At 39.3% G+C, this 115343-nt stretch carries 76 protein-coding genes (2 of these 76 cut by a window edge); 14 read left to right on the top strand and 62 right to left on the bottom strand.

Features of this window, described 5'->3' with window-relative positions; translation table 11 throughout:
- From KZP23_RS10910 to KZP23_RS10865, 10 genes are all read right to left on the bottom strand, one after another.
- Positions 1-1859, bottom strand: the 5' portion of a protein-coding gene (locus tag KZP23_RS10910) for a TonB-dependent receptor (RefSeq protein ID WP_226336267.1). Its footprint begins 1645 nt before the window's first position; 1859 of the gene's 3504 nt are visible here — the first part of the coding sequence; its start codon is at positions 1857-1859; the stop codon falls past the left edge of the window.
- Between the two features lie 124 nt (positions 1860-1983).
- Entirely contained in the window at positions 1984-3027 is a 1044-nt protein-coding gene (locus tag KZP23_RS10905) for a FecR family protein (protein ID WP_226336266.1), read from the bottom strand.
- A gap of 126 nt (positions 3028-3153) precedes the next feature.
- Positions 3154-3753, bottom strand: a complete 600-nt coding sequence (locus KZP23_RS10900) for an RNA polymerase sigma factor (RefSeq protein WP_226336265.1) — start codon at positions 3751-3753, stop codon at positions 3154-3156.
- Between the two features lie 338 nt (positions 3754-4091).
- Positions 4092-5627: a sulfatase family protein gene (locus KZP23_RS10895; RefSeq protein ID WP_226336264.1), complete on the bottom strand. Its 1536-nt coding sequence runs from the start codon at positions 5625-5627 to the stop codon at positions 4092-4094.
- Between the two features lie 334 nt (positions 5628-5961).
- Complete coding sequence (locus KZP23_RS10890) at positions 5962-7503, bottom strand: sulfatase family protein (protein ID WP_226336263.1); 1542 nt, start codon at positions 7501-7503, stop codon at positions 5962-5964.
- A 120-nt stretch (positions 7504-7623) separates the two neighbouring features.
- Positions 7624-9378 (bottom strand): RagB/SusD family nutrient uptake outer membrane protein, encoded by a 1755-nt coding sequence (locus KZP23_RS10885; RefSeq protein ID WP_226336262.1) that lies wholly within the window; start codon positions 9376-9378, stop codon positions 7624-7626.
- A 13-nt stretch (positions 9379-9391) separates the two neighbouring features.
- A complete protein-coding gene (locus KZP23_RS10880) occupies positions 9392-10204 on the bottom strand; it encodes a SusC/RagA family TonB-linked outer membrane protein (RefSeq protein ID WP_226336261.1) in 813 nt (270 codons plus the stop codon).
- Positions 10201-12801 (bottom strand): SusC/RagA family TonB-linked outer membrane protein, encoded by a 2601-nt coding sequence (locus tag KZP23_RS10875; protein WP_226336260.1) that lies wholly within the window; start codon positions 12799-12801, stop codon positions 10201-10203. Before KZP23_RS10875 ends, KZP23_RS10880 begins: the two co-directional genes overlap by 4 nt.
- Positions 12802-12900: 99 nt before the next feature.
- Positions 12901-13902 carry a FecR family protein gene (locus KZP23_RS10870; RefSeq protein ID WP_226336259.1) on the bottom strand — a complete coding sequence of 334 codons (1002 nt, stop codon included), beginning with the start codon at positions 13900-13902 and terminating at the stop codon, positions 12901-12903.
- Between the two features lie 447 nt (positions 13903-14349).
- Positions 14350-14940 carry an RNA polymerase sigma factor gene (locus KZP23_RS10865; protein WP_226336258.1) on the bottom strand — a complete coding sequence of 197 codons (591 nt, stop codon included), beginning with the start codon at positions 14938-14940 and terminating at the stop codon, positions 14350-14352.
- Positions 14941-16019: 1079 nt separating this feature from the next.
- Between KZP23_RS10865 and KZP23_RS10860 the strand changes: the two genes are divergently transcribed.
- Positions 16020-17255 (top strand): glycoside hydrolase family 88 protein, encoded by a 1236-nt coding sequence (locus tag KZP23_RS10860; RefSeq protein ID WP_226336257.1) that lies wholly within the window; start codon positions 16020-16022, stop codon positions 17253-17255.
- Positions 17256-17334: 79 nt separating this feature from the next.
- Positions 17335-18912, top strand: coding sequence for a beta-N-acetylhexosaminidase (locus KZP23_RS10855; protein ID WP_226336256.1), 1578 nt, complete (start codon positions 17335-17337; stop codon positions 18910-18912).
- 65 nt (positions 18913-18977) lie between these two features.
- Here KZP23_RS10855 and KZP23_RS10850 read toward each other — a convergent pair whose 3' ends face one another.
- Together KZP23_RS10850 and KZP23_RS10845 are read right to left on the bottom strand one after the other, a co-directional pair.
- Complete coding sequence (locus KZP23_RS10850; RefSeq protein ID WP_226336255.1) at positions 18978-19853, bottom strand: 3-keto-disaccharide hydrolase; 876 nt, start codon at positions 19851-19853, stop codon at positions 18978-18980.
- 93 nt (positions 19854-19946) lie between these two features.
- On the bottom strand, positions 19947-21527 hold the full coding sequence (locus KZP23_RS10845) for a PAS domain-containing sensor histidine kinase (protein WP_226336254.1): 1581 nt from the start codon (positions 21525-21527) through the stop codon (positions 19947-19949).
- Between the two features lie 582 nt (positions 21528-22109).
- On the opposite strand from KZP23_RS10845, the gene KZP23_RS10840 reads away from it, so the two are divergent.
- Positions 22110-22850 carry a LytR/AlgR family response regulator transcription factor gene (locus KZP23_RS10840; protein ID WP_226336253.1) on the top strand — a complete coding sequence of 247 codons (741 nt, stop codon included), beginning with the start codon at positions 22110-22112 and terminating at the stop codon, positions 22848-22850.
- 85 nt (positions 22851-22935) lie between these two features.
- Here KZP23_RS10840 and KZP23_RS10835 read toward each other — a convergent pair whose 3' ends face one another.
- The 19 genes from KZP23_RS10835 to KZP23_RS10745 form a co-directional block, all read right to left on the bottom strand.
- A complete protein-coding gene (locus KZP23_RS10835; RefSeq protein ID WP_226336252.1) occupies positions 22936-25275 on the bottom strand; it encodes an immunoglobulin domain-containing protein in 2340 nt (779 codons plus the stop codon).
- Positions 25276-25316: 41 nt separating this feature from the next.
- Entirely contained in the window at positions 25317-27287 is a 1971-nt protein-coding gene (locus KZP23_RS23095; RefSeq protein ID WP_317198060.1) for an OmpA family protein, read from the bottom strand.
- Positions 27288-27299: 12 nt separating this feature from the next.
- Positions 27300-28271 carry a PorP/SprF family type IX secretion system membrane protein gene (locus KZP23_RS10825; RefSeq protein WP_226336251.1) on the bottom strand — a complete coding sequence of 324 codons (972 nt, stop codon included), beginning with the start codon at positions 28269-28271 and terminating at the stop codon, positions 27300-27302.
- A 7-nt stretch (positions 28272-28278) separates the two neighbouring features.
- Positions 28279-37713, bottom strand: a complete 9435-nt coding sequence (locus tag KZP23_RS10820; protein ID WP_226336250.1) for an Ig-like domain-containing protein — start codon at positions 37711-37713, stop codon at positions 28279-28281.
- Between the two features lie 652 nt (positions 37714-38365).
- A complete protein-coding gene (locus KZP23_RS10815) occupies positions 38366-40000 on the bottom strand; it encodes a RagB/SusD family nutrient uptake outer membrane protein (RefSeq protein WP_226336249.1) in 1635 nt (544 codons plus the stop codon).
- Positions 40001-40018: 18 nt separating this feature from the next.
- Positions 40019-40480 (bottom strand): hypothetical protein, encoded by a 462-nt coding sequence (locus KZP23_RS10810; protein ID WP_226336248.1) that lies wholly within the window; start codon positions 40478-40480, stop codon positions 40019-40021.
- An 8-nt stretch (positions 40481-40488) separates the two neighbouring features.
- On the bottom strand, positions 40489-43263 hold the full coding sequence (locus KZP23_RS10805; RefSeq protein ID WP_226336247.1) for a SusC/RagA family TonB-linked outer membrane protein: 2775 nt from the start codon (positions 43261-43263) through the stop codon (positions 40489-40491).
- 93 nt (positions 43264-43356) lie between these two features.
- The gene (locus KZP23_RS10800) at positions 43357-44403 is read right to left on the bottom strand and encodes a FecR family protein (RefSeq protein ID WP_226336246.1); all 1047 of its coding nucleotides are present in this window, start codon (positions 44401-44403) and stop codon (positions 43357-43359) included.
- Between the two features lie 137 nt (positions 44404-44540).
- Positions 44541-45200 (bottom strand): RNA polymerase sigma factor, encoded by a 660-nt coding sequence (locus KZP23_RS10795; protein ID WP_226336245.1) that lies wholly within the window; start codon positions 45198-45200, stop codon positions 44541-44543.
- Between the two features lie 212 nt (positions 45201-45412).
- Complete coding sequence (locus tag KZP23_RS10790) at positions 45413-46720, bottom strand: DUF3472 domain-containing protein (protein WP_226336244.1); 1308 nt, start codon at positions 46718-46720, stop codon at positions 45413-45415.
- Between the two features lie 11 nt (positions 46721-46731).
- Positions 46732-49845 (bottom strand): glycoside hydrolase family 2 TIM barrel-domain containing protein, encoded by a 3114-nt coding sequence (locus tag KZP23_RS10785; protein WP_226336243.1) that lies wholly within the window; start codon positions 49843-49845, stop codon positions 46732-46734.
- A 318-nt stretch (positions 49846-50163) separates the two neighbouring features.
- Positions 50164-51615 (bottom strand): alpha-L-fucosidase, encoded by a 1452-nt coding sequence (locus KZP23_RS10780; RefSeq protein ID WP_226336242.1) that lies wholly within the window; start codon positions 51613-51615, stop codon positions 50164-50166.
- Positions 51616-51802: 187 nt separating this feature from the next.
- Complete coding sequence (locus KZP23_RS10775; protein ID WP_226336241.1) at positions 51803-53257, bottom strand: alpha-L-fucosidase; 1455 nt, start codon at positions 53255-53257, stop codon at positions 51803-51805.
- Positions 53258-53288: 31 nt separating this feature from the next.
- Positions 53289-55391, bottom strand: a complete 2103-nt coding sequence (locus KZP23_RS10770; protein WP_226336240.1) for a glycoside hydrolase family 2 protein — start codon at positions 55389-55391, stop codon at positions 53289-53291.
- 280 nt (positions 55392-55671) lie between these two features.
- The gene (locus tag KZP23_RS10765; protein WP_226336239.1) at positions 55672-57453 is read right to left on the bottom strand and encodes a RagB/SusD family nutrient uptake outer membrane protein; all 1782 of its coding nucleotides are present in this window, start codon (positions 57451-57453) and stop codon (positions 55672-55674) included.
- 18 nt (positions 57454-57471) lie between these two features.
- Complete coding sequence (locus KZP23_RS10760; RefSeq protein ID WP_226336238.1) at positions 57472-60876, bottom strand: SusC/RagA family TonB-linked outer membrane protein; 3405 nt, start codon at positions 60874-60876, stop codon at positions 57472-57474.
- Between the two features lie 185 nt (positions 60877-61061).
- Positions 61062-62096: a FecR family protein gene (locus KZP23_RS10755; protein WP_226336237.1), complete on the bottom strand. Its 1035-nt coding sequence runs from the start codon at positions 62094-62096 to the stop codon at positions 61062-61064.
- 92 nt (positions 62097-62188) lie between these two features.
- Entirely contained in the window at positions 62189-62785 is a 597-nt protein-coding gene (locus tag KZP23_RS10750) for an RNA polymerase sigma factor (RefSeq protein ID WP_226336236.1), read from the bottom strand.
- Between the two features lie 171 nt (positions 62786-62956).
- Entirely contained in the window at positions 62957-64543 is a 1587-nt protein-coding gene (locus tag KZP23_RS10745; RefSeq protein ID WP_226336235.1) for an outer membrane protein assembly factor BamB family protein, read from the bottom strand.
- Between the two features lie 282 nt (positions 64544-64825).
- Here KZP23_RS10745 and KZP23_RS10740 point away from each other — a divergent pair, with 282 nt between their 5' ends.
- Together KZP23_RS10740 and KZP23_RS10735 are read left to right on the top strand one after the other, a co-directional pair.
- Positions 64826-66262 (top strand): sulfatase-like hydrolase/transferase, encoded by a 1437-nt coding sequence (locus KZP23_RS10740; protein WP_226336234.1) that lies wholly within the window; start codon positions 64826-64828, stop codon positions 66260-66262.
- An 84-nt stretch (positions 66263-66346) separates the two neighbouring features.
- Positions 66347-68266, top strand: coding sequence for a peptide-N-glycosidase F-related protein (locus KZP23_RS10735; RefSeq protein ID WP_226336233.1), 1920 nt, complete (start codon positions 66347-66349; stop codon positions 68264-68266).
- Between the two features lie 68 nt (positions 68267-68334).
- On the opposite strand, the gene KZP23_RS10730 is transcribed toward KZP23_RS10735, so the two are convergent.
- The 8 genes from KZP23_RS10730 to KZP23_RS10695 all read right to left on the bottom strand — a co-directional run bounded on the left by KZP23_RS10730 (position 68335) and on the right by KZP23_RS10695 (position 79947).
- Positions 68335-69438, bottom strand: coding sequence for an acyltransferase family protein (locus KZP23_RS10730; protein ID WP_226336232.1), 1104 nt, complete (start codon positions 69436-69438; stop codon positions 68335-68337).
- A gap of 509 nt (positions 69439-69947) precedes the next feature.
- Complete coding sequence (locus tag KZP23_RS10725; protein ID WP_226336231.1) at positions 69948-70910, bottom strand: discoidin domain-containing protein; 963 nt, start codon at positions 70908-70910, stop codon at positions 69948-69950.
- Positions 70911-70949: 39 nt separating this feature from the next.
- Entirely contained in the window at positions 70950-72782 is a 1833-nt protein-coding gene (locus KZP23_RS10720) for a RagB/SusD family nutrient uptake outer membrane protein (RefSeq protein ID WP_226336230.1), read from the bottom strand.
- Positions 72783-72795: 13 nt separating this feature from the next.
- A complete protein-coding gene (locus tag KZP23_RS10715) occupies positions 72796-76191 on the bottom strand; it encodes a SusC/RagA family TonB-linked outer membrane protein (RefSeq protein WP_226336229.1) in 3396 nt (1131 codons plus the stop codon).
- A 154-nt stretch (positions 76192-76345) separates the two neighbouring features.
- Complete coding sequence (locus KZP23_RS10710) at positions 76346-77428, bottom strand: FecR family protein (protein ID WP_226336228.1); 1083 nt, start codon at positions 77426-77428, stop codon at positions 76346-76348.
- A gap of 426 nt (positions 77429-77854) precedes the next feature.
- Positions 77855-78430, bottom strand: a complete 576-nt coding sequence (locus KZP23_RS10705; protein WP_226336227.1) for an RNA polymerase sigma factor — start codon at positions 78428-78430, stop codon at positions 77855-77857.
- A 448-nt stretch (positions 78431-78878) separates the two neighbouring features.
- The gene (gene folE / locus KZP23_RS10700) at positions 78879-79577 is read right to left on the bottom strand and encodes a GTP cyclohydrolase I FolE (protein WP_226336226.1); all 699 of its coding nucleotides are present in this window, start codon (positions 79575-79577) and stop codon (positions 78879-78881) included.
- Positions 79537-79947 carry a 6-pyruvoyl trahydropterin synthase family protein gene (locus KZP23_RS10695; protein WP_226336225.1) on the bottom strand — a complete coding sequence of 137 codons (411 nt, stop codon included), beginning with the start codon at positions 79945-79947 and terminating at the stop codon, positions 79537-79539. The genes folE and KZP23_RS10695 overlap by 41 nt, the downstream gene beginning before the upstream one ends.
- Before the next feature lie 407 nt (positions 79948-80354).
- Between KZP23_RS10695 and KZP23_RS10690 the strand changes: the two genes are divergently transcribed.
- Positions 80355-81080, top strand: a complete 726-nt coding sequence (locus tag KZP23_RS10690) for a murein L,D-transpeptidase catalytic domain family protein (protein ID WP_226336224.1) — start codon at positions 80355-80357, stop codon at positions 81078-81080.
- A 47-nt stretch (positions 81081-81127) separates the two neighbouring features.
- On the opposite strand, the gene KZP23_RS10685 is transcribed toward KZP23_RS10690, so the two are convergent.
- The 4 genes from KZP23_RS10685 to KZP23_RS10670 all read right to left on the bottom strand — a co-directional run bounded on the left by KZP23_RS10685 (position 81128) and on the right by KZP23_RS10670 (position 85779).
- A complete protein-coding gene (locus KZP23_RS10685; RefSeq protein ID WP_226336223.1) occupies positions 81128-82762 on the bottom strand; it encodes a L,D-transpeptidase family protein in 1635 nt (544 codons plus the stop codon).
- A 66-nt stretch (positions 82763-82828) separates the two neighbouring features.
- Positions 82829-83677 carry a 3-deoxy-8-phosphooctulonate synthase gene (gene kdsA, locus KZP23_RS10680; RefSeq protein ID WP_226336222.1) on the bottom strand — a complete coding sequence of 283 codons (849 nt, stop codon included), beginning with the start codon at positions 83675-83677 and terminating at the stop codon, positions 82829-82831.
- 4 nt (positions 83678-83681) lie between these two features.
- Positions 83682-84233: a KdsC family phosphatase gene (locus KZP23_RS10675; protein WP_226336221.1), complete on the bottom strand. Its 552-nt coding sequence runs from the start codon at positions 84231-84233 to the stop codon at positions 83682-83684.
- Position 84234: 1 nt separating this feature from the next.
- Positions 84235-85779 carry a bifunctional GNAT family N-acetyltransferase/carbon-nitrogen hydrolase family protein gene (locus KZP23_RS10670; protein ID WP_226336220.1) on the bottom strand — a complete coding sequence of 515 codons (1545 nt, stop codon included), beginning with the start codon at positions 85777-85779 and terminating at the stop codon, positions 84235-84237.
- Between the two features lie 159 nt (positions 85780-85938).
- Here KZP23_RS10670 and KZP23_RS10665 point away from each other — a divergent pair, with 159 nt between their 5' ends.
- The 4 genes from KZP23_RS10665 to KZP23_RS10650 all read left to right on the top strand — a co-directional run bounded on the left by KZP23_RS10665 (position 85939) and on the right by KZP23_RS10650 (position 91552).
- Positions 85939-86841 carry a mechanosensitive ion channel family protein gene (locus tag KZP23_RS10665; protein WP_226336219.1) on the top strand — a complete coding sequence of 301 codons (903 nt, stop codon included), beginning with the start codon at positions 85939-85941 and terminating at the stop codon, positions 86839-86841.
- Positions 86842-86925: 84 nt separating this feature from the next.
- The gene (locus KZP23_RS10660; RefSeq protein ID WP_226336218.1) at positions 86926-87888 is read left to right on the top strand and encodes a hypothetical protein; all 963 of its coding nucleotides are present in this window, start codon (positions 86926-86928) and stop codon (positions 87886-87888) included.
- 170 nt (positions 87889-88058) lie between these two features.
- Entirely contained in the window at positions 88059-90833 is a 2775-nt protein-coding gene (leuS, locus tag KZP23_RS10655) for a leucine--tRNA ligase (RefSeq protein WP_226336217.1), read from the top strand.
- Positions 90834-91033: 200 nt separating this feature from the next.
- Entirely contained in the window at positions 91034-91552 is a 519-nt protein-coding gene (locus KZP23_RS10650) for an FKBP-type peptidyl-prolyl cis-trans isomerase (RefSeq protein WP_226336216.1), read from the top strand.
- A gap of 75 nt (positions 91553-91627) precedes the next feature.
- On the opposite strand, the gene KZP23_RS10645 is transcribed toward KZP23_RS10650, so the two are convergent.
- The 7 genes from KZP23_RS10645 to KZP23_RS10615 form a co-directional block, all read right to left on the bottom strand.
- The gene (locus KZP23_RS10645) at positions 91628-92590 is read right to left on the bottom strand and encodes an ABC transporter ATP-binding protein (protein ID WP_226336215.1); all 963 of its coding nucleotides are present in this window, start codon (positions 92588-92590) and stop codon (positions 91628-91630) included.
- On the bottom strand, positions 92587-92937 hold the full coding sequence (locus KZP23_RS10640; RefSeq protein ID WP_226336214.1) for an MmcQ/YjbR family DNA-binding protein: 351 nt from the start codon (positions 92935-92937) through the stop codon (positions 92587-92589). Before KZP23_RS10640 ends, KZP23_RS10645 begins: the two co-directional genes overlap by 4 nt.
- An 18-nt stretch (positions 92938-92955) precedes the next feature.
- Entirely contained in the window at positions 92956-93147 is a 192-nt protein-coding gene (locus KZP23_RS10635; RefSeq protein ID WP_226336213.1) for a DUF6728 family protein, read from the bottom strand.
- A gap of 47 nt (positions 93148-93194) precedes the next feature.
- Positions 93195-95180, bottom strand: a complete 1986-nt coding sequence (gene ispG / locus KZP23_RS10630; protein WP_226336513.1) for a (E)-4-hydroxy-3-methylbut-2-enyl-diphosphate synthase — start codon at positions 95178-95180, stop codon at positions 93195-93197.
- 12 nt (positions 95181-95192) lie between these two features.
- On the bottom strand, positions 95193-95897 hold the full coding sequence (locus KZP23_RS10625; protein ID WP_226336212.1) for an SDR family oxidoreductase: 705 nt from the start codon (positions 95895-95897) through the stop codon (positions 95193-95195).
- Positions 95898-96055: 158 nt separating this feature from the next.
- Positions 96056-96562 carry a GNAT family N-acetyltransferase gene (locus tag KZP23_RS10620; RefSeq protein ID WP_226336211.1) on the bottom strand — a complete coding sequence of 169 codons (507 nt, stop codon included), beginning with the start codon at positions 96560-96562 and terminating at the stop codon, positions 96056-96058.
- A 3-nt stretch (positions 96563-96565) separates the two neighbouring features.
- Positions 96566-96847: a type II toxin-antitoxin system TacA family antitoxin gene (locus KZP23_RS10615; RefSeq protein ID WP_226336210.1), complete on the bottom strand. Its 282-nt coding sequence runs from the start codon at positions 96845-96847 to the stop codon at positions 96566-96568.
- 120 nt (positions 96848-96967) lie between these two features.
- On the opposite strand from KZP23_RS10615, the gene KZP23_RS10610 reads away from it, so the two are divergent.
- Positions 96968-97219 carry an HNH endonuclease gene (locus KZP23_RS10610; RefSeq protein ID WP_226336209.1) on the top strand — a complete coding sequence of 84 codons (252 nt, stop codon included), beginning with the start codon at positions 96968-96970 and terminating at the stop codon, positions 97217-97219.
- On the opposite strand, the gene KZP23_RS10605 is transcribed toward KZP23_RS10610, so the two are convergent.
- The 4 genes from KZP23_RS10605 to KZP23_RS10590 form a co-directional block, all read right to left on the bottom strand.
- On the bottom strand, positions 97202-97894 hold the full coding sequence (locus KZP23_RS10605; protein WP_226336208.1) for a hypothetical protein: 693 nt from the start codon (positions 97892-97894) through the stop codon (positions 97202-97204). The genes KZP23_RS10610 and KZP23_RS10605 overlap by 18 nt on opposite strands.
- Positions 97895-97928: 34 nt before the next feature.
- A complete protein-coding gene (locus KZP23_RS10600) occupies positions 97929-98450 on the bottom strand; it encodes a hypothetical protein (protein WP_226336207.1) in 522 nt (173 codons plus the stop codon).
- A 156-nt stretch (positions 98451-98606) separates the two neighbouring features.
- Positions 98607-99713, bottom strand: a complete 1107-nt coding sequence (locus KZP23_RS10595) for a hypothetical protein (protein WP_226336206.1) — start codon at positions 99711-99713, stop codon at positions 98607-98609.
- Positions 99714-99876: 163 nt separating this feature from the next.
- Entirely contained in the window at positions 99877-100794 is a 918-nt protein-coding gene (locus tag KZP23_RS10590) for an IS1595 family transposase (RefSeq protein ID WP_226332547.1), read from the bottom strand.
- 406 nt (positions 100795-101200) lie between these two features.
- Between KZP23_RS10590 and KZP23_RS10585 the strand changes: the two genes are divergently transcribed.
- Positions 101201-101500 carry a cupin domain-containing protein gene (locus KZP23_RS10585; protein WP_226336205.1) on the top strand — a complete coding sequence of 100 codons (300 nt, stop codon included), beginning with the start codon at positions 101201-101203 and terminating at the stop codon, positions 101498-101500.
- Positions 101501-101580: 80 nt separating this feature from the next.
- Here KZP23_RS10585 and KZP23_RS10580 read toward each other — a convergent pair whose 3' ends face one another.
- From KZP23_RS10580 to KZP23_RS10555, 6 genes are all read right to left on the bottom strand, one after another.
- Positions 101581-102720, bottom strand: a complete 1140-nt coding sequence (locus KZP23_RS10580; protein ID WP_226336204.1) for a glycoside hydrolase family 10 protein — start codon at positions 102718-102720, stop codon at positions 101581-101583.
- A 106-nt stretch (positions 102721-102826) separates the two neighbouring features.
- On the bottom strand, positions 102827-103744 hold the full coding sequence (locus KZP23_RS10575) for an IS1595 family transposase (protein ID WP_226332760.1): 918 nt from the start codon (positions 103742-103744) through the stop codon (positions 102827-102829).
- Positions 103745-104094: 350 nt separating this feature from the next.
- The gene (locus tag KZP23_RS10570) at positions 104095-104991 is read right to left on the bottom strand and encodes a hypothetical protein (protein WP_226336203.1); all 897 of its coding nucleotides are present in this window, start codon (positions 104989-104991) and stop codon (positions 104095-104097) included.
- A 1-nt stretch (position 104992) separates the two neighbouring features.
- Positions 104993-106144, bottom strand: a complete 1152-nt coding sequence (locus KZP23_RS10565) for a 6-bladed beta-propeller (RefSeq protein ID WP_226336202.1) — start codon at positions 106142-106144, stop codon at positions 104993-104995.
- Positions 106108-106662: a hypothetical protein gene (locus KZP23_RS10560; protein WP_226336201.1), complete on the bottom strand. Its 555-nt coding sequence runs from the start codon at positions 106660-106662 to the stop codon at positions 106108-106110. Before KZP23_RS10560 ends, KZP23_RS10565 begins: the two co-directional genes overlap by 37 nt.
- A complete protein-coding gene (locus tag KZP23_RS10555; RefSeq protein ID WP_226333047.1) occupies positions 106604-107521 on the bottom strand; it encodes an IS1595 family transposase in 918 nt (305 codons plus the stop codon). Before KZP23_RS10555 ends, KZP23_RS10560 begins: the two co-directional genes overlap by 59 nt.
- Positions 107522-107930: 409 nt before the next feature.
- On the opposite strand from KZP23_RS10555, the gene KZP23_RS10550 reads away from it, so the two are divergent.
- A complete protein-coding gene (locus KZP23_RS10550) occupies positions 107931-108428 on the top strand; it encodes a DUF4488 domain-containing protein (protein ID WP_226336200.1) in 498 nt (165 codons plus the stop codon).
- Between the two features lie 103 nt (positions 108429-108531).
- Positions 108532-109119, top strand: coding sequence for a peptidylprolyl isomerase (locus KZP23_RS10545; RefSeq protein WP_226336199.1), 588 nt, complete (start codon positions 108532-108534; stop codon positions 109117-109119).
- A 13-nt stretch (positions 109120-109132) separates the two neighbouring features.
- On the opposite strand, the gene KZP23_RS10540 is transcribed toward KZP23_RS10545, so the two are convergent.
- Positions 109133-112636 carry a hypothetical protein gene (locus tag KZP23_RS10540; protein WP_226336198.1) on the bottom strand — a complete coding sequence of 1168 codons (3504 nt, stop codon included), beginning with the start codon at positions 112634-112636 and terminating at the stop codon, positions 109133-109135.
- 21 nt (positions 112637-112657) lie between these two features.
- Positions 112658-115343 carry the 3' portion of an ATP-binding protein gene (locus tag KZP23_RS10535; protein ID WP_226336197.1) on the bottom strand. Its footprint extends 1034 nt past the window's final position, so the window shows 2686 of its 3720 coding nt (coding positions 1035-3720); the start codon falls outside the window, past its right edge; its stop codon occupies positions 112658-112660.

Here is a 115343-nt window from a genome sequence, read left to right as displayed (position 1 = left end):
TTATCCACTTCATTAATTTTCCTTACATAGGAAGGCCCACCGTCTTTTCTTACACTCAAGTTGGCCCAAGGGGTAGTGGATTCGAAATCCACATTGTTCAATACGCGTTGTCTGAATTTAGGATTATAAGTGAAGTTTGAGAACACTTGGAAATCACCAAACTTCATTTCTACGCCTGCTTTTGTATTTAAGTTATATGCATGTCTATTATCACGACCTCCTTGCTCTAGGGTAGCAACGGGGTTCAAACGGATAAATGTAGCATAAGGCACACCATCCAAATCCATATAGGGCGTCAAAGTAGGTCTGGCTCTCCACACCGTATGGAAAATAGAAGGCCCATGGCCCGGAGGCAAGTTATGTACATCCTGCTCAGACTTGGAAAAGTTTACTTGGAATTTGGTGGTCAACCAGTTGTTCAAGTCCGTACTCATATTGGTATTGAAGTTGTACCGTTCATATCGGTCATTACCGATCTTCACAATACCATCTTGACGGGTATAAGCAAAAGATGCACGATAGGCCGTTTTATCAGTTCCACCAGACACACTCAAATTATGGTTTTGCCCTGGAGCAGCAGTAGCAAATACCAGATCTGCCCAATCCGTATTCGCATGCTCATAATAAAAAGAGCCAGAAGGGGCTAAAGTATAATCATTGGATATAGTACCATTTACCCTATCCTGAATCAACCCTAGGTGATCATCATTGAATACCCTGGCACCGTTGGTACTGCTCACCATGCTATTCACATACATTTCATATTTATAACTGTCAGACTTTTCAGGTAAAATAGTTGGCTGTGCTGCAAAAAAGTTCCCTGAATAGTTAAACTGAGGAGCTGCATTTCTAGTACCCTTTTTTGTAGTGATCAAAATCACCCCAAATGCTGCCCTTGCACCATATATTGCAGCAGAGGCAGCATCTTTTAGGACTGTTACACTTTCTATGTCCTGCGGATTGATATTATTGATATCCATCTGAGCACCATCTACCAAGACCAGAGGAGAACCTCCATTGATACTGGTGGCACCACGGATATTGATGCTGGCACCACTACCTGGTGTACCATTTGAAGGAATTATGTTCAATCCGGGCACGACCCCTTGGAGACCATCTGTAATATTCGTAATCGGCCTTTCCTGAAGCACTGCCCCGTCAGTCATCCCCACTGCACCGGTAAGGTTTCCTTTCTTCTGGGTACCATAACCTACCACAACTACTTCTTCCAAGTCGCTGACATCGTCCTCCAAAACTATATTAAGGGTAGATTGGTTACTTACTGTAACGGTTTGAGAAAGATAGCCCACAAATGAAAACACCAGGTTGGCTCCTTCTTCCACACTAATGGAATATTTACCATCCAAGTCGGTCACTGTACCATTTACCGTCCCCTGCTCCACCACCGTTACGCCTGGAATAGGCTGGCCGTCTTTTGCTGTCACGGTACCGCTCACTTCAACTTGTACAGTGATGGCGGGAGTGGAGTTTTTTCTCCTATGTTCCTTAACGCTGATGGTATTATCCACCTGCTTGAATGACAACTGATGACTTCTAGCCAAATTAATCAATACAGCTTCAAGTGATTGATTTTCTAGCTTAATATTAACTGGAGGTAAATTTCTGACCAGTTCATCTTTATAAATAAATTTAAACTCAGTCTTAGCATTGATCTGCTTAAAAGCCTCTGCCAAAGAAGCCTCATTAAGATCAAGGCTCAAGGACACCTTAGTGATGTCCAGCGATTCTTGTGCCTTGCTAGGCCCTGCATAGATCAGGTTCAGGAAAAGTAACTGAAACACAAATCCATACAGATAGTATTTTCCTATCATACATATTGCATGTAATGTTTTTTTCATAATTTTGAAATGTTTTACTGTTTTACATAAGGCATTAAAACATCGATATACGGCCTAAAGCCTGAGAAACTTGGCTGTCTATCGACCAAGCCAATGAGTGATCATTGGCTTTTTTTGTCAGAATTTATTCATTGGCATTTGTATTAAAGTATATGGTTATTTTTTTACGGTCTATTTTAAAGTCAAAACCCATGGTGTATCCTAGGCTTTTTAATACATTTTCCAAAATGGCATCCTTATACTCTCCTGATACTTTTTCGTCTTTCTTTGGGGAATTATTAACAGTTATCTCAACTGCATACCAGCGTTCCAGTAGTTGTTTAACCTCCGAGAATCTCATTTGGGTGAAACTAAGGACTCCTTCCTTCCAGCCAAATGCATTTTTCCGGTCAAACTTCCCCTTTTCTAATCCTACGCTGCCTAAGGAGGCTTCTTCTCCTGGATCCAAAAAGACTTCCTTTTCTTCATCATCCATGCTATAGACCCTTACCTTTCCGGTGGCCAGCTGTATACTAGGAGTGTCTTCCTGATAGGCTTTAATATTGAAGGATGTCCCCACTGCTACGGTCATCATATTTCTGGATTTTACCCTAAAAGGCAATAAGGTATCATGTGCCACCTCAAAAAATGCTTCCCCATTCAAGTCAATATCCCTATTACTCTTTCCAAAATTCTCTTGATACACAATCTCACTGCCTGAATTTAAGTAAACAATGGTCCCGTCAGGCAGGTAAAGTTTCGATTTTTGTCCCATCGGATTGGACTTGACCACCCTGCCCACTTCTTCTACTAAGGTTTCCTTTTCAATTGTTTTTATATTCGATAGGGCAATGGACAAGCCTACAACCAACAACAATATGGCTGCCGCCCTAAACCAGGCCTGGTTCCAAATAGAGTACTTTTCATGTGGAAGTTGATTCCTTGACTTTGTTTGGATGCTATTTTCAATCCTATTAAAAAGCTTACTTTGCATTGCAGCATCCATGATTTCTCCCTGATCATTTAGAGAAATCAAAATGGCCTTTGCCTGCTCATAAAGTAGTCGATTGTCCTCATTTTGAGAAATCCAATTCTTCCATTTAAGATTCCCTAATGGTTCACCTTGAAGCACCCAATCTTTAAAAGATTGATCAAACAATAAGTCTTCTATTTTATTATAGGCTTTCATCTTCTTTTGTACTATCTGAATCACAGAGTACAAAACCCCTAAAATCTCATCGCCTAATTCTAAAAAATTTTAAATTATTTTTCATATCTGGTATTGCGCCAAAGAACAAGGCCTCATCAGCCAATATTAGCTACTCAGGATGAATAAACACAGAATGCTGATCGCTATTTTCCTTAAATCCAAACTGCTCTTCAAGGTCCTGATGCCTTTAAAAATCAAATTGTAAATTGAAGGAACTTGTACCCCCATCAACTCGGAAATTTCCTCATAGCCCAATTCTTCTATCACTCTCAAATAAATTGCTTCCTTTTGCCTTAAAGGAAGACTTTCTAAAGCCTCGTTGATTTTCACATTGGATTCTGAGACAATTTGATGCTTGTGCAATAATTCCTCAAATGAGGATTCCCATAAAAACTGAGCATGGTAATCCTCTAAAGAATCCCTTCTATACTGCTCATTGACCACTTTAATCAATTCTCTTCTAAAAGTGGTAAAAAGATAAAATTTGATGGATTTCTGTATGGATATATTATTCCTGATGCTCCAAACATGTACAAACACATCATGCAACACATCTTGGATCAGATTCCCATCTTTGGTAAAACCAAAACCGTACCTATACAGATCATTGGAATAAGCCTTATAGACACGAGCAAAACTCTCCCTATCCCCTCTGACTATATTTCCCCATAGTTCAGCATCTTTTTCGGTATAACTCTTATTCATAATCAGTACTCTATTAAGCTTATTACAAAACAAACTTTTGGATTTAAACCAATATTAGATATAGACCATTTGTCCTAATATAAGAATCCAAATTCATTTTTCTTCTAAAAAGCCAGAAATCTTTATCTTTTCCTGAAGAAGATATTCCCCCAGAACTACAATTATTAGCACTGGTGTCAGATGCTGTTGGGCAATAAAACAGTGGCAAAGGCAGGCTGATTTGATAATTCCCTAAGCACCTGACCATGAGATGTACTGTCAAAGATCAATAAAATTAAAGGTATTTTGGGTTCTTGTACTTCATTGACTCTTTTTTAGCTTTCCCTACCAGACATCAATCACTTCATCCACCAAAGTTGCTTCCATACCTTTTCTCCTTCATTTGACTGGGGAGCTCCCGGTGTACTTCTGCCATCTTCAATATATTTGGTCAATAAGGCCTGAAGTTCCGCTACTTTTTCGGGATGCTCTGCTTGAAGATTTGTCCTTTCACTTGGATCATCCTTTAGATTGAACAGCTGAACAGGAGGTATCGAATCCATTGTTTCCACCTCTTTGGGAGTCGGGTAGCTCCAGCCGCCAGAACCTGCTGTCATGGCCAGCTTCCAATCCCCCTGCCTGATAGCGAAGCTTCCATTGATGGAATGATGGACGGTAGCTTCTCTGAAGCCGCCTTTTTGCTCCTTACCTTCCAAAAGCGGCAACATACTATAACTATCCTCTCCTTCGTTATCTTTCAAGGTATAGTTGACCAAATCAGCACATGTGGCCATTAAATCCGTGGTACAGATCGTTTGATCATTTACGCTTCCTGCCTGAATCACTTTGGGCCATTTTACGATAAATGGCACCCGATGCCCTCCTTCATAAATATCCGCTTTATGCCCCCTGTAGGTTCCACTTGGATAATGTCCTTCGGCTATCAGCTCATCGATCTTTGCCGCTGGAGAGCAGCCGTTATCACTGGTAAAAATAATCAAGGTATTGTCTTCAATACCCGCTTCCTTAACGGCCGCCAAAAGCTTGCCCATATAATCGTCTACCATCATCACAAAATCCCCGTATGGATTCAAACCACTTTTTCCTTGCCATGCTTCAGAGGGCAAAATAGGTGTATGTGGAGATGGTAAGGGTAGATAGAGGAAAAACGGTTTCCCCGTCTTGGCCCTCTCCTGCACATAAGCAATCCCTCTTCTAAAGAAGTTAGGGGTCACATCCAAATGGTCAAAATCCGGTGAAGTCGCTCCTTTTCTCCACCAACCATATTTATCTTTGCTTTCTGTAGAATCTGTTGGAACTGCAGTAACCTTTCCATTTTCCACATAGATATAGGGAGGAATATCCAAGGAGGCCACATGGCCATAAGCATAGTCAAAACCCTTGTCATTTGGGTTATGGGTAACTGGCAGACTGAAGTCTACTTTTCCAGCTTCATCTTTTCCCCAGTTCCAGCTAAGGTGCCACTTACCTATAAATGCGGTATGGTATCCCTGGTCACTTAACATAGAGGCAACAGTGGTCCTGGCCGTATCAATCAAGGGCTCCGAATATCCACCCAATACACCGTTTTTCAACCTCGAACGCCAATTATACCTTCCTGTCAAAATCCCATAACGGGTGGGGGTACACACCGCTGACGAGGTATGGGCATCGGTAAATCTCATACCATTTGCAGCCATTTGATCCAAATAAGGTGTTTTGATCTTTCCTTCAGGATTATAGGCCTGTACATCTCCAATCCCCATATCATCAGCCAAAACATAAATTATATTAGGGGCTGTACCATGTCTCCCCACTTCCTTAGAAGTATTTTGGCATGAAAAAAAGCTTATCACCAATGCACTGATGAGCAAGCGAGCAAAATTAAAATTCATCCTTTTATATTTTTAAAGCAATCTCAATAATTATTCGTTAATTTTCTCTCCAAAATCTTCCTAAAAGCCGTATTTTTTTTGCCCTAATGAAGAGAAACTATTTATCTAGTATGATTTTTCATTTTAACACCAATAAACTTATTTCCCACGGATCTACCTGGCCAGAGACAAGTACATTGATTTCATTTTGTATTTCTGAGAGATCAGGGTGCTCTTTTTAGAGAATATTATAAATGTTAAAACTTACTGGTACAATTGCGGACATACAAATCATTTAATTCCTGCCCCTTAAGCACAAAGGGCCGACAGCTATTCACTCCGGCCCTTTGTGTTTTTACTTTCCAATGATACTTTCTAACTCATTCTTCATTTCCTTAAGCACCTCTGGCTTCGCTTTGGATAGGTCCATTTTCTCCTTTGTGTCTAATTTCAGATCGAACAATTGGTCCTCCTTAGAAAATCCAGTTTCTATTTTTGGTCCCCAAGGCACCATTTTTGGACCTTTGTTGCCCGGTATAAATTTATATCCATCCTGTCTGACATAGGCAAGGTTACTAAAAAGTGCTTCTTGAACCAAAGCATATCGACCATCCTGATCATTGCCCACTAGACTTTCCCAAGCATCTTGGGTATCCACTGCTTGCTCCTGGTTATAAGCCACTTTAAAATGTGCTGCCATCGAACCCAACATATCTACCTGACTGAACAAGGCATTGGAAATCGTACCGGCTTTGATGCCCTTTGGCCATTTCACGATAAAAGGAACACGGGTACCCGCTTCCAATGCACTGTACTTCCCACCGCTTAGCGTCCCCCAAGGTTGATGATCCCCTAATTTTTCCCTGGCCTCATCTTCATAGCCATCATCGAGCACAGGACCATTGTCACTGGAAAAAATTACCATGGTATTTTCTTCCATGCCATTCGCTTTTAACAATTTCATCAATTCCCCCACTGTCCAGTCCAGCTGGGCGATTACATCTCCTCGAGGACCCAATCCTGTTGTACCCTGAAACTGTTCGTTGGCTATTCTTGGCACATGGATATCATGGGTAGAAAAGTACATAAAGAAAGGTTTTTCTGACTCTTCAGTAATAAATGATGCTGCCTTGTCCACAAAAGTTTGGGCAAAATCCTCATCTCTCCAAAGTGCTGACTCGCCACCCGACATATATCCGATTCTACTGACGCCATTTACTATCGTGTGATTATGTCCATGAGACCACATCATTTTCAATTGCTCCGGATGTTCCTTACCGGTAGGCCGATCCCCAATTTTCTTTCTGTAACTTACCTCAATCGGATCATTTGGATCCAAGCCTACCACATGATGGTCTTCCACAAATACCGTCGGTACCCGATCACCTGTTGCCGGAATGATAAATGAATAATCAAAACCAATTTCCAATGGGCCAGGCTTTAAGGCTCCGTTCCAATCCGGACCTTCTTCTCCTCCCAAGCCCAAATGCCACTTTCCTATCACAGCAGTTCTATAACCTGCGCTCTGCATTACAGAAGGCAAAGTTTCCATTCCTGGCTTAATGAGGGCAGAAGCATCCCCTGGAGCAACTCCTCTTCCTTTGGCCCTCCATGCATATTCCCCTGTCAATAATGAATAACGGGACGGTGTACAGGTAGCAGCCGTAGCGTAGGCATTAGTAAACAACAAACCATCCTCTGCCAGTTTATCAATATGGGGAGTAGGAACTTTACCTCCATAAACAGCAATATCCCCATAGCCCACATCATCTGTATAAATCAGCAAAACATTGGGCTTATTCTGCTTATCCCCCCCTGTAGTTTTGCCCACTTGTTTCTGACTGCACCCAAAGCCCGCAAGCAATATAAGACAGCCTAACCAATAAGATTTCTTCATTTTTTTGTATGTGTTTTTTTAAAAAGACGAATATAGTCCATCCGCACTATTTCATACTTACCGTAGATCAAAAAGGCCAGTTAAAATAACCGGCCTTTTGATCTCAAAAATCTTCGATATTTATTCGTAGCCTGGATTTTCAACTAAATTTGGATTTTCAGCTATTTTACCTCTACCTAGAGCGAAATAATAGTGTCTATCCTGGAATACTCTAGCTTGACCTTCTGCATTAGTAAGTGTAATGAAATACTCATCGGTATCTAAGTCATATTTATATTGATACCCTTGCATACGTCTTCCGTCGAGATATTCTTGGGCCACTCTCCACCTTCTCAAATCCCAATAACGATGCTCTTCCAAAGACAATTCAGCAGCTCTTTCACGTCTAATTGATTCTTCAGTCAAATCCATTAACAATGGCATACCTGCACGCTCTCTTAACATATTAATAGCAGAGAGTCCTGAACTGGTTTCACCTAGATAAAAACTCGGTTCTGCTAAGTTTAGGTACAATTCTCCCAATCTTAAATAATGGAAATCAGTACTTGATTGCCCTCCTGCTGGATCCAACATAGCTTCATCAACCCTCTTTTTAATATAGACACCAGTACGAACTCTATTTCTTTGTTCGGATGCAGCTGGCCATTCACCAATCTTACCAGATGTCATATATTTACGTTCCCCATCTATGGTTGCATAAGTTCCTGTATGAAAATAAGCAGTTCCACCTTGCCATTGAGTTTCTGGGTAAAAGAATGATGCCCTAAATCTAGGATCTCTTTGACCAAAGAAGTCATCAATATCCCATGAATTATCCGCTGTATATAAAGAACGATCAATTTCACCAGACCTTCCATCAACAAAATCAAACTGTTCTACCAAATCAACAAAAGCGTTGAAATTTGAATTCCAAGAGGAATTAAAACCTGCAGGAGTACACAAATTATCCCAACTATGTCCTCTGTTCAATGCAAAATCCCACCTTTCCGCAAAAATCACTTCTGGGTTATCCTCATCGATAAACAATTGATGATAGTTTTGCTCAGGATCGTTTGGAAACTTGTTATACAGCTCAAATTGACCAGAATTAATTACTTCCAGAGCTGCATTTTTGGATATTGTATAGTAATTCTGTTGATCAGAACTAGGGAAGCCTAAAAGGCCATCCAATTGCAGTGTCCCAAACCTAGCAATACTAGCAGCGTATAATGCCACACGGCTTCTCAATGCTAATGCAGCCCATTTAGTAGACCTTCCATTATCAGCTGCACCGTAAGTTTCAGGCAAAGTAGATGAAACAGCCTCAAGTTCACCTAATACAAAGTCATACACTTCTTTTTCGGAATTCCTTGCTACAAATAAATCTTCTGGAGAAGAATTTACGTCTTGCACATCCAAAACCAAAGGTACTCCCCCATATCTTTTGGCCATCTTAAAATACATAACCGAACGGAGAAATCGTATTTCAGCTATTCGTTGGTCAATATATTCTTGATCAAAATCTGATTCAGTAAGATCCATAATCATTTGATTAGCTATTCTTACTTCATCATAAGGCCAATAATTTAAGGCTCCTGCTCCAGTTTCATCGTAAATAGCAATAGATGCAGTATAGGGAGTTTGCCAAGCGCCAAATGGTCTACATTCACCACCTACACCAGCAATAAGTCCCATATTAAAGTCTGCTTGTCCTCCAGTTTGTTGAAAAGGCACTCTACTGTATAAGTTTAAGAGTAGAGCATCCACCAATTCTGGGTCACGATAAACAGCATTTTGCGAAATAATGTCTTTTGGTTCTTTATCCAATGCATCCAAACAACCCTGTAAAGACCCAATGGTTAAAGCACCAAGTAATATTTTATGTATAGTTCTCATGGTATTTCAAATTTTAAAGGCTAAATCTCAATCCTAAAGTATAGTTTCTGTGAAGTGGATAATTTCCACGGTCTGAAGGTGTTTCAGGATCTAAAGCATTCTTATAAATACCTAATTTTGAAAAGGTAACCAGATTGGTTCCAGATAAGTAAAACTGTACATTATTCAAACCAATTTTGCTAGTCCACTCACTCTTAAGATTGTAAGCCAAATTGATGTTTTTCAACCTCATATATGTACCATCCAATAACCAGAAATCTGAAGCAACATTATTATTGGCTGTAGCATCAATAGTTGCACCTGGTAATTTTGCATTTGGATTAATGTTCACAGTTGGATTATTTGGATCAGGAGTCCATCTGTAGTCAGCTTGGTATTGTAATGGAATTGAGCCATTAGCAAACATATTCCTTGCAGATCCGCTTACCATAAGATTAAACTTGGAAGCACCTTGGAACAATACATCCAAAACAAAGCCCTTATAACTTGCATTTAAATTCAAGCCATAAGTCATATCAGGAAAACCTCCTCTGCCAATTACGGCTCTATCCAAACTAGTTATAACACCATCACCGTTCAAATCCTTATATTTAATATCCCCTGGTATCAATGTAGTATTCCCTACTTCATCTTGATCAATTGGATGATTCTCAATCTCTTCCTGACTCATAAACAGTCCGTCAGAAACATATCCAAATTGCCTATTAGTATAATTTCCTGATCTCTGTGAAAGCCTAATATCATCAGGATCTGTGTATTCAGGCTCTTCAAAATGAATCCATTCAGACCTAGAATAAGTAAGGTTAGGTGAAATAGTAAAATTCATAGCCCTACTCTTCCTCTATAATTAGCCATTGCCTCAAACCCTTTAACTCTTTGACTATTTAGGTTCTCCTGAGGAAGTACTGCTCCCACAGTTGATGGAAGTGAGTTTTGTCTAGTAGCAAGGATACCTTCTCTAGTTCTGTCAAAATAATCTGCTTCAACAGTCAATTTACCTTTGAAAGCAGTAAAGTCGAAACCAATATTATAGATCGTCATATTTTCCCAAGTAACTCCTAGGTTAGGAATACCTGTTGATCTCAATGAGCGTTCTAAGACATCTCCTATCAAATACCCTCTTCCACCAACTATGTCGTAACCAGTGATATAAGGATATCCAGTAATATTACTATCATTACCTAACTGAGAATAAGAAACTCTTAGTTTCAAATCATCTAACCAATTGTTGCTCGCATCCATAAAGGATTCATCAGAAATTCTCCAAGCACCAGATACACTAGGAAAAAATCCCCATCTTGTATCAGGGGCAAATTGTGCATTGGCATCGTAACGGAAAGTAGCTTCAAAAAGATATCTGTCCTTGTAAGCATAATTACCTCTACCTACATAACTCAATCTTCCTGTTTCGCTCTCGCCTCCACTAGCGCCAATATTTTGATCACCTCCTGTGCTCAACTGAGGAACTTCAGCCGAAATCAAATCCCTTCTACTTGCTGAAAAACTATTTGAATGTGTTTCAATGGATTCAGTCAACAACAAGCCTCTTACTACATGGTCCCCAAAAGTTTTATCATAGTTAAGTGACAACATTGGATAAACCTGTAAATATCTATTGGTGCTTTCAGATAGACGGATATCTGTTCCACTACTAGACTTTAGGATGTACTCTTCAGTAGCATAATCGTACTCATACAAGTCATATGGAGTATTTAGCGTTTTGGTATATCGAGTACGGTTCATGACATTCATTTGACCTCTAACAGCCAACCCTTCGAGACCAGGAATTTTATATTCACCTTTTAGTATTCCTGTAAAAAATTGCTGATTATAATCATAGTTACCATAAATATCCCTTTGAGTCCTCGCAATAGGGTTTCTTTCATTGAAACCTGTATATGGAACTTTAGTTGGATCCATTAAAGCAATCGGATATCTAGGTTGGGCTACTTGAAGATCATTCCAAATCACACCTAAATCTTCCAAAGGTCTTGATGTATTTTCAGTTCGATAGGACAAATCCAAGCCAAAACTTAAATTCTTATTTACATCTACATCAACATTAGATCTTACATTTATTCTACTATAATCAAAGTCCCTAGAACGGAATACACTTTCTTGATTGGTATAACCCAAAGAAGTATAATATCTAACGTTATCCTTCTTTTGTGAAACACTTAAGTTATGTTGTTGCATTGGGGCGAAATTGTCAATTAAACCATCTACCCATCTATTATCTGTATACCCAGGCTCTGTACCTGCTTGATACTTAGCAACCTCTTCTTCAGAAAAAGTTGGGTTCATGCCCAAATTCAATTCACCTTCTCTCATTAAAGCTGCCCACTCTCCAACATTAACATGTTTTCTAAAGGCTGTCGCTTCCTGTAAAGTATAACTTCCGTTGTAGCTAATTCGAGCTTTGTCTGAAGAACCTCTTTTGGTAGTCACCAAAATCACCCCGTTACCTGCCCTGGCACCATAAACAGCAGCAGAAGCATCCTTTAAGACTGAAATGCTTTCAATATCATTTGGATCGATGCCATTAAGACTCATTTGAATTCCATCCACCAACACCAACGGAGACCCGAAACCCTTGATATTCAAGGTAGTGCCATCATCCCCAGGTAATGAAGATGTTTGTTTAGTAATTAAGCCAGGCACTCTACCTGTTAAAAGCTGTGATGTATTAGCCGCAGGAACTTGAACTAAATCCTCTGATTTCAAGGAAGCAACAGCTCCTGTAAGACTAGCTTTCTTTTGTTGTCCATAACCAACTACCACTACTTCATCCAAAGCTTGGGTATCTTCCTCCAAAACCACATTCACTTCTGATCTAGATTCAACTGTTAGTTCTATTGTCTTATAACCAATAGAACTAAATACCAAAACAGAAGACTCAGAAGGCACTTCAAGAGTATATTTACCATCAATATCAGTAATAGTACCAGTTGTGGTTCCTTTAATTTTCACTGTAACTCCCGGAATCCCCGCAGGCTCATTAGCTGAAGTCACTTTACCTGATACACTTTTTCGCACATTATCTAAAGCAACTGCAATATCGCGTTGTCTTCCAACATAAACGCTATTATTGACTTGCTTAAATTTTAGTCCGGTGGTCTTGGCGATTTCTGTAAGAACCATCTCTACTGAAAGTTCTTCATTACCAATACTCACCATAGGTTTATTATCAACTACGTCATCTGGATATACAAAAACATAGTCTGTCTTGCTTTCCATCTCTTCAAACAGTGCCCTTACTGTCCATTCCCGGCCATCTACTTTCACAAAGGCCTTATCCAAGGGCTTGATCTGTGCATTTCCTTCCTTGGCCATCAGTGAGGACAGAAATATACATTGGATGATTACACCATATAACAGGTTTTTAGACACCATCTTGATTAGGTCTAGTAGTTTTCTTTTCATAGTTTTGTTAAATGTTTTAAAGTTAGTCACTTGAAACTTTCAGGACAGTTATTCATTTGGCGATGGAAGGCTGTCCTGTCTTTTTATTCATAGGCATATTTATTTTTTTAGCACCACTTTATTTTCTTGTATTTCATATTTTATCCCTAGAGAAAAAGAAAGGCCTCTTAGAATATTATCCAAACTCTCATTATCAAACAAACCTGAAACCTTCCTGTTAGGCCCCACTCCTTTCTCCATCACAATATCTATGCAGTACCATTTTTCCAGATCATTAACGACCTCCCTCAACCTACTGCTCTTAAACCTGATTTTACCTTCTTTCCAAGCCATCACTTTTAAAGGTTCAAATTGCTCTATTTGAATTTTTGCATCTATTTCTGGAGTATAACTAGCCATTTGACCTGGAGCAAGCAACACTTCCTTGTCCTCGCCGTCCAAATCCAATTGCTCTACCATCACTTTACCTTCTGATAAGGCCACAGCTATTTCCTCTTCTCTTGAATAGGCATTAAAGGCTGTCCCTAGAGCAGTAGTCACCAAGTCACCAGTCCGCACTTTGAAAGGCCTTTTCTCATCAGAAGCTATCTCAAAAAAGGCCTCTCCCTTAAGCTCGACTTCACGGATTTCCTTCCCAAATTCCGAGGTATAACTCAGGGAGGAGTTGGCATTTAAAACCACAAATGTCCTATCGGGCAATCTCAACTTTAGCTTCTGCCCACTCTTGGTCTCTTTTGTATAAACCACCAACTCCTCTATCACCTCTGGTTCATCCATATTGTTGATCTGTCGATAAACCACTACTGATAATAGCGCCATAAGGAGCAATGAAGCTGCTAGTTTTGTCACTGGCCACCATATATCTCTTCGTTTACTATTTGGGAGCTCCTCCCCCTCTTTCTTAATCTTTTGATGGATTCCAAGAAGTATCTGCTCGGCATTTTCAGGGCTATCACAATTTTCTGTCTCAGCCCAGGATTCCTCTATCAAAGCATCCAACTTCTCTTGGGCCCCAGGCTGCTCTAGCCATCTACTTACCTCAAGCCGCTCTGACTGCGAAGCCTCATTATTTAAAAACCTTATGAGTTTATCCTTATTCACGGTGTTCTCTTTCTTCTTTGAGGTAATACACCTATAAAAAGAAAACTACTTAACGAAATATTAAAAATAATTTAACACAAAAACCCAGCCCCAAGGCCATATAAGAATTTTAAACCAAAACAATCATCAAAAAAGGCCTATCACAAAATAAAAAATCAAAAAAACTAATTATACAACTAAAAAATATTAGTATTTTTTTTCAGAATCAACAATATCTTTTTGATTATACCCTTATAGGCCATTCATAAAATGAAACCATGAGTACAAACTCATGAAATAATAAATGATGATCCAGCCCCATTCGCTTTCCTCATTTGGCAATCTCCAACACTATTAGAAATGAGGGCCCTGGAATATCCATGTTATTTTGGTAAGGAGACAAGTATCCCTTATAAAAACCTAAAGTGAAAGCATTAAGATGATCCAAAAAGATAAAAAGCAGCCTATCTAAACATTAAGCAAAAAGATCAAAAAGATATTAATCATTGAAGCATGCTGCAGCATATTGGCTTTTAATTGTTTATTGGCTAAGTAAACATGATGTTCCACTGTCCTGACAGAAATATTCAACATAGCTGCAATTTCCTTATGACTCAAACCATCCAACTTATTTAAGGTAAAAACCTTCTTTTGAATTTGAGGCAATTGATCTAGTAAAACAAAGGCTGTTTGCTCCAATTCTTCATTGGTAAGCTTATCATAAACATGCATTTCTGAAGAAGCTATATCAGCCCCCATATCTGCTATATCTACAAACTTCTTGGCACTCCTGATCTTGTTGTAAATTTGATTTTTAACCGCAACGAATAAGTAGCTCTTAAAATTCAATTCAGAATTTAACGAAGCCCTTTTCTCCCATACTTTTATAAAAACTTCCTGCACTGCTTCTTCCGCCTCCTGCTGATCACAAATAAAAGTTTTAGCAAATCCCAGCACCCTAGGCAAGAACCTGTAATATAACTCATCAAAGGCTTGCAATTCACCTTGTCTAAGCAAGTTAACTAATTCATTTACGGTATGTTCTGGGAGTGATCGCATAACTACTATCTCCCTAAACTTACATATAATTTCTCTAAATCAAACAAACCGAAAACATATTATTTCGTTTTATTACATAAACCACTACAAAAGTCAGATAAAAAATAAACAGCTTTTGTTTAATTATTTACAATCAAATATAATTATTCATATCAGATATTATATTTTCCGCAATCCATCAAGGTATTTTTATAAAAATAAAATAGTCGCTCAACAATCACATAAATTCGCCATTCATCACTATTATTAACCTCTTTCTGAACAAAATTTATTCTAAACACTTCATTTTCCTCATGAACTTCGCCCACTATAACCTTTCATTTCCTTTAATATCCACAACCAATTTTTCTTCTGAATATTTCATCAGGATTAACGCCCTGTCTTCACGCCCTAATTTAAGCTTGTCCCTAGTTATTATTTCAGGTTCATCATAGCAGATAAAATTCCCTTTACTCTTTTTAATAAATCCCCTGTTTTCAAACCTATTCCTTATCGATAATTTTAATTAATTGAAATCAAAGTCATAGGTCCTCTTCCAGAACATCTACGGAAATAAAAAACGCCTATTCTTCCTCCAAGCACATATCCACTTCCTTCTTTTATTTTTGAAAAGTTTCCAACTAACCTCTCCTAAGACAAGCAAACAAATACCCTTTCACTGATTTGGATGGACTCAATTTATCCCAGCCGTCTATCAGATGAAAAAACACATCCTGAACACTATTGCCCATAATTTATATAATCCATCGATATTATTGGAATTAACTACTTCAAGAGCCTGATCATCGCCATCCAAAAAAGCTGACCATGACGCCCTCTTGCAATGCAGCACCAACAATACTTTATCATTCATTTATTAAAATTTTCGATATCTTACCAAATATTTTCAACATACAATAAAACAAAACGATATGGAGAGAAACTAATAAAAGTTATATATTAGCCCAATGAAAAAGGGGCCTTCAGGTAAGGATTATCTGAAGATTCCCCTTACAGTGATCTTTTTAAAAAAGACGTCGGGTGGCGAAAAAATTATCATCTAATACAAACAACTATTCCAAGAACAAATAATTTAACCAATGAAAATCAAGCAAGCATTAACCATGTCCGCATTGGGTTTAGCTACCTTTTTGAACTCATGTGGCCCCAAATCAAGTAATGAGCAACAAGACCATGAAAAAGTCGAAGCTGCTTCCATCAATGCCGATTTCATCAAAAAAAATATTGATTTTTCTGTGCAGCAGTACCAGCACTTGGGCAGCCTAGTTCCTGAGGATAAACTGCCAAGGACTTATAATAAAGAAGAAGACAAACTGATCCCCTCAGGGACTTCATGGTGGACATCTGGCTTCTACCCTGGCACCTTACTGTACCTATTTGAAATGTCGGGAGATTCTTCCATGCTTGCCTTGGCAGAACAAAAACTGGAAATACTTGAAAAGGAAAAAGACAATAAAGGCACTCATGACCTTGGCTTTATGTTATACTGCAGTTTTGGTAATGCTTACAGGATTACTGGAAACGAACATTATAAAGATATCATGCTTCAAGGTGCCGAATCACTGGCTACCCGTTTCCATCCCGAAACCGGCCTGATCAAATCTTGGGATCATGGTACATGGAGCTACCCGGTGATCATAGACAATATGATGAACCTGGAATTTCTCTTTTGGGCATCAGAAGCAAGCGGAGACAATAAATATTATAATATCAATTTGTCGCATGCAGACAGTACTATACTGAACCATTTCAGAGAAGATAATAGTTCCTATCACGTAATCGATTACGATGCCACAACAGGCAAAGTGATTCAGAAAAAAACGCACCAAGGCTTGGCAGACGATTCTGCCTGGGCTAGAGGACAGTCATGGGGGCTTTATGGTTTTACAGTGATGTATAGAGACACCAAAGATCCAAAATACTTGGAGCAGGCCGAAAAAATCGCTGCCTTTACCCTAGAACACCCCAATATGCCTGAGGACCTTGTTCCCTATTGGGATTTCAACGCTGCAGCTTCTGACACTACTTACCGAGACGCTTCAGCTGCAGCCATCAATGCTTCCGCGCTGCTTGAACTGAACCAATACACCAAAGACGCTAAAAAAGCAGAATGGTATAAATCAGCTGCTGAAAAGATATTGCTTAGCCTTTCTTCAGAAAAATACCAAGCCCAACTTGGCAAAAACGGAGGTTTTATCCTAGAACATAGCGTAGGTTCACTACCTCATAATTCCGAGGTCGATGTACCACTGACTTATGCCGATTATTATTATATAGAAGCATTAAAACGATACCAAGATTGGTTTTTAAATTAGACCTTTCTCAATACACTAAAAAGCTGACACCAACAATTCCTGTTTTGTCAGCTTTTTTCCTTTTTACCATCTATCCACAATGAAAATATTTAAGCTCCTATTTCTCTCCAATCTTCTTTTGCAATTCGCATTTGCACAAGAAACACCTCCTGTTATCCCTACACCGCTCTCCTTTGAAGGTGGCACAGCTCTATTTGTTCTAAATAAAAATACCGCCATTCAATATGTAAATGAAGACTTAAAAGACGAAGCCCATTTCCTCCAAAAAGAGTTGCTTAAAAAGCAACAACTTCCCCTTTCTTTGACTCAAAGGAACACAGAGGCCGCTAAAATTATTTTAAAAACATCCTCCACAGAAAATGATGGATATAAATTATCCATTAGGCCAGAACAAATCCAAATCACCTCAAATGATGAAAATGGCATATTTTATGGAATAGTATCTTTGCTGCAAATCATCGATCAAGCCAAAAGCCAAGGGTCGGAATTCCACATAGCAACTTGGGATATCAAGGACCGCCCTGAATATGCTTGGAGAGGTTTTATGCTTGATGAATCCAGACATTTTTTTGGTAAAGAAAAAGTTAAATCAATCTTGGACTGGATGGCTTATTATAAGCTTAACAAATTCCACTGGCACCTTACCGATGCGCCCGGTTGGAGAATTGAAATTCAGAAATACCCAAAACTTGGCCTGGTTGGTGGAATAGGCGATCATATCAACCCATTCACTCCGAGCCAATATTACACCCAAGAAGAAATCAAGGAAATTGTCCAATACGCACAAGAAAGAAAAATAGAGGTAATTCCAGAAATAGACATGCCTGGGCATGCTACTGCCGCTAACAGGGCCTATCCTGAATTTAGTGGAGGAGGCTCTGAAAAGCATCCTGAATTCACCTTTCATCCGGGAAAAGAAGCTACCTACCAATACTTGACAGATATCCTTCGCGAAATAGATGTCCTTTTCCCAAGCCAAATGATCCATTTGGGAGGCGATGAGGTCAGCTTTGGCAACCAAAAATGGGCCAGCGACCCATTGATCAGTAAACTTAGACAGAAAGAAAATTTGAGCAGTTTAAAAGAAGTCGAAGATTATTTTATAAAAAGAATGGCCGACTCCCTGTTCTCGCTTAACAATAAAATTTTGGCTTGGGACGAAATGGCTGAAGCTGGGTTGCCCACTGAAAAAAGCATACTTTTTTGGTGGAGACATGATAAACCCGAACAATTGTCCAAACTAATGGAACATAATATCCCCACTGTAATATGCCCTAGAATACCTTTATATTTTGACTTTGTCCAAGATGAAACACACCGAAATGGCAGAAAATGGGGTGGTAACTTCAATCCACTTCAAAGGGTTTATGAATTTGACCTCTCCGAATTTAACATTCCAGAAAGTAAAAAAGACTTAATTCTTGGCTTCCAAGCTAATCTATGGACAGAAACAGTTTCCCATGAGGAGAGATTGGATTTTCTTGTATTTCCTAGAATTGCGGCAATGGCAGAAGCTGTCTGGAATCATAAGAACAATAAAAATTATGAGGATTTCAGTCTCAGGGTCAAAAACCACTTCCGCTTGTATAAAAATGATGGATTGTACTTCTATGATCCATTTCATCCCGATACTCACCCGGAACCGGTCATTAAGTAGTATTTACAGTGTTCCTTAAAAACAAAAGGCTAAGCGGAATCATTGCTTAGCCTTTTTGACTTATACTATTTATGTGTTTTTCTGGTTTTGAGCAAACCTAGCACCTCTTCTAACTTCGCCTGATCATTCATATATGGAGCCAAATCAAATAATTCCACTGTTCTGAAATCTATGGGATGACTCTCACTTTGAAGGGATATAAAACCTTCCTTGATCAATTGACCATCTTTCTTAACAGTAGGGTCAAAATTATCTACATTTCCACCACCTATCTGTGGATCAAAATAAGTCAATACCGTGTCACCCTCTACAATATGATGAACAATGGAATCTCCGAGTACCAAAAAGTCTGCTGAAACCCATTGTTCTCCATGATAGGTTTTAGAGGATGAACTCACACAATGTGGCGTAAAGAGTTCATCATCCATCACTACATTTGTCCCCGGAGTGCATAGGTTACTGGTCGTACGATCATGGGTACCATCACCACCAAGCAGCTGTCCCTCGATAGAAATAGGGAAGTTCTGATCACGTCCCATAGTTCTTGGATCCTGTCCGTGTAGCATGGCACCACTATTTCTGAATGCCCAACCCTCACCACCTGGGGCCTGTTCGCCTACAAACCTATATTCTAAATGCAATAAATAGGCCGAGAAGGGCTGGTCATAAAAGATATGCCCATATTGATAATTAAAATCGTCATATTCATCATAACGGACTTTCATCATTCCATCTTCGATGCGAAAGGTATTGGCATAGTTTTCATCCAGTTCATGTTTAGCGATTTTAATCCTCCACTTATCAAAACTCTCTCCATTGAAAAGGCGCTGCCATTCCTGATCAACTCTTTCTGCTGTAATATGCTCTTCCTTATTACCTGAACAAGCAACTAAGGACATAACCAAGCCCATCAAAACACTGGGCAAAACAAATTTCCTCATAGATGTATTTTTAAATGATTCTTTCCAAAAAAGAAATAAAATGAATTTTATCAGCAAAACTTGACTAAAGTACAAAATAGAATTAAAATTCCTTCAATCCTTCTCGGATAATGGAAGGTGGATGATAAAGGTGGAACCTTTGCCCAGTTCAGATTCAAAAGATACTTTTCCTCCTTGCAATTCAACAAACTCTCTGGTAATCTTCAAGCCCAAACCGGACCCTTTTTCATATTTATGTGAATTGGAAGCTCTATAAAAAGGCTTAAACAGATTTTTCTTGTCTTCGTCCGAAATACCTTCACCAAAATCCTGCACACATAGGTTCAATTCATCATCCTTTAAATAGGTCTTAACCACTGGTTTCAAGTCCCTGCTGCCATACTTCAGGGCATTATCCACTAAATTCAATAAGGACTGTCTTACCAAATCCCCATCTATTACGATCTGAAAATCCTCTGGCAAATCGGTATCTAAAAAAACAAGCTCTTGATCCAAATAATTCTCAAGTACCGAAACCAGGTAATTATTAACATATTTCTTCTTGCGCTTTATGTGAATTCCTCCTTGATTAATTTTTTCCAAATTCAGCAAGTTATTAAGTAGCGTATTCATTCTATCTGCTTCACTATTGATCCTTTTAAAATGCTTAGTGAATTTCTCTCTGGACGGAATAGTGTCTAAATTTCTTTCCAGTTCAATTTTGCAAATTTCAACACTGGATTTAATCGTAGAAAGTGGCGTTTTAAATTCATGGGAAGTAATTGAAATAAATTGTGACTTTAAGCTATTCAATTCCTTTTCTTTTTGTAGTTCAAACTTCTGGTTAGACTTTAACTTTTCCTCGTTGGAAACATCTCTGGATACGGCTAAAAAAGCTTCGACCTCTCCCTTCTCACTCTTTATCGGACTAAGAACAGTATCAAACCATAGTTTCTCTCCTGAGATACTCTCAAATTCGAACCGCCCTCTTTTATTTTGATCAATAGTAGAATATATATTGTTTTTCTGGCCATTAAAAAACTTATTCAAAAACAGTTTCTTATTACTGGCATCGGGACAAAAACCTAGTTTTTCCTTAAATGAAGAGGAGCTATAAATTGGCTTAAAGTTTTTATCATAAACACAGATAATATCTGTAGAACCTCCCAAGAAATCTTCAAAAGAATATTTTTTGTCAGAATGCCCATTGGGCAAGGTCTTCAAATCATCAATAGACAGCAAAATCAGCTTCAAGCAGTTAAGGGCAATCGTTATATAATATTCCAGTTTTTCAAAATCAGTACACTTTGGCTCTATCAAGACAAGGATCAGCTGTAATCCTTTTTTGACTTCAATGGAAATAAAACCATAATCACTCTCTTTAGATGTACTATCTTGGTCATGAATTACTTTGTCTAAAACCAAACCCTCCACTTCATTTTCAGGACTTAGATTTTCAATAATTCCCCTCCATAAAGTAATTGAATGATCATTGCCATTAGAAAAATAACTCAAGCGTTCTTCTTTTACATCAGCATCAAATAGGATTGATCCAGCAAAGCTTGAGTCACTAGCCTTTTTCACTAAACCCAAAACATTTTGAAAAGAATCTTGAATACTTCCATTTTCCAAGAACCTTTCTTGCTCCTTGAAAATTTGTTGAAAATAATTTAACTCAAAATAATTGTTAGTCAATTTATATAAAATTTTATCTTGCCATTCTAAAGTGGACGTGCTATGAAAGCAATAATTAACCATTACCAGCCCATCTTAACAATTTCCTATTAGTAGGACTCCATACAACACGTTTGGGACTATAAAATCTAAGTACTTTTTAGCCATACTTTCTGTAATTAAAAATCTCTTCACTCCCCATCCCAATATAACCATTATGGTTATTTAATAAATCACCAATAATCAAATAATTATATCATATACTACAGAAAGATTACATAATAAACCTTTTAGACTACAAATCTAAGGATTTTTTAAAAACTCAGCTTAAATAGGGGTTTTTAAATACAGAAATTTGACATTTCTATATAAATCCATAAAATATTTGCAAATACATGGAATCTCATCAAGTAGGTTTTACTTGGTTTATTTAAAATTAACTATAAAAACTATTCAAGTTGTAAATATTCAAAAAATAAATTAATATGCATCTTTGTCCTATAAACCCCAATAATCAAGGCAATATCTTATCATGACAACCATTCCTTTTGATAATTGATTAAGATATTTTTTACTTAGGATCTCATATGGCTTATTAATATTATGAAGAAACAAATACTGATCGTCGAAGACAATTTTGAACTAGCGGATAACACCAAAGACCTATTAGAATCTGAAGGTTATGAAGTTTGCGAAATCTTGGATTCTGAGCATAGAATTGAGGAAGTCCTCTATGAAAATGCTCCAAATGCCATCCTTTTGGACATTCATCTAAACGGGGAAACGAACGGCATCGATATTGCTCATAATATTCGTGAAAAATTCAATATACCAGTAATATTTTTCACTTCTGCATCTGATAAGGAAACCATTGAAAAAGTAAAGACGGTTTCCCCTGATGGTTATATATTAAAGCCTTTTAGTAAAGAAATGCTTTGTACATCTCTAGAGTTGGCAATTAGCAATTTTGAAACTAAATCCCATAACAAAGTTTCTGAACTCATTTTTCAGGACAGGATCATCAAGGGATCTATTTTCATTAGGGACAAAGGCTATTTAAAAAAGGTGAATATACAGGAAATTGATTGGATCAAAGCAGATGGCTCATATACCCATATTTGTACTGAAGATCACACCATATACACCCTAAGAAATTTGATCAAGGAGGTAATCAATAAGCTTCCTTCTGTACTTTTTTGCAAGGTCAACAAGGCTTATATCGTTAACTTAGACAAAATTGAAGCATTAAATTCAAAGGAAATAATCATTAAGGGACAAAACATTCCTGTCGGAAGAAATTATTACCAGAATATCTTATCCCGCTTAAATCAAGTAACGAGATAAGTATTTAAAAAAATCAATCAATGAAATACTGGTGTTTGCTTATCCAGCCCACTATGTAGTTATTCTATTGGAGGTCTCAATCAAATCACCATATCACTTTAGATCTTGAAATGATTTCTCCTTTCATAAATAAGCAATATACATAGACACCAGGCTGAAGCTTAATATTGTCGTCCAAAGTAATGTGAGACCATGGGGCAACTTCATCTATCGCAGTATGATACACCACAATACCGTTTCTGTCAAAAGCTTTTAGTATTAAATCATTATATAGATTACCTGTTCTATTATAAAGTTTGGGTTTTTCATAAACTGGATTAGGTGAAATCGAGAACGAATGATAGAAAGCCTGCTGGAACTCAGCTCTAATAACTTTGGAATATTCCATTTCACCTTCTATATCTACTGCTATTACCCTATAATAATTATTCCCTACTGCAGGATTGTCATCATCAAAATCAAAGCTTCCTTCACCCAATACACTGTTTTCATAATTAATTTCACCCAAAATCATCCACTCAACACCTGTAAAAGACCTCTGTACAATAAATTTGTCCACACCCCTATCTAATCCAACGAACCAATTAAGTTCAATCCCACTTTCCTTTTCTTTCGCAAGGAAACTACCCCAAGTCAAAGGCAATATCTTGAATACCTGTTCGACTGCTTGAACACTTTTACAACCTGTCTCTCCATTTTGAAGAATTAAATAAACTTCATCGATTTCCTCATCAGCCACCAGGCCCTCAATTTCCATATCACCATTCGGTAATACTCGATAAGTAACATCATGATCCCCTTTATCAATGATCTCTTCACCTACTATTTCCGGATCTCCATCAGGACTAAATGACCAATAAAACTCAGGGTTTTCTATATCTGCATCTAACTCCAAAAATGGTTCTAAAACTACTTTTTCACCTTCACCATATTCCGCTACACTTGGTAGTGCCTGATAATCCTCTAACTGAGGCACTTTCAGTGCATCTACTTTAACTGCTACTCTGGCAGATTCCATCATCGTACCATCACAGTTATCAGAGGATGCCACATAATAAGTCTCATCTGAATTTACGGAATTCAAATTCAGGCTCTCCCCTGTTCCAATGTAATTTCCTGCTTCATCATACCACTTCAAACCCGTACCGGTATAACTTGACGGGGATATTGACAAACTCTCTCCCTCACATATAGCATATTCATTTCCCGAAGCCGAAGCTTCAAAGGAAGGCATCCCAATAGTTCTTTCAACTTCGTGGATATTTAGTGCTTCAAACACATCAACATCTAATAAGGAATTCACTTTTATTTCGAATCTGTCAAAAGGTAAATCGGGGCTAATTGGAAAAGTCACTTGCTCTCCATCCATCAAAAGACCTAACAGATCTAATTTTAATAATCCTAACAACTCATCAGCCAAAGCTCCTAAATCCTCATTATAAACTTCAGTATCTCCATCATAAGCTATAAATGATAAATTACTAAAAAGCTCAAGGTTAAGCAATGTAGGATCTCCACTTATGGTTACCATTACTTCATCGGACTGATCAGAAATATTGGAGAAATAAAAAAGTTGACTCATACTACCTGCAACTCCTGCTAAACCTGTACTAAGAGAGGAGCTTGTTGCTGCATCTCCATCTATCGAGTTTTGTGGAGCACTCACCGTCCCTCCTCCCAAACCCAATGCATCCAAGCTTATCCCATCGCCATCATAGGACACAAATTCTGGCAAATAATTACATAAGGGATCAAAATGAAAGGCATGATAAACATCCAATGTAAATTCTGTTTCTAAACTCACCAAGGCTGATGACTTGTTTGCAATTCTAATTGACTTATAGGGGGATTGCGGAACAATCCGGAAATAAAATTCGCCATTTTCATCCATCACCACTTTCATTTCCCCACTAGATAATCCACCATTTGAATTCTCATCTAATACCACATTTCCACTCTCATCATAAGCTATCACTTGAATGATTTGCATACCTAAAACGGCCCCTAATACATCAGAAAGTAAATCCCCCAACGTACCTGCTAATAAAGCTTGAAAAAGATTTTGATCTCCATCAACACGTATGTAGGTCGGGGTATTTGCTGGAACTATATCATCAAAGCCAATTTCAATAAAACCATTATATCCCCCTAAACCTAATAATCCAGGACTACTGTATAGTGTTGAAAAACTACCATTATCTTCTAAAGTATTTGAAGGGTTTTCAACAACCTCTTTCACACATGATGTAAATAAACATTCAAGACCTCCATAAACAATATCTGGACTATAATTTTCAAGATTCTCTGCATATATTTTACCATCACTACTCCGTGAAAATGCGTTAAATGAAATAAAAACAAAAAAAGCCAATGACACCTTGAAGGTGCCATGGCTCTTTAAAACACTAAATTTGAATCCTTTCATACTGACCAGAAAAAATCAACAAACTGGCAATTGGTAATAAATCAATAATCCACAATGGTAAATTCAGTTCTACGGTTGTCCTGATGTTCTTCGTCAGTACATTCCACTCCGTCATCACACTGATTTAACAATCTCGACTCACCATATCCCTTTGCTTCAATCCTCACCCTGGAAACACCCCTTGAAATGATATAGTCCACGGCAGATTGCGCCCGCTTTTCAGATAAAATCTGGTTATAGGAATCAGAGCCCCGACTATCTGTATGTGAGTTAAGCTCAATTTTCATAGTTGGGTTATCATCCAAGATCTTTACCAGCTTATCCAGTTCAAGTGCTGCATCATCCCTAATATCCCATTTATCAAAATCGTAATAAATATTTTCCAACTCGATCGTCTTTCCTATCTCAATCTTGTCCAGGTACAAGTCCTTTCTAATGGTAGTATCAGCAAACAGTCTCAGCCCTTTAGTACTCAAGCCCTTTAGTTCCGCTGAAATATAATCCGTCTTTTTCCCTTCTATATCATAGACCGTCTCTTCTCCTAGAACGAAGTCATATTCACCATCCTCATTGGTTACAAAATTAAAGTTGGTTCCTGTGGTTTTATCCATCAGTTCCACCACGGCATTTTCTAAAGGCTTCATGGTTTCTTTATCCATCACAACGCCCTTCAGAAATATCTTAGAATTGACTTCCAAGATAAATGCATAAATATCATCCATTCCATTGCCGCCAGGTCTATCAGAACTGAGCACTCCCCTATCAGGAATATCGCTATTGAAATAAAAGGCAAAATCATCTCTACTGGAGTTAATCGGCGCCCCCATATTCTCTGCCTTAGCCCAAGAACTTCCAGCCTTTTCCGATTTATATACATCCAGACCACCTAATCCCCCTCTTCCATCCGAAGAAAAAAACAATTCCCCTTTTTCATTGACATATGGAGTCCTTTCATTTCCAGAGGAATTAACATTTTCTCCCAAATTCACCGGAGTAGACCAATTATTCTCTCCAAGATATTTGGTAAAATAAATATCTGAATTTCCTGTACCATCAGGCTGTCCTGAGGAAAAATATAGTTTTTTACTTTTCTCATCCCAAAAAGGATCGCTTACGCCATATTCATAGGGGCTATTGAATGGCAAACTCTTCAGTTCAGTCCATTCTTCCTCCACTTTTTCCATATAAAAAATCTGTGGGAATAAGGTAAAGTCTTTTTTACTTCCACTCGGCCTATCAATATCTTTTCCAGGCTTTCCTGCTTTCACCCAAAATATAAAATCTTCTGCCTCATAAATAGGACCACTATGATGGGGACTTTTGTACTTTTCTAGACTTTTGATACTATCCGTTTCAAAATCATCCCAGTTCCCCTTAGCCTCATATACCCTTAAGAAGCCATTGCCAGTCCAGCCATAGATATCACTCCTTAATGCATTATATTCATCCACTTTTGCATTTGTAGGCATACTATCCAGCCTATCACTGGCAAAAACCAACTTATCCCCTTCTATTAACCCGGAAAAATCAGAATATCTCGAATTAATCTCTTTCAGGTTTTTAATTTGGACATCTTTGGGGTCGTTTAATAAATCCTTTGCTTCATTGATCAAACTCAACAACTTGCTGGCCTCTTCAATATTTAAGCCCTCTTGGCCAGACCTTTTATATTCATTGAGTTGTCTTCTTGCCTCATCAAATTTTGAATTGGCAATAAGCGTTTTCGCAAAATTCAACCGATCTCCATAGGTAAGTTCATCCAGTCTATCCAATTTACCATACCAGGATTCTGCCAAATCAAACTCCCTCATCTGGTAATAAGAATTTGCCAATCCTCTGGCTGTCTCCGGCAATTCCTCCTGATCCCATGCCATTGAATAATGTTCTACCGCTACAGCATAGTTCATCATATCAAATTGCTGATTTCCTTTCACAAACTCCTTGTTTTTTATACCAATACAGGAGTTTACCAACAGCAACAAAAAGAACAAGTGTATAATATTTTTTTTCATCGTCTGTATCAATTAAAAGTATCTAGGAGAAACTAACTTTACCTTTTTAGGAGGGAACATATATCCTACAGAAAAGTCATGAGTTGAAAATGTTTTGGCACTAAATCCGGAAATATTGTGATCATAGGCATAACCAATCCTGAGCCTGTCATTAACGTAGAATTCAACCAACCCCACTACCGAAGCAGGTCTTTTTTGGTCCATTTCTCTGAATTCATCACCTTGGAAGTTGACAGACGTTCGATATGAAGCTCCCAACCATAACCTCTCACCTAATAAAACAAAAGTATTAAAGTCCAATCTTGATGGACCAGCAAAATCATCCACATAAAGGATTGAGGGTTTCAAAGCCACATTATAAGAAATATCTATTAGGGTTCCAGCCGTCAAATAAAGATTGGTCTTGGGCTGTACCATCATTGCTCCATTATCAAAATTAAATTGTGATGAAAACAGGTTATCAGCCGATGCTCCTAGAAAAAAGTGGGGGTTATAATAAAATACCCCTGCTCTTAAATCAGGATACAGCACCTGCTCATCACCTGCTGATACAGCTGGATCATTGGGATTTGTTGGGTTTAGCATAGATCCGTCCAATTTCGAATTGACCAAGCCTGCTCCCATGCCAAAACTCATGTATCCCTCATTAGACATCCTGAGGTGATAAGCAAAATTGGCATAACCTCCTGTGGTTTTTTGTGCTCCTAACCTGTCCACAAGAATATGACCTCCAATCCCCATATTTGTGTCACTGATCAAGCCATCACCTGATATGGCAAAAGTTTCAGGACTTCCAGGAACATCTGTCCATTGTTTTCTATAATAACTCTGCAAATAAACCTGCTGTTTGTACCCTGCATATGCAGGGTTTACAAACAGCGGGTTAAACATATACTGGCTAAAAACTGGAGCTTGCTGCGCCTGTAGGTCAAAGCAGCCAAAAATCAGCCCCATTCCGATCAAAATGTATTTAAAGCTTTTCATCGTCTCTTTATCTTATAATAGTTACATATCCTGTGAATTGCATCTCACTTCCAGATTCACTATCTCTAATTTTTAATTTATAATAGTAGGTTCCACCATTAAGAGATCCGCCATCCCAGTCATTGTTATAGCTACTGGATTTGAAGACCTCTCCACCCCATCTATTCACAACAATCACCTCATTATCAGGATACAGATCTGAAAGACCTTCGATTTCCCAAACATCATTTATTCCGTCACCATTTGGTGTGAAGACATTTGGAATATTTATGGCCAATTGATTATGTGAAATGGTCGCTGTATTATCCAAATCATTCAGTTCTAATTGATCTGGAGTTTCAACGGTCGCTGAATTGGTCACCAATCCTTTTTCTCTAGCTATAACTCTCAAATGAATGGTGATCTCTTCATTACCCGCCAATTCAGGAATAACAAAAGTCAAAGTTCCACTTGAAGCATCATAGGTCTCTTGAATTTCACTTGGTGCGTCAGATCCTAAATAATCAACTTGAGAAGGCATATAATCTGTTACTATAACATTTCTAGCCGGTACATTTGTATTATTAGTCACTTTCAGCTGATAAGTAAACTCCTTATCTACCTCAATGATAGCATTAGAAACTGTCTTGGCCATCGTTAGGTCAACATCATCAGGCAAAATTGGTAGTGGATCAGTATCATCCTCATCTGGCATGGAATTATCTCCTTCTACCTTAGCAGTATTAACTACCCCCTCGTTGACTTCCACAGCCATTACACTGATGGTTAAGGTCACAGACTCTCCAGGAAGAATTTCCACTATATTCCAAGTCACCACATTTTCAGCAATTTCACCTCCTCCATCGACTGTCAAAATTTGTAGAGAAGCTGGTACTTCGTCAGTCACCACAACATTATTAGCGGTCACTGCACCATTATTGCTTACAGTAATAGTATAAGCAAACATTTCTCCTACAATCACAGCACTAACATCTGCCACCTTTTCCACATCAAGTGCTGCACATTCCGAAACCATTACAGGAAGGCGTTCTATACTTTCACATCCATTGTTCAAATCAATTTGAGCAGCATAGTAGGTCATACCTGGAATCACCACGTCAGATGGATTTAGAAGATTTCCACCAGAAACAGCATCATACCAAACAACTCTCTCTTCATTCACCTGCAATGCTGAAATCGTTGCATTCGGAGTAGTACAGAATGACTGAATTGGCATATCTGTAGTAGGAGCAGCAACACTGTTCACAATTACCGTTACTTCCTTAGCATCGCCGGCTTTATTGGCACAGACACCGTCACCGCTCACTGTTACATAGTAAGTTGTTGTCATAGTTGGTGTTACATCTGTATCTGGTAATACTGTGATCAAGCTCGCATCTGTGTACCACGTAAATACTGCATTCGTAACAGTACTGCTGCTTGCTGTCAGGCTGAAAGTCCCCCCTTCACAGATCGTACCTCCATCAGCATCGATATCCACCGCGGTTGCATTCCTGTTTACCGTTACCGTTACTTCCTTAGCATCACCGGCTTTATTTTCACAGACGCCATCACCGCTCACTGTTACATAGTAAGTTGTTGTCGCAGTTGGTGTTACATCTGTATCCGGTAATACCGTGGTCAAGGCTGCGTCTGTGTACCAAGTGAATACCGCATTCGTAACCGTACCGCTGCTCGCTGTCAGGCTGAAGGTATCGCCTTCGCAGATCGTACCTCCATCAGCATCGATATCTACAGAAGTTGCATTCCTGTTTACTGTTACCGTTACTTCCTTAGCATCACCGGCTTTATTGGCACAGACACCGTCTCCGCTCACTGCTACATAGTAAGTTGTTGTCGTCGTTGGTGTTACATCTGTATCTGGTAATACTGTGGTCAAGGCTGCATCTGTGTACCAAGTGAATACCGCATTCGTAACCGTACTGCTGCTCGCTGTCAGGCTGAAGGTATCGCCTTCGCAGATCGTGCCTCCATCAGCATCGATATCCACCGCTGTTGCATTCCTGTTTACCGTTACTGTTACCTCTTTCGCATCGCCAGGTTGATTTTCACAGACACCGTCACCGCTCACTGTTACATAGTAAGTTGTTGTCGCAGTTGGTGTTACATCTGTATCTGGTAATACTGTGGTCAAGTTCGCATCTGTATACCAGGTGAATACCGCATTCGTAACCGTGCTGCTGCTTGCTGTCAGACTGAAAGTCCCCCCTTCACAGATCGTGCTATTTGCTGCATCTATATCTACCGCGGTTGCATTCCTGTTTACCGTTACCGTTACTTCCTTAGCATCACCGGCTTTATTTTCACAGACGCCATCACCGCTCACTGTTACATAGTAAGTTGTTGTCGCAGTTGGTGTTACATCTGTATCCGGTAATACCGTGGTCAAGGCTGCGTCTGTGTACCAAGTGAATACCGCATTCGTAACCGTACTGCTGCTCGCTGTCAGGCTGAAGGTATCGCCTTCGCAGATCGTGCCTCCATCAGCATCGATATCCACCGCTGTTGCATTCCTGTTTACTGTTACCGTTACTTCCTTAGCATCACCGGCTTTATTGGCACAGACGCCATCACCGCTCACTGTTACATAGTAAGTTGTTGTCGCAGTTGGTGTTACATCTGTATCTGGTAATACTGTGGTCAAGTTCGCATCTGTGTACCAAGTGAATACCGCATTCGTAACCGTACCGCTGCTCGCTGTCAGGCTGAAGGTATCGCCTTCGCAGATCGTACCTCCATCAGCATCGATATCTACAGAAGTTGCATTCCTGTTTACTGTTACCGTTACTTCCTTAGCATCACCGGCTTTATTGGCACAGACACCGTCTCCGCTCACTGCTACATAGTAAGTTGTTGTCGTCGTTGGTGTTACATCTGTATCAGGTAATACCGTGGTCAAGGCTGCGTCTGTGTACCAAGTGAATACCGCATTCGTAACCGTACCGCTGCTCGCTGTCAGGCTGAAGGTATCGCCTTCGCAGATCGTACCTCCATCAGCATCGATATCTACAGAAGTTGCATTCCTGTTTACTGTTACCGTTACTTCCTTAGCATCACCGGCTTTATTGGCACAGACACCGTCTCCGCTCACTGCTACATAGTAAGTTGTTGTCGTCGTTGGTGTTACATCTGTATCAGGTAATACTGTGGTCAAGCTCGCATCTGTGTACCAAGTGAATACCGCATTCGTAACCGTACTGCTGCTCGCTGTCAGGCTGAAGGTATCGCCTTCGCAGATCGTGCCTCCATCAGCATCGATATCCACCGCTGTTGCATTCCTGTTTACCGTTACTGTTACTTCTTTCGCATCGCCAGGTTGATTTTCACAGACACCGTCACCGCTCACTGTTACATAGTAAGTTGTTGTCGTCGTTGGTGTTACATCTGTATCTGGTAATACTGTGGTCAAGGCTGCATCTGTGTACCAAGTGAATACCGCATTCGTAACCGTACTGCTGCTCGCTGTCAGGCTGAAGGTATCGCCTTCGCAGATCGTGCCTCCATCAGCATCGATATCCACCGCTGTTGCATTCCTGTTTACCGTTACTGTTACCTCTTTCGCATCGCCAGGTTGATTTTCACAGACACCGTCACCGCTCACTGTTACATAGTAAGTTGTTGTCGCAGTTGGTGTTACATCTGTATCTGGTAATACTGTGGTCAAGTTCGCATCTGTATACCAGGTGAATACCGCATTCGTAACCGTACCGCTGCTCGCTGTCAGGCTGAAAGTCCCCCCTTCACAGATCGTGCTATTTGCTGCATCTATATCTACCGCGGTTGCATTCCTGTTTACCGTTACCGTTACTTCCTTAGCATCACCGGCTTTATTTTCACAGACGCCATCACCGCTCACTGTTACATAGTAAGTTGTTGTCGCAGTTGGTGTTACATCTGTATCCGGTAATACCGTGGTCAAGGCTGCGTCTGTGTACCAAGTGAATACCGCATTCGTAACCGTACTGCTGCTCGCTGTCAGGCTGAAGGTATCGCCTTCGCAGATCGTACCTCCATCAGCATCGATATCTACAGAAGTTGCATCCCTGTTTACTGTTACCGTTACTTCCTTAGCATCACCGGCTTTATTGGCACAGACACCGTCTCCGCTCACTGTTACATAGTAAGTTGTTGTCGCAGTTGGTGTTACATCTGTATCTGGTAATACTGTGGTCAAGTTCGCATCTGTATACCAGGTGAATACCGCATTCGTAACCGTACTGCTGCTCGCTGTCAGGCTGTAAGTATCACCTTCACAGATCGTGCTATTTGCTGCATCTATATCTACCGCGGTTGCATTCCTGTTTACCGTTACTGTTACCTCTTTCGCATCGCCAGGTTGATTTTCACAGACACCGTCACCGCTCACTGTTACATAGTAAGTTGTTGTCGCGGTTGGTGTTACATCTGTATCTGGTAATACTGTGGTCAAGGCAGCATCTGTGTACCACGTAAATACCGCATTCGTAACCGTGCTGCTGCTTGCTGTCAGGCTGAAAGTCCCCCCTTCACAGATCGTACCTCCATCAGCATCGATATCCACCGCTGTTGCATTCCTGTTTACTGTTACCGTTACTTCCTTAGCATCACCGGCTTTATTTTCACAGACTCCATCACCGCTTACCGTTACATAGTAGCTAGTCGTAACTGAAGGATTGACTTCCGTATTGGTTATCAAAATTGTCAATGCAGGGTCTGCGTACCAAGAGAATATTGGATTGGTAACCGTGCTGCTGCTTGCTGTCAAGCTAAAGGTATCACCTTCACAGATCGTGCTATTTGCTGCATCGATATCTACCGCGGTTGCATTCCTGTTTACCGTTACTGTTACTTCTTTTGCATCTCCGGCTTTATTGGCACAGACACCGTCACCGCTCACTGTTACATAGTAAGTTGTTGTCGCAGTTGGTGTTACATCTGTATCTGGTAATACTGTGGTCAAGCTCGCATCTGTGTACCACGTAAATACCGCATTCGTAACCGTGCTGCTGCTTGCTGTCAGGCTGAAAGTCCCCCCTTCACAGATCGTACCTCCATCAGCATCGATATCTACAGAAGTTGCATTCCTGTTTACCGTTACTGTTACCTCTTTCGCATCTCCCGCTTTATTTTCACAGACACCATCACCGCTCACTGTTACATAGTAAGTTGTTGTCGCAGTTGGTGTTACATCTGTATCTGGTAATACTGTGGTCAAGCTCGCATCTGTGTACCAAGTGAATACCGCATTCGTAACCGTACTGCTGCTCGCTGTCAGGCTGAAGGTATCGCCTTCGCAGATCGTGCCTCCATCAGCATCGATATCCACCGCTGTTGCATTCCTGTTTACCGTTACTGTTACCTCTTTCGCATCGCCAGGTTGATTTTCACAAATACCATCTCCACTTACAGTCACATAATAGGTAGTTGTTGTCGTTGGTGACACCTCAAGGTCCGTAAATTCATTTGTTAAGCCTGCATCTGTGTACCAGGTGAACACTGGATTGGTAACCGTGCTGCTGCTTGCTGTCAAGCTGAAGGTATCGCCTTCGCAGATTGTGCCTCCAGCTGCATCTATATCTGCATCCGTAGCAAAACCATTAATGGTAATGGAAATTTCAGATCTATCAACACCTATACATCCTCCTGCTCCTGTTACTTCTATAAAATAGTTGGCATCTGCATTCACATTACCAATGGTAATCATATTATCCACAACACTTACATCCGTGGTTATTTCAGTTCCTCCAGTTGCCGCATCAAATATTTTATAGCTCAAACCACCAGCATAATTGGTAATTTCAAAAACAGCATCATTACCAGGACCACATAGTTCTAGGTCTGCCTCCAATAATGTTGGAGCGGGCAAATTATTTGAAACTTGGACATTGATCTCTTTACCTAAAACATTCTCACATACTTCATCTCCACTTACGGTCACATAATAATTTACATCATCACCATCTGCAAGTCCAGAAATGGTCAATTCGCCAGATGCTGAAATATTATATGTAACCGCCCCATCAATATCGCCATCATTGATAAGAGTGGTTTTGTTTTCATCTAAATACCAATTAAATACTGGATTGGTTATGCTCGTAGACGGTATCAAAACAACCGGCACTCCGACACATTGAACTATTGGTCCATCCAAATTGATATCTGCATCAGTTGCATTTCTATTGATGGTAAAGTTGACAGCTGTAGGTTCTGCTGTACAATATTCATCTGCCGTTAGCTGGACATAATAAATATGATCGCCTGCAGCTAAACCTGTTAAGCTAAGGCTGGCATTTGTTTCAGCAGCCATAATCTCAGGCGTTCCATTATTATCACTGAACCATTGATAGGTCACTCCAGCAGGAGCTCCAGCAATAAGGTTTGCTTGTAAAGTTATGGGGTCGATTTCTTGACAGAAGACATTATCAGTAGTCCCATTAATTAAAACCTCTTCAAGCAATTGATCAGAACTACCTTTCACCCTTATTTCCAAGGCCCTTCTTTCAATGCCATCCTCACAGCCAAACCTTACAATCTGAACATAAACTGTTTGGGTAGTTTGTGGAGCCCACGTAGCAATATCTGCAGGCGTAATTTCATTTCCTCCCACTAGCGCATCATACAATTTGATCTCATCACAAGCTAATGAAGGCAAGTCAATTACATCTCCAGGGCATATTTCTATAAAATACAGATCATTGATATCATCATATTCTTCCCCAGGTATTTCACTGATTGGGAACAATTCTATTTCATAAACCCTTAATTCTTCTAATGCACTGACCACACCACCTGAAAGAATTTTTATCCTATCAAAAGGCACATCAGTAATAAAGTTCAAGGATTGGGTTGATCCCCCCCCCAGTAGCGTTAAGTTCAACAAATTAGAACTGGCATCAATTGGATTGCCAACAGTCTGATTACCTAGATACCTCTGGATTTCGTATCCTTCCAGTAAATTCAGATCCAACAAGCCTGTACTGGAACCTACCTTAATCGCTACAGAGTCGCCAGCAATCACAGGCGCGGCAAAACTTACATCCAGTTTACTGCTGATATTGGCTCCCACAGCATTGAAAATCGTAGCATATGTATCAAGGTCTCCATCTACGGATAAACCGGGGTCTTGCACTGAAGTCAAACCACTCGCCACATCCAAGCCGTCAATAATCGACTCAAACCCAGTCATTATATCTATGCTTCCAAAAGTACAAGTAGCAAGTGTCGCACTGGTTTCATGATAGTAGGCAGCATAAACGCGGACATTTTGCACCGCATTAAGTAAAGAAGCCAATGAAACTTTCACGCCATTATATGCTACCGGCACACCATTTTCATCGGTAGGAATAAAGGTATATTCAAACTCGTTTATTCCATTAACAGCGGACACCAATCCTCCATCTGCCAATTGTCTAATACCTAATAAATCATCTCCATTAACCGGATCTCCGTCTAAAGCTTGGACATATATACCTCCAGAAACTCCAGCTGCGCCATATTCACGGCCAAGCTTAATCGTAACCGGTGTTCCAGCCGGTACCATCCCGTTCCATCTTATGGTTTGGGAAGTCTCCCCTGTCAATCCCAAAAGACTGGTTCCTACGGTTTCTGACAATAGAGAATAATCAGCAAGATTATTTCCTGCTGCAAGCGTAGGATTAGTTACCGATCCTAATTGAATTCCCAATAGACTACTGGTCGTAAAATCATCCGCACTTGTGGCATACATTCTATTGTATACCAATGGACATTCGTCCGGATCAAAAACATTCACCACTACATCCACGTAATTGGTGCAAGTATTGCCCGTAGCAGAAGCTCTATATACATATCTTCCCCCAGCACTAAATACACCGGCAGTGTTTGGCATGGTCAAAGGTGCTCCATCCAAACCTGTCCAACTTACTGTCACAGGATTATCGTCTTCATTCACCGCTGTCGCCGGAGGAAGGACAAGTGATTCCCCTATAGCCACATTATAAACTGCGGCACCGTTTAATGAGATTAATGGATCTGGATTGATATCCACTGTTACAGGAACCCTAATGGAAGCTATTGGGCAGCCAGGCCTCTCTGCAGCTGCATAATACGTCACTTTAGATCCTACCACTCCAAGAGGGTAACTTGCCCCTGTATGCACCAAATTACCCGCTGTAGGGGCATCATACCATTTCACCTGATCACCTGTAGTCACATCCGCCAATAAAGTGACGTCTGTCCCTGCACATACTAATAAATTCTGCTCATCATCAACCCCTTGGATATCTGGTCTTCCTGGGGTCCTTACTACTTCATGTACTCTCAAACTTTCTGAAGTACCAAGGTTCAAAAGTGTCCCTACTTCGATAACAACTTTGTCAAAAGCCAGCCCTGGAGTATAAGCAAATGTCACAGGGTTTCCATCAGCCAAAAGGCCCAAGAGATCAACTTGGGCTATTCCTAACAAATTAGTTCCTAAAGTTTCCAAATCCTGTCTGGCCACTTCAGTGGTGCCATTATAGGCGACTATTTCAATATTTTCTAAAAGATCTACATCCAAAATACCTGGAGCACTGCTCAAGGTAAGCATCACCTCATCGCTAGCTTCTCCCTCTCCGTCAAAATAAAAATGTTGTTCAAGCACTCCGGCCAAACTTAAAACCCCTGGACTCAGAGAAGTATAAGTGCTTTCATCCCCATCAATGGCTAAATTCAAATCTTCCGCTGCTGAACCTGTTAGGTTTAGCAAATCCAGATTCACGCCACTAACATCATAGGAAGTTCCCAATGGACTTCCACAAATACTGCCTGAATCAAAGTCAAATACACTGTATACATCGGTACCCACTTCATCACCCAATCCTAACAGCGATAAAGACTGGTTAGAAATATTAATTCTATCGTAATCCACATCAGGAGTGATTGCAAGATAAAAATCCCCTGCTGCATCAGTAATCAACCTCGCCCTGTCAATATTAAAGCCATCCTGTGAGCTCCTGGAGTAAACATCCATGGAACCATTTTTGGCAGTAACAATGATCTCTTGTTCTCCTAGGGCCACTATACCTAATAAACTTCCTAGTAGTTCTCCAAGATTTCCTCCCAATAATGCATCCAGTAAATTTCCATCAGCATCCAGTCTTATATAACTTGTGGTGTTTGCTGATCGCATAGAAGGATACTTCAATTCTATTTCACCTCCATATGATCCCAATCCTAAAAGTAATCCAGGACTTGCCAATAAGCGGGCAAAATTATCATCGTCCACCGTAGCATTGTCTGGATTTTCCACGGTTTCCTTGGTATAGCCAGATGATGGCCCAAGGGATTCCACTAAACTGGCCGGTACATTAGGGCTAGAATAGGTCAACTCATCAGCCACCGTCCTGGTCCCTTGACCAAAGCTCATTAATGCCTGAAATAGAAGTAAGGCAGTTAAAAACCAGAATGGTTTAAACCGCCTTGATTTCGTAAAAATTAATTCCATAAATCAAGTACTTTAAATAATTGGTATAGAAATCCTTAAAGTTGTGTCAGTGATAAAACCATTCATCGAAAAGTTATATGCACCATTTAATACACTAGGGTCAATATTTTAAAATTGTATTATTAACTTCTATGTTATAATTATACTAGCTTGAAAAACAGTCTTATCCGGCAAACAACCACAAACAATTTCATATCGGTTAACCTACCGTTAACACTCACAAAACCACAGATAAGACACAATCCATCAATATAGGGGTTCAGTTTTTCACTCTAAACCCTACTTCAATAGATCAAAATTAACTACAAAAAAGTCAATTATTGTTAAAAATATTTATATGCAACAAAGAAACATATTTCAGTCATTATCGCACACTTTTGTGTAATTATAACACACATCAAAAAGATTCAACAAAAACAAAGGACTCACTTTAAAATCACTGCACCGAATGAAGATTGAATATTTGAAAAATTAGGAACAAGTAATTTCTTGAACCCCTTATCAAATAAGTATCAATATTATCATCACCAGAAGGAAACTTTTGCTATAAGACCAGCTAGCCAGAAATCCCTTCTATTCGGACCTAGCGCCGAAAAAAACAAAAAAGGCCACTTTTGATTCAAAAGTGGCCTTTTAGGTCATACTTAATAGTTTAAGGGTTTTGAGTCAAACCATCATGAACCAATAATTGTGCCTCTGGAAGGTATTCAATTATCGCATTATCATTTGGTGAAACACTAGAAACTGGTGAATTTCCTGCCAAATGTGTTCCTGGATATGCCCTATCCATAGTTCGGTTATTTCGGAACACATCAATTTTTCTATGTCCTTCATAAGCTAATTCCAACTGTCTTTCCTCTAGGACTACATCTAAAACAGTCTCGTCTCCTAAATTGTCCATAGAATACAATCCCGACTCAGGAATACCTGCACGCGCTCTAATCAAATTCACATCTTGAAGAGCTAAACCTGTATTGCCCAGCTTTGCATTGGCCTCGGCTCTGTTCAAGTAAACCTCTGCCAATCTAGAAATCACAGGTGACCACAAATGCGTTTGCTCTTCCTGTCCCGAGCATTTCAATACATAATATTTAGGATATCCATTTCGTACATCTAATTTATGGTCTATAAGTACTTTTTTAGCTCCTTCCTCTGTTTGGATAAAGTAATTGAAGCCCCCATTGCCATTTGCTGTTTTGTCCAAGGTGATTTGCTGTCCCTCTTCTTCATATGTATAATCATCACCATTTTTACTGACAACTTTCCAGTTATATTTATTGGCGTTATCTACATACAGTGCCCAGGTAACCTCTTCATCCAATACCACTGGACGGATAAATTGATAACGCTGATCCATTGGATATTCACGTACCAACTCAAGATATGGTCTTGAGGCATACATTTCCCCCCAACCACTACCATCTATATTGGCGTATAGAGAGCCAATGGTATAAAAACCATTGTTTGCATAATCTGCATCTTTGACAAATTTGATAGCGAAGATGGTCTCAGAATTATTCTCCGGAGCCATTTTAGGATAATCTACTAATTTCTCCGTAGGGAGCAAGCTGAATTTACCAGAATCAATCACCTTATTGGCATACTCAACAGCTTTTTCATTATTTTCCTGATAAAGATAAACTCTTGAAAGCAATGCCCAAACAGCTTCTTTACTGGCGTAAATATTGGTTTTCTCCTCAGTAAACAGCTTTTCGGATTTTAATAAATCAGCCAATATTTGGTCATAGACTTCACCTACCGTAGAGCGCACAGGGTGCTCCAAATGGTCTCCGTCCAGTTTTAATGGCACACCTTCATTCTCCCTACCTTGAACATATGGACTTCCAAACAGGTTAACCAACTGAAAATGCATCAATGACCTGATATAGTAATTTTCTACCAAAAGCTGATCATCCTTGTCAGATGCTCCTTCTGACAAGGCTTCGATCACCTTATTTGCCCCTACAATAATATAGTAGGAGTTTTTCCAGAAACCCGCTACAGTGGATCCGTTAGGCACGCGCTGGTAGTTATAGGAAAAGAAAAATGGATTGGTTGTCATACCACTCAGGGCTACATTGTCAGAGGGGTATTCGAACAACCTGTGCCAATCTGTACTCCAAGCCTTCATTCTACTGTAGGTTCCTAAAGTAACTGACTCTGCACTTGTCTCTGAATTGGTCAGTTCATCTGAAGTAATGGAATCATAAGGATTCCTATCAATATTACAGGCAGACAGGGCCATGACCATGATCCCAATCCAATATGTATTTTTTAAGTTTTTCATCTTCTAAATTCGTTTCGGTTAGAAAGAAAGGTTTACGCCCAAAGAGATTCTTCTTGGCAATGGATATGGCGATGAATTATTTCCGTTCAATGCTGCTTCCGGATCGAGTCCTGAATAATCCGTAATGGTAAATAAGTTATCCACGGCAATGTAGGCACTCAAGGAGCTCAACTTCCAAGCATCTGTAATTGCCGTAGGGATATTGTATCCCAAAGTCACATTTCTTAACCTCAAATAACTTGCATCTTCCAAATACCTGGATGAAGCTTTATGGGCATTATTATTACCGCCATACATTGGTTGAGGATGGGTGGCATTTGGATTTTCCGGGGACCATCTGGACCATCCATCCTGTAATTGCATGAAATTATATGTAGGATAAGCGCCATCACTGTCAAACATCTCTCTGGCGACGTGATACACCATGGCCCCTTTAGAGTAAGCAAAGGCAGCTGTCAAGTATACGCCTTTGTAGCTCATAGACGAATTCAAACCGCCAAAGAAATCAGGGGTCGCCGTGCCGACTTTCTGCAGTGAAGCAGAAGCATATTTTCCAGTAGTTCCGATTTCTCCTGTAGCAGGATCAACCGTTTCCAAAGTGGAGTCCCGTCTACAGGGTTTACACCGGCCCATTCTCTCATGTACCAAGTATCAATATCTTCACCTACCTGAATGATCTTTTGGCCTGATATCTGGCTCTTTCCTCCATACAGTTCGGTAATCTTATTCACATTCCTTCCTATATTAAAGTCCAGCCTCCAATTGAACCCAGTAGGATCAGCCAATACATCTGCGCCCAAAGTAAATTCAATACCTCTATTCCTCACGCCACCGATATTGTCATAATAACCATCATAACCTGAAATATTAGGCAATGGCACAAAGTGAAGCAAACCACTGGTGCTTTTGTTATAAACTTCCAAAACACCATCAAACTTCTCTATCAAACCAAACTCCAGACCGATATTGCTATCATAAGTCTTTTCCCATGTAAGGTCATCGTTTCCTAATGTAGACGGAACTGCAGCAGGATCCCCTCCATATTGCGCTTTCAAAGAATATAATTCATACTGTGGATATAAGGATGAAGGAGTATTCCCCACACCACCATAAGCAGCTTTTAATCTCAAATAATCAAAAGCATCACTTTTAAAGAAGGCTTCTTTATGAATATTCCATGAGGTACTGATCGCAAAAAAGTTACCGTACTTGTGGTTATCGCCAAATCTCGATGCACCATCCCTTCTAAATGACAACTGTGCATTGTACTTGTTTTTATAACCGTAGTTTACATTCATCAAAATTGACTGGAATGCATAGTCATTTTTGGTACCGCTAATGGTGGCTGGCTCTGAAGTATTATCAATGATCGTAGCACCAGGCACTATACCTTTACCTATTGCGCCTAATCCATTGTAGACATAGTCACTATACTCATATGCTGCCAAAGCATTAATGAAATGATCATCAAAACTCTTGGTATAAGAAAGCATCTGGTTAGAGAACCTGGTGATCCTCTTCGCCATCGAGTTATTTACTCTTCCATTATCTGCAAAGCCGGCATTGGATCTTGGATCCACATAGCTCAGTGACTCTGAGTTATAATAGGTAATATTATTGGTTGAAATGAAAGAAAGTTCATCCGTAATATCATACTGAAAATCCATATTGGCTAGGATATTAAAGGTCGCATTATCCGAATAATTCCACTGCAAGTCATAAAGGTAATTGCTGTTATCCCTGCCATACCAAGTAACATCGCCCATCTGTGGATTTACAGGATTTCCTTCTTCATCATAAGGATTGTCCCAAGGAAGATTTCTGTACATATCATAGATACTATGCTGTCTATTATCTGTAGAAGTATAGGTAGCAGCTAATTTAGGCTTAAAAGTCAACCTATCAGAAAGGTCATAATCTACATTTAACCTACCAGATAGTCGCTCGTATGTAAAACCTTTGACCGAGCCTTCTTCTTTGAAATAATTACCTGTGGCATAAACTCTAGCCCTTTCAGAAGTTCCAGTATAAGAAAGGTTGTAATCCTGAACCATTCCGGTCTGGGTTCCTATATCCAGCCAATCTGTGTCAGTTCCCAAAAGGTCTTCATTATAATATTCAGGAATGGCATTTTGATTAGGGAATTGCCCCCATAGATCATACAGTTCTTGGGAATCAGAAATTTTAAATCCTCCAGAATTGAAGGTTGAAACCCCTGTTTTTGCGCTGATGTTTATGGAACTCACATCTGCACCTTTGGCAGCTTTGGTAGTGACCACTACAACACCATTAGCACCTCTAGAGCCGTATAATGCAGCAGAAGCGGCATCTTTAAGCACAGAAATACTCTCCACGTCTGCAGGGTTAAGGTTAGGCGTTCCATGCCAGATTACACCATCTACCACCCAAATTGGGTCCACTGAAGATCGTATAGAATTTTTCCCTCTAATTCGGATTGTTGGCTGAGAACCCGGAGCACCACTATTGGTGGCGATATCCACACCGGCCAATTTTCCTTGTAGCATATTGCCAATATTAGGAGAAGACACATCTTTGAGCTGATCACCATCCAACACCGCAATAGAACCGGTAAGGTTTTCTCTCTTTTGGGTAGTATATCCTGTTACGACTACCTCATCCAAACCTTGGGTATCTTCTTCCAGTATAATTTCTAAATTAGAGGCATTTCCTACGGCTACTTCCTTGGACTTAAAGCCTATAAAAGACACTTGAAGCACGGCATCATCAGGTATGCCCACAAGAGAGAAAGTACCATCAAAATCAGTAATAGTACCTTTAGTGGTTCCTTTAACCAAAATACTTACTCCTAGCAATGGTTCCCCAGTAGCGTCTAATACAGTTCCTTTTACATCCTTCAAAACAGCAGGAGCAACTTCAGCTTCTTGTGGAGCCAAAACATGAACGGTTTTATTGATCTGCTTAAACCTGAATCCATAATCACTGCCCAATTTTTGAAGGACCTTTTCCAGGCTCTCCTTCTTGGCTGCAATTGAAACTCTTTTGGATTCTATCTGGTCATTATATGTAAAATGAAACCCGGTTTTTCTTTCGATTTCCTCTACGACATTCTTAAATGGTTCATCTACAAATTCCACAGACAAGATCATTTTATCCAGATCGTTTTGCCTCAGCGAAGTACCTTTATGGGCATACTCTTCTGCTTGCAAAGGAGATAACACTACCAATAAGGACATCGTCCAAATGGCAGCAACTCCCAGTTTTTTAAATAAATTATGCATCATAGTTTTTAAAATTATTAATTGCTTAACTGTAAGCTTCCTGGTCTCTCATCAGAAAAGACCATTGGATCATTTTAGGTTTTAATCTCTCAGGGTTTATATTTTGAAAATGGTCACTTTTTTATTTTCGATCTTATATTTAAAATTCTCAGAATAGGAGAGTCCTTTTAACACATTGTCCAAGATTTCATTTTCATACCTCCCGTTTATTCCTCCCTTGAACTTTACATTATCTTCTACTTGTATTTTGACATCATACCATTCTTCTAAAATCTTAAAGACTTCTTTATGGTCTGTATTCTCAAATTTTATAATACCGTCTTTCCAGCCCATCACTTCCTCGGGATCAAATTTCACCTTAACCAATTCGTTATCTGATTTCCTATAGCTCACCATTTCTAGAGGACTAAGTTGCTCTATCATACCATCAGCTGTAATCACTTTTACCTTCCCACTTAGAAGAGCAACTTTCTGTGCTTTATTTTCGGGTTTATTATTTACATCAAAGGAAGTCCCCATCACTTTGATTTGTAAATCACCGGCAGCAACTACAAAGGGAAGCTCCTCATTATGTTCCACATCAAAAAAAGCCTGACCGATAAGCTTCACCTCTCTTAAACTATCTGAAAAACTTTCCGGAAAGGAAATTGAACTGTTGGAATTGAGTTTCACCAGTGAACCATCTGGAAGATGGAAAGTCATTTTAGTGCCTGCCTTACTGCTTTTGGTTAGCCATTCTATTTTTTCATTTTTTATTTCTGAAGGAGTTTCTGGTTGAAAATCCAATGTCAGCAACCCTAAAAACAAAGTAACCAAGACCAAAACAGCTGCTACCCTATTGGCCATCAAAAAATCTAATAAAACATAAGCGCTTGATCTTTCCGTCAATCCATCTTTTGTCTTATTGTGGTGCCTGATGATCCTATCAAGAATCAGTTCGCTGTCATCTTCATCAATTTCAAAAGTCCTCAACGTCAAACCCTGAACACTCTCTTTTGCCCGTTTCATCAGATTGGCCTTGCCCGGATTTTTCTGGAGCCAATTAGACCAATAACGATCCGACTCATGATCAGGCGCCATTATCCATTGAACAAAATGTTCATTAAGTAAAAAGTCTTTTTCCGTTTGAGGATCAAATTGCATATGAAAATGTATTCTTTATTACGTTTGTATTAATAAAGAGACACACCTGCATCAAAAGACCACTAATTGAAATATTATTTTTTACAATTTATTTCAATTAATAATACTAAAACTTACGTTAACAAACTTTTAACACACTAGAAAAGAAAAGATATTAGGAAAATAAGGGACAATAAACTTCTCTTGAATGGACGTAGTTTATCTGAAAGTTTATTAAGAATCCGATAGAGCATCGTTCTCACCGTTTTGGCATTTGCAAGATCCAGCATTTCCGCTATTTCTATATAGCTTAGGTTTTCGAAAAATCTAAGGTTTAAAATCTCCCTTTGACGGGCAGTCAATTCATTACAGGCATTTTGAACCATCTCTTTTTGCTTTGCATTCAGAAGTGCATCCATGGCAAAATGATCCTCATCTACTAAAAAATAAAAAGATTCCCCATCTTCTTCCTCATCAACATACTTCCTTTCCCTTTTAAGAGACCTGAGAAGCACCCTCCTAAAACTTGAAAAAAGGTAAAACTTAACGGATTGGGCTACTCCAAGTTGATCTTTCTGATCAACCAGCTTAAAAAAAACATCCTGTATGGCATCCTTAATCAATACTTCATTGGATGTAAACTGTCTACCGTAGGTAAACAACTTATTGGAATAGGCACGATATATTTTTGATAGTGCTGCATTGCTCCCTTTTAAAAAAGCTATCCATAATTCAGTTTCAGCATACTCCTGAATCACCGGAATTTCCTTTTTTATTTCGGAAGTCTTCTCCTCATAAAGCCTATTCAATACCGTCATTAAACTTGTAATTGCCTACTTCACTTTTCAATAATGGCCGTAAAAGTAAAAAAATAAATTTTCGTATCAATTTCTTTTATCACAAAAACACTCACAACCTTTACATTCAATAGACAAAACTTTGCATTTTATTATTTCAGCATATTATTTGGCAAACAAAAGCCCCCAACCGAAAGGCAGGGGGCTCCAAGTTTTTGCTATCGAAACGGCTTTTAATCCAAGCTTGAAAAATCAATTTCCGGCTGATTACCCGTAGCTTCTCTTGTATGCATACTATTTAAATCAACCATTTCATTAAAGAATCCTCCATTTCTCATAAAGAAGACTCCGTTTTCCTCTCCACCAGCAAAATCCTGCCTGTAGCCTCTCCTGGCAATATCATCACCAGTAAATTTAGCTTCTGTAAGCTCTATCCAATTCCCTTCGGTATCCATTGCCCATTGGTTCGCATAAAGTCCTTTTCTGCCTATATAGCCATTACTGTCTCTGAAATTTTCCAGAAATGAATGTGGTCGCTTATACCATGTATCTGTTTTAGGCCTCAAGAAACTGGCGATCAACTTCCACTCTCCTACCTCTGGAGCAAAGAAATAAGCCGTATAAATAGTATTTCCATTGCCATCTGGCTCAACAGAGTTAAGGAACTTATAGGTATTTCCTGTGATCCATTTGTACCTGAAAAAGCTCTGTCCACCGGACCCTTCATTTCCAAACTCACCTGTATTAACCCCCTCTCCCTTTTTCAACAATTTGATTTGTTGGTCTTCAGGAATTTCATCTGGATTATTGGTATGAAAGGGACTCCAAACCGAAAACAGCACCCTTCTTTCATCATCGGAATTGGCCTGCATGCCAAAATAACCTTCCCCAAATCCATTGGCCATATAATAGGATCCATTAGGGTCTTCACCTTCAGGAACGGTCACCTCATTATAAAACCATTTGAAATCTTTGTCCTTAGGCAATGTATAGGACAAGTGAACAGAAGGACCTCTTCTACCCCAGTAAAAGCGATTACTTTCATTATCCTTTACATAGGTAATCTCCAAATCATTTTTTGTTCTTACAATAAGGGACTTTAGTGAAGGGAAAGTCGCTCCTGCTTTAGACAGCCCTTGAACATCCACTTGGGCATAACCTGCAGGAAGTTCAAACAAGCCCACACTCACGGTATCTTCAGCTCCTGCCTCCAAAGCAATAGTTTGGACAGTTTCCCCTACAGTCACCTGCAATTCACTAGAAGACTCCCTACTATCCAATACCAATTGCAATAAAGCCTTTTCAGCTTGGGGTAATTTAAAATAAGTACTTAGCACGGCCTCTTCGTTGGTCCAGTCCTCAACAGCACCACTTCTTCTACTGATTTTTGCACCTTCATAGCCTGATGTCACATAAGTATTCCCTCCCACTGGAATAGATACTTCTGACAAATATTCCTTCTCAATTTCTTCCAAGGAAACATTATTGCAGGCCATCAGGCCTGCAATAAATGATACAGTTAAAAAACTTTTAAATCTCATAGCTCTTCAGTTTATTTTTGGATTGGTTCGATGATATAGCTATATGCATAATCTTGGTATAACACCCTGTACTCTTCCAATGCAATAGAGCCCCAACTGTTGATACCAGCCACACCCATTTGGATATGATCTACATGTAGATAGGTAAATCCGCTTGGCTCTAACTCGCCAGAGTGAATGTTTTTCTTTTCCTTACCAGGATATAACTGATCAATGCTATAAGGCAATGCACTTACATTCAACAAGTCTCCGACTGCAGAGATTTTAACCCCTTGCTTTCCTGACTTGGTCACTTTTGCCCATCTCACATCAGTTTTGTTTCCTGACTCTTGCGGACGTACATAAGGATGATACTGCTCAAGTACACTTCCCTCATAAAGACCTACTTGCGAACTGTATTTCCTATCTTCATAACTCTCCCAAGGACCTCTACCATACCAAGCAAAATGATCCAATTCACCTGGAAGCTTCAAGTCAGTTCCTAACTTCAACAATAACTCATGCTCACCCTTGATGGCCTTGAAGTCATTGTCCACCTTGATTTTTCCATCATTGTCAAAACTGTAAATTTGAATGAAAGAAGCATCCCCCTTCAACACATCGTATACTACGGTAACTTGATAAGTATCTTCCACGGCTTTATGCGCTATACTTTTCAGCTGAGCGATATCACCATTGAGGTAATCATAGTTTTTACTTCTTCCACCACCAAAGTCATTATCTACCAAAGGACGGAAAAGTGACAAACTTGGACCATCCACAATAAGTGCTTTCTTTTTGAAAGTGTAGTCATGGAACTGTCCTGTAGTCTTATCAAATACAACAGAGAAGTTTTTGTTATTGATAGTAAGGTTATTGCCTTCCTCATTCACTTCTACTACAGCTGCCACTGGCTCAAAAGTCGCCAAAACTGGAGCAGTCAATGCAAACTCTTCTTCAGCCAATAAAGTACCAGGAGCCATTCTTCCTTCTTCTTCAATGATCTTACCTTCGATCTGAAGCCTGTACTCTGCGGATTCATCCGTATTTAATTCAAATGGCAAATCAACAGTCATGGTTTGCCTTGGAGCCAAAGCAAATGCCCCAACATTTTCACGCTTAATCTCTTCGCCATTTTTCAATAAAATAGCCTCAAATTCATAGTTAGCTATATCTCTAAAGAAATACTCGTTGAAAATCTCCAGCTTACCAGCTTTGGTCAACTTAAACGAGACTTCTTGATGTACTCTTCTAACTTCATAGGCATGTGGATTCCATCTTCTATCCGGCATGATTACCCCATTGATCAAGAAGTTATCATCACTTGGAGTTCCTTCAGGTCCCCAATCACCACCATAACCAAAGACAGTCTTACCATCTTTTTCTAGATAAATACCTTGGTCAACCCAGTCCCAGATATAACCACCTTGCAAGCTTGGATACTTTTTGATCACTTCCCAGTACTCCTTGAAGTTACCTAAGCTGTTCCCCATTGCATGGGCATATTCACTCATGATAAATGGTCTTGGAGGATTACTTTGTGCATATCTCTCCATGGATTTTGGATGCGGATACTGTGGTACGATGATATCAGTGTTCCACTCATAAGTTGATCTTTCATACTGTACCGGACGTGAAGGGTCATAAGCTTTGATCCAGTCATAAGCTTTATAGAAGTTATAACCATTACCTGCCTCATTTCCCATACTCCAAGCTACCACTGAAGGGTGGTTTTTATCTCTGAAAACCATTCTTTTGATTCTCAAAAGGTGCGCATGTTCCCATTCAGGAGCGTTACCCAAAGATCTCTCTGGGCTATAATACATACCGTGTGATTCAATATTGGCTTCATCGATTACATAAAAACCATATTTATCACATAGCTCATACCAATATGGATCATTAGGATAATGTGAAAGCCTTACAGCATTCATGTTCAGCTCCTTCATGATGCGAACATCAGTTTCCATCTGCTCTCTGGTAATCACATGATGCGTCTCAGGATGTGACTCATGACGGTTTACCCCTTTGAACAAAACAGGCTTACCATTCACCAAAAACTGATTTCCTACCACCTCATAAGTTCTGAAACCTACATTTTGGCGGATCACCTCCACAGCTTCACCTTCTTCATCTGCCAATACCAATTCCAATTCATATAAAGTTGGAATCTCTGCAGACCAAGCATCCACATTATCAATCTCAGTAGCAAAATTCAAAACGGTCTTGCCTAGCTTTCTCTTAAGCCCTGTGGTTTTTTGGGACTTTTCATAAATCAAGTTACCATGTTGATCAAAAAGCTTAGCAGTAACGGTATGCTCTCCTTGAGAAGCATCGGTCCTATTCCAAAGATCAACCGTTACGTTCAATTTCCCATCTCTATAATTATTGGTCAATGGGCTTTTTACAAACAAGTCATAAAAATGAACCTTTGGTCTGCTGTACAAATAAACATCCCTTTCTATTCCTGAAATTCTCCAGAAATCCTGTGCTTCCAAATAAGAACCATCATGCCATCTTCTCACCTCAATGGCAATTAGGTTTTCTCCAGCCTTCACATAATCAGTAAGCTCAAATTCTGATTCTAGCTTACTGTCTTCACCAAGACCTACATATTCACCGTTCACATACAGTCTAAAAGCTGATTTTACGGCTCCTAAATGAATAAAAACCTGTTCATCTTCCCAGCCCTCTGGTAAGGCAATGGTCCTACGGTAAACACCCGCTGGATTGGTTTCATGCTCGATATAGGGTGGATTTGGATTTTTCACTGCAAATTCAAATGGATGATTCACATAAATTGGTGTACCATAGCCATTGAATTCCCAGTTGGCAGGCACTTTAAAATCATCCCAGCCGGCATCATCAAAATCTACCGATTCAAAGTTTTGCGGAAGCTTTTCATAATGATCGGCCCATAAAAACTTCCAAGTTCCATTTAGGTCAAAAAACCTTTTGGAAGCAGTTTTATCATTCTCTTGGGCCAATTCTTCATTTTCAAATGGAAAATACGAGGACCTCATCGGCAACCTATTTTCCTCCTGTACATTGGGGTTTTCAAATATAGGGTCAGCTTTCTTTTCCTGTGCAAATCCAGTATGCACCAGCGTCATCACGCACAAAGCTGTGGTAACTAAGGACTTCATGAAGTTCAAAATTTTAATTAGTGATTGAAATTAGGTTGTCAATGTTTCAAATCCTGACTTTTTACAAAATTAGTACTTTCAGAATATTTCTTTTAAAACACGATCAATTACAAAAAAAAGAAATAAAAAGAATTTATTACACCTTATTTGAAAATTAATTAACACAATTTTCGTAAACGAAACACCAAACACCACTCATCCCCTTATTGTCCCACTCAACCGATCACTGTATCCCTCCCTTATCTAACCAAATTCCTCAAAAGAAAAAAAGCAGGAGTTTCCCCCTGCTTTTCCCTCTATACCATTCTATCTAATTAATTAAGTCTTTGCCTTTTGATAAACCTGGTCACTTCCTTCCTCTCCAGAAGTAGACTCAATGACAATCACCATTGGAGATTTAATTTTCTCTTCAGAATTGTAATGAATAAAATATTCATTTTTATGGATTTCTTCCGGTGTAAACTTCTTACCATCTTGAAGAGAGTACACCTTGTCCAATTTCACCTTATCCGGGGTCTTTACCCTTAGTGCACCATTCAGTGGCATATTGAACACAACCATATAAATCTTCCCTGTCTTGCGGTCCTGTGTATAATATCCCCAGTCCTGTTTTTCCCAGTCCAGGTAACCACAATCATAGATTGCTTCATGATTGACATCCATCCAATCTCCGATCTCTGCAGCCAATTGAGTCTCTTCTTTTCTGATTCCTCCTTCACCGTTTGGACCAAAATTCAAGACAAAATTTCCATTCAAGGCTACTGAACGAACCAGCATCTCAATGAGCTCAAAACTGGTCTTCACATGCCCTCTCCAATCCGAATGGTAGCCCCATTGGTTTTCGGGCACTGTCATCACACAATCCCAATCGTTCCCTTTAACATCCTCTATGGTCTTTGGCAATTTTCTTTCCCAGCCTTGTTCATAGTCTCCCATCAGGTCTCCATTGCTATCAAAATGCCTATTGCCATAATCATCCGGTCGGAATCTACTTCCTATAATCAAGCCTGGAACCATTTCTCTGAGCTCAGCCTCCAACTCATCTGCAAAGGCCGCTTGCTCTTTCCAAGCAGCGTCCCAGGTACCATCAAACCAAAGCCCCTTGGTACTCGGATACCTTTCTAGCAACTCCACCAATTGGTTTTTGGTAAACTCTTTGAACTCCTCATATTCCTCCCGGTCTTCTTCGGTCTTCAACACCGACCTATAGCCCGGATGGTTCCAGTCAATCACAGAAAAATAAAGGTACACATCTATCCCCTCTGCGTCATAAGCTTCCACCAATGGCCCGATAATATCCTTTTTATAAGGAGAATTACTCACATCATAGTCTGTAAACTCACTTGGCCATAGGCAGAACCCATCATGGTGCTTTGTCGTAATGATCATGTATTTGGCCCCCATATCCTTGGCTTGCTTGGCCCAAGCTTTAGCATCAAAGTCCTTCGGATCAAATTGCTTATAGAGATTATCATAAGCATCCTTGGGCATTTCTCTCCAAGAACGAATCCATTCTGCTGCTCCGCCATAATATTTACCTTCCCAGTGCCCTCCAGCTATCGCATACACACCCCAATGGAGAAATTGGCCCAAACCATAATTCCTCCACCTTTCCATCATTGGATCGGTTCTTTTCCCCAGATCATGTGCCCCATGCTTCAAAGCTATGGAGGTTCTTGGCGTATTCTTTGGCGTTTGCGCCACAGCCAATTCAGCATTGCTTCCTGCCAATAGTGCAGATAATGCCGCTCCGCATAACAACTTTTTCATCTTAATTAACAAAGTTATATTGGTTAAAATAATTTAAATTCTTGTTTGACCCAGAATATGCATTAGCTTATCTACGCCACGGCGCACAAGTATTACGGGCTGAAAATGCTATAAAATCAGTCCTCACTACGATCACTAATGAATAATCAGGGGTACCCCCCCTTTGGTTTCTATGACAATGCCCCCATCAGGTCTTTGGTTTTTGATAGGCCTTTCCACCTTCTTTATCCACTAAAGATGACTCAATAACGAGCACAAACGGAGATCCCGAAGATTTCTCCACTGGATAATGAACAAAATATTCATCTTTATGTATCTCCTCTGGAACATAGACCTTACTAGGATCTTTTAATCCATAAACCTTGTCCAGTTGAACTTTTTCAGGAGTCTTGACCCTCAAAGCGCCATTGATAGGCATATTGAACACGACCATATAGATCTTTCCAGTGTTCCTATCCTGTGTATAATAGCCCCAGTCCTGCTTTTCCCAGTTTAAGTAACCACAATCGTAAACAGCTTCTTGGTTCGCCTCCATCCAATCTCCAATCTCTGCGAATAGTTTCCTTTCTTCCTGTCTAAATTCACCATACCTGTCAGGACCGAAATTCAAGACAAAATTCCCGTCCAAAGAAACCGACCTCACCAACATTTCTATCAATTCAAAACTGCTCTTTACATGGCCTTTCCAGTCATAATGATATCCCCATTGATTTTCAGGAACTGTCATCACACAATCCCAATCATTTCCTTTGACCTCTTCTATCGTCTTAGGCAACTTTCTTTCCCAACCTTGCTCATAATCTCCCATCAAATCACCATTGCTATCAAAATGTCTATTGCCATAATCATCCGGTCGAAATCTGCTTCCTATGATGATCCCTGGTATCATTTCCCTCATTTCCGTTTCCAATTTATCCGCAAAGACAGCTTGTTCTTTCCAAGCGGCATCCCAAGTTCCATCAAACCAAATTCCTTTAGTGTTTGGATATCTTTCCAATAATTCCAGAATTTGATTTCGGGTAAAGGTCTTGAATTCCTCATATGCTTCCCGGTCTTTAGAAGTTTTCAGTTCCGTTCTAAATCCTGGATGATTCCAATCCATCACCGAAAAATATAAGTATACATCAATCCCTTCTGCCTCATAAGCCTCCACCATGGGACCAATAAGATCTTGCTTATAAGGCGTGCTCGCTATGTCGTATTTGGTGTATTTACTTGGCCATAAACAAAAACCATCATGGTGCTTGGTCGTAATGATCATATATTTTGCCCCCATGGTTTTAGCTTGCTTTGCCCATGATTTTGGATCAAAACGATCTGGGTTAAACTGCTGGTACAACTGATCATAAGCCTCTTTGGGCATTTCTGACCACGAACGAATCCAGGAAGAAGCACCCGGATAATCTTTTCCATCCCATCTACCAGCCGTAATCGAATAGACTCCCCAATGGATAAATTGTCCTAAACCATAGTTCCTCCATCTTTCCATCATCTGGTCTGTCCTTCTCCCCAACCGATGTGAACCATGATCCAGGGCCACTGAAGACCTTGGTTGACTATGCGGAATTTGAGCCTGTACCTTTTCTGCACTTATCACCGACAGCAACAATAATGTACCTAATACGAATCTCCTTAAACTCATCTCTATATCAATTAAAATTGGACTCAAATCATCAATCCAGTATCCATTCCATTTTATCTGAAATCACATTGCCTGCATCATCCTGTCCTTCCGCAACAATTATATTATTTCCTTTTTGAAGGCTTACCTCAAACTTTTTGTGATGTGAATTGACACCCTCCAGTTCCTTGGCAACTTTCTGCCCGTTGACTGTCAGCTCCACAGAAGATAAATTGGTAAAAAGCTGCACTGTAGTATTTGCTTCAGTACGTTTATTATCACGGCTATTGGCCAAGTGGATCATCGGTTCAGGATTCCAGTTGGCTTTGTACCAGTAAAAACTGTCTTTCTTTCTTTTCCGATCAAAAGTAATCAGGCCTTTGAGGTTTCTTGCATTCACCCCACCGCGGTTCCACATGGGCACAGCAAACTCAAACATATTCCACAAATAGGAGGCAGTTATATAGGGATGGTCCTCTATAATGGCCCACTGTTGAATATGAGTTTCGGTTTGATAGTTTTCAGGAAAAAACTTTCCACTGACAGGATTCCTGCTTTCAGGTAATTTTTCAGCTCCTTGATCCATATTACCATCTGCTCCATATTCTGCAAGCATTACAATGTGCTCAGGATACGCTTCTTCCAAGCCTTGTACCCATTGTTTCATATCTCCAATCTTTCCCTCATACCAGCCATAGTAACGATTCATCCCTTGCACATCAGTGGCCAGATTGGCTGGGCGCCACATTTCTCCATAGCCGCTTACAGCTACGGTAGGCCGGTCCGGATCATTGGTTTTGGCGAGATCATTAAGTTGCCTTGACAGCACCGCCACATACTCATCTTCCGTTTTGGAATACACTTCATTGTGAATGCCCCAAATATAGATGGAAGGATGGTTAAAATTCTGACGGACCAGTTCCGTCATTTGTTGCTTGGCATTTGCAGCTTCCTCTAAGGTGTAAGTATTAACAAAAGGAATTTCTGCCCAAATCAAAAAGCCTAAACTATCTGCTATAGCGTACATATCTTCTGCCTGTTGATAATGGGCCAAACGTATCGTGGTCGCACCGATTTCTTTAATCAACATCATATCTTCCAAATGCTGTGACCTACTGAGTGCATTACCATACCCCCATCGATCCTGGTGTCTGGTAACACCATGCATTGGATAAGCCTTTCCGTTTAAAAAGACTCCCTTGCCTGCCTTAATTTCAACCGATCTTATTCCTAAAGGCTGGGTCACCGCATCAAGCACACGATCCCCATCTATCAATGATGTGGTGAGCGTATATAAGTACGGATCTTCAACACCTTGCCAAAGGTGCGGTTGCTTAATTATCAATTCCTGCTCTCCCAAAGTCACACCTTGTGGACTGATTGACAGGGGTTCCTCAATGACCTTAACACTTTTGCCATCTGCATTTTTCACCTCCGTACGGAGTAATACATGCCTAAAAGTATTTTCCTTATTCTCAAGTTTTGCTTTTACTCTCAGAGTTGCTTGCTTGGCTGAGACATTTTTTTGACGAATAAATATTCCTGGAGAAGCATGATCGGTCACCTTGATGTTCACCTTATCGGTGATAATAAGTGATACAGGTCTATAAATCCCCCCATAGATAGGAAACAAAAAATGATTAACCGGCAAAACATCTTTTCTTGCCTCATTATTGGTCTTTACCAGGATGGTGTTTTTTTCACCATAGTTTACAGAATGGCTAATCTCAAAGGCAAATGCCGAATAGCTCCCCTTATGTTCTCCCAAAAAACGGCCATTGACATAAACCTCAGCTACTGAACCTACTCCTTCAAAACGGAGAAACAAACGCTTTTCCTTCAGAGAATCTGCTACTGTGAATATTTTCTGATAAAAACCGTCCCCTGTATAAAAATCCTTGCCCAGCTGCATATCCTCACTATTATAGGTATGAGGAACAGTCACTTCCTTCCATTCTTCCAGGGCAAAAGAAACACCCTTATCATAATCATTGGCTCCTTTCTTAAAAAGCCACTCCTGATTAAAATCAATTTCCTTTCGCCCTTGGGCTAATAAACTCGAAGCGCTTCCTAATAGTATGAAAATGATTAGAATACTTGAGAATAAAGTTGGTTTAGGTATTAAGTTACCCTTTTGGCTCTTTAAATAATTCATTTATTCGCTTAATTGAAAAAGGCTGTAAAACAAGTTCTCTATGCCTACAACCCAAAATACATTTTGCTCATTTTCCTCAGCAAGTATCAAAGACACTTTATTATCATTTACTAGACAATAACTAAGACTGATTGTCATAAGTATAAAACAGCTTTTTCATCATCCCAACCCCTCATGGTTCCCCGTGAAAAATGATATTTATTTGATAAATCAATAAAAGGAGTAAGAAGAGGCAAAATTGCCTCTTCTTACTCTATCAGCCCTAACTTGCTAAAGTTTATTAGTTGGACTCCCATCCAGGGTTTTGTTCGAGATTTTGGTTCAATACCAGATCCTCTATTGGAATTGGGAAAAGATACTGTTTCTCCTCATCAAATTTTCGTCCGTCAGGAAGTGTTTGGTAGTAAGGCAAGATATAGCCATCTTCACTCAAAAAGACATCTTTATCCACTACTACAGTTGGGAATTGCTCCTGTACAAACTTGATTCCCTCAACTGGTATTTCTAAGAAACGGCCAGCCTTCCATCTCATTAAGTCATCCCATCTGAAACTTTCAAAAGCCAATTCTACCCTTCTTTCTCTTCTAATTTCTCGCAAAACAGGCTCTGGAACATAACTGCAATACGTGGCGTAATTTCCATCCATAATTGGATCTTCAGGAATATTCCCCATTACCAAAGGAGGCATATCCACTCTTTCACGAATCGCATTAACCGTCTCGTCCAACACGGCCTGATCAAGCTGACCTAACTCATATTTGGCTTCTGCATAGTTCAATAGTACTTCAGCATACCTAAACACCAATGCCGCTTGCATCCCATTAGTTACACGATCCCAATCTGCAGGATCATTCAAAAACCATTTAGCCACTCTGTAACCAGTAGGACATTTATTCCCATTAAGTCCTGGAATATTTGGTTTAGGAGCATTATTCGCCCCTTGGACACCTGCTTGAAGGTTATAGGTCCCGAAATTTGCAACTGTCTGAGGTAATCTTGGGTCACGATTCATCATTTCTCGCTGGATGGAATCTTTCCCCATGAACAATGGACTAACAGCAATAGGCAACCCATCTTCACAGAGATACTCATCTACCAATGACCTCGTCGCTCCATGTCTATGACGTAAATTCTGGGCATAATAACGACTAAAAGCTACTCCCATGGTTAGATCTTCTGAATATTCTTTCCATAGTATAGCTTCTGGGTTCCCATCATAACTATATGTGGCAAAAAGATCGTTGTAATCATTGACAGCATCACCTGTTGAATAAAGGCTATAAGTGCCTCCCATCAATTTTTCTGCTGCGTCAACTGCTTCCTCCAAGAACTTAGTCTCATCCAATCCCAATTCTGTGTGGTATTTTCTATAGGTCCCTTCATAAAGACAGATCCTAGACTTTAAATGCAAAGCCACATCTTTGTTCAAACGATCTGGCTTTTCCGTACCTTTTTCGGGCAGGTACCCTATTGCCTTATCCAAAATGTGCAATACAGAATCCATCACTTCTGCTCTTGGCGTCCTCGGTGCCAATAACTCAGGTGAATTGGTTTGCACCACATGTGTCAACCATGGCACATCCCCAAAGGTCTTTACCTTTTTGAAATAATCCCAGGCCTTGAAAAACAAGATTTCCCCTGCATATACATTTCTAACCGCAGGATCTATATCACCTCTCTGATAGTTATCCAAGAAATAATTAAATTCTCGCATATCACTCCAGCTCCATCCACCACTTCCACTTCCTCCACTGATATGACCATTATATTGATCAGCAGTAACTTTTGAATAGGATTGAGGTGCTCCATTATCAGTAATCACATCACCATATGCAATAGCTTCATTATAACCATAGGGAGCTACAGAATTTGTTCCCCAACCAGAGCCGAAACCTTTAATGTAAGTAGGGTAGAAATTGTTACAATACAACTCTAGATCCTGCTCTGTCCTCCAGAAATTTTCATCACTGATCTGGTCCAAGGGGTAACGTTCCATGAATTCATCATTACACCCCCAAAGGAGACCTGCAAAGCATGTTATTACGATATATATTTTTTTCATGATTGAGACTTTTTTGGATTAAAATGTAACTTGAAGACCTATCGCCATGGATCTAAGCATAGGATAATTACCACTTAGAACCTCTGGGTCAAATGTATCCGGCACCTTGGTTCCTTCCCAAATATTGTAGGCTGAGGTATACACCCTTACTTTGTCCAAATTTATTCGTTCTGTCAGGTATGCCGGAAGCGTATAGCCTAAGGTCAAATTTTTCAATCTGATATAAGATGCATCTTGCAAGTACCTAGTTTGTACTTGTCTATTGGCTCCACTACCTCTGTAAGCAGGGAAATAAGCATCTGTTCTTTCTGGCGTCCATGAATTATTATACACTTCATATGTACCCGAACCTCCAGCGATCGCTCCCCAGAACAGGTTGTTTCCTATCCAAACATCTCTTTTAGCAACACCTTGGAAAAACACATTGAGGTCAAACCCTTTCCAAAAGGCATTCATGTTAACACCAAACCGATACCTAGGAGTATTGTTACCAATTATTCTTCTATCTCCAGCATCATCCACTGTACTTGCTCCTGGTCCTATCTCTCCATCACCGTTGACATCCTTATACTGTACATCGCCAGGATACCATAAGCCTGAATTGATCAATTCTTGGCTAGGTGCATTATCTATTTGTTCTTGGGTCTGAAATATCCCCTCAGTTTCATAGCCCCAGATTTCCCCCATTTTTTGTCCCACATAGAGACCACTTAATAGATTATTAGGATTACCGTCGAAGCTCACTATCTCACTTTGATAGTCACTTAAGTTCAAAGCAATATCATACCTTAAACCATTATCCAGTTTATCTCTCCATTTGGTGGTCAATTCCCAACCAGTGGTTTTCATCTCTCCAGAGTTTTTAGTAGGAGCTCCTGTACCTAATACTGCAGGAAACTTATCTCCAGCTACCAAAATATCGGAAGTAGACCTTTCGTACCAGTCAAAGGAAACATCCAACTTGTCAAACAAGGCCACGTCAACACCGAAATCTATTGTCGTTGCGGTTTCCCAAGTCAAATTGGCATCCACCAAACCAGGAGGGGTAATCCCTACCGGACGATTATTGTTAAAGATATAGCTGACTTGTGCAATCGTGCCATAAGAAGGTACATAGATATAATTGGCCACGTTTTGGTTTCCTAAACTACCATATGAAGCTCTTAACTTCAATTCATTTACCAGGGGTTTCAAACCTGAAGCCCAGTCTTCCTCTGAAATCCTCCAAGCACCTGACAAAGAAGGGAAAAACTTGAACCGCCTATCTGTAGGAAAACGGGACGTACCGTCATATCGCCCATTTGATTCAAGTAGGTATCGATTGTCATAATTATAAGTGAATCGATAAAAAGCTCCTCTAATTGCCCAATGTGATTCACTGTCATAAGCATATTCATTGCCTAAAGTTTGGCTGATCACCGGGATGAAAGGTGTCAAGATTTGCTCACCCCTTCCACCCAAATAATCATACTCATACCATTCTTGGTTAAAACCACCAAGCAGGTAAAATTCATGTTTATCCAAGTTCAATGAATAATCCGAGAACACATTTATTGTGTATTGATCCGAGTGTTGACTCCATCTTTGTACAGAACTTGGATTAGTGTGTACCGTGGTAGGAGCATCCCACCTGTTATCAATTCGCTCCAACTCAGGAATAAACTGCTTTCTTCTAAAATCATATGATTTATAGGAGATATTCGCCTTAATATCCCATCCTTTTAGCAAGTGGATGGTTGGCGCCACTGCCATTAATATATGCTCTTTGTTCTCATTATTCCTGGACCCATAGTCCATAAAAGAAAGTATATTATCCGTATACATGGCCCCGACAGGTGAATCTTCTGGGGTCATGACAGGCATATTGATATTTCTTCCGGCCTCTTGGGACATGGCCGTCCACCAACCTCCTTTACCCGCGGGGCTAACAGGCTCTGAATAATTAGACTTGCTATAAGAAGTTCTAAAATCTACCGAAAACCAATCCGACACCTCTGAACTTACGTTTAGCATCATATTGTATCGCTGAAATTTATCCGTATTGATTTTATACAGACCTTCTTGCCCCTGATATCCCAAAGAAGCATAATAGGATGTTTTCTTAGTGCCTCCCGAAAGATTCAGGTTATGCTTTTGCATGGGAGATGAACTCCTCAACGCCTCTTCATATGGTCTTGTATTTCCTATCCAAATGATATTACCTCCTTCATCCATGTAATACGGGTCCATATTATTAGGATCATCCATATATGCTTTGATCCTATCCCGTTTTTCCAGCATATCTGAAGAAGGTGTTTGATTCTGTAGTTCAATGGCTTTGATAGCAGCATCTTGAATAGTATAGGCATCTAACAAGTCCGGAACTGCAGATGGCCTGTTCCACTGAAATGAATTACTATATGTAACCTTAGTTCCCTCTGCACTAGCTCCCTTCTTGGTGGTTACCAGCATCACACCATAGGCAGCCCTTGCCCCATAAATCGCTGCAGAAGCAGCGTCTTTAAGGACAGAAACACTTTCAATATCCTCAGGATTAAGCTGGTTAATATCCATCTCTACACCATCTACAAGGATCAAAGGACTTCCATTGGTAAATGAATTCCCTGAAAATGAAGTACCTCCACGTACATTAAACGATGGAACGGTATTAGGACTACCATTGGAAATACCCACGTTTAGATTGGCTATCGTACCCTGAAGCGCTTGTCCAATATTGGCTACAGGCCGGTTTTCTAGCATTTCTGAAGTAACTTGACTTACAGCTCCAGTCAAGTTGACCTTTTTCTGTGTTCCATAACCCACAACGACTACTTCGTCCAATGCCTTGGTATCTTCTTCCAATTGTACATTGAATGTCTGTTGGTTCCCCACAGTAATCTCCACAGGTTTATAACCTATAGAACTGATGATGATTATCGAATTTTCATCAGGGACATTGAAGGTAAACCTTCCATCGATATCTGTAACAGTACCTGTATTTCCTCCTTTCAGCCTAACAGTGACTCCAGGAATCCCTTCAGGTTCACTCTCAGAAGTAATCCGGCCAGATATGGTGATTTGTTTTATCTGAACAAAAACAGCCTTGTTTCTTCCGGATTTATTTACGCTAATGGTCTCATTGACCTGCTTAAATTTCAATTTGGACTGCTTGGCGATCTCTTTTAAGTGATCTGCCACAGTGGATTTTCTTTCTTTAAGGGTGATCTTCATGTTGGTATCCATCCCTTTATCCACCATAAAGAAATGGAATGGGGTTTTATGCTCTATTTCTTCCAAAATTTCCTTTAAGGAAACATCGGATTTGTGAAGCTCTACCACCACCTCATCTATACTTTTCACCTGCGCTTTAACTGACTCAGCAGCAACAGAAGACATAGCAAGAACCATGATCAAGCACCCGTACAAAGCGTACTTGGTTGACATGATTATTAATCGTAAGTATTTATTCATAATTTTACAATTAGTTGAAACATTGGATTAAACTGATCATAGCAACAGAGCATCGCCAAACCCTCTCATTGCTATTGATTGATTCGATGTTTACCTGGAGGGTATTAGCAGTACCTTCCAGGTTCTTTTCATGACATGCTCTATTTCATAAGTTATCGTTATTGGTTTTGGATAATAATCACTTGATTTCCTTCAATTTTGTATTCAAACTCAACGGAGTAACTCAACACCTTCAGCACATTTGCCAATGACTCTCCTTCCATAAATTCACCTGAACATTTTTCATTAGCAATTTCTCCTTGTAAATGGATTTCTACTCCGTACCAGCGCTCTAACCTTTTGATGATTTCCTTGAATGAGGTATTCTTAAACACCAAAATCCCCTTGACCCACTGAGTGACCATGGAGACATCTGCAGTATATTTTTCTAATTCCTCAGTTCCTGCTTTTATACTGGCCGCCTCCCCAGGAAGCAGCGTCAAAGATTGGCGTGTTTGCGAATCACTTACCCTCACCTTTCCACTTGCCAAGGTTACCTCCACTGCGCCATCTGATTCAAAGGCCCTAATATTAAATGTAGTCCCCAAGGCCACCGTGGTCAAGCGATCACTGGTCACCGAAAAAGGATGTAAACTATCCTTTTTCACCTCAAAAAAAGCTTCCCCACTTAGGCGAATTTCTCTATGGCTAATAAAATCTTTGGGATAACTTAATGTACTTTCAGCATTCAAATAAACCACAGAACCATCAGGTAAGTGTATCCGTGTTTTAACTCCAGAAGGATTCTTTCTGGTAACCATCTCTATGCTGGATATGTCTGGCTCAGTAACAGGCTCCTCTCCCCATTTAGTTAAAAGAAAAGACAATGAAAAAAGAATTACCAACCCCGCGACTAACCTCAACCAAGGGAATTTATGAGCGCCGCTCTTTGAAGCATGATCACTCCGCTTTTCTTCCCTAGAAAGGCGCAAAGTACTCCCTTCTCCTTTTGCTATCTTGGTTCTGCTCAAGAGCTTCTCCATATCATATTCCGGATACTCTCTTTCCTTTGCCCTTTCAGACCATTCTTCATCGATGGTAGCAGAAAGTTCATCCTCTCCTTCCTGAGACATCAACCATGTCAAAAAAGCCCTTGCTTCCTCATTGGAAAGTTTCCCCGCAATAAAATCCTCGAACTGTTTTCTCTTGTCCATTTACCTTGTGTTACTATAATTATATAGACATAAGGACATGAAAAGACCCAGTCACCACAAAAAAAATATTAATATTTTTTTTGAAATATTTATTAAATACTGGAAACCAAGCACATAAATCCTATCAAAGAAATAATCTCACTTTCCATTAATTTCTCTTTTAGTGATTTGCTTGCCCTAAAAATTTGGTTCTTTACTGTTTTTCTGGAGACTTGAAGCTTCTCCGCTATTTCATCTACACTCAAATGATCAAAACTCTTCATCATGAACACCTGTTTTTGCCTCGGAGGAAGACTTTCCACAGCCTTTGAGGAGATATCCATCATATCTGAAAAAATCACATAATCTTCCGTAGCTGTATCCTTTTCATCCAAAAAAGGTAATTGATATGCCTGATAAGAAGTCAGTTTAGCCTTTCGTTGGATCTGTCTGATAACGATAGACCTCACAATTGCGATCAAATAGGCATTGAAGGAAAGTTTCGCATCCAGACGCTCCCGGTTATTCCATACCTTGATAAATACTTCTTGGACCACTCCTTCTGCATCCTCATGCCCTAAACGCATTTTTCTGGAGACATGGTAGATTTTTTTTGAATACTTCCTGAACAAGTGATCAAATGCCTCTTCAGAACCTGAGATAAGTGCAATGACTTTTTCCTTGTCAATATTTCTCTCAGTTTTAAACATTCAAGCTTGTGGCGTAATCTGTGGTTGATAATTTAATATTTCCTTAAAGTTAAAACAATATTAAAAACAACAAAACCGAAACAAAACAAAAATTTTATTATTTCATTATATATCATTAACAAAACAAGCCAACACCATTCAATATATCTCCCAATTTCCTTCCATCTATCATTACTTCTCCCCTATACATATTAGTTCCTTTAATGTCCTATGGTAAAGTCTTCCATCGGCAAAAGAAGGCGTATTCACTGACCAAGTTCCTCCTTCCGGACCAAGGTCATTTACTGAAACCAAGGCAGATTCATCAAATTTCTCGGTTTTGGCATCTATAATATAACATATGCCCGCCATGGTAGTAAAAAATATCTTGCCATTGACACAAATAGGGTTCCCATTAAAATTCCAGTGCCATCCATCTCTTTGGGATCTTTTGTCATGGGCCACATCTATCCCTTTATTATTTAATGTGGCAGCCTTTACTTCTTGATTCCAGATATATTGTTTGACATCATCCTGGTATCTTACCTGCACCGGCACCTGAAGATACTCCGCTTTTCCTGTATTGAGATCTACTTTGGCCAATGCATATTCTGGTCCAATATTATTTCTATATGGTCCTTTTTTAAAACACATGAAAAACAGCTTATCATCCACCAAGATATTACTGTACCAAGCAGGAAAAACGATAGGATTAAGTTCCTCACTTATATCAATATTCTCCAGCACTTGATAATGACTCTTATCCTCATCCCAAATTCTTACATCCGCATTTTTGGTCAGGGACACCTTCTTTTTCAATATCCCTGTCTCTGCGTCCAACACATGTACTTCATTTTCTTTCTCTGTATACCAAAGCGCATAATCTTGGTTCCAAGTAGCATTATAAAGTGCCATTCCCTTTTCTGCCTTATACTGCCAAATGCTTTTTCCATTTTCAAGATTAACCAATGAATATCCTATTGGTTGTTCAGGAACACCATGATGTCCTCCTCTCCCAATCATCAAAGCAGGGACACCTTGCCTTGTCTTGCCCATAATTGGTGTATTGTAATGCGTCAAGGCGTTTTCAGAAATCCAAACGACCTCCCCAGATAGTTTATCGATTCCATGAATATAATTCCAGGCATATTCGCGCTTCCCATCCTTTTCCCAATAAGGCTCCATATTAAAGATGAGCTCTCCATAAACAAATGGTTCAAATTGCTTATTGAATGGAAAATGCACCCCGTCTAATTCTTCCACTGGTTCCCATCTTCTTTCCCATTCTAGATTGCCATCATAATCAAAACAAGAGAGATTACCACTCGCATTATAAAACCAAACATATTCTCCATCAGTCACTGGGCTTGGCGTGGAGCTATCGCTAAAGCCATACATATACTCAGAAAGGCTGCTACCTTTCATTTCCCTGCTCCAAAGTATCTCACCGTTTTCAGCATCTACACATAATGCCAACACGTCACTTCCCATCAGATCCTGTTTGTTCTCCACTTTTTCTACTGGCTTCATAACCGTCAAAAAAATCCTATCCTCCCAAACTGTAATCCCACTTTGTCCTCCCTCTGGAAGCACTGAGGTCCATTTGATATTTTCACCTGTACGCACACTGAAGCTAGTCGGCACTGGTGCAGCAGTAATCAATTGCCAATTCCCATTTGGGCCAGCGGGCTGTGGCCAGTTATTCTGCGAGAAATTATCAGATCTATTACAAGCACTGACCAAGACTAACACCATGATCAAAAAACTAAGACATTTCATACCAAATCGATTTTTAAAACTCTCTTCTACTCAAACTCATCAAAACAATTCAATCAATAAAAGAACTAAACCCCTATCTAAAACCTACACAATATTTTACCTTTTAACACAAAAAAATTATCAATTAGTCCGCACGCCCTTATCTCCTTCAGCTAAAATCACTAGATTTATTGATCGATATTTCAATATATTTATCGCTTAACCTATTTAAAAAATATCTAAATAAACTTAAGTAATATTAGATAAAACAGAAACTCACTATAATACCCATATTTATAGACTATGATATCCATATTAAAATCAAGTTTCTTTAACAGCCTTTTGATCATCTGCGGAGGATTATTCAACCTTCTTCTAGGTGCATGTCAACCCACTACTACTGAAGAAAAAAAAGTAGCCCCGGAAAAATCCAAACCAAACATCTTGGTCATCTTTGCAGATGATCAAGGGACCTTTGACATCAATGCTTTTGGTTCAAAGGATCTTGAGACCCCGAACTTGGACAGAATTGCAAACGAAGGTGTACGTTTTACCCAGTTTTACGCAGCAGCTCCGGTTTGCTCTCCTTCAAGAGCCAGCCTTCTGACTGGGAAGTTCAACTTCCACGCTAGGCTTTTTGGCAATGTGGCCCCTCCACATGCTGATCCGGAATTTAAATCCGGGCTGCCTACCGAAGAAATCACCATGGCAGAGGTTTTCAAAGCCAATGATTATTCTACTGCCTTGATCGGAAAGTGGCATTTGGGGCACAGCCCAGAAAAACTTCCAAACGGTCAAGGCTTCGATTATTTCTTTGGTCACCAAAGAGGCTGCATTGATAATTTCTCCCATTTCTTCTATTGGGACGGACCAAACATGCATGATTTATATAGAAATGATGAAGAAGTCTATCACCAGGGTGATTTCTTTGGTGATCTGATGGTAGATGAAGTAAAAAAATTCACTGCGCCGGAAAAAGAAGATCCGTTTTTTATCTATTGGGCGATCAATATGCCTCATTACCCTTATCAAGGGAGAAAAAAATGGCTTGACCATTATAAAGACACGCCAAGTCCCAGGAAAGAATATGCCGCTTTCATCAGTACTTTCGATGAAATGATCGGTGAAGTTTTGGATCATTTGGAAGCTACTGGACAGCTGGACAATACCATAATCGTTTACCAATCTGATCACGGTCACAGTACAGAAGAAAGAGCTTTCTTTGGCGGAGGTAATAATGGCCCTTTCCATGGCGCTAAATTCTGTATGCTAGAGGGTGGTATCAGGGTGCCTGCCATGATCCGTTATCCAAAAGCCGTCCCTGCCAACGAACTCCGAAACCAAATGGCCAACAGCATTGATTGGTTGCCTACCTTGGCTGAACTGACCAATACTGAAATCCCGAATAAGGATGAGATAGACGGCAAGAGCTTAATGCCGATCATTCAAGATAAAAATGCTCCTTCCCAACATGAAGTCCTCCACTGGGCTACAGGCAATCCTGAGAGCAAAACCAATTCTTGGGCTGTAAGAAAAGGAGACTGGAAATTGCATGGAAATCCTTGGGATCCTGAAAAAGAACTGACCTTCGGAGACGAAGACAAATTATACTTGGTGGACATGGCCACAGATTCCACTGAATCCACTAATCTAGCCAAGCAGCATCCTGAAATAGTGCAAGAGCTACTGAAAATACATAATGACTGGAATCAGGAAATGATTGAATTGAAGAATAAATAAATCTTTCCCAACATAGCGTTTAGACCCTCTGTATCTCGGTATAGAGGGTTTTAATTTTATAATCACCGAAAATCTCATTTAAATATGAAACATTTCAATCTGCTCCTCCTTTTACTCCTGATGACTTCTTTCAGAACTTTTGGAGCAAATTCAGATACCTTGGAGATCATCAGCCATGATCAAATCACTGTGGTGACAGACCCCTCTAAAGGAGAAAAAAACTACACCCATTGGGCCGTTTTCCCTGATAAGGATGAAGCCATTCGAAAAATCATCATGAAGGTCAAATTTGCCTGTCCTGATAACATGCGCTGTGCGGACTGGGACTATCTGGACCATATTACCATCAAAAGAATCGGGGGAAAAAATGGAGAAATGAAGGATTTTGAGATAGGCAGGATGTTAACGCCATACGGTGGAGCTTTTGGCAAAGATTGGGAATTTGACTGGCAGGTGGATGTCACTGATTTTAGTCTTTTGCTCAGAGACAGTGTAGAGATTGAATACAAGCATACTGGATACGAGCCGAATAATGACAGGGGCTGGAAAGTATCCCTTGCCTTTGACATCATCAAAGGACAACCGGTAAGAGAACCTATCTCCATTACCAAAGTTTACCAAGGAGCTTATAAATATGGTGATAAAGAAAATCCGATTGAAGAAGCTTTGAAACCTGTAAGTATAAAAAAAGCCAGTGATGCTGAAATGGCTAGGATGCGTATTATCCAAACAGGCCATGGCATGGCCCGACCCGATGGCTGTGGAGAGTTCTGTAATAAATTCAGGGATTTTCTTCTGGACGGAAAACTTGTCGCAAGTAGACAAATTTGGAAAGCCTGTGGCAACAACCCACTATACCCACAAGCCGGCACCTGGATTTTTGACCGGGCTAACTGGTGTCCAGGAGATCTGATCCAACCTGATATTTATGAATTCAAGCTGGAAAATGATGAACATACTGTTCAGTTGGCCATGGAGGATTATCAGTCTCCCAAACCAAGCGCACAGGAATTGATTTCAGCCTATGTCATCCAATATAAGCCTTCTAAAGAAAAAAATGATGTCGCTATTGAAGATGTGATTATCCCTTCCAATAAAGCCATCCACAGCAGACTGAATCCAGCAGGTTTTGACCCTACCATTATCATCAAAAACAATGGAGCCAACACCTTAAATAGCCTACAGATTGCTCATGGAGGTGAAAACCAAAAACCGATCAAATTTCAATGGAAAGGTAATCTAAAACCTGGAGAAACAGATACTATCAAAATGGATGGACTTATCCCACAAGAGGGAAAATTGCAATACCATTTTGAACTGAACAAACCAAATGGAAAAAGGGATGGATACACCCAAGACAACCAAATGACTTCTAGCTATTCCCCTACTCCCGTTCATGAACCAAACGTGATTTTCTATTTGGAAACCAATCATGCAGCCGAGGAAAATGCCTATAAAATCATTGATGCTAAAGGGAATATCATTTTTGATAGAGCGCTAGGCACTTTGACAGCAGACACTACCTATAAAGATTCACTTCACTTACCATCTGGAGCATATCGATTGCTACTGACCGATAAAGGAGGTGATGGTCTGGAATTTTGGTACAAAACAAGGGCTGGACGAGGGAAGGCCATTTTACTCAACCAAGAAGGCAAAATCCTCAAAAGTTTCGATTCTGACTTTGGTAGTAGCATTTCCTATAATTTTACTATCGGAGAAAACGCTGACCCAATCAAAGAAGATGAAATCTCCTTAGGAGTATTTCCTACCAGAACCAATGACTTCACCTATTTTGATTACCTTTCCAACAACCCTGAAGAAATTTTTATCAAATTGATAAAGGATCCTGGTGGAGAAGTGGTCGAAGAACATCATTACCTAAACTTCAAGGAAGGAAAACTAACCTTTGACCTGAGCAGGTATCCCAAAAGCCGGTACTACTTCCGCGTCTATGTCAAAGGAAAAGTAGTGTACAATAAACGGGTACGCGTCAAAGAATAAATAAAACTAAAGACTCCAGGTTGAATTCAACCCGGAGTTTTTTGTTTTATCCATATAATCTCCCTTGTCTATATTCGGAAGAATATCTTCTTTTTATATAACCAAAAGCAGATGTACCACATCGCAAAAAGCACCAAAAGACTGAGTACAACAGCAGCTCCCAACTCTCCCATCCAAGCAAATAGGCTGTTAGAAAAAGGAAGTAAAATTTCCCGGATCAGGTCCGCTCCACCCACATGGGCAAAGAGATAGATAAATAATGGATTCAGTCCAACGATGGCAAAGAACCACACGCCTCTCTGATTTTTACGAACATCTATCCACCAATAACATATAGCCAAAGCAATCAACGACCAACCTCCAGAAGCAAACACAAAGCTACTCGTTGAGATCCGCTTGATAATCGGAGTAAATGGGCTAATTCCATAACCAATTATCAAAGCCAATAGCCCTACCAACAATAAAATTTGGAGTTTTTGCTTATCTGAGCTTTTTCCGAGTAGCAATTGTCCGGCGCAAACACCCCAAATGGTATGAGCCGCGGTAGGAATGGCGTTGAACATGGCCCAATGACCTCCATCTTCTTTACCTGAGATCAATATATTAAACCAAGCGCCAAAGTTCTCTCCTGCAACAAATGCTTGATCAAAGCCCTCCACAGGAAAAAACCTATACAGCAACTCACTGATCAATATCAATAAAACAGAAAAGCCAATCTGAATCGCAGGAGATTTACGAAGAACCCAAAAAGCTAAAATATAAGTAACTCCCAATTGAGCCAATACATTCTGAAAGCGAAAAACTATCCTTCCAGGGCCGATACAATACAAAACCCATCCTAAAACCAATAACCAAAAGGCTCTAAAATAAGCATGCTTGCTAAGTTGAGCATATGAATCCCCTTTCTCCATTCTTTTGGTAAAAGATAGGGGCATGGCCACACCTACAATAAACATAAAAAAGGGTTGGATCAAATCCCAAAAATGTAAGCCTTCCCATTCGACATGATGAAACTGTTCGCCCAATGTGTAAATAAAAGTCCCTTCCAAGTCAGGGGACACCAAATAGGAAAACAAGTGAGAAAATTCAGCGATTAAAAGAAACATGGTCAGTCCTCGATAAAAATCGAGAGACTTTAGTCGATCATTTGAGGTTTTAGGTATTTCGGGCATGATGAATTTAGCAGGTTTTATTTTCATCTATCTTCTTGAAGCAGCGTCATCTTCATTCACCTAGCCAAGCCAAGTTTCAAGAGAACAAGGTTTAAATTAATAATAATTAATTTAAACCGAAACTTCGCTTTCAATCGCCCTTAAGTTCTGTTTATTTCTTCTTTGATATTTATTTCATTTTTACGTATAAAAACACATTCCCTCTCCGCTGGTATCCTTACTACATTAAATGCGACAGTTTCTTGAGCATGTGTTTTTATGAAATTTATCAATTGTTTAATGCTCCTTATAACCATTTGATATGGAACACTCAAATTGCATTTCCAAAATATATAAGGTGGTCCTTAACGCTATCAACTTTATTCTTTTAGTTAATACTTCGAAGGGCAAGTACAGTCAATGAAACCACCATTAATTTACATTTTTTTCTATTTCGTCAAGTTATAAAATGTAAAATAGCTACCTCAAAACGATTTGAGATAGCTATTATTTTAAATTACCCAACAAGCTTAAAATCCGTATATCTCTGCTAGATGAGTGAAATTGGTATTACCATAGGTACTGGTAATGGTTACGCGGAAGTACCTGACATCTTTAGGATTCTTTAAATAAACATGATTGATATTGTTATTATCCATAAGTCTTCCAGGAAATATCTCCTCTTCCTGCCAGTTCACACCGTCCACACTTACCTCTACAAATATTTCATTTACATTACCTTGATCCCTATTCTGCCTTTGTATAAACGAAAGTCCGCTCAGCAATTTACTTTCCCCCATATCAATGGTCATAATATGAGGCAAGCCAGGGGACGCTCCCTGCCATTGTGTATGCCAGAAAGTTTCGATATCCCCATCCAAAGCATGCTTGGCATGTCCATTGTTTTCACCTTCTCCTGAAACTTCTTCTGAAGAAACATCAAAGATATTCCATTGCGACCGGTCAAAAGCCTCATAAACGGGTGGATTGGCGTCCACCAAAAAATATGTGGTTCGCAATGACTCATTGATCGGCAGTTTACTCTGTACTGATTTGATGGTCACGGGAAGCAGGTATTGCGTTTCAAAATCGAAGCCCTTGCCAGGATTCACCCACACCTTCAACGATTGGGACTGCATTTCTCCCGATGTAATGGAAGCCCTATCCCCCGAAAGTTCGTAAGCTCCTTCTGGTATCATTTCGTAATCTGTTCCATTTTCTTGGTTAAACTCCGCCACCATTTCTGGAGCCAATTCAAACTGAATTTCCATGTCCATCCCCAAAATATCCGGTGACCCGTAGGCAGCCCCAAAAACAAGGGGCTGCACGCTATCTGTCATTACCAAAGTATGTTGGGAAGGCTTATTTATGGCTTGAGGCATATAAATCTGCGCAAAGGGGCTGATTTCAAGTTCCTCATTTTCGCAGGACGGCAAAGTTGCCATTATAAGCAAACCGGCCATTCCCAAATGAAATAAATTATATTTTTTCATATTCTTTACTACGTTTTTAATTTGGAATCTTACTACCGACTAGTAACCAGGAAACTGAACCAAAGCTTTATTCCTGTCGATTTCCCTTTGAGGTATTGGATAAAAATAGAATTTATCCCTCCAGTCTGCCCGGGTAAAGGCAACCACTCTTTGATGGAATGCTGGATCAGACATATATCCACCTGCTTCAATATTCATCCCATGAAACTCTCCTCCTTGGTGATCTTCTTCAGTATCAGGAATTTTCCATCTTCTTACATCCCAGTAGCGATGTCCCTCGTACATCAATTCAATCTGTCTCTCCAATCGGATTTCCTTTCGCATAGTGGCTTGATCTGTACTTCCTTCATAATCTGCCAAACCTCCCCGGTTCCTGATTTCATTGAGATAAATCAATATATCAGGATGGCCCGGAGAATATTCATTGAGTGCCTCTATATAGTTCAGGTATATCTCTCCCAAACGGATCATCATGGCTGGTCTTCCAAAGCTTGTTCCACTTCTGAAGTCGGAATTTGGATGAATGTTCTTCCTTGCCGTGTATCCTGTAATCGGCCAATCCCGCGGAGCCCCTTGCTTACCACTGTTTCCAGTAAAATAAAACTCCACATAATCAGACCCAGGCACGGACACTACCGGCACAGTAGCCCCATTAAACGTTACATTGACATAGAACCTTGGCTCCCTTCCGACATACATATTATAAGTACCCGCAGCATAATATTCACTTGCCTCTGAAGTAAATCCGGATTCAGTATACCCACTGGTTGGGTTATCAATGCTTTTACCGTTGGCCATTCTAAAATCATCCACCATCTCTTGGGTTACAGCGATACCATTCCAAGCTTGGCCATTGGCATTCCTAGGAGAACAATGTCTTTCCCAAGAGCCGAAAACATTATTGTCCGGCCTCAACCAAATCCCCTCTGTATCCCAACCATCGTACATCAATTCTTTACTAGAGAGATATCCTTTTACAAAAGGATCTTCATGGTCTACTTCATAAAGGTCCCATAAGCCCATATCGATCAATTCCTTTGCTGCATCAGCCGCATCCTTCCATCTTGCCTCCTCATAAGTCTGGTTAAACAAAACAGTCCCATCCTGGTTTTTAAAATTACCCAAACTTGTATTTCCATTGAACAAAGGGCTGGCATGATACAGCAAAATTTGGGATTGTACTGCTTTGATGATTGGTTTGGTAATCCTTCCTGTTTGCTGTAAATCCTCTTGGCTCGGATTATTGGGATTTAGATGCTTTTCTGGCACCAGCTCATGGGCTTTATCCATTTCAGAGAGCACATATGCTACACATTCGTCCCAAGTACTTCTTGGAATTTGAAAATCACCTTCTGGAGGTAGTGTGCTTTCCCCCATAATCACTATTGGCCCGTACTGCTTCATCATCAACCAATAGAAATATGCCCTCAAGAACCTGGCTTCTCCCTTGTATTGGGTAATCAACTGTGGTCCGCCTGGTTGCTCAAATATTTCCTGGTTCATATCAATATTTTCGAGAAAAATCCCTGCAGACCTAATGGTTTGATAATACCTGTCCCAATGATTGGGGTTGGTATTTACCGGTGTAAGTGCCCCTGAGTTGATCGCCGGTTGAGACCATGCATAGTTTACTTCATCAGACTGTCCGCTCCATGGCGTACCATAAGGCTGATCCCACATCTGGGGAATGGGGTTATATATCCTGGCCAGCCATTCTTCGGTCATGTTTTTGTTGGTAAACACGTCCTCCAGCGTAGTGATATTATCAGGAACAGTATTCAAAAAGTCCTCATTACAACTTGAAGAGAAAAGCAACTGTCCCATTAAGGCCAAAGCAATTAATCTATATTTTTTATCATTAAAGTTCATCATTTTTCTCTAGGTTTTATTGAAAACTAGCTCTTACACCAAGGTTAATGGCAGTAGTATTTGGGTATGCAGTTCCTCTGCCATCACCCAATTCAGGATCCCATATTTTCCAAGGAGAGAACGTCAAGAGATTGGTTCCATTCACATAAACCCTAAGGTTTTTCATACCATATTTTTCCAAGGATTTCATACTGAAATTATAGGCTACCTCAGCATTCTTCAACCTGATATAATCAGACCTGTACAGCCACCAGGTACTCCCATAATAATTGGTAGTCACATCCTGTCTAGTGGATAATCTAGGATAAAAGGCATTAGGATTGGGATTTTCGGGAGTCCAACGGTCCAAGGCTTTTTTGTATAGGTTCCCCCTTGTTGGACCTTCTGCAAAAGGAGTGGTACCTGTTCCTCCTGAGTACATAAAATCAGACATTCCAGCTCCTTGGAAGAACACCACAAATTCAAAGCGTTTAATCCCTACTCCTAAATTAAGACCGTACAAAATCTGGGGAATAGAACCGTAACCAATCGCTTTCTGGTCATAACTATTGATCATCCCGTCTCCGTTCAAATCTTGGTATTTGATATCCCCAGGACGGATATCTCCAGCCTGCTCAGGAGAATTCTGGATATCTTCTTCATCTTCAAATAATCCTAAAGCAACATAACCAAATCGCTGATCTATACGATGTCCTACCCTATTTTCCCAAGGATGTTGCCAAGGAGGAAGCCCATCATATACGTTTTTGTTTTGGTTGTAATTAAATGTTCCCCTAAACGACACAAAGTCCAAAAGAGCACTGGATGGAAAATATTTATTATAGTTGAGCGTAACATCAATCCCCTTGTTTTCTGTGATCCCTATATTGCCATACGGGATATTAGATGTAAATCCAGAGGCTCCAGGAATATCATTTTGTATCAACAAAATCCCTGTACGACGTTCTTTAAAAAGTTCCACGATCAAGGAAAGGTCATCATCTAATGAACTGATTTCTATCCCTAAATTATGGCGCTTACCGGTTTCCCAAGTCACATCTGAGCCTACTTGTCCCTCTTCAAGTCCTTCCCAGGTTCTTGTATTTCCTGGCACACCAAATGTATAGCCTGAACCACCTCCCAAATCATTTATTCTTGTTTGGAAAAGGAACCTTGAGCCGGTATCACTGTTACCTGTCAGTCCGTAGGTATACCGGAATTTCAAATGACTGATGACATTTTTAATGGGCTGAAAAAACTCCTCATTGGAAACCAACCATCCTGTACCAAAAGAAGGGAAAAAGCCATATCTTTTCTTGGGAGAGAAGTTTTCTGACCCAGAATACCCAAAATTGGCCTCGATAAAATACCTTTCATCATAACCATAGGTTCCTCTTCCAGAAAGTCCTCTATGTCTAAAAGGAATGGAAGCAATTAAATCACCTGCATCACCATTCACATAGTCGGATTGATAATACAGTAATAGGCCTGAAACATCGTGCTTACCAAAAGAGCGATTGTAATTGAGGGCTGTTTCCGTATAAAATTTCCTGTTTCCTCCTCTTGAATTATTAAAACCAAGGACATCGGATCCCGGCGAAACCACTTGGGTAATCAGTTCTCCATTTTCATCTCTTCCAGTGGCAATATAGGTCTGTACGCTTCTAGTTCTGTTCAAGTTATTCCAGCCATAAGCATCAAAGGAAAACATGGTCGTTGCACTTAATCCTTCTGTAATGGCATCAAGTTCTTGTCTGAGGCGAATATTTGACCGGATAGTGTTTCTGAATTCTGTAGCATAGCCGGACTGTGTCAAATCTTTATAAGGGTTGGGAATATTCCCGCCTCCCGATACTTGTGGCCATTGACCATTGGAGTACCTTGTTGGGATGACATGGGGAGGTGTCTGTGTAGCCTCGTCAAAAAGGGCTCCTGTTCCAATACCAGGATAATTACCATTAATGATAAAACCGTTAATTCCCAATTCCAGTTTTGTGGTCTTGGTCACCTTTACATCCACATTTGTTAGGAAATTGAATCGATCGACTTTTAACTGGGAATTATAAGACTGTACCTCATCATTTTTCAACATGCCTGTTTCTGAGAAATACCCTGCTGAAACATAATAGTTGGCAAAATCCGAACCTCCTCTAACATTCACATTGGCACTTCTATTATATCCATATTTATTGAACAGCTCATCATACCAATTCACGTTGGGGTACAAATCAGGGTCTTCACCGGAAATATGCTTGAGGATCTGTTCTTCAGTGTATTGTGGACTTCTGCCCCTAACTTCCAAACCTTCATTGTATAAGCGCATAAAATCCGCTGCATCCACAAACTCCGGCAACTGGGTGAACTGGGTGACGGCATGATTAACTTCCACATTGATTTGTGGTTTTCCGGGCTGACCCGATTTTGTGTTGATGATGATCACCCCATTGGCCCCTCTAGCACCATATACTGCTGTGGCAGATGCATCCTTCAGGACTGTAAAACTCTCGATATCTTCGGGATTAATGTCATTGATCCCCCTATCCGGTACACCGTCCACTATTAACAAGGGACTACGCGGACTTGAACCAAATGTAGCAATACCTCGAATAAATATATCCGCACCATCATATCCCGGTTCCCCACTTCTCTGTACTGAAACAACACCTGCTAACCTTCCTCCTAGGGAATTGGTCAAACTTCTGTTGGGCAATTTAAGCTCTCCTGCTTTTACAGTTGATTGGGACCCTACCAAACTCACTTTTTTCTGTTCTCCAAATCCAACCACTACCACTTCTTCCAGGGCCTCGGTGTCTTCCTCCAGAACTATCTCATACTTACTAGAAGCACCGATCTCCACTTCCAAGGACTTATAGCCCACAAATGAAACCAGGATCTTCGGATTTGCTGTGATCAATGTCAGCGAAAACTCACCATCCACATTGGCGGCTACACCATTTGTGGTCCCGATTTCCACGATATTTGCACCGGGAATAGTAATCCCTTCTGTATCTTTCACGACGCCAAAAATGGTCCTCTCTTCCTTGACCTGAGGTTCCTCCTTTTTTGTTTTGAATTTGGCCTTTACGACATTGACAGTATTGTTGAGCCTCATAAAATCCAGCGAGGCCTGATTACCAATAAAGCCTAGCACTTCAGTTAGTTTTTCATTGTTAAAAGCTTTCGTGATACGTACACTCTTATCCAAATCCTTGCTGTCATAGGAAAACTTCAACGGAGTCTGTTTCTCTATTAAGCTGAAAGCCTTTTCCAGACTATGGTTTTTGAAAACCACATCCACCACAATGGGCTCTTCCTGCCCATGTATTCCCATATTTTTTCCATCTGCACGTAAAATCCCCACCACTCCTATACATAACCCCAATACCAACAGGAAACAATGTCGGTATTTAAGTTCAAGTAATGTTTTTTTCATACTTTTGTTTGGTTTTAATAATTAAGAACTGTTAAAACATAATGCTCAATTCCTGTTCATCCCCATGTCCAGAATTGAATTGCAGGGGTAATGCACATTACCCCTGTTTTGTTTTATGAAGTATTTATTTTTGACATTTTGGGTTTATTTTTGGTTAATATATTTTCACTTGGTCTCCGGTTATTTCAAACTTAAAGCCTTTTACAAAGGCCATACTTTCAAGGACATTTTCCAGACTTTCATTATCAAAGCTTCCCGTATAATTCCAATCCTGTTTTTTTATTTTTTCTCCCTGAATGGCTATCTCCACCCCGTACCACTTTTCTAATTCCCTCCAGACCTCTTCGCTATTTGATTTGTTAAATGAAAGAATGCCCCGTTTCCATGCCAGTACATCTGACTCATCAAACTTCCCCTTTACAAAACTTATTTTATCCTTGACATCTACAGCTACCTGCTCACCAGGTATCAAAAGCGTAGATTCCTTCATCCCTGTATTGCTGACCATATTGACCCCAACCTTACCGGTGACCAATGAAATACTTACCCTTTCCTTTTCCTGCTTTATATTAAATGAAGTGCCCAAGGCAGTGGTCACCGTACCATTTGATTTGACCCTAAACGGGCGGCTATCTTTGGCGACATCAAAAAACGCCTCTCCTTTCAAGGTCACCATTCTGACCGTATCATTAAAAATTTCCTCAAAATAGATCTGGCTAACTGAGTTTAAAGTTACAATAGTCCCATCGCTCAACCTAGTTGTCAATTTCTGTCCCTTTTCCGTAGATTTGGTTACATAAGGCACCTCTTTGAATTCTGGAATATCTTCCCTTGTATCTTCCCATATCCACATTCCAATAAATCCAATTATCAAAACAGCTACCGAGGCCACCCAAGCCCAACTATTACTTCTTTGGGACTTATATTGGTAATGCGTTTTTCTATCATGGAGAGCCACTATTTGGGCCTCCTTTTTAGAATTTTCAGATTGATCGATTTTTTTATTGATTCTTCGTTGCAGTTCCGATATTCTTTCAGGACTTTGCTCTTGCTCAAAATTCAGCTTATTGATGATTTTCCTCGCTTCTTTGGCATTATGCTGTAAATGAGGGAACCATGCAAGCACCTCTTCCCAGTCAACCTTAGAATCCATTCCTTTTACCCAGTCAATAAACGACTCATCCGAAAGAAAATCCTCTACTTGGTACTTTTGATATTTAATATTCTTGTCTTTCAAGGTAATTCAGCTATGATCTTTACCCCTAAATCCCCCGATCCAAGAAATTACTCCCTGATTTATGTGAAAATTTGAAAAAAAATTCTGTTCTAAAAAATGATGATATTTTCTTGACAAACCATCGGGTAAGTTTGACGGCTCCATAAACACTTGGCTGTCCCTGACTTTATAAATATGGAGCAAAATAGAGACCTCAAAAAAATCAATTTTCACAACCTTTTTAATATGTACCCTGTCTGATTATCCGCCATGATACCTGAAGCTAGAAATCCTTTGATGAAGCGGGGCTGAATCCTGTCTAACTCCCAAGTAAAATGGAAGATTGAAGGCCGAAGCAGGTATTGTTTTAGTTTAAACAATCGTTCAGAACCTCTTTTAATCTTAACTGGTACAATTGGGGATATACATATTATCCGCAAATAAAAATCAAGCTGACATATTTTTTCTCAAAATCATCATGGCCTTCGAAAGTGCATTATAAACCGACTTCTTTGTCAGCCCAAGGATTTGACTGACTTCATCAAAACTCAAACCATTATAATACTTTAAATAAACGATTTCTTTTTGCCTAGAACTAAGCTTTTTAAAGCACTGGTTTAAGATCTTCATTTGCTCCTGACGGGAATCTTCCTCCATAAAGGATGTTTCCAGTTTAGCATTAAAATCAATTGAAGAATCTGGTAGCAACCTTCCTATCAAAGAGTACCTCTTAGTATTTCTCTTTAGTGTTTTAAGTAATTCTTTTCTAAAAGCAGCCATTAAATAATACCTTATATTATCAGTGACTTTTAACTGGGTTCTTTTCTGCCATATCCTACAAAAAACCTCCTGCAAACAATCATCTATTATATGTTCATCACTTGTAAAACTTTGACCGTATGACTGTAAATGCCCTACATGAACGTTAAAAATATGGTCAAAAGCTAATCGATCACCTGATTTCATGTCAATCCATAACTGATGATCCTCTTTTTGGCAATAGGAAACTTTAATTAAAGGCATAATAAGGTCAAATGGGCTAATCTACTATCACAAACAAGTTGAAAATATCAATAAAAACTCATAAATAAAAACAAATAATATCCATTGAATTAATATATAAAATTTTCAACAACAATTCGGAAGTTAAACAGATTTAAACAATTAACAAAAAACACCCATTTTACTTAAAAGAAAAGTTTTACCGTAAAAGCTAATATAGTATGTCCGCAACGGCAACTAAATTAGTATTTGCCAATTGGTATCACTTAAACTGCGTATAGCTAAAACATTAAAAAGTATGTGCCCTTGCTTTTCTAGGACATAATGCGGACAACCCTTAGTCTATGATAAGATAAACACTGGGGCCTCTCATCTTTTATTTAGAACGCTATTGAATTAAGTCCTTTTGAATAAGAAAGGCCGAAGGAATTATCCCACGGCCTTTCATTATTTTTACTTAAGGGAAAACTTACCCCATCGTAATGTACTGCATAAACTCAGCTCTGGTCTTTTCGTCTTGATCAAACTTACCACTATAAAAAGAAGTAACGGTCTTACTATTCACATCCTTAACTCCTCTAGAGGACACACACATATGATGAGCATCGATCACTACAGCTATATCTTCTGTTCCTAAAATTTCCTTCAACTCATTTCCTATTTGCATCGTCAACCTTTCCTGAACCTGTGGACGTTTAGCAAAATACTGGACGATCCTGTTGATTTTGGACAGACCAATTACATGACCATTAGAAATATATGCGACATGGGCTTTTCCATATATAGGCACAAAATGATGCTCACAGTGAGAGAAGAAGGTAATATCTTTCTCCACCAACATCTCGCTGTACTTATACTTATTTTCGAATAGTTTTACTTCAGGCTTATTCTTTGGGTCCAGACCACTGAAAACTTCCTGTATAAACATTTTCGCAACTCTACGAGGGGTTCCGCTGAGACTATCATCCTTCAGATCCAATCCTAACACATGCATGATCTCTTTAAAATGTTTTTCGATAAGCTCCATTTTCAGCTCATCATCCATCTCAAATGCATCGTCTCTCAATGGTGTCTCATGGGAAGTCCCTATATGTTCATCCCCCATTTCATCTATAGACCTATCTATATTAATCCCCGTCGTATTCAACATAATTTCTTTCTGTTTCATATAATCGAACCGTTAGATCGTATTTTTCTTCTATTTCTTTCCTTAAAATATTCCAAATAACCACAGCAATGTTTTCTGCAGTTGGGTTAAGTTGTTTGAATTCATCTGTATCGAGATTTAAATTTTTATGATCAAACTTCTTTAGTATTCGTTCCTTTATGAGATCGCTTAGCACCTTCATATCATACACGTAACCTGTTTGTGGGTCGATCTCTCCTACCAATTTAACGACCAACTCATAATTATGGCCATGAAAGCTCGGGTTATTGCACTTACCAAAAACTGATTGATTTTTTTCATCTGACCATTCTGGATTATACAATCTATGCGCCGCATTAAAATGCTCCTTTCGGTAAACCGATACTTTCATATATTACTTCAACTTTTTAAATCTGTCTGATAGGTGATCCAAGAATCCTCACATTCCCTATCAAAACACATATTTGCTCTATAATGTTTTACCACGCAGAAAAACTTGATCAATTTGTACAAACCAAGTTTCTTGAAATCAACTGCTTGATATATTTTAAGACCGCAAAACTAACCAAATAATATTTCAAATGCACCCCATTCTACGATTAAGCTTTTCAAATACCAAGTATTGATCAGCTTTTACGCTTATTTCAGGATTAAGAACATCAATAATTAGATTTTCAGTTCATTTTCACAATGATTACTTTAATTTTGCGTTATGAACCAACGCAACTATTCTCCTGTTTTACAACAAATTACATCACCCACTTCTACAAAAGAAAATAATTTCAGTAACGATTACCTATGCTAAAGAAATCTGGATTTATCCTGACACTTTTGATCAGTCTCATCTTATTTGCTTACACTCCGGCTCGGGAAATAAAGCCAATACCTCATTCAGCCGAAACAAGGAAATTGAGCACTGTGATAATAGAAAAAATAAAAAAGGAGCTATTGGAGGGGAATTTTGATAGTTCATTATCAGAGGAAGCCTTAAACCATGGAGTTTATGGATACCTAAATTTAATCCAATCCGGCCTGATAGCCCCTAACAAACCTTTGACGATCATAGACTTCAGTCTTCCATCCTCTTCTAAAAGACTTTGGACCATAGACCCCAAAGATGGCCAGATCCTTCACCACACTTATGTTACACACGGCAGAAACAGTGGCAACCTAATGGCTACCAAATTCTCCAACACCAATGCCAGTTTTATGAGTAGTCTCGGTTTTTACCTGACTGCAGAAACCTATTATGGAAAACATGGCTATTCTCTAAGACTCGATGGATTGGAAAAAGGACTCAATGACCAAGCCCGTGAAAGGGCCATCGTTATACATGGTGCCGAATATGCCAACCCTGAATTTATCCAAAAAACGGGTAGACTTGGACGAAGCTTGGGCTGTCCAGCCTTACCTATGAATGAATACAAGAAAATCATCGATACCATCAAAGATGAAAGCTGTCTGTTTATTTACGCCCCCCAAGAAAACTATGTCAGTAGCAGTCAATTATTGGCAAGGCAATAAAACATCAGCAAACATTTTGCACCAAATCTTACCAGCTACTATTCTGCTTAATGAAAAAGTGCCTCGGCGATTGCTTCATCCCTGTCATAGATATCTTTTCTGATATAATCCTTTCCGCTGGCATCCCTCCAAAAAGTAAGATATAAAATCACCACAGGTATTTTCTTCTTAAGCATCACGGTCGTTTCCTTTCCTGAATGCATGGCTTCAAAGATTTTTTCCTTGTCCCATAGAGAATTATCCTGAAGTACGATCTCGGCAAATGCCTCAGGCTTTTGAAGCCTGATACAGCCATGGCTGAATGCCCTAATATCTTTATCAAAAAGTGATTTGACGGGAGTATCATGAATATAAACATTGAATTTATTGGGAAAAATAAATTTCACAAGTCCCAGTGAATTATGTGGGCCTGGTAACTGCCTAACCATATAAGGAAAATTCTTTGATGAGACCTCCGACCAATCTAAACTGGCAGGATCCACTTCTTTACCCGAATATGTCAAAATCTGCATATGGTTGCTGCTTAAATAACCTGCATCCTTTTTGATCTTTGGAATCATCTCTCCCCTGACAATAGAAGCAGGCACCGTCCATGTTGGGCTAAACACAATATAAGACATCTCACCATTAAACACCGGCGTTGATCTATACTGCTTCCCTACGATCACCTTGGAGCTGAACAGCGTATCCAAACCATTGCTCTGAACATAATCAAGCTGATAGTTGGCAATGTTCACCATAATAAACCTATCCTCTATCACTGTATCCGGCAGCCACCTGAGCCGCTCCAAATTAACAGCTATCCTTCGAATCATATCTGCAGGAGTTTCATTTAAAGCCCGCACGGTTTCTGGGCCTATTATCCCATCTGCATTTAAGCCAAAGCGCTTCTGAACCTTCAAAACTTCCTTCATCAGGGCCGAATCATATAAATCATCCCCTCCACTTTCTCCTCCAACCAACCTTGATCTTATCTCAGGTATCAGGCGATTGCTATCTCCCAACTTAATCAGTTTTTTATAAGTTAATTTAGCCACTCTCTCCTCTGAGGATGATGCCATTTCATAATAGTCCCTTAAACTTTCTCTGATATTTGCATAAACCTTATAGTCTGGCCAAAATGTCTTGATGCTTTGCCCAATGGTATCACCCTGAATGGCACTTTCAAGTACCTCCTCAAACTTCACCTTCACCTTTTTAGCCTGAATTTGCCAACCTGTTTTGATGGCTTCTTGTGGAATCTTCCCCTTGTACAGGTCTGTAGCCATCTTCAGGTAGCTCTCAGAAAAAATCAAATCAATATATGCCAGTTGAAGGGAATTTTCTCCCATTTGTTCAATCTCGAAATGTTGAATAATATCATCTATTTGCTCCAAATAATAGTCACTGGGCAATAATCCATCATAAAGCGATGCTTCCACTTGATCTCTTAAAGCCACTGCTTGACTACTTAGTCGGCCTCCACTGGTCCAAGCTGCTTGAAATCCTCTATTGGAATAAAATTTTATCAATAAATCATATTGACTAAAATTCCCTATGGCACCATGGGACAGTTCTCCCAAACTACTTGACTCTAACAAATTCCTGATCTCCCCAGATACATCAGTCTCCTTTGATTGGGCATAAACGGAGTTTAAAATGAATAAAAAAGAAATAGCGAAAGCAAAAATGACCTTATTCATATACAAAGATTTATTCCCTTGAATTTAAAAATTAAAAAGCCGATCAAATCGGCTTTTCAAACTTATTTATTGAACTTCAAAATCCACATATCGCTGACCAAGGCTCCAACTTTCCTTCAGCATGCTCAAGAAATCCGCCATCCTATGTAGTGGAATCATATTAGGCCCGTCACTAAGGGCCTTGGCAGGTTCTGGATGTGTTTCAATAAAGAACCCATCCACGCCAGTAGCTGCTGCAGCCCTGGCCAAAAACGGTGCAAACTCCCGCTGACCACCACTGGAACCGCCTTGCCCTCCAGGCTGCTGCACAGAATGGGTAATATCAAAAACAACTGGAGCAAACTGTCTCATGGTTGGCAAAGACCTCATGTCCACTACCAAATTATGATAGCCCATGGTAAAACCTCGCTCGGTAAGGCATACATTGTCATTTCCGGTTGACCTTACCTTGCTGACAGCATATTGCATATCCTCTGGCGCCATAAATTGCCCCCTTTTGATCTTAATGGCTTTGCCTGTTTTTCCTGCTGCTAAAAGCAGATCTGTCTGCCTACATAGAAATGCTGGGATCTGTAGTACATCGGCCACCGCTGCTACTTCATTGGCTTGATAGCTCTCATGAATGTCAGTTACGATAGGCACGCCCAGTTCCTTGCCTACTCTTTGGAGCACTTCCAGGGACTGATCCATCCCTATTCCTCGAAAGGAACCTGAGGAAGTCCTATTGGCTTTATCAAATGATGCTTTAAAAACATAAGAAAAACCATTCTTTTCTGCCTCTGCTTTTACGGTACTGCCTATTTCCATGCAGATATCAAAACTCTCCACGGCACATGGCCCCGAAAACAATACTGGCTTATCTTTGCCCAAAACCACTTCATCGGTGATTTTCATGACCTGCTTAAATACTTGCATGATGCTATTTTTCTATCAATTCTTTAATAATCTTTTTCAATAGTCCCTTGGAGCTCAATATCAAATCACCTACCTCGCGGAAAACACCCCTTCCACCGGCCAATGAAGAAACCATGTCCACTTCCTCCCTTACATAAGGTAAAGCATCCAATGGTGCTACGGACAGGCCTACTTTAGCAAGGATAGGTAAATCAATCAAATCATCACCGATATAAGCCACCTCTGATAATTTAAGATTAAACTCCTCCAATACCTCATACAGCTTTTCTCGCTTATCCCTAATGCCATGATAGTGAAAATCAAAGCCCAGCTCCTTACACCTACTTCGCACCACCGGCGAATTACGACCAGTGATGGCACCTATCATTACACCATTGTTTTGCAAAACTTTAACGATCAGTCCATCTTTTACATTGAATTTTTTCAATTCCAGATAATGATCATCATATATCACTCCTCCATCTGTCAGCACCCCATCCACGTCGGTAATGAGCAGTTTGATTTTGGAGGCTTTTTCATAAATTTCTTCAGGAATATCCTTAAGGTAATTTTTCATATCAATTATTTTTTTTCCACTGTATGGAATACAAATCCAGTCTTCTTTGCTCCAGGTTCCTGACACTTCCCACCTTCCTCAACTTGGTCAATAAGTCCAAATCTACATCAGCCACAATAGTCGTTTCGGTATTAAGTGAAGCTTCTGCCACTACGGCATCATGCGGAAAAGAGAAGTCTGAAGGAGAATAAATCGCTGCTTGGGAATGCTGAATATCCATATTTTCCACCCTCGGCAAATTCCCTACGGAACCGGTAATGGCCACATAACACTCATTTTCCACAGCCCTGGCCTTGGCACAAGTACTCACACGAAGGTAGGCATTTTTGGTATCAGTCCAGAAAGGCACAAATAAAATATCCATCTCTTGCTCAGCCAAAATCCTTCCCAATTCTGGAAATTCCACATCATAACAAATCAAGATCCCAATCCTCCCCGCATCTGTATCGAAAACTCGTATACCATTTCCACCTTGAAGCCCCCAGTAAGACTGTTCATCCGGAGTGATATGTAGCTTATATTGCTTATCCGTGGTACCATCCCTACGACAGAGGTAACTCACATTCCTGAGCTTCTTTCCATCATACTCAGGCATACTACCGGCTATGATGTTCACATTATAGGACAAAGCCAAATCCTGCATTCTTTGAACTACCTCATCTGTATAATCAGCCAAATTCCTAATTGCCTCAGAGGCATCCATATCATTGAAGTCAGCCAGTAATGGGGCATTGAAGAATTCAGGCAGCAAACAAAAATCCGATTTATAGCCCGATACAGTATCGACAAAGAATTCAACCTGTTGCATCAGGTCATCCACATCACTGAATCGGCGCATTTTCCATTGCACCAAACCTAAACGGACAATGGATTTTTGGTTGCCGATGAGCTTTTCTTCTTTCTCGTAATATATATTATTCCACTCCAGAAGGGTGGCATAAGCCCTGGATTCTTTGTCTTCCGGGAGGTACTTTGTAATCACCTTCCTTACGTGAAACTCATTGGCCAGCTGAAAGGACAATACCTGATCATAAATTTCCTTGTTTTTGACCAGTTCAATGTATTTCCTTGGCGTGATTTTATCGGCGTAGTTCTTATAGCCAGGAATCCTCCCGCCAGCAATGATAGATCGTAAATTGAGGTTTTCGCAGAGCTCCTTTCTGGCATCATATAACCTCCTGCCCAATCTTAACCCACGATATTCCCTATCCACAAACACATCTGTACCATACAGGGTATCCCCATTTTCCATATCATGGGTATCAAACTTCCCATAACCGGTGATTTCGTCATAGGTATGGTTATCACCAAACTTGGAATACTCTACTACCAAACTCAATGCAACAGCGACCACCTTCCCATTGTCCTCAATACAAATCTGACCTTCTGGGAATGCCTTGATTTGATTCTTAAACTCTTGCTTGGTATAGGTCATTTCCTTTTCCTTATAAATAGAGATCATGATATCTCTGATATTTTCAAAATCGGAAAGGATTACATTTCGGAGTTTCAGCCGGTGCTCCAGCTCTTCTTTTTGTTTGCTCATGCTTCAATTAGCTCTATGATCACACAAATATGGTAAACAAAATCAGTGTTCTAATTTTCAACACAAAAATAATTCCTTTAACCCACAACTGGTTTCCCAATATAAATATTATTATTTTGTACCATACAAATGTTTTTGAATCTCAATTGCCCAAAAAACATGGAAGAACTTTTACAAGATGTAAAGAAGGACGGTTTTAGTGCCTTCTTGGACAAGTTTAATGAATTATTGGAATACGTAGTCGTCACCCTCGGCGAATCCAAATTGACCGTAGGTGAAATTATTGCGATTGCCTTTTCTATTTTTTTATTGCTTATCGTGACGGAATGGATCCGAAAATTCACTGTCAATAGATTGCTCACCCGTTACAATATGAATATTGGAACCCGACAATCGGTAGGGACCATTATTCGCTATGCCCTACTAATTTCGGGCTTTGTCATCATCGTCCAGAATTCAGGAATCGACCTAAGCGCACTGGGAATACTTGCCGGTGCCCTAGGTGTCGGCATCGGTTTTGGCCTGCAAAATATCACCAATAATTTTATCAGTGGCCTAATCATCCTTTTCGAACAACCCATCAAAGTCGGGGATAGAATAGAAGTGGCAGATGTCAATGGTGATGTCATCAAAATATCCGCCAGGTCAACCATGGTGGTCACTAATGACAATATATCCATCATCGTTCCAAACAGCCAATTTATAGACAGTCCAGTAATCAACTGGTCACATAACGACAGAAATATCCGCTTTAATTTTCCCGTGGGGGTTTCTTATAAAGAAGACCCACAAAAAGTCAGGTCTATTCTCATGGAGGTCGCCACCAATAATGAAGGGGTCCTCAACAAGCCCAATCCGGATGTTTTGTTTACAGATTATGGGGACAACAGCATCAATTTCAACCTAAGGGTTTGGACCTCTGATTATATCAACAGACCTAATGTATTAAAGAGTCAACTTTATTATGAAATATTTAGAAGGTTCAATGAAGAAGGAATAGAGATTCCATTCCCACAGAGAGATCTACATTTAAAGTCTGGATTTGAAAAGCTTGAAAATTAGTTGTTTATTTACATTTACAAGTAGGAATAACGCAATTTATAGTATTTAAAACACGAGTTTTTCCACCCGATCAATTTATTTTGGATGAAGCGTTTACTGGTCATATTTTTTATCCTATTATTTTCATGGGAAAGCTATGCCCAAAGTTTTTACCGTTTTAGGTTTGAAGAAGCATGGTCCGTAGGAATGGGAGGAGGAGTCACCCAATATTTTGGAGAATTGTATTCCCTTTGGAAGTATGAAGAGGGTGTACAGCCAGACTTTAATTTTTCGGCCAATGTCCGCAGAACTATTGGCACAAAAACCCGACTTAGACTAGAAGGTTCCTTTATCCAAATGTCCGGTCAAGATCCACCGGCAGATCCCCGAAGTTTGAGGGTCCCTAGAAATTTACATTTCAGGGCTAGGAATTTTGAAGCAGCCTTTTTGTTTGAATACCATTATAAACCCGTCAAACTGAACAATATCACCCGTCACTTCCTCAACTGGTACGTCTTTGCAGGAGTAGGGGCCAGCACCAATACCCCCAAAGCTCAACTGGATGGCGAATGGGTCAGTTTGCGACCTTTGGCCCTAGAAGGCAAGGAATACCCTGGAGTAGTGATGGTTTTCCCCATGGGATTGGGAATGAAATACAAACTCAATGTCTATACCGACCTTTTTTTGGAAGGCAACTATCGCTTTACCTTAACGGACTATATGGATGACATAAGTGCTTTTAATATCAAGGACTTTTATTTGGATCTACTGGAAAGCTATGGTGACTTTGGTGAGGGACCTATGCCGGAAAGATTAAGATTGGCTGTAAGAAACCCTGACTGGTTGGATGATAATGGCATGCCCGATGTAGAAAAGATAAGGAATGGAACATACGTTGATAAATACGGGAATTTCCAGCACCGTATCAGGAGAGGCAGTGGTCTTACCCACCGCTATGACGGGTATTTTACCCTCAATATTGGAGTAGAAATCTATTTCTCACGAGACATCTGGGAAAACTGGCTTAGAAGAGGGCGGACCAGACATCGTGGCTGGAGATTCTGGTAGCAGTTAGAATGAGACTTGAAACTCCCTTCTCATTTCTTCTTCGCACGCTTCGTATTTCACACCTCAAACTTGGAACTTAACCTGACTTACTGGACAAATACAAAGGCATATCCCATTTATTTTTTTTAATTTTGCAAGCAATCCTATTCTAAGTAACAATTTTGCTAAAAATGGCTGAATATAATTTTCAAGAAATAGAAAAAAAGTGGCAGGACAAATGGGAAGCTTCCCAAATCTTCAATGCCAAAGTTGACCCTCAAAAACCTAAATTTTACAGTTTGGACATGTTTCCTTACCCTTCTGGAGCAGGATTGCATGTAGGACACCCACTGGGCTATATCGCCTCAGATATCGTCACCAGGTTCAAAAGACTACAAGGTTATAATGTTCTACACCCAATGGGCTATGATTCCTTTGGATTGCCTGCTGAGCAATATGCCATCCAAACTGGTCAACACCCAGCCATTACCACAGAGGAGAATATAAAAAGATACACCGAGCAGCTTAAAAACATCGGTTTTGCTTTTGACTGGGACAAAGAAGTCAGAACTTCAGACCCTAATTACTATAAATGGACACAGTGGATTTTCATGCAACTGTTCAACAGTTATTATGATAAAGATGCTGACAAGGCCAAGGACATCGCTGAGCTGATCAAAACTTTTGAAGCAGAAGGAAATGCCAAGATCAATGTGGTGAGTGATGAGGATACCGAAATCTTTACTGCTGAGGACTGGAACAGTTATTCAGAAAAGCAACAGCAGGAAATATTATTACAATATAGATTAACCTACTTGGCTGAAACCACTGTAAACTGGTGTGCAGCCTTGGGAACCGTACTTTCAAATGATGAAGTGAAAGATGGCTTCTCTGAAAGAGGAGGACACCCTGTGGAAAGAAAGAAGATGATGCAATGGAGTATGCGTATAACAGCCTATGCCGAGCGTCTTCTTAATGACCTTGAAAAAGTAGATTGGCACGAGCCTATCAAGGAAATGCAACGTAACTGGATAGGACGCTCCACTGGCGCTGAAATGGTTTTCCAAGTTAAGGACTCCGACAAAAAAATCAAGGTGTTTACCACAAGAATAGACACCATTTACGGTGTAACTTACCTTGCTTTGGCTCCTGAAAGTGAATTGGCAGCTGAACTGATCACTGAAGACCAAAGAGCGGAAGCAGAAGCATATATTGAAGTAGCCAAAAACCGTTCTGAAAGAGACCGAATGAGTGATGTCAAAACCATCTCTGGTGCTTTCACGGGCAGTTATGCCATTAATCCTTTCAATGGTGAAGAGATCCCTGTTTGGGTAGCAGATTATGTTTTGGCCGGATATGGAACTGGGGCTGTGATGGCCGTTCCTGCCCATGACGACAGAGATTACAGATTTGCAAAGCACTTTGGAATGGAGATTCGCCAGGTACTGGAAGGTAGTGCTGAAGAAATTCCTTATGATGGATGGGGTGCTACGGCGATGAACTCTGATATCATCAATGGATTACCGATGAGGGAAGCCATGGACAAAGCCATTGAATTCCTTGAAGAGAAAAAAATCGGTAAAGGCAAAATCCAATACCGTATGCGGGATGCCATCTTCACCAGGCAGCGTTACTGGGGAGAGCCACTTCCTGTTTACTTCAAAGATGATATTCCTTATTTGGTAGAGGAAAAAGACCTCCCAATTGTACTTCCTGAAGTAGACAAATACCTACCTACTGAGGATGGGGCCCCTCCACTTGGCAGAGCAAAAGATTGGACCTATAAAACCAAAGATGGAGAATATCCGCTTGAATTAAGCACCATGCCTGGCTGGGCAGGTTCATCCTGGTATTTCCTTAGGTATATGGATTCCAAAAACAATGATGAATTTGTAAGCAAAGACGCCCAAAACTACTGGGAAGCTGTTGACCTATACATCGGTGGTGCTGAACATGCAACAGGACATTTGCTTTATAGTCGTTTCTGGACCAAGTTCCTTTATGACCGAGGATTGATCAATATAGTGGAGCCTTTCAAAAAGATGATCAACCAAGGCATGATCCAAGGTCGCTCGAATTTTGTCTACAGGGTAAAAGGCACCAATAAATTTGTCAGTCATGGACTGAGAAAAGACTATGATACTGCTGCCATGCACGTGGATGTAAACATTGTGTACAACGACCATTTGGACCTTGATAAATTTAAGGCTTGGAGACCAGATCTTGCCGATGCTGAGTTCATCCTTGAAGATGGCAAATATGTTTGCGGTGCTGAAGTGGAAAAAATGTCCAAGTCCAAGTACAATGTGGTCAATCCAGATGATATCATAGAGCGCTATGGCGCGGATACTTTGCGACTATATGAAATGTTCTTGGGGCCATTAGAGCAATTTAAGCCTTGGAACACCAATGGTATCGATGGCGTATCCAAGTTCTTAAAAAAGGTATGGAGACTATTCCATGATAAGAATGGTAATTTCGCTGTTTCTGATGCCGCTCCGAAAAAGGATGAACTGAAAGCCCTTCACAAAACCATCAAGAAGGTAGAAGAGGATATGAACAATTATTCCTTCAACACTTCTGTATCAGGTTTTATGATCTGTGTGAACGAGCTTAGTGCAATGAAATGCAATAAGCGTGAAATACTGGAGCCATTGGCGGTAATCCTTTCACCCTTTGCCCCTCATATTGCTGAAGAATTATGGTCACTCTTAGGTCATGAAACCTCAGTTGTGGAAGCCAGCTTCCCTAAATACAATGAAGAGTATTTGACTGAAAATGCCCATGAGTACCCGGTTTCTATCAACGGTAAGATGAGAGCAAAGCTTCCTCTTTCCTTGAGCTTAAGCAAAGAAGAAATTGAAAAAGCGGCACTATCGGATACTAATGTTACTAAATGGCTAGACGGAAAAACACCGAAAAAAGTCATCGTGGTACCTGGAAAAATCGTCAATATCGTGGTCTAAGTACATTAATAATCATACAATAAAGGTCACTCTTCTTTTGAAGGCTGACCTTTATTTTTTTCACTCCTCGGCGCCAACAACAAGCCACTGCTAAAGAGACGTTTATACCCTTCAAAAACAACAAAAAACCACATATTTTGCTTTTTATGAGGAAGAATCGCCCAAATTTATATCTTTGTTTTAAAAGCAAAACATAACACATGGAAATATCCAACAATAAAGTAGTAGGGCTAACGTACGAATTAAAAGTAAGCAAAGCAGATGAGGAGTCAGCTCCTTTCAGCGTAGAGGTGAGGGACCAAGAAGACCCTTTCTATTTCATATTTGGAAATAGTGGTTTACCGGAAAAATTTGAATCATACCTTGTAGACAAAAATGAGGGGGATCACTTTAATTTTGTTCTTGAAGTAAATGAAGCTTATGGTGAAGCTGATGACGAATTAATCGTTGATATTGCCAAAGCCCAATTAACAGAAGAAAGAGGCTTTAAGCCGGAAATGCTCCAAGAAGGCAACTTTCTGCCACTTGTAGATGAAGAAGGCTATCCTATGCAGGCAAAGGTACTTAAAGACCTTGGAGAGGATTTATTATTGGATTTTAACCATCCATTAGTGGACTTCAAACTACATTTTGATGGCGAAGTATTGGAAGTAAGAGATGCTTCTCCTGAAGAACTGGCACATGGACATGTACATGGAGAACACGGTCACCAACATTGAATTAGACTTTATATCAGACGACAGAAAAAAAGCTGGTCAAGATAAAAATCTTGACCAGCTTTTTTTTTGCACTCATCATTTATCAAAGCGGATCAGCTTCAATGGATCATAGTCTAATTGGATCTCATCTCCTACTTGGAATTTCCTCGCAGTATCCTCCACTTTCCATTTCAGATTTCCTTCTTTTAGCCCCACTGTCAACAAATTATAATGAATCAGGTATTGCTGCTTTTCCACTTTTGCCTTCACACCATTCTTATCATTAACAATTAAATCTGATGGGCGTATATAAGTTTTTTCCTCTCCTGGAATTTCATTAAGGTTACCAAAAAGCTTGGCCACGTACTCATTCACAGGTTTTCTAAAAATATCCCTAACATTCCCCTGCTGGCTGAGCTTTCCCTTCTGAATAATCATCAACTCCTCGCTCATCAGTAAAGCATCATCCACATCATGGGTCACAAAGATGACCGTCACATCTAACTCTTCAAAAATCAGCTTCAACTCTTCTATCAGTTCACGCTTCTGAATAGCATCAAGGCTACTGAATGGCTCATCCAAAAGAAGTACTTCCGGTTCAATACTAAGCGCCCTACCGATCGCTACTTTTTGCTGCTGCCCACCTGAAAGCTGCCTTGGCTTCTTGTCCCTATGCGCTTGCAGGGAAAGTAAATCAAGTAATTGCTCCACCCTTTCCCTTTGATAGTCCTTATTGTATAATAATAAAGGCCTCGCTATATTCTCCTCCACAGAGGAATTTGGATACAATTTATACTCCTGATGAATCAACTGAATCTCATCATAACCGGGGACCAACTTTTCTTTGGGATTCAATATCTTCTGGCCACCCAAATGAACCACTCCGGAATTTTGAACTTCCAAACCAGCAATAATCCTCAATAAAGAGCTTTTCCCGGAGCCACTTTCACCAACCATAGAAACAACCCCGCCTTTATGAACTTGCAAACTAAACTCTTGAAGAGCAATATTCTCCTCATCATAATGTTTGCTAATTTGACTGACCTTAAGAAAACTCATGAGGAAATTTCGTTTTGGAGCTTTTTAGGAAGCCCCTTAAATATCAAATTATACGAATGGTCAACCAATTCTAAAATCAAAGAATCTGGCACATCCCCCTTACTAGACACGGTATTCCAATGTTTCTTATTCATATGAAAACCAGGAATAATCCCATAGTACTGCTCTCGCAACTCCACTGCCCTCTCTGGATCACATTTTAGGTTTACACTTTCAAAAAGTGATATATCTGTAATGGCAAAAATCTTCCCTCCCACTTTAAAACAAAGTGCATCTGGGCCAAAAGGAGTATCTTCTGTTACTCCTGGTTTTGCCAAGCAATAATCTCTAAAAAAAACTATGTCCATAAGCAGCAGAAAAGGAACTTACATAAACCTTTTGACAATCCAGAAGATCAATGCTGCCAAAAATATCAGTATGGAAATTCTGTTAATTCCATGCATCATGCGCAGGTTTAAATTACTCTTTTGACTGGGATCAGTCTTCTTAAAAACCCTGATAAAGTAATTTCCAACCTCTCCTAATTGAAAAAACGCTTTTAACTTATTATCGGCCATATTTCCCAAATCTTATTTTCTGTGTATTCATTCCTCTTTCACAACAATCAATCTACAGCTTCCGGTTCTATCCATTGGCCATCTTCTCTAATTATATTGATCAATTCATCAACAGCATTTTCTGATGGAACAGAACGCTTCACCACTTCCTTGCCCTTATAAAGGGTTATTTTACCTTTTCCTGACCCCACATAACCGTAATCTGCATCTGCCATCTCCCCAGGACCATTTACAATACAGCCCATAATACCTATTTTAACTCCTTTTAGATGATCTGTACGTTTTCTGATCATGGCTGTGGTTTCCTGTAGATCAAAAAGGGTCCTACCACAGGAAGGACAGGAAATATATTCTGTCTTGGACATCCTGGTCCTAGCTGCTTGGAGGACGCCGAAACTAACTGAATTATGAAGCTTGATTGTATCCAACAAATCTTTACGATCTTCCAATTTCTTCTCTCCCAATCCAAGCATCACTCCATCTCCTAATCCATCTATTAGCAAACCGCCAACGTCAGTGGCTGCGTAAAGCATGGTTTGGTCAGCATCCTGTTCTTTATAGTCCACCTCAGTCACCACTGGCAGAGCCACTCCAGCATTGATCAGGGCAATATAAGCCCTTCTTAGCGCCGGCATATTGTGCTTATTGTCACTATGGAGGATGACCACTACATCCTTTCTTCCTGCCAAGGCTATAATGGCTTTCTCTACTTCAATATCTTTTAACCTCAGGAAATTCAGCTCCTGATGGTAGGCTGAAGCTTCAATAAATTCGGCAATAGAAAAAGCAGGAAACTTATTTTCATGATCACCAAGTTCTTTCCAAACAGACCAATCTACAATTTCTTTTAGCCCATTGGGCAACATAAATGAAATCGGCTGCTTACCAGAATACACAAAGTCGCATCCAAGGTCATTCATCTTCCATTTGTCCAATTCAGGCAAATAAAAATGCCCCAGTTTTTTCATTTCCTTTTGGGTGATACCATCCACCTTGGAAATATCCGTAATCACCCTTGGTACATTCTGACCTCCAAAATTATACACCTCAAAACTGTTTCTCTTTTTGTATTCAAATGGATCGATCGGGTATTTATCGATGTCCCTTATAGCTCCATGCCCTGTTCGTTTGGCATATCTATCTATCAATGCCCTGGCTACTGGTGCTTCGAATTCGGGATCTTCAGTCAAGGAAACCCTCACAGTATCTCCTAAACCATCTTCCAATAGAGTCCCAATCCCAACAGCGGATTTAACCCTACCATCTTCTCCATCTCCAGCCTCCGTGACACCTAAATGAAGTGGATAAGGTTTAAAACCTCCTTCATCAAGCTTCTGAACCAATAAGCGATAAGCCTGAACCATTACCTGCGTATTGGAAGACTTCATGGAAATCACAATATCAAAGAATTTTTCCTCTTCACAAATCCTGAGGAATTCCAAAGCCGATTCTACCATCCCCAACGGAGTGTCCCCATATCTACTCATGATTCGATCAGAAAGTGACCCATGGTTTGTACCTATCCGCATCGCCGTACCGTGCTCCTTACAAATCCTTACTAATGGCAAAAACCGCTCACGAATACGGTCAAGTTCCTCTTGATAACTCTCATCTGTATACTCAATTACCTCAAATTTCTTTTTGTCGGCATAGTTACCTGGATTGATCCGAACTTTTTCTACTATCCTTGCGGCTACCTCCGCGGCATTAGGAGTAAAATGAATATCAGCAACCAACGGTACATAATAACCTCGCCTAGCCAAGCCTTCTTTGATATTTTTAAGATTCTCAGCTTCCTTAATGCTTGGTGCGGTAATACGAATCAGCTCACAGCCACTTTTTATCATCCGGATACACTCCTCTATAGAGCCTTCTGTATCCATCGTATCTTTGGTGGTCATGGACTGCACCACAATTGGATTATCACCTCCTACCCATACATCACCGATTTTAACCGGAATGGTCTTCCTTCTAGAATACTGGGTTAGGCTGTCACAATAATTGATATTTGCTAAGGTTTCTTTGACTTCCATCATTTCCTATATTTACAGATCCCCGAGTTGAGGCCTGATCACTATCTCTTCAACAACAGATTGGGGCGAAAGGTTATACGCCGACCAAACTGATTCTGCCACATCACTGGCTCTCATAAATCTCTCTTCAGGAATATCCACTCCCTCCCAACTGGCAGTAAGTGTAGCCCCCGGCATTATAGAGGTCACTTTAATACCGTGGGGAAGTAATTCCTGTCGCAGGCACTTGGTCATCCCAAGCATGGCCCATTTAGATATGGCATAACTTCCGCCATTGGCATAGGCAGTCAATCCCGCTATAGACCCCATAGAAAAAATATGCCCTGATTTTCTCTTTATCATAGCTCCAGTGAATTCCCTGACCAGATAATAGGCGCTATACAAATTGGTCTGCATCATCAATTCAAAATTACCATCAGGTTCATCATGAATGGCCCCAGGTAAAAACACTCCAGTATTATTAATAAGAACATCCGGAATGAACTTTTCCCTTACCGCTGTAGCCAATGACAAGACCTCCTCTTTGATGGAAAGATCTGCTTGCTTGGTATACAGACTAATATTTGGGAATTCATTTTTTATTTCCTCTCGAAGCTGATCAAGATCATTTTGATGTCTTGAACAGGTAAAAACATCAAATCCTTCTCGGGCAAACCGCTTAATCAACTCTCTTCCAATCCCTTTGGTTCCTCCTGTCACTAAAATGCTTTGGGGCATATTCGTACTTTATTTTAATTGATTGCTTTTTCAATAGTTAGTATAACAACTATTTACTGTTCACAAAGTTACATTTTTTTAAAAGAATCGCATGGTGTTTTAGAAGGGTTTCTTATTCTTAAAACTTTCTTTCCAGACCCAGAACTATCTTAAAAAAATCAAACAAAGGCCTTTTCAATGGTTGACATAGGTAAAAACATTTTGCCAGAATCAGGAAGAAAAATGAATCCATATTTTTCATAAAACTTTACGGCTTCTTCATCTATAGGATCAACAACAACTGCCATTGATGCCACGGATGATTTTGAAATACTTAATGCTCTATTTAACGCATCAATAAGCAAAAATTCTCCATGACCTTTACCTATGTGACTCTTGTCGACTGCAAGTCGGCCCAATAAAGTAACAGGGATGTTAGTATATGAATTCGGAAGTCTTTTAGAAAATTCTTCGGGGATATCCGCTTGTAAAATACTATAACTTGATAATGTATAATAACCTTTTACAACATTTCCCTCATCAACAATAACAAAGCAAACGGCAAGCCCCCTTTTAAAATCTTGGTTTACTTGCTTTCTAATATAATTATCTAATAAATCTTTACCACATTCAAATTCTGCTCTCTTATGCTTTTTTTCTAACAGAACAACTTCCGAATTTTCCATTAATTATTGTTTTTCTTTATACCTTTTTATAGCTTCCTTCAATCTAGAATTAGGTTCCAAATCTGACAATATTGCATTAAAGAAAGTTTTTTTATCTAACTCTGATGCCAATATTCTATCATGCTCTTCAATAATTAGACTAGCTTCCTTTTTTGCTGCTTCAGAAACAAAACCAGCCAAAGAAGAATATCCTTTTATTTTACTAGCTCTTTCAATTAACGATTTATCATCGTCTGAAATTCTCATTTCAAAACGAGATTTTTTTACAATTTCCATAACTTTCATTTCTCATTTCGCTTATACAAATGTACGTATTTTTTCCGTACAAATGAAATATCAAAGAAAAAAGAACCCTTCACTTTTATAACGCTGGCCTTTTAAGCCATTTTCTATTTCTTCAATTTGATGGCATATCAAAGTGGTGGCATCACAATCGTTGGGGCTTTCCTTGATCACATTGCCCCAAGAAGACTGTTTGAAAATCTTGAATATGAAGAAGTAAACTATCAGCATTTATGTAGCAAATGCCATAGCCAAAAAATGGCTTTAGAAGCGAGGATTGATGATAAAGATGAGTGGTTAAGGGAATTTGTTGATGGTAGGTTAAAGTTTATTTGTGAAGGTGCTAAGAGGTTGGAGTTACTTAGATTCCTTTAATTTAACCTTTGGTAATTTATCCCTATCAATTGTTGCTGTTGAAATAATAGTTTCTTTTCCATCCTTTAACAAGACATACGAAATATGTTGACCGTACCTATTACCTTCAATATCTGAAAATGAAATATCAGCTGTCAAAGTATAATCATGCTTAGTTTTTAAAGTATTATTCTTAATATCAAATATTTTACTCTCCCCAACCGAAAACAAATGCATAAAGGGGAAAGTAGCGTTTTTGTCTTTGTGCAATATACTATTACTGTAAGTAGGCCATTCTATCCCTACATCTTTAGGATAAAGTTTTCTTGACATATTAAATTCAACATCGTAAGCATCACTATTTCTAACATAATAATCAAATGTAACAACGGCACTAAATTCTCCATTTTCACCTTCTTGTTTAATACCTAACAACTTAGGTTTAAGTTCAAAGTAAGGTTTAATATTTTGTACATGCTTATAATTCTCAATACTTGTAATTCTCTGCTGCTCCCTAAATGTCAAAATCAAAAATATAGCAGTTAGGCTTGTCACTACCACCATTGCCCAATCTGACACAGTACCCCAAATATCTGGGCTGAAAGGTTGGTTAAGCCAAATAAAAACACCAAAGCCAACGCAAACGATTAAAATTAAGTACCAGTATTTTATAAAAAATTGCTTTTGGTTCTTCATACTATTTCAAGATTATTAAACTAAAAAAGGGGCTTTAATTAGCCCCAGCAAATTCCAAAGTTTCATATTGATTCACTGTAGGAGAATTGAATTTCAATAAATCCCATTCCTTTTCATTTAACTCAATAAGATATTCATCCATCAAAAACTTTGTTAAATCCTTATTTGACCTTATTGAGAAAACCAAACTTACATCAACAGAATTAATTTTTCCCTCCCACTTATTACTATCAAATACCTCGTAGGGAATTCTTTCATAAAACTTAAATTTCACCTTCTTTTTTTGTCCTTTAAGTAAATTGGAAAGATTTTTATTTACTTCATTAAAATACAAACTAATCCCATATCCTCTTTTCCCATTTCCAAACATTGAAATGATAAAATCTAATAATTTCTCATCCAATTCATCATGAAATTCAGTCACTTCAACCCTATAAGTTCTAACATAAGAAAGCATTGAGAAATATGAACAACCATTATCATCCTTTAAACTAAATACAATAGATTTGAAATGGTTGTTCGTACTACAGTTTTCATTTTTGGTTAATAAAATCATAATTTATCTTTATAGTTATAGCTTGAAGATATATCAAAAAATCTAACCCTACAACTGTCAAACAAAAATATATTTTGCATTTTCAATTTTTTGAAAAATAAAAAATACCTAATTCAGTAATTAACGAACGTTTTGTTTAAACAAAAAAAAGGCTAATTAATGCCCCTTCTTATATGATGTTAACCTTCTTTTTACGCCAACTTTTGGATTGATTTTTATAGCTATTTCCCAATTTTCAACGGTCTTTTTTATATCACCTTTTTCCTCATAGAATTCCCCTAGATTTCGAAAAATTTGATCTAATCCATAAATCTTATCTTCACTATCTACAGCTTTGTTTATTAGTTCAATATATCTAGGGTCTGAAAACTTTTTGTTTTGTGGTATTCCGTTGTATAAAGATAGTACATCTCTAATATTCCCCTTTTTTCTCACTTGATTCTCATAATCCTCAATGTTAGTCTGGCGACCTTCAAAATCTATTATCACTTCATAATCATCACTGTTCAGAATGGAAATTTCTTTGGAAACGGAATATATATCTAACTCTTTAATTCCACATGGACGTACTAATTTTTTTATCACGTCAGCTTTAGGGACATCAATAATAAACAATTTATCACCATGAATATTATCCATATTATGAGTCTCAAAAACAGCATATTGAGAATCCTCACTAATTGCACACAAACCTAAATTTGCTCTTGTCTTAAGTGTAAAAATCTGATTTCCTTCAGAATCAAAAATTATAAACCTACCAGATGGATCACCATCGTAATTTATCCAATCACAGCAAATTACAATACCATCATTACTAACTAAACAATCATTAGGTCTACTGACACTTTTCTTATAAACAAGCTTGTTATTTTTTATTAATGCCAATTTCCCCCGCTTTCTTTTTCCATCTTCTAAATAACCCTCAGAAAAGCAAATCTGATAAACACCATTAGGTGAGGATTTTTCAGAACCAAAAAAACCAGAAATATCATATATATCATCAGTCTTTTTGATATCAAATGATAAAGTACCTTTTTCAGCCCTTCTAATAAATTCCTCTTCATTTAAATTCACAGATACTTTGTAGCTGTTCCCAGTATTTTCTTCTACTTTAATATCATACAATTCTTCACTATTTCTATTATTTTCATCAGCCTTAATTACTGGCACTTTCTTTTTTGATACCGCTTGATTAGAATTATTGGAAACAATGAAATAAAGAATGACTAGCACCACTGAAAAGACAATAACAAAAGTTAACATAACATGTTTTTTTAATGTACATCAAAGTTAGCTTAATATACTAATTTCAAATTGATACACTTCATTAGGGATGATACACCAAGTAAATACGTTAATTAAAAAAATATTTTTGATATATTTTTTGAAATACCAAATACTATAAAATACTTTATGTGTATCCGTTTTACTGCACGTATGGGTAAGTGCCCGCAATAACGAGCCTTTCAAAGAGTCCTTTGCCAAAATATCTTCGGTTCAATCTGTAAACAAACTCATTTAAATAGTTCTGTAAATATTTATAAGTTATCATGTGATATACCCCCAACAGGGTTCTTTTAAGATTACTGATTGCTTTGTGTACCCATTTTAAGGTGTCGTTTACGGACTCCTTTCCCGATGGAACGGCCAAATGGGTGGCCACCACTTCCTCTATTTTCGAGTAGGCCGTGTTCTTGTCTGTAAACAGTACCACATCCCCTACGGTATTGGCCCGGATAAAGGCATTGACACTCTCGCAGTCCACTTTGTCCATGACCCTCATTTTGAAATAGCCACAGCGCTTTGTTTTCTGCCCGGAATCCAGGTCTTCCAAGGGTACCGATTCGGCCGCCACCGCTACTGCGGTCTGTTTCTGGCTGCCTTTTCCACGTTTAAGCTGACCCAAGATCTGGTTCTCCTGTACGGTTTCCATATAACACTCGTCATATTCAATCATGTCACTGAGGATATAAAGCTCATCTCGTTGTCCCATGGCTGACCGTATCCTGTGCATCAGACGGAAAGTGGTCTCATATCGGCTAAGCCCCAGTTGCCGCTGGAGCTCAAGGCAGGAAAACCCTTTCTTGGTCGCCGACATAAACAGCATGGCCAATAGCCAGATACGGAGCGGAAGCTTGCTGTTTTCCATTACCGTCCCTGATTTAAGAGAAGAACGTCTCCGACAACTGCTGCATTCGAAAAACCTGCCGTTGGCAAACCAATAGTGTCGGGTTATCTTCTCACAGTTTTTGCACCGTATACCGCTTTTCTCACGGTATTTCTTGATGTATTGTTCACAACTTTCCTCATCTGGGAAATGGCCCGTAAATTCTATAAGGTTCATAGCTTTTCTTGTTTTTATGCAAGAAAACAACTATCCTGATACCTTGAAATTTAATGACACGTATTGTCATATTTTATTACGTGCACTCTTACGGATACACATAAAATACTTATTTTCATCTATTTATATCATTAAAAAAGGTTGTACAACAACTATTTACTGTTCACAAAGTTACATTTTTTTAAAAGAATCGCATGGTGTTTTAGAAGGGTTTATTCTAAACACATCTATAGAACTAAACCAAGGAAGTTCTACTCATTTTGTCTTTTACTGCGCTACCCTCTTTAATGCGCATCCTTCATTAAAGAATAATGACCTTATAAATGAATGTCAATTCCTAGCGTTACAATTCATTTTTCTGCCCTAATTTTTGTAAATTATACAAGCGACATTTTAAACCAAAACTATGATCATCCCATCCATCAAATCGAAACTAGAAACTAGCAGCCACCCCATAGCACAGGCGCTTCACCAAAACACTTCCTTCAGGGTATTGGCCATTGCCTTTAAAAAAGGCATGGTGCTAAAAGCCCATAAGGCCCATAAGCCTTCCAAATTATTCGTCTTGGAAGGAGCCGTCAATTATACAGAAAACAATAAAACAGTTTCCCTTCGGCAATATGAAGAAACAGATATCCCAGTGGAAATCATCCACGAGGTAGAAGCCATAGAGGACAGTTTATGTCTGCTCACACAAGGGGATTAATCATCTACCTGAAAGGACAAAAAAAGGCTGTCCCAAAACAAGACAGCCTTTTCTTAAAATGAAGAAAGTTTTATTATTCATTATTTTTTGAGATTGATTGCTTTTTCAAACTCCACCCAATGCTCATCAGTCATTCGACCTGGAGTAAACAAACAAACACCCTTTGCCCCACTCGCGATAGAGTTTCGAATGGCAGCTCCCATTTCACTTGGAATTAGGCCGTGACCTTCCGGATCTTCAATCTCCGCTTTCTTTTCAGGATTAGGACAGATAAATAATCCGCTATAAACTGGAAACTTACCATTAACAGCCTCTACTTCTTCTTTAGTGATGCTTCCTATCCAATCAGTTCCTTCTAGGTAAAAATCATTATAATTCATAGGGAATACAGCATCCAAATTCCATGTATTCCACTCCTGACGAACCATTTTCATGGCATTGGAAGGCCCTGGGAATACTGCCGCATTAATTTCCTTGCCATACCCATGTACCATATCCGACAATCTATTAACAATACTGGTAATCAAATCATATCTAAACTGCTTCCACTCTTCCACTTGGGAAGGATCTTCGGCAGCTTTGATATCAATACCCGTTTTTTCTTTAAAGTCACCAGTACACTCATCACAATAGCAATAGTCAAACTGAGGATATTCCCTATCCATGGTCAAACCATATTTATCCCAAAGTCCACGTGCGAGGATCACATCTGGAAAACGGATATAATCCAAATGGATGGCATCCACCTCTTTTACTTGGGCCACTTTGCTGTACATGTTTTCCAAGAAATTATACGTCCCTTCCTTGCTTGGACACAAGAATGTATAGTGTGGCACATAAGCTGGCTTTTCAAGGGCTGATTCACCCAATCCATTTACCGCATACCAATCTGCATCAATCTTATCTGTTTTATGCTGCACCATGGTTGGGATCCAAGCATGAAAGCCCAGACCTACTTCCTTCGCAATCTTCCCTACTTTTTCATAACTAGCAGGATCGTGACCACCGTTATACATCAAAGCATCTATTCCATGCTCCTTAAATTCAGCAAATTCAGCTTTGATTTCTTCTTCTGGCTTATCATTATAACCTCCCAACCAAGCATGAACAGGGATTTTGGCCGGTTCAACAGCAGTCTCCTGACGCTCACTTTTTTCCTTAGGACTGGAGCAGGCAAATCCTAAGCTAAGTGCGACAAATAACAGTAATAACTTTTTCATAGGTTCTAATTAGATATAGGGTTTTATAGACTAAATAAGATTATCATTTTTCGAGTCACATCCTTGCAGGTGAAGTATTATATAAAATTAAATATATGTATCCGTTTTACTGCACGTATGGGTAAGTGCCCGCAATAACGAGCCTTTCAAAGAGTCCTTTGCCAAAATATCTTCGGTTCAATCTGTAAACAAACTCATTTAAATAGTTCTGTAAATATTTATAAGTTATCATGTGATATACCCCCAACAGGGTTCTTTTAAGATTACTGATTGCTTTGTGTACCCATTTTAAGGTGTCGTTTACGGACTCCTTTCCCGATGGAACGGCCAAATGGGTGGCCACCACTTCCTCTATTTTCGAGTAGGCCGTGTTCTTGTCTGTAAACAGTACCACATCCCCTACGGTATTGGCCCGGATAAAGGCATTGACACTCTCGCAGTCCACTTTGTCCATGACCCTCATTTTGAAATAGCCACAGCGCTTTGTTTTCTGCCCGGAATCCAGGTCTTCCAAGGGTACCGATTCGGCCGCCACCGCTACTGCGGTCTGTTTCTGGCTGCCTTTTCCACGTTTAAGCTGACCCAAGATCTGGTTCTCCTGTACGGTTTCCATATAACACTCGTCATATTCAATCATGTCACTGAGGATATAAAGCTCATCTCGTTGTCCCATGGCTGACCGTATCCTGTGCATCAGACGGAAAGTGGTCTCATATCGGCTAAGCCCCAGTTGCCGCTGGAGCTCAAGGCAGGAAAACCCTTTCTTGGTCGCCGACATAAACAGCATGGCCAATAGCCAGATACGGAGCGGAAGCTTGCTGTTTTCCATTACCGTCCCTGATTTAAGAGAAGAACGTCTCCGACAACTGCTGCATTCGAAAAACCTGCCGTTGGCAAACCAATAGTGTCGGGTTATCTTCTCACTGTTTTTGCACCGTATACCGCTTTTCTCACGGTATTTCTTGATGTATTGTTCACAACTTTCCTCATCTGGGAAATGGCCCGTAAATTCTATAAGGTTCATAGCTTTTCTTGTTTTTATGCAAGAAAACAACTATCCTGATACCTTGAAATTTAATGACACGTATTGTCATATTTTATTACGTGCACTCTTACGGATACACATATAAAATTATTGCGATTTTCATGCTTGATATATCAAACAATTTTTTTATTAATTGACTTAAAAGAAGCATATGGTGGAATTTGAATAAGTTTTTAATTTAATCCCAGAGACTTGTTCCAAAATTATTTAACTTTATTCCGATGAATACCTCGTGCTGTTGTGCCGAGGTTGTTCCCTAATAAGCTATTGGTCACTGTTTAAACCAAGATAAATCTGTTAGAATTTACCTTTCGAATGATTATATACTTTTAATAGAGATATTCTAGTTTAACAGCAAAATGATCTCTTCTTTTATCTAAAACTCCTATTTTTCCAGTTTTAGTCCAATAAATGGCAGCAGAAAGGCTTTCCTTAGATTTATCTTGAAATGGAATTATTAAATTATTTCTTTTATCCTTGTCTAAATTGACAACATCAAAAATCAAAAATACTCCTTTGTAATTTGCAGGAATACGAATATTGAATTTTTCTAAATCAATTTTGTTCCATCCATAGTTGGTTAATTTAATGGGGTATGCATTTTTATAAATTATATCGTAGAAATCACTTACATCATACAATAGCCCTTCCTTTGGATTATTCACTTTGTCGGAGACCAAAACTCGTAAGGTGATAGAGATATTCCTGTCACCATTTTTGGATAAATAGACCCAAAGGGTGGAGAGAAGCTTAGTATTTCTTTTCCTAAATTGAACATAACTTGCGTATCTATATGGGTTCGCGCCTTCTGCAGTAGTAGTGTTAGCACCTGAAGTTGCAATGGGTAGGTGTTCATCTCCAATCGTATTGCTTACAAGTTTCTCAGACTCTATGGTTACAGAAGGCATGTTAACCATTTTTTCATGGAGGAATATGGTGTTTTTATCACCGTTAAATTCCGAAACCGAAATAGTTGAATCTTGATAACCCAGTGCCGATATATATATATATTCTTTATTATTAAGTGTATTAATATCTAGGTTAATTGCTCCTCTTTCATTTGTAGTTCTCCATATCTCCATTTCTGGTATAGCAAAAACTGCAAAAGGAATATTTGAAGAATCTTTCGCCGATTTTAATAATATCTGTTGTGCATACACATTAGTCTGCGGTAATAAATATAAAACCAACAGAAAAAGTGATGTTAATATTAATTTATCTTTCATTTTAAATTGGTATATCTAAGTAACGGAATTTTACTACAATCGTATTTTTTAAATCTATTTCGTTTAATCTTTGGTCTGGCATTCCCAAATTCTTTAAGGTAGCCAATGAATATTCATCCGGGAACAGTAGGATATAATTGTAACCATCAGAAACATTCATGGGATTAAGAACATAATCTCTAACCTCTTCATTTAGATCAATTAAAACACCTTTTTTGTCTTTAAGGTGATAAAGCCCAAGAAGCTGTTCGTCAATTGTTTTCTTAAAAAAATTCAAACTTACCAGATCATTGGAAATGTTGAAATTATGGATCGCATAATAATAATCACCTCCAGCAATTATTTCGTAAAAATTCTCAGCTTCGGAGGTATATACACTCTCAAAGGGGATGCTCATCGCACCGAAATCCGTATGATATTTGGGGATAAATTTTTTGTTTCGATAGACATAAACTGTTTCAGTTAATGGTTCTGCATAATATAAAGAATCATCGATTGTCGAAAAATTATTGAATTGTGTTGTTTCTATAATTCCTGGGAATTTGCTTTCCACTTCTATTTCCTCCATTTTCTGATTGAAATATACTATTCCATTATACATTTCTTCGTTGACGAAGTCATCACTTACTCCAATAATATTTTTAGAATTTGGTACTTGAATAAGATTTTGAATGTAATTGTCACAAGGTATTGAATACTCAAAATTAAAATGTGGTAGTTTATATTTATTTATCCTTCTCAGCTCCCTGTCATAAATAAAAATACTATTCATTACGGTAGCATATGCATATAAAGACAAGTATTCTTTAGGTCCTTCCCCAGTTTTTTTTGATTGAGATATGTAATTTCCCATTTTATCAAAAAGATAGATTTTATTTGCAATTTCAGGGTCATGTAAAAGGAGGTAATCATTTGAACTATTAATCGACCTAATACTTCCCAAATAAACCGAATCAGGAATAGACAATGTGATAAATTCAATGTCCTTTTTCAGTTCTAAAAAATTTAATTTAATTGTTTCAGATCTGGATAAATTAATTTTCTCCCCCAAATCCCTTCGTCCTGCCTTATTACATCCGAATAGATAAATTGAAATAATTACAAGGTTTAAAAAAATTATAAATCTTGTTTTTGTTGAATGTATTCCCACCATGCTTTATTAAGATTGCTATTATTCTTACCTGAAAGATAAATATTTTCAATATATCCAGAGGAATCCGTCACGCCCCAATATGGATTCACCAGAAAATCTTCTAATTTTTTAGATTTAATGTTATGAATTGAAATTCCTTTCGGAACTGAAAACTGGTCTCTAACAAAATCTTTGCTTAATCCATTAATTAAAATAGCTTTGTTATATTTACTTGTAATCTCATTTTCAATTAAATAACCAATATTTTCTTCAATACAACTTGAGCACATGTCCTGAGAAATAATTAAAAAAACAGTTTCCCTGCCAGGGGAAACTATCTGATGACCATTAAGATAGTCCTTAATAGCCCAGGAATAGTAAAAAAGAATACTATCATCAGGAACCGATGTCAAAGGGGAATTTAATTGACTGTTTCCATTTCTATTAGAACAAGCTAATAAAAAAATATGTGTATCCGTTTTACTGCACGTATGGGTAAGTGCCCGCAATAACGAGCCTTTCAAAGAGTCCTTTGCCAAAATATCTTCGGTTCAATCTGTAAACAAACTCATTTAAATAGTTCTGTAAATATTTATAAGTTATCATGTGATATACCCCCAACAGGGTTCTTTTAAGATTACTGATTGCTTTGTGTACCCATTTTAAGGTGTCGTTTACGGACCCCTTTCCCGATGGAACGGCCAAATGGGTGGCCACCACTTCCTCTATTTTCGAGTAGGCCGTGTTCTTGTCTGTAAACAGTACCACATCCCCTACGGTATTGGCCCGGATAAAGGCATTGACACTCTCGCAGTCCACTTTGTCCATGACCCTCATTTTGAAATAGCCACAGCGCTTTGTTTTCTGCCCGGAATCCAGGTCTTCCAAGGGTACCGATTCGGCCGCCACCGCTACTGCGGTCTGTTTCTGGCTGCCTTTTCCACGTTTAAGCTGACCCAAGATCTGGTTCTCCTGTACGGTTTCCATATAACACTCGTCATATTCAATCATGTCACTGAGGATATAAAGCTCATCTCGTTGTCCCATGGCTGACCGTATCCTGTGCATCAGACGGAAAGTGGTCTCATATCGGCTAAGCCCCAGTTGCCGCTGGAGCTCAAGGCAGGAAAACCCTTTCTTGGTCGCCGACATAAACAGCATGGCCAATAGCCAGATACGGAGCGGAAGCTTGCTGTTTTCCATTACCGTCCCTGATTTAAGAGAAGAACGTCTCCGACAACTGCTGCATTCGAAAAACCTGCCGTTGGCAAACCAATAGTGTCGGGTTATCTTCTCACAGTTTTTGCACCGTATACCGCTTTTCTCACGGTATTTCTTGATGTATTGTTCACAACTTTCCTCATCTGGGAAATGGCCCGTAAATTCTATAAGGTTCATAGCTTTTCTTGTTTTTATGCAAGAAAACAACTATCCTGATACCTTGAAATTTAATGACACGTATTGTCATATTTTATTACGTGCACTCTTACGGATACACATATAATTAAAATATTCCATCATCAATAACCATCTTTATATATTTTTTTCACAAACGATTATAATCCACCCTATTCTATAGGCACAACAATTAAACTTGAACTTACAAAAACACGCCCCTCGACTCTGTCTCCCTCTGAACACCTGTTTTTTCTCTTTTTCAATCTTTGAAAGTTGTATTAAATTAACATTCACGCTATATTTAGTTATATTTATTTCTTTCGACTCACTTTTATGTGCTTAGGATTTTTGATCTAATACCATCTTATTAACACTCTTTAATAAAACAATGTTAAAAGCCTAAATAACTATGAAAAGCATCATCATTCTACTTATCGCATTTATTGCTACACTTCCTCTTGCTGCACAAACTCATGTACCTGCATCGGAATCAATTGTTGGAATCTGGAGGCAAACAGCTATTATGAATAATTTTACTGGCAAAATGATAGATGTAAAATCCGGAAATTATAAAGTTTTCAATTCGGACAGGACCTATTACACTTTTATCATTTGGGGGAAACAAAGTATTACACAAGAGACTACTATTGGGCAATATGGTAATTATAATATCACTTCAGACAGTACTTTGATAGAGCATATCATTGAGCATACTGTTAACCCTAAAATGAACGATTCAGAGAGTCATATTCGCTACGAATTGATTGATGAGAACAATCTCATTATTAAATGGAGTCTAGACAATAAAACTTGGACCTCCGAAAAATGGACTAGACTCCCATTGTCCATACCCAATATACAGAAGAAACAACCTCTCAAAAAACACGAACAAACTGTAACGCTTTAACCACTTTAAAAATCAGAAAAATGAGGTTTTCATGACCAATAATATCCTACATAGGTAATAAAAACTTACTTTGACTTTGGCTAATTTTGTTTCAACACTCCATATGATTAAGGCAAGCTATATTTTAAGCATTTTATTTTGTGTATTACGTTTTCCCCTTGCATTTGCCCAAACCCCAATAGTTGAGCTAAAAACAACCAAAGGGAATATCACTTTTGAATTATATCCTGAAAAGGCCCCAATCTCCTGTGCTAACTTTCTGAAATACATCAAAAACGACAAGTTTGAGGGAGCCAGTTTTTATAGAACCGTGCGTATGGACAACCAAGCTAACAGCAAAGTGAAAATTGAGGTAATCCAAGGTGGTTTAGGGCTAGAAGCAGACCAATCTCCCTATAAGCCTATTGCCCATGAGACTACTAAAGAAACAGGCTTATTACATAAAAACGGCACATTATCCATGGCAAGGGCAGAACCGGGAACGGCCAGTTCTGAGTTTTTTATATGTATTGGGAGCCAGCCAGCATTGGATTTCGGCGGAAAAAGGAATCCTGATGGCCAAGGCTTTGCTGCCTTTGGCAAAGTAATAAACGGAATGAAAGTAGTGAGAAAAATCCAACAGCTAGCGGATAACGATCAGATGCTGGTAGAAAAAGTCGAAATCTTATCCTTTAAGATAATAGAAGAATAGCCATTTGAAAGAGTTAAAACAAGGCAGAAATCTGCATTCTTCCCGTATGCACCAACCTGTTTAAACCTTCAGAATCCCTTCCTTCATAACTCATGTTTAACTGAAGACCTTCTCCAATCTTTTGGATCCAATTAATGCTCCAGCTGACATTGCTGCCCACTGTCAATGCCTCCAACATTTCATAACCTACTGGTGAATTGGCAACACCATTATAGTCAATTTGAGTATATTTCACCAATGCATTGATTGTAGTCTTGATGGCCTTGGCATACCTAACTTTAGCCGCCAGTTCATGTAAGGCTGCCCTCTCATCAAATTCATCATTCTGCTCATTACGTTTGTCCGTATAACGATAATTCAGAGAGGTCCGAAATATGGTGGAAGGCTGCCAGGTCAACTCAGGGCCAAAGGCAAATTGGTCAACCTGATAATTTCTATTATCAAGGTAATCAGATGCCGCATTTCTTTGTCCTTCATTAAAAACCAATCTTAGGTTCAAATCCTTCTTGAAATTTACTCTTGTATTCATCCTCCAATCCAACTGCTCAGTTTCCTCAAAACCACCTGTCAGCAATTGTTTATGCTGGCTCTTTATGGTACCAAGATCAAAACCAAAAACGGATGAACTACGATTAAAAAACAAGGTCGACCTAAAAACCTGTCTTAAGGACACCAAATCCTCATCGGGAATTCCTGAAATAAATGGACTTATCCTTTTCCAAAACTCCCCTGCAGTAATTTTCTTTTCCACATTCCAACTTGTCGTATTGGAGAATTTAAACAAAAGCTGTTTTAATCCTTGCTCCTTCCTCCATTGATCAGGAAAACGGGCGTTGAGTCTATAATTAAATAAAGTGGTATAAGCTTGAATATACTCATCGGTCGGAGTGAAGACCTTGATATAATTCTTTTCTTCAGGATTAATGGCCAAATAAAATTCATTGAGCTGCTGAATTCCATCTTCATTATCATCACGCCAAGTGTGGGTTCCCTCCCCCGTGGGAACAGGTAAATACACAAATTCCCTTTTCAACTCTCTCCCATTTCCTATGGTATAGCTCAATTCATTTCTAAGATTATTATCAAATAAAGCACTGTAATAATCCAGCCTGCCCATCACAGTACTTTCTTCGAGCATTTGCTCCCTCAAATGCTTTAGTTTTCTATAGGTGAAAGTACCTTTGATATCATGCTGCCCAAATGTTCTTTTAAGTCCATAGTTGGTGGTAAAAGCCTTGGTATTTGGCAGAATCAAGCCATTCACCGGAAACCTATCTTCACGCCAATTTACATCGGCAAAAAAACTATAATTCAAGGTGTCATTTGACTTAATATAAAATTGGTGAGAGAGAAAGTTCATGGCTGTACTGATAACCGAATCCTTTTCGGTATCCAATACCTTATTCCTGTCCACTTTGAATTGATATCCCGGAACCAATACTTTGGAACGGTAAAAAATTTCCGCATCGTACCTGTGCCAGGTTGATGCTGTGTTCGGCATTTTACTATCCAAGAGAAATAAGTTTTGTGCGGTAAAAAATCGTTTCCCTAATTGCTGGTAATATTTAGCCCTTTGCTGAGTACCTTCCAATTGCCCCCCTCGTTTTCTATAGTTGACCTGATAAGTCAACTCATTTGCTGCATCCTTTACCAAGCCAGCTGTCGCCATAATCAATTTTTCACTTGCGGGACTTTCCAAATCCTGGTTGACCAGTCCCCAATCCCTGTCAAACTCAACATATCTCAAGCGGTCAATAAACTTAAAATCCAAAGAATTATACTCCAATTCCGTTCCTGCCTTAAACTGATAACCTTCAAGCCACCCCACTTCCCGGCCTTCAGAAAACAATCCCGTTTTCAATGCATATCCATTATTATCCTCCATATCCAACTCTGAAAATAGGTTTTGATCTTGGCTGGACAAGGCTGCTTCTCCGTACACTTTCTCATAAAGGCCTAACTTCATCTCACCTCCAGTCGTTAGCATTTGTTTTTTATTTGGGGCAGGAAGTTGAGAATACAATGTATAATTCCCTTGTTTTACACCATTAATTGGGGCTATATATTCATACACAAAGCCATTGGCCAATTGTTCCTTTCTGCGGTAATTGCCATTCCCCTCTCCTACTTCAGTAAATGTGACATTATAATGGGCTTCCTCCTTATCATTGGAATATTCGTAATATACCATCAAACGGCCTTGAAGATCAGAACTATTCACTCTTCGGTACAATATCCTATTGGGATCATAAGCCACACTATCTACCCTCGGAACCACCGCAGCATCCAGTTCATCTCCGACTGAAGCCATCAGCCGCTTATCAGTCTCACTCAGCTCATTAAATAATGGGCGGTTCCTATTATCTTGCTCTTTATAATAATTCACATAGAAACTGGCTTTGTCATTCTCCTGTATATGATTGGCTGTGAGAATAGACCTACTAAAGTTCCTTTCTGCATATTCATAATCTATCCTTACCCTAGAATATTGAGTAATCAACACATTGGTGGTAAAAGTAAGCTGACCTTGATTATAATCTATGATATAGTCTTGATTAAAGCCCCGCTTCAACAGTTTCCCATCCAGAAAAACCTTTTCTGAATTGGCCATTATAATCACATAACGTTCATTTTCTGGTCCCGGAACCCTATATGGCCCCAAGGTTCCTTCCTGCACCTCCATGATCACCGAGGAAAACTTTCCTTTAGCTATGGATGCCCCCAGTTGAGTGGATGCCCTCCATTTTTCATTGATATTATAATCAGAGGTAAACTGTAAGCCCTGTACATTTTTATAATACCTCAAAAAGGAGGATTGACGCTGCTGAAAAACAACATCCCCTGCTTTTATGCTCATTTTGTCATTATACAGCTCCACCAATACATTATCGAAATCCTGGATTTGTTGGGTATTTCCTTGAGGTTGAAAAGGGACATTCTGATCGGTAATACTTGCCCTTATAAATAGATCCTCCGTAAGCTCTCCGTCCATTTGGAGATTGAGCGATGAATTAACAAATACATTTTGAGCATTCCCAAAAGATATTCCTCTGGTGAGATTTCCTGATTTATTGAGTTTATTGGATGAAAAGATCTCTTCCCGAAAATCGAAGGACTCTATGATTTCTTTCTCCTTCGATTTAAAATAAGCCATAGAATCATAATCTGCTTCTAAAGTCCTGTGGGCATATTGATGATGAAAGCTGACCGGAAAGGTCTGATAACAAAGCTTTAGGGAATCCGGGAAATTTTGCTCAACCGGTTCAATGAGTATAAATCCCGAATTGATATCATAAGCAAACGGAAACGCCTTCCCTTTGCTATCCAAGACTTCAATGCTACTGTCCAGGACCGATAGGGAATCCAATTGAAAATAAAGGCTGTCCAGACCATTCTCCACAGCTTGCCACCTGCAATTTCTTTCTTGTGCAAAAGCCGGCCGACTGAGACCAAAAAGTATCATCCACATGCCGCATAGCTTGCCAACCATGTACATATTTTCCGCACAATATTTCATTCCTTAAATAATCCTGAAGCATCAGTTTTTGGGACCATCCACCATTGGAAAAGTTAAGTAGAAAGAGGTTCCCTTCCCTAATTCGGATTCAAACCAGATTTTACCTCCTGCTGTTTCTACCCCCCTTTTGGCGATGGCCAAGCCCAATCCTGAGCCTTCGCTTTTCGTACTGAAGTTAGGAATAAATATTTTATCCGTTAAATCTTCTGGGATTCCGCGGCCATTATCCTTTACCTCCAAATTGACCCAACGCTCATTTACAGACAGAATCACCTCAATATAAGCCAGTTCATTTTCACTAACCGACTGAATACCATTAATGATCAAATTAGAAATCACCCTTCCAAAAAGCTTATCATCTCCCATTATCGGAAGTTTCCTTTTGGCCTTGTTTCTCAGAACCACCTTGGCTTTTTCATGATTTTTAAAAAGTTCCACCGCATTGAATACCACCAATTGGAAATCCATCCTTTCATTTTTTGGCAATGGCATCTTGGCAAAAGTAGAAAAAGAAGAGGCGATATCACTTAAAGTATCTACTTGATTGATCAGGTTATTCACTGGCTTACGAAGCTTCTGGGGATCATCTATCCTACCCTCTGCCTGCAACCTCAGCAGATGCTGCAATGTCAACTTCATCGGGGTCAAAGGGTTCTTGATCTCATGTGCAACCTGCTTGGCCATTTCTCTCCATGCAGATTCTTTTTCATTGGATGCCAACACCTTTTTACTGGCCTCGAGCTTAAAGAGCATATTATTATATTCATTCACCAAAAGACCGATTTCATCTTTTATCGGCCAGTACATAGGCTCATTATCTTCCAAATTGGTGGTTTTAAGCTTCTGGGTAAGTAGCTTAAAGGGATCTGTCAACTTTTTGGAAGCAAAGAAGGAAACGACCAAAAAGATAATAAAGATGACGACAAAAATATTGATAATGGTACTGAACACATCCACAATCAGCACATTCAGATCATCTTCTGACTCAAAAAATGGAATCGAAATGATGCCAAGAACTTCTTGACGCTTAATATCCCTTAAGGCCAAATAAACAGTTTTATAATCCAGACCTCCCACCTTTTCATCTAAAATCACGCGATTATTCTGCGCCTCAATCACCTCTGCATAAGCTATTGGATTAAGGTATTCTGTTAGCACCTTTTTCTCGAAAATATTTGGCTGGCTGGTCACCATTAACTTTCCATTTGGCAAGTAAATATTGATATCAGATGCAGTAGTACTGGATAAATTATGTACTTCTGTAAGAAAATCATCCCTATCCATAGTGCCCTGAACCTCCTGCTCCAAATATTTAGCCAGATAATCTCTGATAATCCCGGCCTTATCAAAATACTGCCTATGAAGATCCTCCATATAAGAGTCGCTCAGCAAACCAATTGAAACCCCACTAATAATCAACATGGGCACAAAAAAGGCAAAATTGAGGTAAAACTGGATCTTAGTAGCATAGTTAAACTGCATTCTTCCCAAACCGGAAATCAGCACATATAAGGCTATAAAAAAGAGGGTAAGCCCTATATAACCCACAAAGAAAAATGACACATCCGCCAGCACATAATTATAGGGATAGATAGGACTTGAAATCAGGATGGTCCTAGACTGTATCTTTACAGCATAGTGATGGTATTGGTTTTTAAATACCCCGGTGGTATAGAGGTTTTCGTTTTCCAGTAAGCCAGCTACCTCTGGATCCCTAAAATTGAAAACACCTACACTGTACTGTAGGATTTCGTCAGAGAATACAGCATAGTCAAAATTTCGATCATAAATATCTTCCGCGTACTTCTTATCCAATAGCAACTTGGGGAATACGCTGGTAGACTGTACCCTTTCCTGAACAAGCTCCATTACTATAGTCCCCAAAAACAAATCATCTTTATACATCCCCATGAAGGCATAAAAGCGATTTCCTTCAATACCTTCATTTCCCTTCACAAAAAATAATTCCCTGACACCTGTTGCAAAATCGCTATTCATAAACTGATAGCGATAATCGTCCAATTTCTTTTCATTACCACGGTTCAGTATATCCTCTCCCTTAGGATTAAAAATCATCACATTGAGATTATACTGATCAAAATAATTCGGCAAATAAATCTTTTCAATCTTTTGAACTATGGGGGACTTAGAGCCAAGAGGATCCATCATTTTGTTCTTGATAAAAAGGTCTTCTTCTATCCTTTCTATGACATCACTTAGCAGGAATTCCGCCATCACATCATTCTTCAACAAAACCTGATTAGCCAATTTAATTTTTGAAGAGATCTCGCGCTTTCTAAAATCCTGATACGAAGCGGCACCGGTGATCACTGCCCCCATCAAGCAGCCAAAGAAAAATGTCAAAAAAGTATTTAGTTGTAGTTTGAATACATTATCATATAATTCGAATGTGATAATAGCGATCAGAAGAATTAAGTGAGCGATATAAACGACCAGATAAATAAAATCAAAATAACCTGCTAGGATCAAAAAGGGAATAGAAAAAAACAAAAGTATCCTAAGCGCATAAGCTTTTTGCCACCTACTTTTATAAAACACCAAATGAATGGACATTAAAGTAAATAGTAAATAGGCCGCCCCACCAAAAAACAGAATAAGAATGCTTATCCCCTTCAAATAGTCAAATGTGGGAATATCAAGAATACTCAAATTCCACTGTGAATTATTCGAAATATTGGTAAAAAGT

The organism is Echinicola marina, assembly GCF_020463795.1.
In the GTDB taxonomy this organism is placed as follows: domain Bacteria; phylum Bacteroidota; class Bacteroidia; order Cytophagales; family Cyclobacteriaceae; genus Echinicola; species Echinicola marina.
Note: the sequence above shows the minus strand (reverse complement) of the source record. Positions and strands in the feature narration are given on the sequence as shown.

Coding starts and splice junctions, on each gene's coding strand:
- KZP23_RS10905 (WP_226336266.1), bottom strand. CDS start 3,027: ATGAAAGCCTATAATAAAATAGAAGACTTATTGTTTGATCAATCTTTT.
- KZP23_RS10900 (WP_226336265.1), bottom strand. CDS start 3,753: ATGAATAAGAGTTATACCGAAAAAGATGCTGAACTATGGGGAAATATA.
- KZP23_RS10895 (WP_226336264.1), bottom strand. CDS start 5,627: ATGAATTTTAATTTTGCTCGCTTGCTCATCAGTGCATTGGTGATAAGC.
- KZP23_RS10890 (WP_226336263.1), bottom strand. CDS start 7,503: ATGAAGAAATCTTATTGGTTAGGCTGTCTTATATTGCTTGCGGGCTTT.
- KZP23_RS10885 (WP_226336262.1), bottom strand. CDS start 9,378: ATGAGAACTATACATAAAATATTACTTGGTGCTTTAACCATTGGGTCT.
- KZP23_RS10880 (WP_226336261.1), bottom strand. CDS start 10,204: ATGAATTTTACTATTTCACCTAACCTTACTTATTCTAGGTCTGAATGG.
- KZP23_RS10875 (WP_226336260.1), bottom strand. CDS start 12,801: ATGAAAAGAAAACTACTAGACCTAATCAAGATGGTGTCTAAAAACCTG.
- KZP23_RS10865 (WP_226336258.1), bottom strand. CDS start 14,940: ATGCGATCACTCCCAGAACATACCGTAAATGAATTAGTTAACTTGCTT.
- KZP23_RS10860 (WP_226336257.1), top strand. CDS start 16,020: ATGAAAATCAAGCAAGCATTAACCATGTCCGCATTGGGTTTAGCTACC.
- KZP23_RS10855 (WP_226336256.1), top strand. CDS start 17,335: ATGAAAATATTTAAGCTCCTATTTCTCTCCAATCTTCTTTTGCAATTC.
- KZP23_RS10850 (WP_226336255.1), bottom strand. CDS start 19,853: ATGAGGAAATTTGTTTTGCCCAGTGTTTTGATGGGCTTGGTTATGTCC.
- KZP23_RS10840 (WP_226336253.1), top strand. CDS start 22,110: ATGAAGAAACAAATACTGATCGTCGAAGACAATTTTGAACTAGCGGAT.
- KZP23_RS10835 (WP_226336252.1), bottom strand. CDS start 25,275: ATGAAAGGATTCAAATTTAGTGTTTTAAAGAGCCATGGCACCTTCAAG.
- KZP23_RS23095 (WP_317198060.1), bottom strand. CDS start 27,287: ATGAAAAAAAATATTATACACTTGTTCTTTTTGTTGCTGTTGGTAAAC.
- KZP23_RS10825 (WP_226336251.1), bottom strand. CDS start 28,271: ATGAAAAGCTTTAAATACATTTTGATCGGAATGGGGCTGATTTTTGGC.
- KZP23_RS10820 (WP_226336250.1), bottom strand. CDS start 37,713: ATGGAATTAATTTTTACGAAATCAAGGCGGTTTAAACCATTCTGGTTT.
- KZP23_RS10815 (WP_226336249.1), bottom strand. CDS start 40,000: ATGAAAAACTTAAAAAATACATATTGGATTGGGATCATGGTCATGGCC.
- KZP23_RS10810 (WP_226336248.1), bottom strand. CDS start 40,480: ATGAGCTACAAAGGCGTATACTTGACAGCTGCCTTTGCTTACTCTAAA.
- KZP23_RS10805 (WP_226336247.1), bottom strand. CDS start 43,263: ATGATGCATAATTTATTTAAAAAACTGGGAGTTGCTGCCATTTGGACG.
- KZP23_RS10800 (WP_226336246.1), bottom strand. CDS start 44,403: ATGCAATTTGATCCTCAAACGGAAAAAGACTTTTTACTTAATGAACAT.
- KZP23_RS10795 (WP_226336245.1), bottom strand. CDS start 45,200: ATGACGGTATTGAATAGGCTTTATGAGGAGAAGACTTCCGAAATAAAA.
- KZP23_RS10790 (WP_226336244.1), bottom strand. CDS start 46,720: ATGAGATTTAAAAGTTTTTTAACTGTATCATTTATTGCAGGCCTGATG.
- KZP23_RS10785 (WP_226336243.1), bottom strand. CDS start 49,845: ATGAAGTCCTTAGTTACCACAGCTTTGTGCGTGATGACGCTGGTGCAT.
- KZP23_RS10780 (WP_226336242.1), bottom strand. CDS start 51,615: ATGAAAAAGTTGTTATGCGGAGCGGCATTATCTGCACTATTGGCAGGA.
- KZP23_RS10775 (WP_226336241.1), bottom strand. CDS start 53,257: ATGAGTTTAAGGAGATTCGTATTAGGTACATTATTGTTGCTGTCGGTG.
- KZP23_RS10770 (WP_226336240.1), bottom strand. CDS start 55,391: ATGAATTATTTAAAGAGCCAAAAGGGTAACTTAATACCTAAACCAACT.
- KZP23_RS10765 (WP_226336239.1), bottom strand. CDS start 57,453: ATGAAAAAAATATATATCGTAATAACATGCTTTGCAGGTCTCCTTTGG.
- KZP23_RS10760 (WP_226336238.1), bottom strand. CDS start 60,876: ATGTCAACCAAGTACGCTTTGTACGGGTGCTTGATCATGGTTCTTGCT.
- KZP23_RS10755 (WP_226336237.1), bottom strand. CDS start 62,096: ATGGACAAGAGAAAACAGTTCGAGGATTTTATTGCGGGGAAACTTTCC.
- KZP23_RS10750 (WP_226336236.1), bottom strand. CDS start 62,785: ATGTTTAAAACTGAGAGAAATATTGACAAGGAAAAAGTCATTGCACTT.
- KZP23_RS10745 (WP_226336235.1), bottom strand. CDS start 64,543: ATGAAATGTCTTAGTTTTTTGATCATGGTGTTAGTCTTGGTCAGTGCT.
- KZP23_RS10740 (WP_226336234.1), top strand. CDS start 64,826: ATGATATCCATATTAAAATCAAGTTTCTTTAACAGCCTTTTGATCATC.
- KZP23_RS10735 (WP_226336233.1), top strand. CDS start 66,347: ATGAAACATTTCAATCTGCTCCTCCTTTTACTCCTGATGACTTCTTTC.
- KZP23_RS10730 (WP_226336232.1), bottom strand. CDS start 69,438: ATGCCCGAAATACCTAAAACCTCAAATGATCGACTAAAGTCTCTCGAT.
- KZP23_RS10725 (WP_226336231.1), bottom strand. CDS start 70,910: ATGAAAAAATATAATTTATTTCATTTGGGAATGGCCGGTTTGCTTATA.
- KZP23_RS10720 (WP_226336230.1), bottom strand. CDS start 72,782: ATGATGAACTTTAATGATAAAAAATATAGATTAATTGCTTTGGCCTTA.
- KZP23_RS10715 (WP_226336229.1), bottom strand. CDS start 76,191: ATGAAAAAAACATTACTTGAACTTAAATACCGACATTGTTTCCTGTTG.
- KZP23_RS10705 (WP_226336227.1), bottom strand. CDS start 78,430: ATGCCTTTAATTAAAGTTTCCTATTGCCAAAAAGAGGATCATCAGTTA.
- folE (WP_226336226.1), bottom strand. CDS start 79,577: ATGAAACAGAAAGAAATTATGTTGAATACGACGGGGATTAATATAGAT.
- KZP23_RS10695 (WP_226336225.1), bottom strand. CDS start 79,947: ATGAAAGTATCGGTTTACCGAAAGGAGCATTTTAATGCGGCGCATAGA.
- KZP23_RS10690 (WP_226336224.1), top strand. CDS start 80,355: ATGCTAAAGAAATCTGGATTTATCCTGACACTTTTGATCAGTCTCATC.
- KZP23_RS10685 (WP_226336223.1), bottom strand. CDS start 82,762: ATGAATAAGGTCATTTTTGCTTTCGCTATTTCTTTTTTATTCATTTTA.
- kdsA (WP_226336222.1), bottom strand. CDS start 83,677: ATGCAAGTATTTAAGCAGGTCATGAAAATCACCGATGAAGTGGTTTTG.
- KZP23_RS10675 (WP_226336221.1), bottom strand. CDS start 84,233: ATGAAAAATTACCTTAAGGATATTCCTGAAGAAATTTATGAAAAAGCC.
- KZP23_RS10670 (WP_226336220.1), bottom strand. CDS start 85,779: ATGAGCAAACAAAAAGAAGAGCTGGAGCACCGGCTGAAACTCCGAAAT.
- KZP23_RS10665 (WP_226336219.1), top strand. CDS start 85,939: ATGGAAGAACTTTTACAAGATGTAAAGAAGGACGGTTTTAGTGCCTTC.
- KZP23_RS10660 (WP_226336218.1), top strand. CDS start 86,926: ATGAAGCGTTTACTGGTCATATTTTTTATCCTATTATTTTCATGGGAA.
- leuS (WP_226336217.1), top strand. CDS start 88,059: ATGGCTGAATATAATTTTCAAGAAATAGAAAAAAAGTGGCAGGACAAA.
- KZP23_RS10650 (WP_226336216.1), top strand. CDS start 91,034: ATGGAAATATCCAACAATAAAGTAGTAGGGCTAACGTACGAATTAAAA.
- KZP23_RS10645 (WP_226336215.1), bottom strand. CDS start 92,590: ATGAGTTTTCTTAAGGTCAGTCAAATTAGCAAACATTATGATGAGGAG.
- KZP23_RS10640 (WP_226336214.1), bottom strand. CDS start 92,937: ATGGACATAGTTTTTTTTAGAGATTATTGCTTGGCAAAACCAGGAGTA.
- KZP23_RS10635 (WP_226336213.1), bottom strand. CDS start 93,147: ATGGCCGATAATAAGTTAAAAGCGTTTTTTCAATTAGGAGAGGTTGGA.
- ispG (WP_226336513.1), bottom strand. CDS start 95,180: ATGGAAGTCAAAGAAACCTTAGCAAATATCAATTATTGTGACAGCCTA.
- KZP23_RS10625 (WP_226336212.1), bottom strand. CDS start 95,897: ATGCCCCAAAGCATTTTAGTGACAGGAGGAACCAAAGGGATTGGAAGA.
- KZP23_RS10620 (WP_226336211.1), bottom strand. CDS start 96,562: ATGGAAAATTCGGAAGTTGTTCTGTTAGAAAAAAAGCATAAGAGAGCA.
- KZP23_RS10615 (WP_226336210.1), bottom strand. CDS start 96,847: ATGAAAGTTATGGAAATTGTAAAAAAATCTCGTTTTGAAATGAGAATT.
- KZP23_RS10610 (WP_226336209.1), top strand. CDS start 96,968: ATGGCATATCAAAGTGGTGGCATCACAATCGTTGGGGCTTTCCTTGAT.
- KZP23_RS10605 (WP_226336208.1), bottom strand. CDS start 97,894: ATGAAGAACCAAAAGCAATTTTTTATAAAATACTGGTACTTAATTTTA.
- KZP23_RS10600 (WP_226336207.1), bottom strand. CDS start 98,450: ATGATTTTATTAACCAAAAATGAAAACTGTAGTACGAACAACCATTTC.
- KZP23_RS10595 (WP_226336206.1), bottom strand. CDS start 99,713: ATGTTAACTTTTGTTATTGTCTTTTCAGTGGTGCTAGTCATTCTTTAT.
- KZP23_RS10590 (WP_226332547.1), bottom strand. CDS start 100,794: ATGAACCTTATAGAATTTACGGGCCATTTCCCAGATGAGGAAAGTTGT.
- KZP23_RS10585 (WP_226336205.1), top strand. CDS start 101,201: ATGATCATCCCATCCATCAAATCGAAACTAGAAACTAGCAGCCACCCC.
- KZP23_RS10580 (WP_226336204.1), bottom strand. CDS start 102,720: ATGAAAAAGTTATTACTGTTATTTGTCGCACTTAGCTTAGGATTTGCC.
- KZP23_RS10575 (WP_226332760.1), bottom strand. CDS start 103,744: ATGAACCTTATAGAATTTACGGGCCATTTCCCAGATGAGGAAAGTTGT.
- KZP23_RS10570 (WP_226336203.1), bottom strand. CDS start 104,991: ATGAAAGATAAATTAATATTAACATCACTTTTTCTGTTGGTTTTATAT.
- KZP23_RS10565 (WP_226336202.1), bottom strand. CDS start 106,144: ATGGTGGGAATACATTCAACAAAAACAAGATTTATAATTTTTTTAAAC.
- KZP23_RS10555 (WP_226333047.1), bottom strand. CDS start 107,521: ATGAACCTTATAGAATTTACGGGCCATTTCCCAGATGAGGAAAGTTGT.
- KZP23_RS10550 (WP_226336200.1), top strand. CDS start 107,931: ATGAAAAGCATCATCATTCTACTTATCGCATTTATTGCTACACTTCCT.
- KZP23_RS10545 (WP_226336199.1), top strand. CDS start 108,532: ATGATTAAGGCAAGCTATATTTTAAGCATTTTATTTTGTGTATTACGT.
- KZP23_RS10540 (WP_226336198.1), bottom strand. CDS start 112,636: ATGAAATATTGTGCGGAAAATATGTACATGGTTGGCAAGCTATGCGGC.